109 protein-coding genes and 1 tRNA gene (1 of these 110 running past the window's edge) are annotated in these 111,377 nt (G+C 68.9%); 64 read left to right on the top strand and 46 right to left on the bottom strand.

Translation table 11 applies throughout. The features are described from left to right. The 4 genes from ACI3KS_RS06310 to ACI3KS_RS06325 all read right to left on the bottom strand — a co-directional run. Nucleotides 1–1,201, bottom strand: a 1,201-nt coding sequence (locus tag ACI3KS_RS06310) for a hypothetical protein (protein ID WP_404916345.1), incomplete at its 3' end; no start/stop codon positions are given. A 77-nt stretch (nt 1,202–1,278) separates the two neighbouring features. Further along, nucleotides 1,279–4,119, bottom strand: a complete 2,841-nt coding sequence (locus ACI3KS_RS06315) for an FtsX-like permease family protein (RefSeq protein ID WP_404916347.1) — start codon at nt 4,117–4,119, stop codon at nt 1,279–1,281. Then, on the bottom strand, nt 4,116–4,838 hold the full coding sequence (locus tag ACI3KS_RS06320) for an ABC transporter ATP-binding protein (RefSeq protein ID WP_404916349.1): 723 nt from the start codon (nt 4,836–4,838) through the stop codon (nt 4,116–4,118). Before ACI3KS_RS06320 ends, ACI3KS_RS06315 begins: the two co-directional genes overlap by 4 nt. Next, entirely contained in the window at nt 4,835–5,449 is a 615-nt protein-coding gene (locus ACI3KS_RS06325; RefSeq protein WP_404916351.1) for a PadR family transcriptional regulator, read from the bottom strand. Before ACI3KS_RS06325 ends, ACI3KS_RS06320 begins: the two co-directional genes overlap by 4 nt. Nucleotides 5,450–5,614: 165 nt before the next feature. Between ACI3KS_RS06325 and secA the strand changes: the two genes are divergently transcribed. Further along, the gene (gene secA, locus ACI3KS_RS06330) at nt 5,615–8,416 is read left to right on the top strand and encodes a preprotein translocase subunit SecA (RefSeq protein WP_404916353.1); all 2,802 of its coding nucleotides are present in this window, start codon (nt 5,615–5,617) and stop codon (nt 8,414–8,416) included. A gap of 83 nt (nt 8,417–8,499) precedes the next feature. Further along, nucleotides 8,500–9,726 carry a pyridoxal phosphate-dependent aminotransferase gene (locus ACI3KS_RS06335; RefSeq protein WP_404916355.1) on the top strand — a complete coding sequence of 409 codons (1,227 nt, stop codon included), beginning with the start codon at nt 8,500–8,502 and terminating at the stop codon, nt 9,724–9,726. On the opposite strand, the gene ACI3KS_RS06340 is transcribed toward ACI3KS_RS06335, so the two are convergent. Continuing rightward, nucleotides 9,650–10,879, bottom strand: a complete 1,230-nt coding sequence (locus ACI3KS_RS06340) for a CpaE family protein (RefSeq protein ID WP_404916357.1) — start codon at nt 10,877–10,879, stop codon at nt 9,650–9,652. The two genes, ACI3KS_RS06335 and ACI3KS_RS06340, sit on opposite strands and share 77 nt — an antisense overlap. Then, nucleotides 10,876–11,496 (bottom strand): hypothetical protein, encoded by a 621-nt coding sequence (locus tag ACI3KS_RS06345; protein WP_404916359.1) that lies wholly within the window; start codon nt 11,494–11,496, stop codon nt 10,876–10,878. Before ACI3KS_RS06345 ends, ACI3KS_RS06340 begins: the two co-directional genes overlap by 4 nt. A 97-nt stretch (nt 11,497–11,593) precedes the next feature. Here ACI3KS_RS06345 and ACI3KS_RS06350 point away from each other — a divergent pair, with 97 nt between their 5' ends. After that, the gene (locus ACI3KS_RS06350) at nt 11,594–11,872 is read left to right on the top strand and encodes a helix-turn-helix domain-containing protein (RefSeq protein WP_404916361.1); all 279 of its coding nucleotides are present in this window, start codon (nt 11,594–11,596) and stop codon (nt 11,870–11,872) included. Between the two features lie 8 nt (nt 11,873–11,880). On the opposite strand, the gene ACI3KS_RS06355 is transcribed toward ACI3KS_RS06350, so the two are convergent. Beyond that, nucleotides 11,881–12,498, bottom strand: coding sequence for a hypothetical protein (locus ACI3KS_RS06355; RefSeq protein ID WP_404916363.1), 618 nt, complete (start codon nt 12,496–12,498; stop codon nt 11,881–11,883). A 125-nt stretch (nt 12,499–12,623) separates the two neighbouring features. Between ACI3KS_RS06355 and ACI3KS_RS06360 the strand changes: the two genes are divergently transcribed. Together ACI3KS_RS06360 and ACI3KS_RS06365 are read left to right on the top strand one after the other, a co-directional pair. Next, nucleotides 12,624–13,010: an Rv3235 family protein gene (locus tag ACI3KS_RS06360; RefSeq protein ID WP_404916365.1), complete on the top strand. Its 387-nt coding sequence runs from the start codon at nt 12,624–12,626 to the stop codon at nt 13,008–13,010. A 72-nt stretch (nt 13,011–13,082) separates the two neighbouring features. Further along, complete coding sequence (locus ACI3KS_RS06365; RefSeq protein WP_404916367.1) at nt 13,083–14,567, top strand: sensor histidine kinase; 1,485 nt, start codon at nt 13,083–13,085, stop codon at nt 14,565–14,567. 64 nt (nt 14,568–14,631) lie between these two features. Here the strand turns inward: ACI3KS_RS06365 and ACI3KS_RS06370 are convergent, their stop codons facing one another. Then, nucleotides 14,632–14,880: a WhiB family transcriptional regulator gene (locus ACI3KS_RS06370; protein ID WP_404916369.1), complete on the bottom strand. Its 249-nt coding sequence runs from the start codon at nt 14,878–14,880 to the stop codon at nt 14,632–14,634. A 231-nt stretch (nt 14,881–15,111) separates the two neighbouring features. Here ACI3KS_RS06370 and ACI3KS_RS06375 point away from each other — a divergent pair, with 231 nt between their 5' ends. Next, nucleotides 15,112–15,492: a hypothetical protein gene (locus ACI3KS_RS06375; protein WP_404916371.1), complete on the top strand. Its 381-nt coding sequence runs from the start codon at nt 15,112–15,114 to the stop codon at nt 15,490–15,492. A gap of 25 nt (nt 15,493–15,517) precedes the next feature. On the opposite strand, the gene bcp is transcribed toward ACI3KS_RS06375, so the two are convergent. From bcp to aroA, 3 genes are read right to left on the bottom strand one after another with little or no spacing between them, the layout of a single operon-like run. Further along, on the bottom strand, nt 15,518–15,991 hold the full coding sequence (gene bcp / locus ACI3KS_RS06380; protein ID WP_404916372.1) for a thioredoxin-dependent thiol peroxidase: 474 nt from the start codon (nt 15,989–15,991) through the stop codon (nt 15,518–15,520). 9 nt (nt 15,992–16,000) lie between these two features. Continuing rightward, nucleotides 16,001–17,071, bottom strand: a complete 1,071-nt coding sequence (rsgA, locus tag ACI3KS_RS06385) for a ribosome small subunit-dependent GTPase A (RefSeq protein ID WP_404916374.1) — start codon at nt 17,069–17,071, stop codon at nt 16,001–16,003. Then, nucleotides 17,068–18,393, bottom strand: a complete 1,326-nt coding sequence (aroA, locus tag ACI3KS_RS06390; protein WP_404916376.1) for a 3-phosphoshikimate 1-carboxyvinyltransferase — start codon at nt 18,391–18,393, stop codon at nt 17,068–17,070. The genes rsgA and aroA overlap by 4 nt, the downstream gene beginning before the upstream one ends. 72 nt (nt 18,394–18,465) lie before the next feature. On the opposite strand from aroA, the gene ACI3KS_RS06395 reads away from it, so the two are divergent. The 3 genes from ACI3KS_RS06395 to ACI3KS_RS06405 are packed head-to-tail and all read left to right on the top strand — an operon-like array spanning nt 18,466 to nt 20,735. Beyond that, nucleotides 18,466–19,143 carry a sigma-70 family RNA polymerase sigma factor gene (locus ACI3KS_RS06395; RefSeq protein ID WP_404916378.1) on the top strand — a complete coding sequence of 226 codons (678 nt, stop codon included), beginning with the start codon at nt 18,466–18,468 and terminating at the stop codon, nt 19,141–19,143. Beyond that, entirely contained in the window at nt 19,140–19,385 is a 246-nt protein-coding gene (locus ACI3KS_RS06400; protein ID WP_404916380.1) for a zf-HC2 domain-containing protein, read from the top strand. The genes ACI3KS_RS06395 and ACI3KS_RS06400 overlap by 4 nt, the downstream gene beginning before the upstream one ends. 33 nt (nt 19,386–19,418) lie before the next feature. Next, the gene (locus ACI3KS_RS06405; protein WP_404916382.1) at nt 19,419–20,735 is read left to right on the top strand and encodes a GNAT family N-acetyltransferase; all 1,317 of its coding nucleotides are present in this window, start codon (nt 19,419–19,421) and stop codon (nt 20,733–20,735) included. A gap of 105 nt (nt 20,736–20,840) precedes the next feature. Here ACI3KS_RS06405 and ACI3KS_RS06410 read toward each other — a convergent pair whose 3' ends face one another. Further along, nucleotides 20,841–24,509 carry a multifunctional oxoglutarate decarboxylase/oxoglutarate dehydrogenase thiamine pyrophosphate-binding subunit/dihydrolipoyllysine-residue succinyltransferase subunit gene (locus tag ACI3KS_RS06410; RefSeq protein WP_404916384.1) on the bottom strand — a complete coding sequence of 1,223 codons (3,669 nt, stop codon included), beginning with the start codon at nt 24,507–24,509 and terminating at the stop codon, nt 20,841–20,843. Between the two features lie 160 nt (nt 24,510–24,669). Between ACI3KS_RS06410 and ACI3KS_RS06415 the strand changes: the two genes are divergently transcribed. The 3 genes from ACI3KS_RS06415 (at nt 24,670) to ACI3KS_RS06425 (ending at nt 28,612) form a co-directional block, all read left to right on the top strand. Then, on the top strand, nt 24,670–26,124 hold the full coding sequence (locus tag ACI3KS_RS06415) for a GuaB1 family IMP dehydrogenase-related protein (protein ID WP_404916386.1): 1,455 nt from the start codon (nt 24,670–24,672) through the stop codon (nt 26,122–26,124). 110 nt (nt 26,125–26,234) lie between these two features. Then, a complete protein-coding gene (locus ACI3KS_RS06420) occupies nt 26,235–27,554 on the top strand; it encodes a hemolysin family protein (RefSeq protein WP_404916388.1) in 1,320 nt (439 codons plus the stop codon). Beyond that, nucleotides 27,551–28,612: a hemolysin family protein gene (locus tag ACI3KS_RS06425; protein WP_404916390.1), complete on the top strand. Its 1,062-nt coding sequence runs from the start codon at nt 27,551–27,553 to the stop codon at nt 28,610–28,612. Before ACI3KS_RS06420 ends, ACI3KS_RS06425 begins: the two co-directional genes overlap by 4 nt. A gap of 60 nt (nt 28,613–28,672) precedes the next feature. Here ACI3KS_RS06425 and ACI3KS_RS06430 read toward each other — a convergent pair whose 3' ends face one another. After that, complete coding sequence (locus tag ACI3KS_RS06430) at nt 28,673–29,740, bottom strand: NADH:flavin oxidoreductase/NADH oxidase (protein WP_404916392.1); 1,068 nt, start codon at nt 29,738–29,740, stop codon at nt 28,673–28,675. A gap of 55 nt (nt 29,741–29,795) precedes the next feature. Between ACI3KS_RS06430 and ACI3KS_RS06435 the strand changes: the two genes are divergently transcribed. The 6 genes from ACI3KS_RS06435 (at nt 29,796) to ACI3KS_RS06460 (ending at nt 35,515) form a co-directional block, all read left to right on the top strand. Continuing rightward, nucleotides 29,796–30,632 (top strand): NAD(P)H-hydrate dehydratase, encoded by an 837-nt coding sequence (locus ACI3KS_RS06435; RefSeq protein WP_404916394.1) that lies wholly within the window; start codon nt 29,796–29,798, stop codon nt 30,630–30,632. Continuing rightward, nucleotides 30,629–31,867 (top strand): hypothetical protein, encoded by a 1,239-nt coding sequence (locus ACI3KS_RS06440; RefSeq protein ID WP_404916396.1) that lies wholly within the window; start codon nt 30,629–30,631, stop codon nt 31,865–31,867. The genes ACI3KS_RS06435 and ACI3KS_RS06440 overlap by 4 nt, the downstream gene beginning before the upstream one ends. Before the next feature lie 2 nt (nt 31,868–31,869). Beyond that, nucleotides 31,870–32,205, top strand: coding sequence for an MTH1187 family thiamine-binding protein (locus ACI3KS_RS06445; RefSeq protein ID WP_404916398.1), 336 nt, complete (start codon nt 31,870–31,872; stop codon nt 32,203–32,205). A gap of 146 nt (nt 32,206–32,351) precedes the next feature. Then, the gene (locus ACI3KS_RS06450) at nt 32,352–33,560 is read left to right on the top strand and encodes a hypothetical protein (protein ID WP_404916400.1); all 1,209 of its coding nucleotides are present in this window, start codon (nt 32,352–32,354) and stop codon (nt 33,558–33,560) included. Between the two features lie 101 nt (nt 33,561–33,661). Beyond that, complete coding sequence (locus ACI3KS_RS06455; RefSeq protein ID WP_404916402.1) at nt 33,662–34,882, top strand: MFS transporter; 1,221 nt, start codon at nt 33,662–33,664, stop codon at nt 34,880–34,882. Between the two features lie 9 nt (nt 34,883–34,891). Then, nucleotides 34,892–35,515, top strand: a complete 624-nt coding sequence (locus ACI3KS_RS06460; RefSeq protein WP_404916404.1) for an NUDIX domain-containing protein — start codon at nt 34,892–34,894, stop codon at nt 35,513–35,515. A gap of 3 nt (nt 35,516–35,518) precedes the next feature. Here the strand turns inward: ACI3KS_RS06460 and ACI3KS_RS06465 are convergent, their stop codons facing one another. From ACI3KS_RS06465 to ACI3KS_RS06475, 3 genes are all read right to left on the bottom strand, one after another. Continuing rightward, nucleotides 35,519–36,727 carry a homoserine O-acetyltransferase gene (locus ACI3KS_RS06465; protein ID WP_404916406.1) on the bottom strand — a complete coding sequence of 403 codons (1,209 nt, stop codon included), beginning with the start codon at nt 36,725–36,727 and terminating at the stop codon, nt 35,519–35,521. A gap of 84 nt (nt 36,728–36,811) precedes the next feature. Next, nucleotides 36,812–37,768 carry an endonuclease/exonuclease/phosphatase family protein gene (locus tag ACI3KS_RS06470; RefSeq protein ID WP_404916408.1) on the bottom strand — a complete coding sequence of 319 codons (957 nt, stop codon included), beginning with the start codon at nt 37,766–37,768 and terminating at the stop codon, nt 36,812–36,814. A gap of 148 nt (nt 37,769–37,916) precedes the next feature. After that, nucleotides 37,917–39,242 carry a bifunctional o-acetylhomoserine/o-acetylserine sulfhydrylase gene (locus ACI3KS_RS06475; RefSeq protein ID WP_404916410.1) on the bottom strand — a complete coding sequence of 442 codons (1,326 nt, stop codon included), beginning with the start codon at nt 39,240–39,242 and terminating at the stop codon, nt 37,917–37,919. Between the two features lie 145 nt (nt 39,243–39,387). On the opposite strand from ACI3KS_RS06475, the gene ACI3KS_RS06480 reads away from it, so the two are divergent. Genes ACI3KS_RS06480 through ACI3KS_RS06490 form a run of 3 tightly spaced genes read left to right on the top strand, consistent with a single transcriptional unit; the run spans nt 39,388 to nt 41,496 of the window. Then, entirely contained in the window at nt 39,388–40,170 is a 783-nt protein-coding gene (locus ACI3KS_RS06480; protein WP_404916412.1) for an SDR family oxidoreductase, read from the top strand. Then, nucleotides 40,170–40,880 (top strand): uracil-DNA glycosylase, encoded by a 711-nt coding sequence (locus ACI3KS_RS06485; protein ID WP_404916414.1) that lies wholly within the window; start codon nt 40,170–40,172, stop codon nt 40,878–40,880. Before ACI3KS_RS06480 ends, ACI3KS_RS06485 begins: the two co-directional genes overlap by 1 nt. Before the next feature lie 4 nt (nt 40,881–40,884). Beyond that, nucleotides 40,885–41,496, top strand: coding sequence for a GNAT family N-acetyltransferase (locus ACI3KS_RS06490; RefSeq protein ID WP_404916416.1), 612 nt, complete (start codon nt 40,885–40,887; stop codon nt 41,494–41,496). Between the two features lie 6 nt (nt 41,497–41,502). Here ACI3KS_RS06490 and ACI3KS_RS06495 read toward each other — a convergent pair whose 3' ends face one another. From ACI3KS_RS06495 to ACI3KS_RS06520, 6 genes are all read right to left on the bottom strand, one after another. Next, entirely contained in the window at nt 41,503–42,300 is a 798-nt protein-coding gene (locus ACI3KS_RS06495) for an ABC transporter ATP-binding protein (protein WP_404916418.1), read from the bottom strand. Next, a complete protein-coding gene (locus ACI3KS_RS06500) occupies nt 42,297–43,088 on the bottom strand; it encodes an ATP-binding cassette domain-containing protein (protein WP_404916420.1) in 792 nt (263 codons plus the stop codon). Before ACI3KS_RS06500 ends, ACI3KS_RS06495 begins: the two co-directional genes overlap by 4 nt. Further along, complete coding sequence (locus ACI3KS_RS06505; RefSeq protein ID WP_404916422.1) at nt 43,085–43,948, bottom strand: ABC transporter permease; 864 nt, start codon at nt 43,946–43,948, stop codon at nt 43,085–43,087. Before ACI3KS_RS06505 ends, ACI3KS_RS06500 begins: the two co-directional genes overlap by 4 nt. 2 nt (nt 43,949–43,950) lie before the next feature. Beyond that, nucleotides 43,951–44,901: an ABC transporter permease gene (locus ACI3KS_RS06510; RefSeq protein WP_404916424.1), complete on the bottom strand. Its 951-nt coding sequence runs from the start codon at nt 44,899–44,901 to the stop codon at nt 43,951–43,953. A gap of 35 nt (nt 44,902–44,936) precedes the next feature. Then, nucleotides 44,937–46,454 carry an ABC transporter substrate-binding protein gene (locus ACI3KS_RS06515; protein ID WP_404916426.1) on the bottom strand — a complete coding sequence of 506 codons (1,518 nt, stop codon included), beginning with the start codon at nt 46,452–46,454 and terminating at the stop codon, nt 44,937–44,939. A gap of 109 nt (nt 46,455–46,563) precedes the next feature. Beyond that, nucleotides 46,564–47,481, bottom strand: a complete 918-nt coding sequence (locus ACI3KS_RS06520; RefSeq protein WP_404916594.1) for an alpha/beta fold hydrolase — start codon at nt 47,479–47,481, stop codon at nt 46,564–46,566. A gap of 205 nt (nt 47,482–47,686) precedes the next feature. On the opposite strand from ACI3KS_RS06520, the gene ACI3KS_RS06525 reads away from it, so the two are divergent. Genes ACI3KS_RS06525 through ACI3KS_RS06535 form a run of 3 tightly spaced genes read left to right on the top strand, consistent with a single transcriptional unit; the run spans nt 47,687 to nt 49,404 of the window. Continuing rightward, complete coding sequence (locus ACI3KS_RS06525) at nt 47,687–48,166, top strand: carboxymuconolactone decarboxylase family protein (protein WP_404916428.1); 480 nt, start codon at nt 47,687–47,689, stop codon at nt 48,164–48,166. Beyond that, nucleotides 48,163–48,891, top strand: coding sequence for a tyrosine-protein phosphatase (locus ACI3KS_RS06530; protein ID WP_404916430.1), 729 nt, complete (start codon nt 48,163–48,165; stop codon nt 48,889–48,891). Before ACI3KS_RS06525 ends, ACI3KS_RS06530 begins: the two co-directional genes overlap by 4 nt. A gap of 42 nt (nt 48,892–48,933) precedes the next feature. Further along, nucleotides 48,934–49,404 carry an SIP domain-containing protein gene (locus ACI3KS_RS06535; RefSeq protein ID WP_404916432.1) on the top strand — a complete coding sequence of 157 codons (471 nt, stop codon included), beginning with the start codon at nt 48,934–48,936 and terminating at the stop codon, nt 49,402–49,404. Here the strand turns inward: ACI3KS_RS06535 and ACI3KS_RS06540 are convergent. The 4 genes from ACI3KS_RS06540 to ACI3KS_RS06555 form a co-directional block, all read right to left on the bottom strand. Further along, complete coding sequence (locus tag ACI3KS_RS06540) at nt 49,362–49,841, bottom strand: Fe-S oxidoreductase (RefSeq protein WP_404916434.1); 480 nt, start codon at nt 49,839–49,841, stop codon at nt 49,362–49,364. The two genes, ACI3KS_RS06535 and ACI3KS_RS06540, sit on opposite strands and share 43 nt — an antisense overlap. Beyond that, a complete protein-coding gene (locus ACI3KS_RS06545) occupies nt 49,838–50,638 on the bottom strand; it encodes an arginase family protein (RefSeq protein WP_404916436.1) in 801 nt (266 codons plus the stop codon). The genes ACI3KS_RS06540 and ACI3KS_RS06545 overlap by 4 nt, the downstream gene beginning before the upstream one ends. Nucleotides 50,639–50,703: 65 nt before the next feature. Further along, on the bottom strand, nt 50,704–51,447 hold the full coding sequence (locus ACI3KS_RS06550; protein ID WP_404916438.1) for a PspA/IM30 family protein: 744 nt from the start codon (nt 51,445–51,447) through the stop codon (nt 50,704–50,706). Nucleotides 51,448–51,503: 56 nt separating this feature from the next. After that, nucleotides 51,504–53,537: a TPM domain-containing protein gene (locus ACI3KS_RS06555; protein WP_404916440.1), complete on the bottom strand. Its 2,034-nt coding sequence runs from the start codon at nt 53,535–53,537 to the stop codon at nt 51,504–51,506. Nucleotides 53,538–53,657: 120 nt separating this feature from the next. On the opposite strand from ACI3KS_RS06555, the gene ACI3KS_RS06560 reads away from it, so the two are divergent. The 4 genes from ACI3KS_RS06560 (at nt 53,658) to ACI3KS_RS06575 (ending at nt 56,684) form a co-directional block, all read left to right on the top strand. Continuing rightward, nucleotides 53,658–54,500, top strand: a complete 843-nt coding sequence (locus tag ACI3KS_RS06560) for a DUF3097 domain-containing protein (protein ID WP_404916442.1) — start codon at nt 53,658–53,660, stop codon at nt 54,498–54,500. A 140-nt stretch (nt 54,501–54,640) separates the two neighbouring features. Then, nucleotides 54,641–55,366, top strand: coding sequence for a tRNA (guanosine(46)-N7)-methyltransferase TrmB (gene trmB, locus ACI3KS_RS06565; protein ID WP_404916444.1), 726 nt, complete (start codon nt 54,641–54,643; stop codon nt 55,364–55,366). Further along, nucleotides 55,363–56,256, top strand: a complete 894-nt coding sequence (locus ACI3KS_RS06570; RefSeq protein WP_404916446.1) for a CPBP family intramembrane glutamic endopeptidase — start codon at nt 55,363–55,365, stop codon at nt 56,254–56,256. The genes trmB and ACI3KS_RS06570 overlap by 4 nt, the downstream gene beginning before the upstream one ends. A gap of 38 nt (nt 56,257–56,294) precedes the next feature. Further along, on the top strand, nt 56,295–56,684 hold the full coding sequence (locus ACI3KS_RS06575) for a DUF1304 domain-containing protein (RefSeq protein WP_404916448.1): 390 nt from the start codon (nt 56,295–56,297) through the stop codon (nt 56,682–56,684). A 146-nt stretch (nt 56,685–56,830) separates the two neighbouring features. Here ACI3KS_RS06575 and ACI3KS_RS06580 read toward each other — a convergent pair whose 3' ends face one another. The 4 genes from ACI3KS_RS06580 to ACI3KS_RS06595 form a co-directional block, all read right to left on the bottom strand. Then, complete coding sequence (locus ACI3KS_RS06580; protein ID WP_404916450.1) at nt 56,831–57,808, bottom strand: zinc-binding dehydrogenase; 978 nt, start codon at nt 57,806–57,808, stop codon at nt 56,831–56,833. A gap of 11 nt (nt 57,809–57,819) precedes the next feature. Then, on the bottom strand, nt 57,820–58,242 hold the full coding sequence (locus ACI3KS_RS06585) for an organic hydroperoxide resistance protein (RefSeq protein WP_404916452.1): 423 nt from the start codon (nt 58,240–58,242) through the stop codon (nt 57,820–57,822). Beyond that, the gene (locus tag ACI3KS_RS06590) at nt 58,243–58,713 is read right to left on the bottom strand and encodes a MarR family winged helix-turn-helix transcriptional regulator (RefSeq protein ID WP_404916454.1); all 471 of its coding nucleotides are present in this window, start codon (nt 58,711–58,713) and stop codon (nt 58,243–58,245) included. It abuts the gene before it with no gap. A gap of 77 nt (nt 58,714–58,790) precedes the next feature. Continuing rightward, on the bottom strand, nt 58,791–59,627 hold the full coding sequence (locus ACI3KS_RS06595) for a LysR family transcriptional regulator (protein WP_404916456.1): 837 nt from the start codon (nt 59,625–59,627) through the stop codon (nt 58,791–58,793). Between the two features lie 98 nt (nt 59,628–59,725). Here ACI3KS_RS06595 and ACI3KS_RS06600 point away from each other — a divergent pair, with 98 nt between their 5' ends. After that, nucleotides 59,726–60,649, top strand: coding sequence for a DMT family transporter (locus ACI3KS_RS06600; protein WP_404916458.1), 924 nt, complete (start codon nt 59,726–59,728; stop codon nt 60,647–60,649). Nucleotides 60,650–60,665: 16 nt separating this feature from the next. Here the strand turns inward: ACI3KS_RS06600 and ACI3KS_RS06605 are convergent, their stop codons facing one another. After that, nucleotides 60,666–61,154, bottom strand: a complete 489-nt coding sequence (locus tag ACI3KS_RS06605) for a MarR family winged helix-turn-helix transcriptional regulator (protein ID WP_404916460.1) — start codon at nt 61,152–61,154, stop codon at nt 60,666–60,668. A 128-nt stretch (nt 61,155–61,282) separates the two neighbouring features. Here ACI3KS_RS06605 and ACI3KS_RS06610 point away from each other — a divergent pair, with 128 nt between their 5' ends. Beyond that, entirely contained in the window at nt 61,283–62,074 is a 792-nt protein-coding gene (locus tag ACI3KS_RS06610; RefSeq protein ID WP_404916462.1) for an SDR family NAD(P)-dependent oxidoreductase, read from the top strand. A 69-nt stretch (nt 62,075–62,143) separates the two neighbouring features. Here the strand turns inward: ACI3KS_RS06610 and aztD are convergent, their stop codons facing one another. From aztD to aztB, 4 genes are read right to left on the bottom strand one after another with little or no spacing between them, the layout of a single operon-like run. Beyond that, nucleotides 62,144–63,346 carry a zinc metallochaperone AztD gene (gene aztD / locus ACI3KS_RS06615; protein WP_404916464.1) on the bottom strand — a complete coding sequence of 401 codons (1,203 nt, stop codon included), beginning with the start codon at nt 63,344–63,346 and terminating at the stop codon, nt 62,144–62,146. Nucleotides 63,347–63,375: 29 nt separating this feature from the next. Continuing rightward, the gene (gene aztC / locus ACI3KS_RS06620) at nt 63,376–64,284 is read right to left on the bottom strand and encodes a zinc ABC transporter substrate-binding protein AztC (protein ID WP_404916466.1); all 909 of its coding nucleotides are present in this window, start codon (nt 64,282–64,284) and stop codon (nt 63,376–63,378) included. Nucleotide 64,285: 1 nt separating this feature from the next. After that, complete coding sequence (locus ACI3KS_RS06625; protein WP_404916468.1) at nt 64,286–65,503, bottom strand: ABC transporter; 1,218 nt, start codon at nt 65,501–65,503, stop codon at nt 64,286–64,288. 33 nt (nt 65,504–65,536) lie between these two features. After that, nucleotides 65,537–66,415, bottom strand: a complete 879-nt coding sequence (gene aztB / locus ACI3KS_RS06630; protein WP_404916470.1) for a zinc ABC transporter permease AztB — start codon at nt 66,413–66,415, stop codon at nt 65,537–65,539. A 55-nt stretch (nt 66,416–66,470) separates the two neighbouring features. Between aztB and ACI3KS_RS06635 the strand changes: the two genes are divergently transcribed. Continuing rightward, nucleotides 66,471–67,121 (top strand): metal ABC transporter ATP-binding protein, encoded by a 651-nt coding sequence (locus ACI3KS_RS06635; protein ID WP_404916472.1) that lies wholly within the window; start codon nt 66,471–66,473, stop codon nt 67,119–67,121. 59 nt (nt 67,122–67,180) lie between these two features. Here the strand turns inward: ACI3KS_RS06635 and ACI3KS_RS06640 are convergent. Beyond that, nucleotides 67,181–67,253, bottom strand: a tRNA-Arg gene (locus ACI3KS_RS06640). A gap of 16 nt (nt 67,254–67,269) precedes the next feature. After that, entirely contained in the window at nt 67,270–68,070 is an 801-nt protein-coding gene (locus ACI3KS_RS06645) for an SGNH/GDSL hydrolase family protein (RefSeq protein WP_404916474.1), read from the bottom strand. Between the two features lie 71 nt (nt 68,071–68,141). On the opposite strand from ACI3KS_RS06645, the gene argS reads away from it, so the two are divergent. After that, nucleotides 68,142–69,806, top strand: a complete 1,665-nt coding sequence (gene argS / locus ACI3KS_RS06650) for an arginine--tRNA ligase (protein ID WP_404916476.1) — start codon at nt 68,142–68,144, stop codon at nt 69,804–69,806. Between the two features lie 48 nt (nt 69,807–69,854). Next, the gene (locus ACI3KS_RS06655; protein ID WP_404916478.1) at nt 69,855–70,697 is read left to right on the top strand and encodes an LmeA family phospholipid-binding protein; all 843 of its coding nucleotides are present in this window, start codon (nt 69,855–69,857) and stop codon (nt 70,695–70,697) included. A 7-nt stretch (nt 70,698–70,704) separates the two neighbouring features. Here ACI3KS_RS06655 and ACI3KS_RS06660 read toward each other — a convergent pair whose 3' ends face one another. After that, the gene (locus ACI3KS_RS06660) at nt 70,705–71,754 is read right to left on the bottom strand and encodes a YihY/virulence factor BrkB family protein (RefSeq protein WP_404916480.1); all 1,050 of its coding nucleotides are present in this window, start codon (nt 71,752–71,754) and stop codon (nt 70,705–70,707) included. A gap of 147 nt (nt 71,755–71,901) precedes the next feature. Between ACI3KS_RS06660 and lysA the strand changes: the two genes are divergently transcribed. The 6 genes from lysA (at nt 71,902) to ACI3KS_RS06690 (ending at nt 79,315) form a co-directional block, all read left to right on the top strand. Then, a complete protein-coding gene (lysA, locus tag ACI3KS_RS06665) occupies nt 71,902–73,320 on the top strand; it encodes a diaminopimelate decarboxylase (protein WP_404916482.1) in 1,419 nt (472 codons plus the stop codon). Between the two features lie 53 nt (nt 73,321–73,373). Beyond that, a complete protein-coding gene (locus ACI3KS_RS06670) occupies nt 73,374–74,678 on the top strand; it encodes a homoserine dehydrogenase (protein WP_404916484.1) in 1,305 nt (434 codons plus the stop codon). Then, a complete protein-coding gene (gene thrB, locus ACI3KS_RS06675) occupies nt 74,675–75,610 on the top strand; it encodes a homoserine kinase (protein ID WP_404916486.1) in 936 nt (311 codons plus the stop codon). Before ACI3KS_RS06670 ends, thrB begins: the two co-directional genes overlap by 4 nt. A 178-nt stretch (nt 75,611–75,788) precedes the next feature. Further along, nucleotides 75,789–77,807, top strand: a complete 2,019-nt coding sequence (rho, locus tag ACI3KS_RS06680; RefSeq protein ID WP_404916488.1) for a transcription termination factor Rho — start codon at nt 75,789–75,791, stop codon at nt 77,805–77,807. 3 nt (nt 77,808–77,810) lie between these two features. Further along, the gene (gene prfA, locus ACI3KS_RS06685) at nt 77,811–78,890 is read left to right on the top strand and encodes a peptide chain release factor 1 (RefSeq protein ID WP_404916490.1); all 1,080 of its coding nucleotides are present in this window, start codon (nt 77,811–77,813) and stop codon (nt 78,888–78,890) included. A 26-nt stretch (nt 78,891–78,916) separates the two neighbouring features. Beyond that, nucleotides 78,917–79,315, top strand: a complete 399-nt coding sequence (locus tag ACI3KS_RS06690) for a hypothetical protein (RefSeq protein WP_404916492.1) — start codon at nt 78,917–78,919, stop codon at nt 79,313–79,315. Between the two features lie 3 nt (nt 79,316–79,318). Here the strand turns inward: ACI3KS_RS06690 and epsC are convergent, their stop codons facing one another. Next, complete coding sequence (epsC, locus tag ACI3KS_RS06695) at nt 79,319–79,888, bottom strand: serine O-acetyltransferase EpsC (protein ID WP_404916494.1); 570 nt, start codon at nt 79,886–79,888, stop codon at nt 79,319–79,321. A 9-nt stretch (nt 79,889–79,897) separates the two neighbouring features. After that, nucleotides 79,898–80,836, bottom strand: a complete 939-nt coding sequence (gene cysK / locus ACI3KS_RS06700) for a cysteine synthase A (RefSeq protein ID WP_404916496.1) — start codon at nt 80,834–80,836, stop codon at nt 79,898–79,900. A gap of 99 nt (nt 80,837–80,935) precedes the next feature. Between cysK and prmC the strand changes: the two genes are divergently transcribed. From prmC to ACI3KS_RS06785, 17 genes are all read left to right on the top strand, one after another. After that, entirely contained in the window at nt 80,936–81,796 is an 861-nt protein-coding gene (prmC, locus tag ACI3KS_RS06705; protein WP_404916498.1) for a peptide chain release factor N(5)-glutamine methyltransferase, read from the top strand. Between the two features lie 76 nt (nt 81,797–81,872). After that, a complete protein-coding gene (locus ACI3KS_RS06710; protein WP_404916500.1) occupies nt 81,873–82,574 on the top strand; it encodes an L-threonylcarbamoyladenylate synthase in 702 nt (233 codons plus the stop codon). Continuing rightward, entirely contained in the window at nt 82,571–83,740 is a 1,170-nt protein-coding gene (locus ACI3KS_RS06715) for a glycosyltransferase family 4 protein (protein ID WP_404916502.1), read from the top strand. Before ACI3KS_RS06710 ends, ACI3KS_RS06715 begins: the two co-directional genes overlap by 4 nt. Further along, on the top strand, nt 83,740–84,243 hold the full coding sequence (locus ACI3KS_RS06720) for a hypothetical protein (RefSeq protein ID WP_404916504.1): 504 nt from the start codon (nt 83,740–83,742) through the stop codon (nt 84,241–84,243). Before ACI3KS_RS06715 ends, ACI3KS_RS06720 begins: the two co-directional genes overlap by 1 nt. Before the next feature lie 159 nt (nt 84,244–84,402). After that, nucleotides 84,403–85,185 carry a F0F1 ATP synthase subunit A gene (gene atpB / locus ACI3KS_RS06725; RefSeq protein WP_404916506.1) on the top strand — a complete coding sequence of 261 codons (783 nt, stop codon included), beginning with the start codon at nt 84,403–84,405 and terminating at the stop codon, nt 85,183–85,185. A 63-nt stretch (nt 85,186–85,248) separates the two neighbouring features. Beyond that, nucleotides 85,249–85,485: an ATP synthase F0 subunit C gene (atpE, locus tag ACI3KS_RS06730; RefSeq protein WP_404916508.1), complete on the top strand. Its 237-nt coding sequence runs from the start codon at nt 85,249–85,251 to the stop codon at nt 85,483–85,485. Between the two features lie 27 nt (nt 85,486–85,512). Beyond that, the gene (locus ACI3KS_RS06735; RefSeq protein WP_404916510.1) at nt 85,513–86,064 is read left to right on the top strand and encodes a F0F1 ATP synthase subunit B; all 552 of its coding nucleotides are present in this window, start codon (nt 85,513–85,515) and stop codon (nt 86,062–86,064) included. Then, nucleotides 86,064–86,852, top strand: a complete 789-nt coding sequence (locus ACI3KS_RS06740; protein WP_404916512.1) for a F0F1 ATP synthase subunit delta — start codon at nt 86,064–86,066, stop codon at nt 86,850–86,852. Before ACI3KS_RS06735 ends, ACI3KS_RS06740 begins: the two co-directional genes overlap by 1 nt. Before the next feature lie 47 nt (nt 86,853–86,899). Beyond that, entirely contained in the window at nt 86,900–88,540 is a 1,641-nt protein-coding gene (gene atpA / locus ACI3KS_RS06745) for a F0F1 ATP synthase subunit alpha (protein WP_404916514.1), read from the top strand. A gap of 19 nt (nt 88,541–88,559) precedes the next feature. Then, entirely contained in the window at nt 88,560–89,459 is a 900-nt protein-coding gene (locus ACI3KS_RS06750) for a F0F1 ATP synthase subunit gamma (protein ID WP_404916516.1), read from the top strand. A gap of 21 nt (nt 89,460–89,480) precedes the next feature. Continuing rightward, entirely contained in the window at nt 89,481–90,923 is a 1,443-nt protein-coding gene (atpD, locus tag ACI3KS_RS06755) for a F0F1 ATP synthase subunit beta (RefSeq protein WP_404916518.1), read from the top strand. A 2-nt stretch (nt 90,924–90,925) separates the two neighbouring features. Continuing rightward, on the top strand, nt 90,926–91,186 hold the full coding sequence (locus tag ACI3KS_RS06760) for a F0F1 ATP synthase subunit epsilon (protein ID WP_404916520.1): 261 nt from the start codon (nt 90,926–90,928) through the stop codon (nt 91,184–91,186). A 74-nt stretch (nt 91,187–91,260) separates the two neighbouring features. Next, nucleotides 91,261–92,007 carry a YaaA family protein gene (locus ACI3KS_RS06765; RefSeq protein ID WP_404916522.1) on the top strand — a complete coding sequence of 249 codons (747 nt, stop codon included), beginning with the start codon at nt 91,261–91,263 and terminating at the stop codon, nt 92,005–92,007. 138 nt (nt 92,008–92,145) lie between these two features. Further along, entirely contained in the window at nt 92,146–92,991 is an 846-nt protein-coding gene (locus ACI3KS_RS06770; RefSeq protein WP_404916524.1) for a DUF5684 domain-containing protein, read from the top strand. A gap of 78 nt (nt 92,992–93,069) precedes the next feature. Next, nucleotides 93,070–94,053 (top strand): aldo/keto reductase, encoded by a 984-nt coding sequence (locus ACI3KS_RS06775; protein WP_404916526.1) that lies wholly within the window; start codon nt 93,070–93,072, stop codon nt 94,051–94,053. A gap of 72 nt (nt 94,054–94,125) precedes the next feature. Further along, nucleotides 94,126–94,920 carry a PP2C family protein-serine/threonine phosphatase gene (locus ACI3KS_RS06780; RefSeq protein WP_404916528.1) on the top strand — a complete coding sequence of 265 codons (795 nt, stop codon included), beginning with the start codon at nt 94,126–94,128 and terminating at the stop codon, nt 94,918–94,920. A gap of 69 nt (nt 94,921–94,989) precedes the next feature. Continuing rightward, nucleotides 94,990–97,746 (top strand): FtsK/SpoIIIE domain-containing protein, encoded by a 2,757-nt coding sequence (locus ACI3KS_RS06785; protein WP_404916530.1) that lies wholly within the window; start codon nt 94,990–94,992, stop codon nt 97,744–97,746. Between the two features lie 56 nt (nt 97,747–97,802). Here the strand turns inward: ACI3KS_RS06785 and ACI3KS_RS06790 are convergent, their stop codons facing one another. Beyond that, nucleotides 97,803–98,798 (bottom strand): asparaginase, encoded by a 996-nt coding sequence (locus ACI3KS_RS06790; RefSeq protein WP_404916532.1) that lies wholly within the window; start codon nt 98,796–98,798, stop codon nt 97,803–97,805. Nucleotides 98,799–98,894: 96 nt separating this feature from the next. Here ACI3KS_RS06790 and ACI3KS_RS06795 point away from each other — a divergent pair, with 96 nt between their 5' ends. Then, the gene (locus tag ACI3KS_RS06795) at nt 98,895–99,380 is read left to right on the top strand and encodes an OsmC family protein (RefSeq protein ID WP_404916534.1); all 486 of its coding nucleotides are present in this window, start codon (nt 98,895–98,897) and stop codon (nt 99,378–99,380) included. Nucleotides 99,381–99,384: 4 nt separating this feature from the next. On the opposite strand, the gene ACI3KS_RS06800 is transcribed toward ACI3KS_RS06795, so the two are convergent. Then, on the bottom strand, nt 99,385–100,164 hold the full coding sequence (locus tag ACI3KS_RS06800) for a lysophospholipid acyltransferase family protein (RefSeq protein ID WP_404916536.1): 780 nt from the start codon (nt 100,162–100,164) through the stop codon (nt 99,385–99,387). Then, complete coding sequence (locus ACI3KS_RS06805; RefSeq protein ID WP_404916538.1) at nt 100,154–100,405, bottom strand: hypothetical protein; 252 nt, start codon at nt 100,403–100,405, stop codon at nt 100,154–100,156. Before ACI3KS_RS06805 ends, ACI3KS_RS06800 begins: the two co-directional genes overlap by 11 nt. A 52-nt stretch (nt 100,406–100,457) precedes the next feature. Here ACI3KS_RS06805 and ACI3KS_RS06810 point away from each other — a divergent pair, with 52 nt between their 5' ends. Together ACI3KS_RS06810 and dxr are read left to right on the top strand one after the other, a co-directional pair. Next, nucleotides 100,458–101,240, top strand: coding sequence for an FKBP-type peptidyl-prolyl cis-trans isomerase (locus tag ACI3KS_RS06810; protein WP_404916540.1), 783 nt, complete (start codon nt 100,458–100,460; stop codon nt 101,238–101,240). A gap of 35 nt (nt 101,241–101,275) precedes the next feature. Next, a complete protein-coding gene (dxr, locus tag ACI3KS_RS06815; protein WP_404916542.1) occupies nt 101,276–102,358 on the top strand; it encodes a 1-deoxy-D-xylulose-5-phosphate reductoisomerase in 1,083 nt (360 codons plus the stop codon). 148 nt (nt 102,359–102,506) lie between these two features. On the opposite strand, the gene ACI3KS_RS06820 is transcribed toward dxr, so the two are convergent. Further along, nucleotides 102,507–104,126 (bottom strand): Mur ligase family protein, encoded by a 1,620-nt coding sequence (locus ACI3KS_RS06820; protein WP_404916544.1) that lies wholly within the window; start codon nt 104,124–104,126, stop codon nt 102,507–102,509. Nucleotides 104,127–104,242: 116 nt separating this feature from the next. On the opposite strand from ACI3KS_RS06820, the gene ACI3KS_RS06825 reads away from it, so the two are divergent. Then, complete coding sequence (locus tag ACI3KS_RS06825; RefSeq protein ID WP_404916546.1) at nt 104,243–105,559, top strand: M50 family metallopeptidase; 1,317 nt, start codon at nt 104,243–104,245, stop codon at nt 105,557–105,559. Between the two features lie 92 nt (nt 105,560–105,651). On the opposite strand, the gene ACI3KS_RS06830 is transcribed toward ACI3KS_RS06825, so the two are convergent. After that, nucleotides 105,652–107,535 carry an anthranilate synthase family protein gene (locus ACI3KS_RS06830; RefSeq protein WP_404916548.1) on the bottom strand — a complete coding sequence of 628 codons (1,884 nt, stop codon included), beginning with the start codon at nt 107,533–107,535 and terminating at the stop codon, nt 105,652–105,654. A gap of 221 nt (nt 107,536–107,756) precedes the next feature. Here ACI3KS_RS06830 and ispG point away from each other — a divergent pair, with 221 nt between their 5' ends. The 4 genes from ispG to ACI3KS_RS06850 all read left to right on the top strand — a co-directional run bounded on the left by ispG (nt 107,757) and on the right by ACI3KS_RS06850 (nt 111,282). Continuing rightward, a complete protein-coding gene (gene ispG / locus ACI3KS_RS06835; RefSeq protein ID WP_404916550.1) occupies nt 107,757–108,908 on the top strand; it encodes a flavodoxin-dependent (E)-4-hydroxy-3-methylbut-2-enyl-diphosphate synthase in 1,152 nt (383 codons plus the stop codon). Between the two features lie 65 nt (nt 108,909–108,973). Beyond that, nucleotides 108,974–109,306, top strand: coding sequence for a nuclear transport factor 2 family protein (locus tag ACI3KS_RS06840; RefSeq protein WP_404916552.1), 333 nt, complete (start codon nt 108,974–108,976; stop codon nt 109,304–109,306). A gap of 84 nt (nt 109,307–109,390) precedes the next feature. Further along, a complete protein-coding gene (locus ACI3KS_RS06845) occupies nt 109,391–110,383 on the top strand; it encodes a hypothetical protein (protein ID WP_404916554.1) in 993 nt (330 codons plus the stop codon). Nucleotides 110,384–110,409: 26 nt separating this feature from the next. Then, the gene (locus tag ACI3KS_RS06850; RefSeq protein WP_404916556.1) at nt 110,410–111,282 is read left to right on the top strand and encodes a hypothetical protein; all 873 of its coding nucleotides are present in this window, start codon (nt 110,410–110,412) and stop codon (nt 111,280–111,282) included. A 38-nt stretch (nt 111,283–111,320) separates the two neighbouring features. Here ACI3KS_RS06850 and ACI3KS_RS06855 read toward each other — a convergent pair whose 3' ends face one another. Beyond that, nucleotides 111,321–111,377 carry the 3' portion of an RNB domain-containing ribonuclease gene (locus ACI3KS_RS06855; protein WP_404916558.1) on the bottom strand. 1,374 nt of this gene lie beyond the right edge of the window, so only the last 57 of its 1,431 coding nucleotides appear in the window; its start codon lies beyond the right edge, outside the window; its stop codon occupies nt 111,321–111,323.

Raw genomic sequence — 111,377 nt, forward strand, 5'->3', positions numbered from 1 at the left:
CGTCCTGGGGGCGCGAGGAGTCGATGTCGCGCTGCGCGAGCTGCAGCGCCTCGGAAGCGAGGTGCGCGACGCGTCGGGCGCCCGCAAGGGCCTGCTCGCGTGTCTCTTCGGCAGGGAGGAGTTCGCCCAGGTCGGCCCGGAGCCGCTCCGCCTCCGCCAGCCGGGTACGCGCGTCCGCGCCGATCCAGCCGCGGTGCCCCGAGATCAGGCCGCGAGCCACGCCGATCTGCCGGTCGGCGTCGTCGATCGCATGCTGGACGTGCGCGAGGCTGGGGAGCGGATTCTCCGCACGATGGCGTGCCTTCGCGATCGCGTCGTCGAGTGCGGTGTTCGCTGCCCGCAGCTGAGAGAGCTCCGCGAACGGGTCGCCGGGGGTGCCGGCGGGGGACAGGGCGTCGAGGGCGTTCTGCAGCGCCACCACGGCATCCGTCACCAGCGGTACCTGCGGTGCGGTACGGGCCGCGATGAGGTCGCCGCGGGAGTCCGCGACCACCTCGGCCAGTGTCGACTCGGCGCGCAGCGCCTCGATCTCGAAGTCCTCGACGGCGTCCAGCAGTGCGGACGCACGTCGGGTCGCCTCGGTCGCGGTCTCGAGGGCGAGGTTCGCCTCCTCGTTCTGCTTCGCCGCGCGGCGGCGCTCCGAGACGGAGGCGCCGTGCGTCGCGAACGCGATCAGCTGCTCCGCCTCGGCCGCGCTGGCGGTGATCTGGTGCATGGCCGAATCGGAGTAGCGGGCTGAGAGGCGCTCCACGGTGTCGTTGGTCTGCGGGATGCGCTCGCTGAGGGCGGCAGCATCCGCTCGCACCTGAGCGATGATCTCGGGCGCGCGACGTACCTTCGAGATCGACGCGGCGAGGTCGGAGGTCTTGTCGTCGAGGAGGTCCTCGGCCCAGTCGCAGAGCTGAACGATGCGCGCATTGCGCGTGCGCAGCTCCTCAGGGGTGTCCGGGATCTCGTCGTGGTTGAGCTGGTGCAGCTGGAACGCCTCGCGCATGTGCGTCCGCACGGCTCCCAGCGCCTTGCGGAGGTCGGCGGTGAGCGACTCGCCCAGTTCGGCCTCCGCGAAGACCAGTTCGTCCGCCGTGGTGCGGATGCGCTCATCCGTCGTCACGATCGCCTGCTCCGCACGACGTGCCAGGTCAGCATCCTGTGCAGCGAGCTCTTCTTGTTCGCGCTTGCGTCTGCCCCAAATTCCAGCCATGCCCCGATCCTAGTTAGAGCGAGAGATGAGCAGGCTGTGCATCCGCCCCGCGGAATGCCGGTTCGCTCACAGCGTGCTCATGCGATCGCCGTCCGACGCGTGAGCTCCGGAGCACGGGGCGCGACCAGCCAGCTCACCACGGCGATCGCGAGCGGAAGTGCGACCGTGAGCGTCAGCAGGAGCATCCAGGGCACGTCGGTGAGATCCCACATGCCGGCGGACTGGATTGCGAACCCGATCGGCGGCAGCACTCCGGCCGCCGTCCCAGCGAGTGTCCCGAACCCGGCGATCAGCAGGCCCTGCCAGAAGCCGATCCGGCGACGCAGCCCCGTCGTGCCGCCCACGGCGGCGAGCGTCGCGTCATCGGGCCGTCGCTCGAAGCGCGCGAGACCGAGGGCGACGGCGCTGGCGCCGAGTACGAGGATCGACACTGCCGCGAGGAGTGGCACGAGCCATCCGACATTCGACGGCGGGCCGTCCTCGAAGTACGGAGCGACGATCCAGGTCGAGGTGCTCAGCGTCTCCGAGAGAGCCTGCGTCCGATCCCGCTCCGACACGGGCACGGTGGTGTCGAAGGCCGCGATCACGAGGTAGGGCCGCACGTTCAGGCCGTATGACGCCGCGGTCTCCGGTGAGACGGCCACCAGCACCGGCTGCAGGGGCAGATCCACCTGCACCGCATCGACCCGCTCCGACCACTGCGGATCGGCGCGGTCGACCATGTCGGGGGACGGCGCCCAGATGTTGTCGGGCATCCGGCCCTCGTAGGCATCACGGGCAGACCAGGCGCCGATCTCGATCGTGCCGTTCTCCACGTATCGCGGATCCGTGACGAGGGGCGCCCCGTTCCGGTACTGCTCGAGCTGCGCCGGGGTGAGCTCCGCGCCGATCGCCGTCTCGAGCTCGTCCGCCGGGATCACCGAGATCGGATTCGTCGGATTCCTCCCGCCCCAGGTGTAGCTCTCCGGTCCGGCGGGGTCGAGCAGATGGCGATCGGGGAGCACTGCGATCACCTGGGTCCTCTCCGGGGGGATGACGGACGCATTCGGGTACGACCACACATCCGCCTGCTGGGAGAGCACCGCAGCGCTCGCAGCACCGGACGCCGTGGCGAGCTCGAGTCCGGCCTCAGCTGCGTCCGTCGACGCCTGAGCGTCGAGGGCCTCGTCCCCTGCCGGATAGAGCGATACGGCCATCGATCCCTCTGGGGCCTGATACCCCCAGTCGCGCGCCGTCGCTCCGGTCTGCATGGCCCCCTGCCCTATCGCGAACACCGCGACGAACACGGTCGCGGCGATCGCGGCGAACGCCGGAACTGTGCGCGACGAGTTCGCGGCGGCGTCGCGCGCGGCCAGACGCGACGACAGGCCGAGCGGGGAGAGCAGACGGGAGGTCAGCCAGAGCAGCCATCGCCCGGAGAGGAGGATGCCGATCTGGACCACGATCGGGCCGATCACGATCCCGAGCGGCGGGATCACCCGCATCGGCGAATCCGGGTCCAGCACGACTGCGCGGGAGGCGATGATCACGAGGGCTGAGCCGATCGTGATCCCGACGCCGACCAGCATGAGCACCGAGCCCCAGATCGGACGCGAGGCGCGCGGCCGCTGCGGGCGTCGGGCGCCGCGCAGCGCTGCGATCGTGTCGGACCGTGCGACCGTGTGAGCCGGCACCGCGGCCGAGAGCGTGCCGACGAGCACGGCGAACACGAGCACGCCCGCGAGGACCGCCCACGGCACGTGGAAGCCCCAGAACTGGGTGGCGGAGCCGTTCGTCGTGAGCGACATCGTGAGGGCTGCGGCACCGATGCCGACCGCGATTCCGCTCACACCGCCGATGAGGCCCAGGAACGTGCCCTGCAGCACGATGACCCGGCGAAGGTCACTCGGGGTCGCGCCGACGCTGGCGGCCACGGCGAGGGAACGCTGCTGACGACGCGCCGCGACGGCGAACGCCGCCCCGGCGAGCATCACCACGACATATGCGGAGAAGAGCCCTCCTGCCAGCAGCATCATCACGATCGGCCAGAGCGAATTCGACAACGGCGTGAACGAGCCCTGGGGCGTGTCGGGGTCGAGGGTCGGGGGATCGAGGACCACGTCGCGCGAGAACGCGACCACACCTGAGGCGTTCAGCTCCTCCACCTCCGACCAGCTGAGGGAGGTGCCCGGGAGATACCAGCGCGCGTTGCCACCTGGCAGCCCCGCCGCCTCCGACACGAACAGCGCCGGCACGGTGGCGTCGAGCTCGGCGGCACGGAGGGTGCCGGTCACGGTGAAAGACCGTGCGGGGTCATCGAGTGCGACCTCGTCGCCGATCGCGATCTGCAGGCGATCGAGAGTCGCCGGGGTCACGAGGATCTCCTCGTCCGTCGCCGGGACACGGCCGTCGACGAGGTCGTATCTTCCGGCGAAGCGCGGATCCCAGGTCTCGCCGCTCGTCGTGCGCATCGCCGTCACGCCGTCCGGCGTCGTCACGCGGACGCTCGACTCGGTCGTGCGCAGCGTCTCGGCGCCCGCGGGGAGCAGCGTGATCGGGTCGTCGATCGGCTCCCGGTCCGGAATCTGGCCGTCGCCGGGATAGCCGGTCCAGGTCGGCTCGGTCGGCGATTGCCAGAACCCCGCGTCCGGAATCCCGGCCACGGCGATCCATGCCTGGGTGCGTCCCAACTCGACCCTCGCCCGTTCCTCGGGCGTCGCCACGCTGCTGAGGCCGATCACGGCGTAGGCGCTCATGGCCGCGATCGGCAGCATCACGAGCACCGAGACGAGCAGGCTGGACAGCCTCGTCCTCGCCACCTGTCGGCGTGCGAGGCGCGCGGCGACCGTCCACCTGGCGCGCCGGGCGCCGGACGACGGACGGGGATCGGGCCTTCTCGTTCCCTCGGAGATCGGGCGTCGATCGAGTGTCGAGGTCATCGGCCGGCTCCGCGCAGCAGGGAGTCGGCGCCGTCGCGAGCGGTCTCATCGACGATCCTGCCGTCGCGGAGGAACAGGATGCGATCGGCGAATGCAGCGTGCCGCGGCTCGTGCGTCACGAGGATCCCCGCAGCACCCGCGTCCACCCGGCTCCGCAGCATCCGCAGCACGAGCTCGCCCGTGGCCGAATCGAGCGCCCCCGTCGGCTCGTCGGCGAGGATCAGTCTGCGGCCGCCGACCACGGCGCGCGCGATGGCGACGCGCTGCTGCTGGCCGCCGGAGAGGTCGTCGGGATAGGCATCGAGCTTGTCGGCGAGGCTGACCGAGGCCAGCGCGTCCTTTCCCGCCCTGCGCGCGACGCGGGAGCGGAACCCGTCGAGCTCCAGAGGCAGAGTCACGTTCTCGAGCGCCGTGAGGGTCGGGATGAGATTGAAGTCCTGGAACACGAAGCCCAGGGAACGTCGGCGCAGACGCGCGAGTTGCGAGGGCGACTGCTCGCTCAGGTACTCGCCCTCGATGATCACCTCGCCCGTCGTGGGGGTCGCGAGTCCGCCCGCGATTGAGAGCAGCGTCGACTTGCCGGATCCGGATGCGCCCATGACCGCGACCAGCTCGCCGCGCGAGACCTCGAGGTCGACGCCGGACAGTGCCGACACAGCCGTGCCGCCCTGCCCGTACTGCTGGGTGACGCCGACGAGGCGCACGACGGTGTCGGTCATCGTGTGCCCTCCGCGGCTGCAGCATCCGCCTTCGACGGTCGTCCTCGTCGGGGCCGGTCGGTCGTCAGTTCCAGCCCCATCGCGGGGTGGGGGTGCAATCGCAGTCGCTGTTCGGTGTGATCGAGCCAGCGGACCTCGGCCTCGGCGGCGAAGATCATCGAGTCCACCACCAGAGCCCAGGCGAGCTCCTCCGGTCCCTCCGGATCGCCTCCGGCGTACTTCGCCCGCTGCAGCGTCTGCAGCTGCGTCAGCGAGGCGGTCCGCTGCGTCTGGATGACCGAGGTGACATCGACGCCCGGGAGCGTGGCGGCGACCGCGAGCTTGATGGCGAGCTCGTCCCTGGTCGCCTGCGCCCGGATCACGGGGGAGGAGAGCCACGTCGCGACCTCGGCGGAGCCCGCATCCGTGATGCGCCAGTAGACGTGGCCCTGATCGTCGGCCTCGCCCCGATCGACGAGTCCGTCGCGCTCCAGGCGCTCCAGCGTGTTGTAGATCTGTCCGACGTTGAGCGGCCACGTGGAGCCGGTGCGGCGGTCGAACTCCTGCCGCAGCTGATAGCCGTAGCAGGGCCCCTGATCGAGGATGGCGAGCAGACTCTGACGAACCGACATGACGACCTCCTGAAGTCATTGCCGAGTATATGCATACCCGGAAATTATCGGAAGAGCCGGGTGGAGGCGTTACGCAGGTCACGGCCCGGTAACATGAGCACGTATGCCCATCGTCCGCTGTCGCGGAGAGAGGGCGTTTCACCCACCGACAGGGAGATGACATCTGTGGCCAATCCTCTTGAGAAGCTGCTGCGCGCGGGCGAAGGGCGGGTCATCCGCCGCCTGAACCAGGTAGTCAAGGCCGTCAACGCGCTCGAAGAGGACATCTCGAAGCTCACCGACGACGAACTGCGCAACGAGACCGCGGAGCTCCGCGAGCGCTTCGCGAACGGTGAGAGCCTCGACAAGCTCATGCCCGAGGCCTTCGCCGCCGTGCGGGAGGCCGCGAAGCGCACACTCGGCATGCGGGCGTACGACGTCCAGATCATGGGCGGTGCGGCCCTCCATCTCGGCAACATCGCCGAGATGAAGACCGGTGAGGGAAAGACGCTCGTCGCGACATTCCCGGCGTACCTGAACGCCATCGCCGGGGAGGGCGTCCACGTCATCACCGTCAACGACTTCCTCGCCTCGTACCAGGCGGAGCTCATGGGCCGCGTCTACCGCGCGCTCGGCATGACGACCGGCATCATCGTCTCGGGGCAGACCCCGGCCGTGCGCCGTGAGCAGTACGCCGCCGACATCACCTACGGAACGAACAACGAGTTCGGATTCGACTACCTGCGCGACAACATGGCATGGCGCAAGGAGGACCTCGTCCAGCGCGGTCACTTCTTCGTGATCGTCGACGAGGTCGACTCGATCCTCATCGACGAAGCGCGCACGCCGCTCATCATCTCCGGCCCGTCGTCCGGCGAGGCCAACCGCTGGTTCGCGGAGTTCGCGAAGATCGCGCGCACGCTCGTGGAGGGCGAGGACTACGAGGTCGACGAGAAGAAGCGCACGGTCGGCGTCCTCGAGCCGGGTATCGAGAAGGTCGAGGACTACCTCGGCATCGACAACCTGTACGAGTCGGCCAACACCCCGCTCATCTCGTTCCTGAACAACTCGATCAAGGCTCTGTCGCTGTTCAAGAAGGACACCGACTACGTCGTCATGAACGGCGAGGTGATGATCGTCGATGAGCACACCGGGCGGATCCTCGTCGGACGTCGCTACAACGAGGGCATCCATCAGGCCATCGAGGCGAAGGAGGGCGTGGCCGTCAAGGCCGAGAACCAGACCCTCGCCACCGTCACCCTGCAGAACTACTTCCGCCTGTACGACAAACTCGCCGGCATGACGGGTACCGCCGAGACCGAGGCGGCCGAGTTCATGTCGACCTACAAGCTCGGCGTGATCCCGATCCCCACGAACAGGCCCATGATCCGCAAGGACCAGCCGGACCTCGTCTACAAGAACGAGACCGCCAAGTTCGCCCAGGTCGTCGAGGACATCGCCGAGCGGCATGCATCCGGCCAGCCCGTACTCGTCGGAACGGTCAGCGTCGAGAAGAGCGAGTACCTCTCGCGTCTGCTGGCCAAGAAGGGCGTCAAGCACGAGGTCCTCAACGCGAAGAACCACGCTCGCGAGGCCGAGATCGTGGCCCGCGCCGGACGCCTCGGCGCCGTCACCGTCGCGACGAACATGGCCGGTCGTGGAACCGACATCATGCTCGGCGGAAACGCCGAGTTCCTCGCGGTGCAGGAGCTGAAGGCCAAGGGTCTCGACCCTGTCGAGACGCCCGAAGAGTACGAGGCGGCGTGGGACGAGGTCTTCGAGTCCATGAAGGCCACCGTCGCCGAGGAGGGCGCGAAGGTCGCCGAGGCCGGTGGACTGTACGTGCTTGGCACCGAGCGACACGAGTCGCGGCGTATCGACAACCAGCTGCGCGGACGTTCGGGTCGTCAGGGCGACCCCGGCGAGAGCCGGTTCTACCTCAGCCTCACCGATGACCTCATGCGCCTGTTCCAGTCCGGTGCGGCCGAGGCGATCCTTAACCGAACGAACTTCCCCGACGATGTGCCGATCGAGTCCGGCCTGGTGTCTCGCGCGATCCGCAGCGCGCAGTCGCAGGTCGAGGCGCGGAACGCCGAGATGCGCAAGAACGTCCTGAAGTACGACGACGTCCTGAACCGTCAGCGCGAGGCGATCTACGCGGACCGCCGGCACATCCTGCAGGGCGACGACATCGCCGATCGTGTGCAGCACTTCATCGAGGACGCCATCACCGGCGTCGTGCGCGATCACACCGGCGAGGGGCACAACGAGAGCTGGGACTTCGACGCGCTCTGGACCGAGCTGAAGACCCTGTATCCCGTGAGCGTGACGATCGACGAGGTCGTCGCCGAGGCCGCCGGTCGCAAGGGCGGCATCACCGCCGACGGACTCGTGCGCGAGCTGCTGTCCGACGCGACGATCGCTTACGAGAAGCGCGAAGAGTCCCTCGGCGAGGCGGCGACCCGCGAACTCGAGCGTCGAGTGGTGCTGCAGGTGCTCGACCGCCGCTGGCGCGATCACCTCTACGAGATGGACTATCTCAAGGACGGTATCGGCCTGCGTGCGATGGCGCAGCGCGACCCCCTCATCGAGTATCAGCGCGAGGGCTACTCGATGTTCCAGTCGATGATGGGGCAGATCAAGGAGGAGTCGGTCGGCTACCTCTACAACCTCGAGGTCGAGGTCCGCCGGGCCGGCGACGACCAGGTCGCTCAGGTCGAGGCGAAGGGCCTCGCCGACGGTGCGAACGATCAGCGACTCGAGTACTCCGCCGCGAACGACGCGGGTGAGGTCGAAGTGCGCAACGATCGCGGACAGGTCCAGCAGGCGGCCACCGACCGTGTGCGCAAGGCCGCGGCCGCTCGCACGGCATCGGACCAGCCGGAGGCGGAGGCGCCGCGCGGAGCGTTCGGGCAGAAGACGGATGCTGCGGCACCGGCGGCCGGAAACCGCGAGCAGCGACGAGCTCAGGGCAAGAAGAAGAAGTGACCCGTGGGAAGGGGGCAGGTCCGAACGGGCCTGCCCCCTTCTCGTGCGTCCGGACGGTGCTCGAGCGGCGCTAGGCTTGGGCGATGACACCAACGCGCCACTTCGACCAGTCGTCGAAGCTCAAGAACGTCCTGTACGAGATCCGCGGAAACGCCCTCGTCGAGGCGGCGCGGCTTGAGGCGGAGGGGCACCGGATCCTCAAGCTGAACACCGGCAATCCGGCCATCTTCGGCTTCGAGGCGCCGCACCAGATCGTCCGGGACATGCTCGCCGCGCTCCCGACGGCGCACGGCTACAGCGACAGCAAGGGCATCGTGTCGGCTCGCCGCGCGGTGGTCAGCCGGTACGAGGAGATCGAGGACTTCCCGCGCTTCGACCCCGATGACGTCTATCTCGGCAACGGCGTCTCCGAACTCATCACGATGACGATGCAGGCGCTCCTCGACGAGGGGGACGAGGTGCTGCTCCCCGCGCCCGATTATCCGCTGTGGACGGCGATGACGAGCCTGTCCGGTGGCACCCCGGTGCACTATCTCTGCGATGAGGAGAACGGCTGGCAGCCCGACCTCGAGGACATCCGGTCGAAGGTCACCCCGAAGACCAAGGCGATCGTCATCATCAATCCCAACAACCCCACGGGCGCGGTCTACTCCCGAGAGGTGCTCGAGGGAATGGTGCAGATCGCCCGGGAGAACGAGCTCCTGCTCCTGTCGGATGAGATCTACGACCGCATCCTGTTCGACGATGCGCAGCACATCCCGACGGCGACGCTGGCCCCCGATCTGCTCTGCCTCACCTTCAACGGTCTATCGAAGACGTACCGCGTCGCCGGATACCGGTCGGGTTGGCTCGTGATCACCGGACCCAAGTCGCACGCCAAGGGATTCCTCGAGGGCATCACCCTGCTGGCCTCGACCCGCCTCTGCCCGAACGTGCCGTCGCAGCACGCCGTGCAGGCGGCGCTCTCGGGTGTGCAGTCGATCGATGCACTCATCGCGCCGACCGGTCGGCTCCACGAGCAGCGCGATGTGGCGTGGGAGGGCCTTGAGGCGATCCCCGGGGTGTCCTGCGTCAAGCCGCAGGGAGCGCTGTATGCCTTCCCGCGTCTGGACCCGAACGTGCACGAGATCCACGACGATGCCAAGCTCATCTACGATCTGTTGGTCTCGGAGCACATCCTGATGGTGCAGGGCACCGGGTTCAACTGGCCGACCCCGGATCACCTGCGCGTCGTCACGCTCCCCGAGCCGCGCGTGCTGGCCGAAGCCGTCGAGAGGCTCGGGAACTTCCTGTCGAGTTACCGGCAGTAGCGTCTGCGGACAGGGTCGCGGCGAGCCGTCGGATCGCCGCGACCAGTGGCGAGCGCGGAGCGACGTCTCCGATGGGGCGGGCGTGCAGCAGCGCGGCGTCTGTCGCTCGCTGGTCGTAGGGCAGGAACGTCACATCGTCGATCCCGGCGAACCGCGCCAGCGTGCGTCCGACCTGGCCCTTGGCATCGATACCGAGCGGACCGGGACGGATCTGGTTCGCCACGACCGTGATGGGGGTCTCCCCGGCGAGACCGCGCAACTCGGCGTACTCGCGGAGGAATCGGCTGATACCGAGGGGATCGGCCGCGGTGATCGCGATGACCGCGTCGGCCTCGGCGATGGCACCCGTCGTCGCGCCGTGGCGCCGAGGGCCGACCATGTCGTAGGTCGCCTCCTCATCGGCGTCGAAGGGCGCCGCGACATCGACGATGGTGTCCTCGGCCCAGGACCGGCACGAGACCAGAGTCGATCGCAGGCGCGACTCGGAGATCTCGGGCCACCTGCTCGGTCGATTGATGCCTCCGAGCACGTCGACGTCGCCCGCGCTCGTGGAGACCGCGGTCGCGAGCCGGCTGAGTTCCTCCCGGTCGAGCGCCCCGAGTTCCGCGCGCCGACACGCGGACGCGACTCCCGGTGCGTCGTCTTCGAGCCCGAGCAGCAGAGCGAGCGACGGCGCCACGGTGTCGGCGTCGACGAGGGCCGTCTGTCGACCTGATCGAGCCAGCTCGACGGCGAGCTGGATGGCCACGGTCGATCGCCCGGGGGACCCGGACGCGCCCCACACGGCGATGATCCGCGAGGGCGCGCTCTGCGCGCGGGCGACGGGCGATGGTGAGTCGAGCGCGAGTGCGGCGACGACCTCCCAGCCCGCCGCCTCGGAGGGGATCGCGGCCGGGAGACCGTACTTCGCGAGAAGCCTCTCATCGGATGTCCCGAACGGGATCACGCGGGTTCCCGCGCGATCGCAGGCGGCGAGCAACGCCGGTGTGAGGATCCGGCGCGTGGCCGTGATGATCACGGCATCCGTTCCCGCAGGGAGGGGGAGCACATCGTTCGGCGCGACGACCGCGCTGATGTGGACGTCCTCGAGCGCGAGTTCGGCGGCGAGCCGTGCAGCGTGCGGCTCGGGGATCGCGAGTACGACCGAGGTCATGGCGCGACCCCGACCGGAACCACGGAGATCGCTGCGCCACCCGTCATGGCGGCGAGCACGTCGGCGACGTCGGCGCGATCGATCACGACCTCGACGGTGGCCCCGGCGGATGCCAGCACGCCCTCTGGTGCGACCACGTCGGCGACGACCGCATCGGCCACGAGGATCCGAGGAGCATCGAGGGTGCGCCCGTCGGCGAGCAGCGGCGCCTGCCACAGCTCGATACGGGTCCCCGCCGAGACGTCCTCCGGAATGCCCGTTGTGCTCTCGATGACGACGGTCGTTGTGCCTCCCTTGCGTGCGTCGATCATAGCGGAGGCCGGCACGAGCTCATCAGCGGCCAGCGTCCTCCCGGCGATCTGGTCGGCTTCGAGGTCCTGCGGTGCGAGGTAGTCGTCCTCGAGCACACCCAGACCGACCTCGACGACGCGGAAGTCCTCGGAGACGAGCGGCTCGCCCTGCACGATCGTGCGAGTCGCCTGCAGCACGGGGGTGGTCCGCTCCGCCGAGGAGATCACGAGCCACACGCCGGTGATCGACACCGCGACGAGCCCGATTCCGATCATGAACCGCACATCGCCCCAGAAGGCGTGTCGCGGGCGTGAGGTCGATGTCATCGCCCCATGGTCACAGAGATGCTCCGATCGCCGTCGGAGTTATCCACAGCGCGGTGCGGGGTGGAGGGATCGGGGTGCTCCCATGGACAATGGATGCATGACCGATATCCCGCATGCGGCACCGCGCTTCCTGGCGCCGGCGCAGGTGGCGGAACTCCTCCGCATCGAGGTCGACGAGGTCGTCGCTCTCGTGCACGAGGGCAGACTCCGCGGCTCGCAGCTCGGCTCGCCCGCGCGTTGGCGCATCGAGGAGGAGAGCCTGAACGAGTACCTCGAGGAGCAGACGGAAGAAGCACGTCGCATGGCGCTGTGGCGCCAGTCGAACGCGGCGAGCTTCCCCGAGGTGTGGGGGCGCTCCGCTCCTCAGAGCGGCTGATCCGCTCCTCAGAGCGGCTGATCCGCTCCTGCTGCCGTTCGCACACACGCGATCGCCTCGAAAGGGATGATGCGGAAGCCCTGCACCGCGGAGGCGAGCCGCGCCGACCCTGCGTCGTGCAACGCGAGATCGAGATGATCGGCACCCGCGCGGTCGATGGTGCCGTGCAGGTCCTCGCCCTCCACGGTCTGCACCCGCACGGGAAGACGGCGGCGGGCGAGATCCCGGAGGAGGAAGCCGAGGGTCATCCGCTCCCGCAAGTTCGGCTGCTGCTCGGCCTGCTCCTCCAGGCTCGACAGCAGGAGCCCATGATCGATGCCGAGACCGCGCAGCGCGGACAGCGGGATGACGAGCATCGAGCGCGCGGCGCGGGTTCCTTCCGCAGGGGAGGACGCCGCGCCGATCCAGTCCGCACCGAGCGCGGCGAGACGGACCGGTTCGCGACGACCCCTGATCAGATCGACCGTGACGAGCGCCTCCGCTCCGCAGAGGAGTCGCAGGCGGCTGCGCAGGTCGAGACGCGAGATGCGCAGCCGTTCGGACTCGGCGGCGAGCGCGGCCCGCTCGGCCTCCCACTCGGACGCGAGCTGCCCTTCCAGGTCGTCGAAGAGTCGTTCCCACTGCACCCGACCGAGAGTAGGCCACCGCGGACGACCCATGTACGAGTTATCCACATAGCTCTCGCAGGCGGGGCTCGGCAGGCGAGCCGCGTGCTCTACTGGCCGCAGCCTTCCCCGAGGAGAGTGCAACGATGTCGCTTCATGAGTACTTCGCGCCGCAGCCCACCCCGCGATCGGAGCTTCCCGATCCGGTGCCGTTGCTGCGCAGCCTCACTCAGGGAGCCCTCGAAGTGCTCGCCGGCGTCAGAGAGGTCGACCAGCTCGCTCGGTGGTTCAACGAAGACGCCTTCCGGAGCCTTGTGGCTCGGGCGAACTTGTCGGCGAGGGCGCGCAGCGCGAGGGGGGTGTCGCCTGCGCGTCCGACCTTCGAGATCAGATCGATCCGTGCCTCCGAGCCCCAGGAGGGAGTCGTCGAGGCCGTGATCGTCGTCGCCGGGCCGGGTCGCACCAGGGCTGTGGCGATCAGGCTCGAGGGCATGGACCACCGTTGGCGCGCGACGTCGCTCGCCGTGCTCTGACCAGGGCGATCGGAGGCAGGCGGGCCTGGTGCCCTGGGCAGGGCGATCAGGTGGCCGCACTAGGCTTGAGGGGTGTCAACCCTCAGTGATCTCGCCCACGCCCAGGGAATCCTCGCCGACGGCGATGTCGAATGGCTGCATCGCCTCGCCGGCGATGGTCAGCTCCTCGCCGACCTCTCGTCCGCCGACATCGTCGTGTGGATCCAGACCGAGGATGGATCGTTCATCGCGGTCGCGCATGCGCGGCCGAGCGGTGCGGCGACGCTGTTCTACCGCGACATCGTCGGTGAGCGGGTGCGTCCGCAGTGGCGTACTCAGGTGCAGGGCGCCTTCGAGTCGGGGGAGATCGTCGACTCCTCGTCGCCGGACTGGTTCGAGGAGACGCCGACCCGTGTGCGTGCTGTCCCGATCGTGATCGATCGCCGCGGACAGGACAAAGCGGCCCCCGTCATCGGGGTCGTCACACGGCACACGAATCTGGGCGAGGCGCGAACGCCCTCTCGCCAGCAGATCACCTTCGACGACTGCGCCAACGACCTGTTCCGCATGATCGCTGACGGCAGCTTCCCCGACCTCGCCGCGCCCACATCGCCCCGACGCGGTGCGCCGAGAGCATCCGACGGTCTCATCCGCATCGACGTCGACGGCATCACCACCTTCGCGAGCCCGAACGCGCTGTCCGCCTTCAACCGCATGGGTTTCGACGATGAGCTCGAAGGCGAATCGCTCGCCGAGGTCACCACGCGCCTGGTGCCACCGTCTCGTCAGGTCGACGAGTCCCTGCCCGTCGTGGTGACGGGTCGTGCACCGTGGCGTACCGATATCGAGGCCAGGGGAGTCACGGTCTCGCTCCGAGCCATTCCGCTCAAGGACCACGGCACCCGGATCGGTGCGATCGTGCTCTGCCGCGACGTGTCCGAACTGCGGCATCAGGAGCAGGAGCTGATCACCAAGGACGCGACGATCCGCGAGATCCATCACCGTGTCAAGAACAACCTGCAGACCGTCGCCTCACTGCTGCGCATCCAGGCCCGTCGCACGCATTCCGACGAGGCGCGGGATGCTCTCACCCAGGCGATGCGCCGCGTCGACTCCATCGCGGTCGTGCATGACACGCTCGCCCAGGGGCTGACCCAGAAGGTCGACTTCGACGAGGTCTTCCACCGTGTGCTCAAGCTTGTCGCCGAGGTCGCCTCGGCGCCGAACACCCGGGCGCGCACGCAGTCGACAGGACGCTTCGGCGTTCTGCCGAGCGAGTACGCGACACCGCTCGCGCTCGCTCTGACCGAGGTCGTCACGAACGCCGTGGAGCACGGCCTCGCCGGCCAGGAGGGTGTCGTGACGATCGATGCCGGTCGCACCGAGGAGAACCTGCGGGTCACGGTGCGCGACACCGGCAGCGGACTCCCCGAGGGGCGCATCGGTCAGGGGCTGGGTACGCAGATCATCCGCACCCTCATCCAGGGCGAGCTCGGCGGCACCATCGAGTGGCGGGGCAGCGAGGGCGAGGGCACCGAGGTCGTCATCGACATCCCTCTGCGCTGGCTGCACAAATGAGCCCACCGCGTTCATGAGAGAGGGGCCCGGGATCGATGATCTCGGGCCCCTCTCTCATGAACGATCAGGAAGCGCGACGGGCGCGGGCGGCGCGACGCTTGAGAGCACGGCGCTCGTCCTCGGAGAGGCCGCCCCACACGCCCGAGTCCTGGCTGGACTCGAGGGCGTACTGCAGGCAGATCTCAGTGACGGTGCAGGTGGCGCAGACGCTCTTCGCCTTCTCGATCTGATCGACCGCCGGTCCGGTGTTCCCGACGGGGAAGAACAGCTCGGGGTCGACAGTCAGGCAGGCGGCTTTGTCGCGCCAGTCCATGGGGGCTCCTCAGGTGTGGATTTCATGAGATGTCAGAGCGACGTCTCGGATTCGGCGGCCGTTCGGGGTTCGGCTACCCTGTTACATATCGAGCCGAAGCCCGACCTTGTGATGCGGGCGCTGACGCCCGCCCCACGCCGCTGTGGGAGCACATGACGTTGTCTATTCTGTTACATGCAAGTTACGAAATCAAGGGTTTTGACCCCTCTCATTCGATTCTCAGGAGACAACGTGCGTTCACCCGGCCTCGCTCTCGCAGCTTCCGCGGTCCTCGGGATCGAAGGGGCCGCACTGGTCGTGTTCGCACTCATCGAGGTGTTCGGCCTGAGCGCGGGCGACGCGTCGTCGCTGCCGACGGCGATCGCGTTGATCGTCCTCACGCTGATCGGTGCGGCTGCTCTCGTGGCCTTCGCGATCGGCACGCGCGCCGGGCGCTCCTGGGCGCGCTCGGGGGGAGTGGTGTTCCAGGTTCTCGCCGTCGCGATCGCGCTCGCCTCATTGGGCGTGCAGCCCGTCGTCTGGGCGTTCGTCGTCGGAGTGGGGGTCCCCGGCCTTCTGGGGTTCGTGCTCCTGATCGCGAGCGCGCGGGCAGAGGGCGCCGTCCAGGACTGATCTCGGGGCGGCGCCGCCGGTGACCTCAGGCGTCGATGCCGAGGAGTTTGCGCAGGCGCGCTACGTGGCCGGTGGCTTTGACGTTGTAGAGCGCTGTGGTCACGACACCGTTCTCGTCGAGGACGAACGTCGAGCGGATGACGCCCTCGATGACCTTGCCGTAGTTCATCTTCTCGCCCCACACGCCGTATGCCGCATGCACCGCGTGGTCGGGATCGCTGAGCAGCGTGAAGGTGAGGCCGTCGCGCTCGCGGAATTCGGCGAGCTTCGCCGGCTCATCGCGTGAGATGCCGATCACCCGGTATCCGGCACCCTGCAGGGACGAGATGCTGTCGCGGAAATCGCAGGCCTGCGTCGTGCATCCAGGAGTCATCGCGGCCGGGTAGAAGTACAGGACGACCTTCTCGCCGCGGAGGTCCGCGAGGGCTACGGTCGCGCCGTCTTGATCGAGGAGCGAGAAGTCGGGGGCGGGGGTTCCGGGTTCCAGTCGCACAGTCACCCGCTCAGCCTACCGGCCAGGTGTCTGCTCGGCCTTGTCGGCGAACGTCTGCAGCAGACGCTGCAGCGAGTCGAGTCGGGCGCGTCCGGTGTCGCCGAGTTCACCGTTCTCGGCAGCCTCGATGAGAGCGCAGTCCGGCGCGTCGGCGAGGTGCGTGCAGCCGCGGGGGCATCGTTCGGCGATCAGGGCGAGCTCGGTGAAGGCGGCCAAGATGTTGGCCGGATCGACATGGCCGAGTCCGAACGAGCGCACCCCGGGGGTGTCGATGACCCAGCCGGCGCCGTCGGGAGTGCGATAGCGCAGCGACACTGTCGACGACGACGTGTGTCTCCCACGACCGGTGACCTGGTTGACGTGACCGGTCGCCCGGCCCGCGCTCGGCACCAGGGCGTTCACGAGGGTCGACTTCCCGACGCCGGAGTGCCCCACGAAGACTGTGGAGTGTCCGATGAGCGCGGCGCCGATCTCGTCGACGGGCATCTCCTCGCGCGCACTCGTGAACACTCGCAGATCGTCGAGGCCGTCGAAGTGCGAGAGGAAATCGGTGGGATCCGCGAGATCCGTCTTGGTGACAACGAGGAGGGGGCGGATGCCGGCATCCAGCGCAGCGACCAGATAGCGGTCGACGAGCCGGGCCCGCGGCTCGGGGTCGGCGGCCGCGACGACGACGAGCATCTGGTCCGCATTCGCGACGACCACTCGCTCGACCTGGTCGGTGTCGTCGGCACTGCGGCGCAGCAGGGAGGTGCGCTCGACTATGCCGACGATGCGCCCGAGGGTGCCCTCCTCACCCGAGGTGTCGCCCACCACTCTGGCCAGGTCTCCGGTCACGATGGGGTTGCGCCGCAGCTCTCTCGCGCGCGCGGCCGTGATCGTCCGCTCGTCGTCGGTGTCCTCGCCGACCAGCACCGTGTAGCGCCCGCGGTCGACGCCGAGCACACGCCCGATCCTGGCGTCCTCGTGAGCGGGGCGTCGCTTCGTCCGTGGACGGTTCGCCTTCGGGTTCGGACGGGAACGGATGCTGTTCTCGTCGTAGTCGTCGAACTCGTCGTCGGACTCGTCGTCGGCCAGCCAGCTCACGCGGCGTCGCCTCGCAGCATCCGCTCCCACAGCCGAGTGAACTCGGGCAGGGTCTTGGCGGTCGTTCCGATGTCGTCGATCTCGACGCCGGGCACGCGCAGGCCGATCAGGGCGCCCGTGGTCGCCATGCGGTGATCGTGGTGAGCGGCCCAGGTGCCGCCGTGCAGGGGCGCCGGGATCACGCGCAGACCGTCGGGCAGTTCCTCGGCCTCGCCGCCGAGCGCCCGGAGGTCGCTGATGAGGGCGGCGATGCGGTCGGTCTCATGCAGGCGGATGTGTCCGATCCCGCGGATGGTGGTGGGGGAGTCCGCGAAAGCGGCGAGACCGACCAGGGTCGGGGTCAGCTCGCTGGCCGCCGAGAGATCGAGGTCTACGCCGCGGATGCCGGTTCCGGCCCTGACGGTGAGGGCCCCGCCGTGACGGCTCACATGCGCGCCCATCGCCTGCAGGATCTCGGGGAGGAGGTGACCCGGCTGTGTCGAGTGCGCGGGCCAGCCCGTCACCGTCACCGCTCCGCCGGTCACCAGCGCGGCACCGAGGAACGGCGCCGCGTTGGAGAGATCGGGTTCGATCGCGATCTCTTTCGCCCGCGGCACTCCCGCCTCGACCAGCCACTCGCCGGTCGCCGGGCGCTCGATGCGGATGCCGCGGCGGCTCAGCGCCTCGATCGTCATGTCGATGTGCGGCAGGCTCGGCAGATGCGCGCCGGTGTGCACGAGGTGCAGGCCCACGTCGAAACGGGGGGCCGCGAGCAGCAGCCCCGACACGAACTGGCTGGATGCCGAGGCATCGATCTCGATCCGACCGCCGCGGATGCGGCCGTGGCCGCGGATCGTGAACGGCAGTGCCCAGGTGCCCTCGTCGTCGATGTCGACGCCGAGATCGCGCAGGGCGCTGATGAGTCCGCCCATCGGACGGTGCAGCGCGGTCTCGTGCGCGGTGAGGTGCACATCTGCTTCGGCGAGGCCCGCGAGCGGAGCGATGAAGCGCATGACGGTGCCGGCCTGGCCGCAGTCGACGGTGCTGCCGCCGGAGAGCTTCGCCGGGGTCACCACGAGGTCAGGACCGAATTCACCGCCGGCGTCGACCTCTTCGATGCCGATGCCGAGGGCACGCAGCGCCTCCACCATGCGGTGCGAGTCGTCGGAGTGCAGCGGCGCGATCAGGCGACCCGGTCCGTCGGCGATCGCGGCGATGATCAGCTCGCGGTTCGTCAGCGACTTCGATCCGGGGATCGTCACCGTGGCGTGCACGGCGGTCGAAGTCGACGGCGCGGCGTACGCGCCCCGCACGAGGGGAGGGGAATACCTGTTGGCGCTCATCGGTTCCCACTGTAGTGAACACGGGTGCGAGCCCGGAGGAGATCGACCCGACATTCGCAAGAAGGAGTGAGCATGCTCGCAACGCTCGAGCGCGATGCCGTCGCGCCCGATGTCGACGTCCTCGTCGGCCTAGACTGGCCGGTGATGGATGACACCGCAACCGCCGACACGGCCAGCGACTCCCGCGACGAGTTCGAGGAGCAGGCGATCCCGTTCATGGATCAGCTCTACGCCGCCGCCATGCGCATGACGCGCAACCCCGCTGATGCGGCCGACCTCGTGCAGGAGACGTTCGTCAAGGCCTACGGGTCGTGGAGTACGTTCACGCAGGGCACCAACCTCAAGGCGTGGCTCTATCGGATCCTCACGAACACGTACATCAACATCTATCGCAAGAAGCAGCGCGAGCCCTTCCAAGGCACGATCGATGAGCTCGAGGACTGGCAGCTGGGCGGTGCGGAGTCGACGACGGCCTCGCACAGCCGCTCGGCCGAGGCCGAGGCGATCGATCACATGCCGGCATCCGTCGTGAAGGACGCCCTGCAGGCCGTCCCCGAGGACTTCCGCCTGGCCGTCTACCTCGCCGATGTCGAGGGATTCGCCTATCAGGAGATCGCCGACATCATGAAGACCCCCATCGGCACCGTGATGAGCCGTCTGCATCGCGGCAGGCGGATGCTGCGGGAGCTGCTGGCAGATTACGCCGCGGAACGGGGCATCGCCGCGGCTGAGAAGAGGAGCGGGAAATGAGCGACTGCGGTTGCGACAAGGCGCGTCAGGATCTGGAGGAGTACCTCCGCAACGAAGTGTGCAAGACCGAGCATGCCGAGATCCGCGAGCACCTGGAGAACTGTCCCTCCTGCCGTGACGAAGCGCTCGTGGCGACGACGCTCACAGAGGTCATCGCCCGTGCCTGCAAGGAGTCCGCGCCCGAAGAGCTGCGCGACCAGGTCTTCGCGAGGCTGCGCGAAGCGCAGGCCACCGCTCACTGAGTTCGCCCGGCGGAGCGTCAGTAGGGTGGAGGCATGACCGCCACCGATGCACGCACGATCCCCGTCGACCCCGTCTCCGCCGACCGCCTGGCCGCGCAGGGGCTGACCTACCGGGTGATCGACACCTCATCGGATGCCGACACGGAGGCTTTCCTGCGCGCAGATGCACGCGGATTCCTCGACGTGGACCCCTCGGCCGAGTCGGTGCAGGCGGACCGTGAGGCGATCGAGGTGCGCCGCAACATCGGTGTGTTCGAGGCAGATGCCCGCGAGGGCGTCTGGCCCGTCGCAACCGTCAACTCGTGGACGACTCCGCTGACGGTTCCCGGTGGGGAGCTCGAGATGTGGGCGATCAGCTCGGTCACGGTGTCGGGCACGCATCGCCGCCGTGGCATCGCCAGGGCGCTGCTCGAGGGAGAGCTTCGCGCGGCCTCGGCTGCCGGCACCGCCATCGCAGGACTGACCGTGTCGGAGGCGACGATCTACAGCAGATACGGGTTCGCATCGGCTGTGCCGGTCGCTCGGGTCAAGGTCGACACCCGCAAGGCCGGGTGGGTCGGGCCGGAACAGAGCGGCCGCGTCGAGTACATCGATCGGGAGACCCTGCGCGATGACCTGATCGCACTGCACGAGAGCGAGCGCACGGCGCGCAGCGGACAGATCGCGGGATGGGACGCCCGATGGGCGCGCATGGCAGGTCTGCACCCCGCAGAGACGGCGGCGACTGCGATCCGCGGCGTCCGCTACCGTGACGCCGAGGGCACGGTGCAGGGGGCCATGGCGTACAAGCTCACCGAGATCGCGGGGACCTTCCGCTCGGAGCTCGCGATCCGGCACGTTTCCGCTCTCACGCCCGATGCGCTGATCGCGCTGTGGCGCTTCGCCCTGCAGCACGACCTGGTCGACACGGTCACGGCAGATCAGCGGCCGGTCGACGATCCGATCACCTGGCTGGTGGCAGACCAGCGCGCTGTCGAGTTCACCGTGCACGACCACGGATGGTTGCGCATCCTCGACGTCACCGCCGCGTTGCAGGGGCGGACCTACCGTGCGGCGCTGGACGTCGTGCTCCAGGTAGGGGACCCGCTGGGGTTCGCTGCCGGGTCATGGCGGCTGCGTGTCGGCGCCGACGGCGCCACCACGGTCGACGCCGTCGGCGACGCGGATGCTCCGGCGCAGGCAGACGTCGTCGAACTCGATGTGGTGGCGCTCTCAGCCCTCTTCGCGGGCGGTGTGAGCGCGGCCCGGCTGCGGGCGGCTGGACGACTCCGGGCGTCAGCGGATACCGCGGCCGCACTCGACGACGCGTTCCGCACGGCGGACGCGCCCGTTCTCGGCCTCTGGTACTGATCGCCCCCCGCGGAGCATCCGTCGGGGCAGATGACAGATGTCGGTCGGAATCTGATTCCGACCGACATCTGCCATCCTGACCGGCATCCGTATGCCGGGCGGTGATCAGCCCAGCGTGAGCGCCTCGCGGATCAGGGTCGCCTGCTCCGCCGCATGCACCTTCGAGGATCCGGTGGCCGGCGATGCGGATGCGGACCGCGCGACCGGGCGGAACGTCCGGTCGCCGGGCACGTCGGCGAAGGCGAGAGCGAGGAACGGCCACGCGCCCTGGTTCTCCGGCTCCTCCTGCACCCACACGAGCTCCGCGTTCGGGTACGAGTCGGTGATGGCCTTCAGCTCGTCGATCGGCGTCGGGTAGAGCTGCTCGAGCCGGACGAGGGCGACCTCGGGGTTCGGGTTCTTGTCGAGCTCCGCCCGCAGATCCCAGTGCACCTTGCCCGAATGCACGAGCACTCGCTTGACGGCGCTGCGGTCGAGGCCGCGGTCATCGTCGATGACCGGCTCGAAGCGGCCGCTGGTGAACGCCTCGACGGGGCTCGTCGCTCCGCGCAGACGCAGCATCGCCTTCGGAGTGAAGACGACCAACGGCTTGCGGGGACGCGAGTACGCCTGGCGGCGCAGCAGGTGGAAGTGCGACGCCGGAGTCGACGGCCGGGCGACGATCATGTTCTCCTGCGCGCACAGCTGCAGGAAGCGCTCGATGCGGGCGGACGAGTGGTCCGGCCCCTGGCCCTCATAGCCGTGGGGGAGCAGCAGGGTGACGCTGGACTGCTGTCCCCACTTCTGCTCGGCGGCCGAGATGTACTCGTCGATCACCGACTGCGCGCCGTTCACGAAGTCGCCGAACTGCGCCTCCCAGAGCACGAGCGCCTCAGGGGCTTCGACCGAGTAGCCGTATTCGAAACCGAGGGCGGCGTACTCGCTGAGCAGTGAGTCGTAGACGAAGAAGCGGCCCTGGGCGTCGGACAGGTTCGACAACGGCAGCCACTCCTGGCCGTTGGCGCGGTCGTGCAGGGTGGCGTGACGCTGCACGAAGGTGCCGCGACGCGAGTCCTGCCCGGCGAGGCGCACCGGGGTGCCCTCGACGAGCAGCGAGCCGAAGGCGAGCAGCTCGCCGAAGCCCCAGTCGATGCCGCCGTTGCGGCTCATGTCGAGACGCTTGTCGAGCAGTTGCTGGATCTTCGGGTGCACCGTGAAGCCCTCGGGCTTGTTCACGAACGCGTCTCCGATGAGCTGGATGACCTCGTTCGGCACGCCCGTGATGTCGGGGGCGCCGACGGCGTCATCGACCGGGGCAGCCTCGGGCGCGATCGGCAACGCGCCGGTCTCCGCGGCGTGCGTCTCGGCGAAGGCGATCTCCAGACGGTTCTGGAAGTCGGCCTTGGCCTGGTCGTACTCCTCCTCGGTGATATCGCCTCGGCCGACGAGCGACTCGGTGTAGAGCTTGCGCACCGAGCGCTTCGCCTGGATCAGGTCGGTCATCAGCGGCTGGGTCATCGAGGGGTCGTCGCCCTCGTTGTGCCCGCGTCGGCGGTAGCACACCAGGTCGATCACGACGTCGCGGTGGAAGCGCTCGCGATACTCGAACGCCAGCTGGGCGACGTGGATGACGGCTTCCGGATCGTCGCCGTTCACATGGAAGACCGGTGCCTGGATCGTCTTCGCGACATCGGTGGAGTACACCGAGGTGCGGCCGTCGTTCGGGGTGGTGGTGAAGCCGACCTGGTTGTTCACGACGACGTGAATCGTGCCGCCGGTGCGGTAGCCGCGCAGCTGCGACATCTGCAACGTCTCGACGACGACGCCCTGACCGGCGAAAGCGGCATCGCCGTGCACGAGGATCGGAAGCCAGGTGAACGTGCCGATCGGCTTGCGGTCCTGCTTGGCGCGGACGATGCCTTCGAGAACGCCGTCGACGGTCTCGAGGTGAGAGGGGTTCGCCGCGAGATAGACCGGAAGCTCCGCGCCGTCCTCGGCGACGAACGTGCCTTCGGTGCCGAGGTGATACTTCACGTCTCCCGAGCCGCGCTGGTTGCCCGGCGTCTGGGTGCCCTCGAACTCCTGGAACACCTGCCCGTAGGTCTTGCCCGCGATGTTGGTGAGCACGTTCAGACGGCCGCGGTGGGCCATGCCGATCGCGGCACCCTCGAGGCCGGCGTTCGCCGCGCCCTGGAGGATCTCATCGAGCAGGGGGACGAGGGACTCGCCGCCCTCGAGCGAGAAGCGCTTCTGGCCGACGAACTTCGTCTGCAGGAAGGTCTCGAAGGCCTCGGCCTCGTTGAGCTTGCGCAGGACTCGCAGCTGCTCGTCGTGGCCAGGCTTCTGGTACTTGACCTCGACCTTCTCCTGGAACCAGCGACGCTGCTCAGGGTCCTGGATGTGCATGTACTCGATGCCGAGCGTGCGGCAGTACGAGTCGCGCAGGACGCCGAGGATGTCGCGGAGCTTGGCGATCCGGCGCCCGCCGAAACCGCCGGTGACGAACTCGCGGTCGAGATCCCAGAACGTGAGCCCGTGGCTCTCGATCTCGAGGTCGGGATGCGAGCGCTGCTGGTACTCGAGCGGGTCGATGTCGGCCATCAGGTGCCCGCGCACGCGGTAGGAGTTGATGAGCTCCTGCACGCGGGACTGCTTGTCGACGCGCTCGGCGAGGTCCACGGCGATGTCCGGGTTCCAGCGGATCGGTGCGTACGGGATGCGGAGGGCGGCGAAGATGTCGTCGTAGAAGCCGCGCTGTCCGATGAGCAGCTCGTGCACCTTCTTGAGGAACTCACCGGATCCCGCACCCTGGATGACGCGGTGGTCGTACGTGCTCGTCAGGGTGATCGTCTTGCCGATCGCGAGCTCGTTGAGCGTCTTCTGGCTCGCGCCCTGGAACTCCGCCGGGTAGTCGAGAGCACCCGCACCGATGATGCAGCCCTGCCCCTTCATCAGGCGGGGGACCGAGTGCACGGTGCCGATGCCTCCCGGGTTCGTGAGCGAGACCGTCGTGCCCTGGAAATCAGCGGCCGTGAGCTTGTTCCCGCGAGCACGGGTGACGAGGTCCTCGTAGGCGGTGAGGTACTCGCTGAAGCTCATCGTCTCGGCGCGCTTGATGCTGGGCACCATGAGCGCGCGAGTGCCGTCGGGCTTGGGCAGGTCGATCGCGATGCCCAAGTTGACGTGCGCGGGAGCGACCACGGAGGGCTTGCCGTCGACCTCGGCGTAGAACACGTTCTGGGAGCGGAACTCGTCGAGCGTGCGGATCAGGGCCCAGCCGATCAGGTGGGTGAAGCTGATCTTGCCGCCGCGGGTGCGCGACATGTGGTTGTTGATGACGATGCGGTTGTCGATCATCAGCTTCGCGGGCACCGTCCGGACGCTGGTCGCGGTGGGGACGGTGAGGGACTCGTCCATGTTCGCTGCCAGGGTCTTGGGCAGGCCCCGCAACGGGGTGACCTTGTCCTCCTGCGCTGCCTCTGCCGGAGCATCCTTGGTCTCGGGCTTCGGTGCCTGAGCGGGGATCGGCGCGGCGGCCGCCGGCTTGGCGGTCGTTCGCGCGACGGGCTGGGCGCCGATCACGGGGATGGGAGCAGTGACCGGATGCGCGGGCTGGGCGGCCGCAGGAGCGGCACCGGATGCCGCGGACTCGGCCGCGTACTTCTCGAGAACGGGCCACCACTCCTTGTCGACGGAGTCGCGGTTCTCCTTGAACTGCTCGTAGAGCTCTTCCACGAGCCAGGAATTGGCTCCGAACCCCCCGTCGCCCCCGACGCCGGTCACCTGGTTCGACACGCTCGATCGCCCTCTTTCATCGCTGAATTCCGTGTTGTGCTCGCAGCGACCCAGGATGCGCCCGGGTCTGCACACTCTCGGGCTCAAGCCTAACGTGTTTCGACCTCCTCTTCGTCGTCGCGACGCGCCACGGCGGTGTCGATCTGGGTACCGTGTAGACATGGAGTTCGCAGGCAGCCAGCCCACCGTCGATCTGACCTATTCCGACGTGTTCCTCGTCCCGCGCAGATCGGCCGTCACCAGCCGACTCCAGGTCGACCTCGCGCCCGGTGACGGGACCCCGGCGACGCTCCCGCTCGTGGCGTCGAACATGAACTCCGTGACCGGGCCGCGGCTGGCCGCGGTGATCGCTCGGCGAGGCGGACTGGGGGTGCTGCCGCAGGACATGCCGCTGCAGGGACTCGACGCGGCGATCCGCGAGGTCAAGGCGCAGCCGGTGCTGTGGGACACCCCGCTCGTGCTGCCGCCAGAGGCCTCGGTCGCCGATGCCCTGCGTCTGCTCCCGCCCACCGCGGGCCACGGCATCGTGGTCGCCGAAGGCACCGCTCCCTACGACACGGCCGCGATCCGCGGCATCCTGCCCGCGGCGCGCCTCGCGACGGCGCTGCCCGACGCCCAGCTCGGCGACCTCGTGCACAGCGGCACCCCGTCGATCGACGCCGACGACATCGGTTCGGAGCGCCACGCGTTCGACGTGATCACCGAGTCCGGAGCCGAGATGGTCACCGTGGTGCATCACGGCCACCTCGTCGGCACGCTCAGCGCACGCAGCGCTCTGCGTGCGACGCTGTACCGCCCTGCACTCGACGGAGACGGCCGCCTCGCCGTGGCCGCGGCGGTCGGCATCAATGGCGACGTCGCGGCCAAGGCGCGCGCACTCGCCGGCGCCGGAGTCGACGTGCTCGTGCTCGACACCGCCCACGGGCATCAGGAGGGGATGCTGCGTGCGCTGCGCACGGTATCCGCCCTCGGACTCGGGCTCCCGATCGTCGCGGGCAACATCGTCACCGCAGACGGCGTGCACGATCTCGTGGAGGCGGGCGCGACCATCCTCAAGGTGGGTGTCGGCCCCGGCGCCATGTGCACCACCCGGATGATGACCGCCGTCGGGCGTCCGCAGTTCTCCGCCGTTCTCGAGACCGCCGAGGCCGCTCGTTCGCTGGGAGCGCACGTGTGGGCGGACGGGGGAGTGCGGTACCCCAGAGATGTCGCGCTCGCGCTCGCCGCCGGAGCGGCCTCCGTGATGATCGGATCGTGGTTCGCCGGCACGATCGAGGCGCCGGGCGAGCTGCAGACCGACGCGGAGGGGCGCATCTTCAAGGAGTCCTGGGGCATGGCGTCGACCAAGGCCGTGCAGGAGCGGTTCGGGCGACTGGACGCGTACGAGCGGGCACGCAAGGAGCTGTTCGCCGAGGGCATCTCCTCGTCGAAGATCTACCTCGACCCGCTGCGTCCGGGAGTCGAGGATCTGCTCGACATGATCACCTCGGGCGTGCGGTCGTCGTTCACCTACGCGGGCGCGGCATCCGTCCCCGAGTTCCACGATCGGGCACTCGTCGGCCTGCAGTCCGCGGCCGGGTATGAAGAGGGCAAAGCACTCCCCGTCAGCTGGTGAACGCGCCTGGCGCATCGTCGACTTCTGTACAATCGACACACCATGGACGACCCTCCCAGTTGCAGTAGATCGCCCCACCGCCCGCCTCTCGACAGCGAGAGGAGACACTGATGGATTACATCCTGCTGGGCGTGGGGCTTCTGCTCACGATCGGCACCGGACTGTTCGTCGCCAGCGAGTTCGCGCTGGTGAACCTCGACCGGGCCGAGCTCGAAGCGCGTCAGGAGCGCGGCGAGTCCCGTCTCTCCCTCACGATCAGTGCGCTCCGGCACACCTCGACGCATCTGTCGTCTGCCCAGCTGGGCATCACGCTCACGACGCTGCTGACCGGATACACGATGGAGCCCGCGCTGTCGAACCTGCTGCGGCCGACGCTCGTGGCCTGGCACATCCCCGACGCCGCGATCGCGCCCATCGCGACGGTCGTCGCGATGCTCGTCGCCACCGCGCTCTCGATGATCCTCGGTGAACTCGTTCCCAAGAACTTCGCCCTCGCCCTTCCGCGTGCGACCGCGAAGCTCGTGATCCCCTTCCAGGTCGCGTTCACCACGGTCTTCAAGCCCGCGGTCGTCGTGCTCAACGGCAGCGCCAACGGCGTGCTGCGCAGCATGGGCGTCGAGCCCAAGGAGGAGCTGTCCGGAGCCCGCACTGCTGAGGAGCTCTCCTCGCTCGTTCGCCGATCCGCGAGCGCCGGTCTGCTGGAGGCCGACACCGCGACGCTGCTGGACCGCACTCTCACGTTCGCCCGGCTCACCGCCGCCGACGTCATGACCGCGCGTCCGAGCATGCACGCGCTCGCCGCCGGCGACTCGGCGGACGACGTGATCCAGCTCGCGCGTCGCACAGGCCACAGCCGCTTCCCCGTGTACGACGACGATCTCGACGACATCACCGGCGTCGTCCACCTGAAAGCCGCCGTATCCGTTCCGCGCGACCGCCGCTCCGAGGTGCCGGTGGGCGCTCTCGCCACCGAACCGCTGCGCGTGCCGGAGACCGTGCACATCGACGCGCTGATCTCCGAACTCCGCGCCCGGGGCTATCAGCTCGCCGTCGTCGTCGACGAGTACGGCGGCACCGCCGGCCTCGTCACCCTCGAGGACCTCATCGAGGAGCTCGTCGGCGAGGTCTCCGACGAGCACGACCGCAGCCGCGCAGGCATCGTGGTGGGCCGCGACGGCGTGACCTTCCCCGGAGAGCTGCGTCCGGACGAACTGCGCAGCAGGGCCGGTGTCGAGGTGCCGGAGGGCGATGTCTACGACACGGTCGCCGGGTACGTGATGAGCGTGCTCGAACGCGTCCCGGTCGTCGGCGACGAGGTGTCGGTCGACACCGGGACCCTGCGCGTGGTGCGCATGGACGGCCGCCGTGTCGACCGCATCCGCTATGTCCCGAGCGAACGCGACGGCGACGAGGGCGAGGAGACCCGATGAGCGACTGGGCCGGAATCGTCTGGTTGGTGGTGCTGCTGGTCGGCAACGCCTTCTTCGTCGGCGCGGAGTTCGCGGTGATCTCCGCGCGGCGCTCGCAGATCGAACCCCGCGCGGAACAGGGCTCCCGTGCCGCGAAGACGGCGCTGTACGCGATGGAGCACGCCACGCTGATGCTGGCGACCTCGCAGCTCGGCATCACGATCTGCTCGCTGCTGATCCTCAACGTCTCGGAGCCGGCGATCCACCATCTGCTGGCCGCCCCCATGCACGCACTCGGCTGGAGCGACGGCGTCGTGGACGTGGTCTCGTTCACGATCACGCTGCTGCTCGTGTCGTTCCTGCACGTCGTGTTCGGCGAGATGGTGCCGAAGAACCTCGCGTTCTCGGTTCCCGACCGGGCCGTGCTGCTGCTCGCCCCGGCTCTCGTCTGGGTGTCGAAGGTCTTCATGCCCGTGATCTGGGTGCTCAACGCCGCCGCGAACGGCGTGCTGCGCCTGTTCCGCGTCGAGCCGAAGAACGAGGCGGCATCGACCTTCACCCTCGACGAGGTGGCGACCATCGTCGACCAGTCCCGTCGTGAGGGCGTGCTGGACGATGCGGCGGGAACCGTGGCCGCGGCGGTCGAGTTCACCGACAAGAAGGCGCGGGACGTGGCCGTGCCCCTCGGCGACCTCGTCACGCTGCCGCAGACCACCACGCCCGACGACATCGAGAGGGCCGTGGCCCGTTACGGCTTCTCGCGCTACGTGATCGTCGACGCGGATGCCGCCCCGATCGGCTACGTGCACCTCAAGGACATCCTCCGGGCCGCCGACGGACCGGATGCCGAGGAGAAGATGGCGGTCCCGCTGCCGGCCAAGCGCATCCACCACATGGTGCCGGTGCAGGAGGACACGGACCTCGAGGACGCGCTGGCTGTGATGCGCCGAGCGGGCCGTCATCTCGCCAAGGTGCGTGACTCCTCGGGCGAGACCACCGCTGTGCTGTTCCTCGAGGACATCCTCGAGGAACTCGTCGGAGAGGTGCAGGACGCGACGCGTCGCGTCCGCGGGCACTGACCTCCGGATCTCACGGCGAGGGCCGCCACCCCATCCGGGCGGCGGCCCTCGCCAAGTGTCTCAGCGCCAGTGCGCGCGCTCGTACTGCGGCGGCCAGGGGACGTCCGCCCCGAGCTCGTGTGCGGCGCGGAGGCCGAAGTGCGGATCGCGCAGCCACTCGCGACCCGCGAAGATCGCGTCGGCCGCGCCCTGGGCGAGGACCTGTTCGGCCTGCTCCGCCGCGGTGATGAGCCCGACGGCCGAGACCGGGATGCGGCCGGCCTGGCGGACCGTCTCGGCGAGCGGGACCTGGTATCCCGGGAACACGCTGATCCGCTGATGGGCGACCAGGCCGCCGCTGGAGACGTCGATGAGATCGGCGCCGTGCGCGACCGCCCACTCGCCGACGACGGTCGCCTCCTCCGGGGTGAAGCCGCCCTCCGCGTGGTCGGTGGCCGAGATCCGCACGAGCAGGGGGACGCCCTCGCCCACCTCGGCGCGCACGGCGTCGACGACACGAAGCAGCAGGCGGGCCCGGTTCTCGACGGAGCCCCCGTAGTCGTCCTCGCGGAGGTTCGACAGCGACGAGAGGAACTGGTGGATCAGATAGCCGTGGGCGCCGTGGATCTCGAGCACGTCGAAGCCCGCGTCGACCGCGCGCCGCGCGGCGGCTGCGAAAGCTGAGACGACCGCGTCGATGCCGGCGGCGTCGAGTGCGGAGGGCTCGGTGTATCCGTCGAAGGCGACGGCCGAGGGGGCGACGGTCGCCCAGCCACCGTCGTCCGTCGGGACGGATCCGCGCTGCTCGGCCCACGGCCACCAGGTCGATGCCTTGCGTCCCGCATGCGCGAGCTGCACGCCCGCCGCCGCGCCACGGTCATGGATCGCCGTCACGATCGGTGCCCAGGCGTCGCGCTGCTCGTCGGTCCACAGCCCGGCATCCCTCGGCGAGATGCGTCCCTCGGGGACCACCGCGGTCGCCTCGGCGACGATGAGGCCGGCGCCGCCGGAGGCGAACTGCGCGAGATGCGTGTGGTGCCACTCCTGCACGACGCCGTCGACGGCGCTGTACATGCACATGGGCGACACCCACAGTCTGTTGCGGAACGTCGTGGAACGGATGCTCAAAGGGGAGAAGAGGATGCTCACCCCTCGACGGTAATGCGTGCGACAGGGGGTGGGGCCGTCCCGCTAACGTGGAGTCATGACCGAGATCCGCGAGTGGTCGCGCAGCGATACGGCGAGGTTCTTCCGTGTTCCGACCCGCGGGGACGACAAGTACTCGAGGGGAGTCGTCGCCCTGCGCACCGGATCGTCCGCATACCCGGGTGCCGCGGTCCTCGGGGTCGAGGCCGCCTGGCGGGCCGGCGCCGGCTTCGTGCGTCACATCGGGGCCCAGCGGGTCGCGGATGCCGTGCTCTCCCGACGCCCCGAGACCGTGACGGGACCGCACGCGGGGCGCTCGCGACCCGATGCCTGGGTGATCGGCTCGGGAATCGACCCGCAGGATCGCTCATTCGAGGAGACCGCGGCGTTGCGGCAGCTCCTCGCCGGCGACGTCCCCGTCGTCGTCGACGCCGGGGCCCTCGACCTCGCCCCCGGAGCATCCGCCCCCGTCGTGCTGACCCCGCACGCGGGGGAGTTCCGTCGCCTTCAGGAGCGCCTCGGACTCGCCGCGGCTGACGATGCTCCCCGCGAGCAGGCGCTCGCGCACGTCGCCACGGAGATCGGCGGTGTCGTCCTCCTCAAGGGCGCGACGACTCTCGTCGCGGATGCGCGCGGCGGTCTCATCGCGGTCTCGGAGTCCACGGGATGGCTGGCCACGGCCGGCACCGGCGACGTTCTGGCGGGGGTGCTCGGGGCGGTCATCGCCGCCGACCCGACGCGGCCCCTGCTCGAGGCGGCTGCGACGGCGGCGTGGGTGCACGGCCGCGCGGCACGAGTGGCGTCCGGTGCGATCGACGGCGCCGCCGGGCACCCGATCGTCGCACTCGACGTCGCCTCGGCGCTTCCCCTCGTCATCGGGGACCTGATCGCGTGACGTCTCTGCGACCGCCGCTCTCTGCTCTCTGGGGCGTGTTCCTGCTGGTGCATGTGCTGGTCGCTCTGCTGGGGTGGGTGTATCCGAGCCAGCCGATGGGCGACGTGGTGCTCGTGTACGAGCCCTGGGCGACGTCCGCGCTGGGCGGTGGTCCGGTCGTCGGCGTCACCGAGACGTGGGTGTACCCGCAGCTCGCGCTCATCCCGATGCTGGTGGCGAAGGTGCTCTCGCTGCCGCTGATCGCCGGCATGGGGGTCTCCGGCGCCTATCTCGTCGCCTGGGCCGTGCTCGTGAGCGTGCTCGACGCGCTCGCCTTCTCTCTGCTGCTCGGGCGCTCGCCGGGGCGCGGTCGGCGCACGGCAGGGGTGTTCTGGTGCCTGGCTCTGTTCCTGCTCGGGCCGATCGCGCTGTACCGGATCGATGCCGTCACGGTGCCTCTCGTGGTCGTCGCGGGTCTCTGGCTCGCGCGGCGGCCGGTCGTCGCGAGCGTCCTGCTCACGGTGGGTGCCTGGATCAAGATCTGGCCCGGAGCGCTCGTGGTCGCCGCGGTCGTCTCCCTGCGCCGACGGATCAGCGTGATCCTCGCGGCTGCCGCGGTGAGCGTCGCGGTGGTCCTCGGTCTGCTCGCCCTCGGCGCCGACACCGAGATCCTCGGCTTCCTCACCGAGCAGACCGGACGTGGGCTCCAGATCGAGGCCGTGGCCGCGACGCCGTTCCTCTGGCTCGCGGTCCTGGGCGAAGCGCGCATCGAGTACAGCTTCGACATCCTCACCTTCCAGATCGCGGCCGACGGCGCGGATGCCGTGAGCGCCGCCCTCACTCCCGTCATGGCTGCCCTCGTGTTGGTGATCGGGGTGCTGGGGGTGGTCAAGACGATCGGCGGGGCGAGCGCGATCCGCATCCTTCCGCCCCTCGCGCTGTCTCTCGTGACGGCGCTGATCGTGGCGAACAAGGTCGGCTCACCGCAGTTCCAGACCTGGCTCATCGCCCCGGTGGTCGTGTGGCTGGCCCTCGACCGGCGGCGTGCCGGAGGGGCGGCTGTCGTCGTGCTCGCACTCGCTCTGCTGACATGCATCGTCTATCCGCTCACATATGACGCGCTTCTGCGCGCCGAGGTGCTCCCGATCCTCGTGCTCAGCCTGCGCAACCTGCTGCTGCTCGTCCTTCTCATCCTCGGCATCCGCTCACTCGTGCGGGTGCCCGTCCCTCGAATCCCCGTAACCCCAAAGGAGTGAACATGCTCATCGCCTTCTCCGTCGCACCCAGCGGCGCACCCGCCGACGGCTCAGACCGCAACGACGCCTCCGTGCACGACGCCGTGGCCGCCGCCGTCACGGTCGTGCGCGACTCAGGCCTCCCTCATCGCACGACGAGCATGTTCACCGAGGTCGAAGGTCCGGACTGGGACTCGGTCATGGACGTCGTGAAGCGGGCGACCGAGGCCGTGATGCCGTTCGGCTCGCGGGTGTCTCTCGTGCTCAAGGCCGACATCCGTCCGGGCTATTCGGGTGAGCTCGACGCCAAGATCGAGCGGCTCGAGCAGGCGATCGACGCTTCGGATGGCGACTCGTGACGAGAGACCTGCGGGGCCGGCGGTCACGCGACTGGTCTCGTGACCGCCGGTCGACCCGATGGTGGCCGCGCGCTCGAGGCTCGATCATCGGTTGGGGTCTGGCGGTCTTGCTGTTCCTCGGAATCATCGCGCTCATGCTCTGGGGCATGCTCAATGCATGGGCTGCATCTCAGCGTTCCCATGCAGACGCGAGAGAATTCTGGGCGACCTTCACCGGGCCTGTCGGCGATACCCTAGGGCCGATCCTCAGTACCTTGGCGATCTTGGTGACGGTATTCGTCGCCGTGCTCTGGCAGCCGCGACAGACTCGTGCCGAATGGGAGTCGCAACAGGAGCAGAACCGTGCATCCCGCGTGGACGGCTGGATCGTTGAGAGCACTGACGGGCGACGTTTGGGCGTAGTGGTGGCGAACGATGCGGACGCCGCGGTCTTCGATCTTGACCTCATCGTCGCGGACGAAACTGACTCCCTCGAGACGACCGGCCTCGAGGTCGGCATGGATCGCGAGTTCAAGCTTCCGCGTGGCACCTGGTTCATCGAGTTCGTCTTCAGCGACCGGATGCCCCTCCGATGGCGGGCGCCAGTGCCTGTCCGGGTATCCGATGGCATGGAGGTTCAGCTCGATCCTCTTGAGGGCGATAGGGTCACGCGACCACAGCAGCATGTCCTGCGCCCACACGTGCCGCAGCCAGCGCGGGCGTATTTCGTCCTTCGCGAGATGCGCTTCTCACTCCATGACGTGGCCTGGCAGAGGGACGACCGAGGCCGGCCGATCCTGGCGAAGCCGCTCAAAGACGACGAGGAAGCGAGGAGGGAAGCCGCCGGCGCATCAGTGAGACAGGAACAGCGGGATCGAACCATCTCGTCGGCACGCGTCGACGAGCCATTGGAGTCCCTGCTTCGATACGTGATCGAGTCGCTGTGTCGAACGCAGTACCCCGACATAGAGGATCTGTACGCCGCGGCCATCCGCAACGAGCTTCGAGTAGATGCCGATCTGCTTCCAGGCGTCGCTTCGATCATGAGGCCCAGCGCGGGAGGGCAACTCCACATCGCCCTCGCGCATCCTCGAGGGAGCCGACTCAAGCTGGTCCCGTCCGGCGGAGTGTTTCCCCAGGCGGTCTTCCTCCAGGATGCATCTTCCCAGTCGGTGTTCACGATCGACGGGAAGAAGGCAGGCGGGCCCATCAAGAGGGCAGGGGCACGCGCGATCGGTGGGGAGAATGGGGGAGATCTGACGGCCCGCACCTCCGCACAATGGATGAGCTCAGAAGCTGAGAGGTGGAAACTGATCCTCGCGCTCCGACTCATGGTGGAAGAAGCGAGCCGCGCGCAGGAGAACGCCGCTCTCTGATCGCCTGCGGTCGGTTCGGCTTCGCTGCGCGGCGGTACAACGAATGCCTATCCCTGTCGGTGGCGACGCGGTGACAGTTCAGCGGCCGGTAGACTTCTCTGGTGAATCCCTCGACTGAATCGAGGGGTGCGGCGAAGAGGGCGCTCCTCTCCCTCGCCATCGGCAGCTTCGGCATCGGCATGACCGAGTTCGTCGTCATGGGCCTGCTGCCCGACGTCGCCAGCGATCTGCTCCCCACCCTCTGGGCGTCCAGCCCGGAGGACGCGCTGAGCCAGGCCGGCTGGCTCATCTCGCTGTACGCGCTCGGCGTCGTCGTCGGCGCACCGACGATCGCCGGCTTCGTGGCGCGTTTCCCTCGGCATCGCGTCATGATCGGACTGGCCATCGCGCTGACCGTGTTCAACGCGCTCACCGTGGTCCTGCCGACCTTCGAACTCGTCGGCGCCTCGCGATTCCTCGCCGGTCTGCCCCACGGTGCCTACTTCGGCATCGGCGCCCTGGTGGCCGCCGACGTACTGGGGCCCGGGAACCGGGCCAAGGGCGTCGCGTTCATCCTCACCGGTCTCACGATCGCGAACGTCGTCGGCGTACCGCTGGGCACCTTCCTCGGACAGCTCTGGGGGTGGCGCGTCGCCTTCCTCGTCGTCGCACTCGTCTTCGCCACCTCTGCCGTCTGCATCTCACTGTTCGTGCCGACGCATCCGGGGGAGCCGGGGCGCACGATGCGTCAGGAGCTTCGGGTCTTCCGCATCGCTCAGGTCTGGTTCGCGCTCGGGATCGGCGCGATCGGATTCGGCGGCTTCTTCGCGGTGTACAGCTACATCTCGCCGCTCGTCACCGACGTCGCCGGATCTCCGGAGTGGATGGTCCCGATCGTCCTCGTCATCATGGGCCTCGGCATGACCGTGGGCAACCTCATCGGTGGCCATCTCGCCGACATCGACCTCAAGCGGACCCTGCTGTTCGGGCTCGGTGTGATGGCGCTCGTGCTGGTGGCGCTGGCACTGACTTCGCAGTGGATCGTCCCGCTCGTGATCCTCGTGTTCGCCGTCGGTCTCGTCTCCTCGGCGCTCAGCCCGACGATCCAGACGCGCCTCATGGACGTGGCCGAGGACAACCAGTCGATCGCGGCGGCCGTCAACCACTCCTCGCTGAACCTCGGCAACAGTCTCGGCGCGTTCCTCGGCGGTCTGGTGATCGCCGCCGGCTGGGGGTTCACCGCCCCCGCGTGGACCGGAGCGGCGCTCGCCGCGGCCGGTCTGCTGATCGCCCTGATCTCCTACCGCGTGCAGGCCCGGCAGCCGGAGCCCGCTGCCGCCTAGAGTGTGGGGATGGCCGCATTCGCCGAGGTCCCCGTCGCCGGCACTGTCGTGATCCTGCGCGACTCTGTTGCGGGGCTCGAGGTGCTGCTGATGCAGCGCCCCGCGCGAGGGTCGTTCGCGTCCGCCTGGGTGTTCCCCGGAGGCCGCGTCGAGCCCGTCGATCTCGTGGAGGGCGAGAGCGAGCAGGACGCTGCAGTGCGAGCGGGCATCCGCGAGGTGCGAGAGGAAGTCGGGCTCGTCGTCTCCGAGCTCGAACCGATCTCGGTGTGGACCCCGCCGCCGGGCATCCCGACCCGGATCCGCACCTGGTTCTTCCGCACACGAACCTGGTCGGGTGAGCTGAGTCCCGCCGCTGAAGAGGTATCGGACGTTGCCTGGATCTCTCCGGCCGAGGCGCTCGCACGCCACGCCGCGGGGGAGTGGACACTCGTTCCGCCGACCTGGATCACGCTCCACGATCTGTCGGAGCGTGATCTACCGGAACGAGGTGCGCGCGATCTGCCGGATGCCGTCACCGACGAGCCGCGCAGCGTCCGATCCTACGAGACACGCGTCGAGGGCACCGTGTTCCTCTGGGAGGGGCTGCGGCTGCAGACGGCTGCGCTGCCCTGGACGTTGAGCGAACGACCGTAGGGACTACGTCGCCAGCAGTCGACGCAGGTGCGCGCCGACGGCATCCGTCTCGATGAGGAACCCGTCGTGTCCGAAGTCGCTGACGAGAACCACGGCCTCGGTGCCGTCGAGCGTGTTCGGGATGCTGCGGGCGATGCGGTGCTGCCCGTCGACGGGGAACAGTCGGTCGCTGTCGATACCGAGAACGAGCGTCGTCGCGGTGACCCCGCGCAGCGCCTCCTCGACGCCGCCGCGATCACGTCCGACGTCGTGGGAGTTCATCGCCTCCACGAGCGTGATGTAGCTGTTCGCGTCGAAGCGCCGGGTGAACTTGTTGCCGTGGAAGTCGAGGTACGACTCGACGGCGAAACGCCCGCCATGCCCGAGAGGCGACACACCGGACTGCCAGGACCGCTGGAATCGCTGATTGAGCTCGATCGGGCTGCGGTAGTTCAACAGCGCCATGCGCCGGGCGAGCGCCAGGCCGCGATGCGGACCGTCGCCGTCGGAGAGGTCGTAGTACTCGCCGCCCTGGAAGCGCGGATCCATCTTTATGGTCTCCAGCTGCACGGTGTTCAGCGCGATCTGATCGGCCGTGGTCACCGGGGGAGACGACAGCACGGCGAGACGCTCGACGCGCTCCGGGTGCGTCACAGCCCATTCGAGGGCGTGCATGCCGCCCATGGATCCGCCGATCACGGCCGCCCAGGCGTCGATGCCGAACGCATCGGCGAGACGCACCTGTGCGGCGACCTGATCGCGGACCGTGAGATACGGGAAGCGCGACGCCCACTCGTAGCCATCGGGTGCGATGCTCGCGGGACCGGTCGAGCCCTGGCAACCACCGAGCATGTTGGGGGCGATCACGAACCACCGGTCGGTGTCGAGCGGTGCACCCGGCCCGACGATGTCCTCCCACCATCCGGCGGTCGGGTGCCCGGCGCCGGCCTCGCCGCGCACGTGGCTGTCGCCGGTGAGGGCGTGCAGGACGAGGATCGCGTTGTCGCGCGCGGCGTTGAGCTCGCCCCAGGACTCGAAGGCCAGGCGGATGCCGGGCAGCTCGGCGCCGCTCTCGGTGCGGAAGGCACCCGACGCGGAGAACTCGCGTCCACCGGCGGCATCGCCGTCACGCCACGCGCCGGTCGCCGGCGGTCGAGCGCGCAGCAGGCGCACATCGGCCTCCGTCACCGGTGCCGACGGCACCGTGTCCTCAGAGGTCGTCTGCCAGTCCATGATCTCCATTCTCGCGTGCGTCGCGAGCGGCCGTGCGAAGGTTACGGGCGCGGAGCGCGCGTGTCGGCTCCACGAAGGGGCTCCTCAGAGCCCGAACTCGGTGACGGTCGCGAGATGGTCGCTGCTTCCCGTGCGCAGCGTGGTGGAGGAGAGAACGCCGAGTCCGCGCGAGAAGACATGGTCGATGCGGGCCAGGGGCGCTGCGGCGGGCCAGGTGAATCCGAACGTCCCGTCCGTCGGACGAACCCAGTCGATCCGGTCGCGCACGCGGCTCAGCGCCGGGTCCGCGGAGGATGCGTTGAAGTCGCCGAGCAGGATGACCGCGGTCGCAGGGTCCGCGGCGACGGCATCCGCCATCTCTGCGAGCATCATGTCACGATCATCCTGCTGCCCCGGGCGTACGGATGCCGCATGAATCGCATAGAGGGCGACCGGGGCATCGGGGGTCTGCACCTCGACCCGCAGCGCTCGTTTCCATCCCAGGCCGAGCGCGAGCGGCTCGGCATCGCCCAGGGGGAACCTGCTCCACACGCCCACGGTGCCCACGAACGTGGAATAGGGATAGTCCGTGTCCAGCACCTCGCGTGCGGCGCCGAGACTCTCGGCGTCCAACTCGATGAGTGCGATCACATCGGCCGAGGTCTCGGAGAGCGCCTGCGCCGAGGCGGCTGCCCCACCCGAGTGGGCCCGGACGTTCTGACCGGCGACCTCGATCGTGGTCTGGTCTGCGTCTCCCGCCGTCGCGAGCCCCGGAGCCGAAGGGACGATCGCGAGAGCCCAGACGAGGACGGGAGCGGCGAGCAGCAGGAGGGAGCGTCGCGCGCAGACCAGAGCGACGATCGCCGTGAGGGCGATCCCGACCCCCACCCAGGGAAGTGCGGCGGCCGCCGCGGTGCCGATGACACCGGGGATCCATGACGCGATCGTCACCAGGAGCAGCAGCGCCGAGAGAACAGCCACCAGCCGTGCGGCCGTGCGTCGCGTGCGCGACGGTGCGAGGCGTGCAGTGCGCGACGGCGTCGGGCGTGCGGCGACGGTCATAGCGGCTCCTCCGTGACGGCATCCCATTCTCGACCCGATCGGCTGGACGCTCCCCGTGCGCCGTCGGCACCGTGTCCCCTCGACAGAACCGGGTGTGCACGCAGAAGCGCCCCGGCCGGGGCCGGGGCGCTTCTGCGTGCGGAGTCGCTCAGGCGCGGGCGGCCTCGGACACCCGGCGCGCAGCGGCGAGGGCCTGATCGAGGTCGGCCTTGAGGTCGTCGATGTTCTCGATGCCGACCGAGAGGCGCACGAGCCCCGGCGTGACGCCGGCCGTGAGCTGCTGCTCTGGGGTGAGCTGGGCGTGCGTGGTCGACGCGGGGTGGATCACGAGCGAGCGCACGTCGCCGATGTTGGCGAGGTGGCTGAACAGCGAGAGGCTGTTCACGAACTCGCGACCGGCCTCCACGCCGCCCTTGAGCTCGAACGACAGCACCGCGCCGACGCCCTTGGGGGCGTACTCGTTCGCCTTGGCGTACCACGGCGAGGAGGGCAGACCCGAGTAGTTGACCGACGCGACGTCGTCGCGGCCGTCGAGCCATTCGGCGATCTCCTGCGCGTTCTGCACGTGGCGCTCGATGCGCAGCGACAGCGTCTCGATGCCCTGAATGAGGTTCCATGCGCTCTGCGGAGCGATCGCCGAGCCGAGGTCGCGCAGCAGCTGCACGCGGGCCTTGATGATGTAGGCCAGCGGGTCACCGACCGCTGCGGTGTAGCTCGCGCCGTGGTAGGACGGGTCCGGCACCGTGAGCCCGGGGAACCGGTCGACGTTCTCGGACCACTTGAACGTGCCGCCGTCGATGATCGCACCGCCGATGGTGGTGCCGTGTCCGCCGAGGAACTTCGTGACCGAGTGGATCACGATGTCGGCACCGTGCTCGAACGGGCGGATGAGGTACGGGGTCGCGATCGTGTTGTCGACGATCAGCGGCACGCCGCTGGCGTGGGCGACATCGGCGACGGCGCGGATGTCGAGGACATTGATCTGCGGGTTGCCGATGGTCTCCGCGAAGAACAGCTTCGTGTTCGGGCGCACCGCGCGACGCCATTCCTCCGCGTCGTCCTGGTTCTCGACGAAGGTGACCTCGATGCCGAGCTTCGCGAGCGTGTACTTGAAGAGGTTGTAGGTGCCGCCGTAGATCGAGCTGGAGGCGACGAAGTGGTCGCCGGCCTCGGCGATGTTGAGGATCGCGAACGTCGATGCCGCCTGGCCGCTGGAGAGCACCAATGCTCCCGTGCCGCCCTCGAGCGCGGCGAGGCGCTGCTCGAGCACATCCTGCGTCGGGTTCTGGATGCGGGTGTAGATGTTGCCGAACTCGGCGAGGGCGAACAGGTTCGCGGCGTGGTCGGCGCTGTCGAACACGTAGGACGTGGTCTGGTAGATCGGCGTCGCGCGCGCCTTGGTGACGGGGTCCGGCGCGGCACCGGAGTGGATCTGCTTGGTCTCGAAATGCCAGGTCTCTGGTGCTGCGGACATGAGTTCCCCCTGGGAGGTGAAGGTCGGGAACGGCGGGTGCCGTTGCAGCGAGAGTACGGAACAAGCCTTTCTGTCAACAAGAAGTGGGAAATGTGACGTAACACGCGCGACGGCATCCGATCGTCGACCCCGATACGGTGGAGGCATGGTGAACAGGCGTGCGATCGTGACAGGTGCGAGTTCGGGTATCGGTGAGGCGACGGTGCGCGAGCTCCGCTCCCGTGGATGGGACGTCGTCGGGGTGGCCCGGCGTGCAGATCGCCTCGCCGCGCTCTCGGCCGAGACGGGCGCCCAGACGATCGCCTGCGATCTCACCGACGCGGATGCCGTCGCCGCACTGATCACCGAGGTCGCGGAGTCGGGTCCGGTCCATGCTCTCGTGCAGGTCGCCGGCGGAGCACGCGGCACCGACCGCATCGAAGACGGCACCACCGAGGACTGGCAGTGGATGTACGACGCCAATGTGCTGTCGACGCAGCGGCTCGTCAAGGGGCTGCTGCCGCTGCTTCGTCGTGCGGCCGCCGCCGACGGCCACGCGGACACGATGTTCATCACGTCGACCGCCGCGCAGGTCGCCTATCCGGGCGGTGGCGGCTACAACGCGGCGAAGGCCGCGGAGTCGATGCTCGTGCACGCACTGCGTCTCGAGCTCAATGGGGAGCCGATCCGCGTCTCCGAGGTCGCCCCCGGCATGGTGCACACCGAGGAGTTCACGCTCAACCGCCTCGGCGGCGATGCGGCAGCGGCCGAGTCGGTGTATTCGGGAGTCGACGCGCCGCTCGTCGCCTCCGACGTCGCCGACGTGATCGCCTACGCTCTGGACGCTCCGGGACACGTCAACCTCGACCTCATCACGATGCGCCCTGTCGCGCAGTCGGCGAACCACCTGCTGGCGCGGGGGCCGCTCCGCGTCCGCTCGACGGACTGATGGCAGCCCGCACCCTCGCCGAGCTCGCCGCCGACGGAGAGATCGATCCGGGATGGGCGGATGCGCTCGCCCCGGCGCAGGACGTGATCACGGGTCTGGGGGAGCGACTGCGGGCGGAGCAGGCCTCCGGGAACGGCTATCTGCCCGAGGGGCGTCACGTGCTGCGCGCCTTCCGCCGACCGCTCGACGACGTGCGCGTGCTCATCACCGGCCAGGATCCCTACCCGACTCCCGGGCATCCGATCGGTCTCTCCTTCGCCGTCGATCGCGATGTGCGACCGCTGCCCCGCAGTCTCGGGAACATCTACAAGGAGCGCGAGAGCGATCTCGGCATCCCGCCGGCACCGCACGGAGATCTCACGGCCTGGACCGACCAGGGCGTGCTCCTGCTGAACCGGGTGCTGACCGTGCGACCCGGTGCCGCCGCCTCGCACCGGGGCTGGGGGTGGGAGACCGTCACCGAACTGGCGATCCGGGCACTCGTCGCCCGGAACCGTCCGCTCGTCGCGATCCTCTGGGGACGGGACGCCGCGAACCTGCAGCCCCTCCTCGGCGACACCCCCGTGATCGCCTCGGCGCACCCGTCGCCGCTCTCGGCCAGCCGTGGCTTCTTCGGCAGCCGACCGTTCTCGCGGGCGAACGACCTGCTCGCGGCACAGGGATCCGAGCCCGTCGACTGGCGCGTCGAGGGCGAGCTGCCCCTAGGCTGAGCGCATGCAGTTCGAACCGGGTGATCGCCGCCGCGTGCTGCCGCGTCATCTGCGGCCGGCGGCGGCTCCCGAGGTGTTCGCCTACTCGATCCGCCCGGCGCGCAGCGCGGACCTGCCGCACGTCCGCGAGATCTACAACCACTTCGTCAGCAACTCGGTCGTCACTCTCGACGATCGGCGCAGCAGCATCCCCTACTGGCGGGAGAAGTTCACCCTCCTCAGCAGACTGGCGCTGCCGTTCCTCGTGGCCGTCTCACCGGCCGGCGTCGTCCTCGGCTACGCCCTCGCCCAACCGTGGGCCGGCAAGAACGCCTATCGCTACACCGTCGAGGACTCGATCTACCTCGGACCGGGTGCCGGGGGCAAGGGGCTCGGAGCTGCGCTGCTGCAGGCGCTGCTCGATGCGTGCGCACAGCGAGGCATCAGAGAAGTGGTCGCGGTCATCAGCGACACCAAGGCCGAGGCCTCGATCCGATTGCACGCCCGGCTAGGCTTCGTGGAGGCCGGGCGGATGGGCGGGGTCGGCCACAAGTTCGGACGCGAGCTGGGCACGGTCTACATGAAGAAGGCGCTCAAGCCGGCCGGTCGGCGTCGGTTCTTCGGCGCCGCACGCTGAGGCTGCTCAGTCGGCCTTCTGTTCCGGGATCACCGGGATGGCCGCGAGGAGCGCCTTGGTGTAGTCCTGCTGCGGTGACAGCAGGACGTCGGCTGTGCGCCCGCGCTCGACGATCCGCCCGTCCTTCATGACGATCACCGTGTCGCACAGGTTCTGCACCACGCCGATGTCGTGCGACACCATCACGAGCGTGAGGTCCGTGGTGCGACGCAGGTCGATCAGCAGCTCGAGGATCTGCGCGCGCACCGTGACGTCGAGCGCGGACAGGGGTTCATCGCCCACGAGGATGCGGGGCCCGTGCACGAGTGCCCTGGCCAGTGCGATGCGCTGGCGCTGACCGCCCGAGAACTCGTGCGGATAGCGGTCCGCCATCTCGGCGTCCAGTCCGACCTGCGCGAGGACCTCGCGGACTCGCGCACGGCGGTCGCCGTCGATGTCGAGCGCCCACAGCGGCTCGCCGATGATCTGTCCCGCCGTGAGACGTGGATCGAGCGAAGCGTAAGGATCCTGGAACACCAGCCCGGTCTCGCGCCGCAACCAGTGCAGCGAGCGGGCGGAGGCCCTGGCATCGACCTCCCGGCCACCGATCGAGATCGTTCCCGAGGTCGGGGTGTCCAGGCCCAGGAGCAATCGGATGAGAGTGGACTTGCCGGAGCCGGACTCTCCGATGATCCCGACCGACGACCCCTCCACGATGTCGAGGTCGGTCTCTGCGAGCGCGGTCTGACGTCGGGTGCGCTCGAGCGCGGTCCGCTTCGGGACCACGAAGTCTCGGCGCAGAGCTCGCGCCTCGATCAGGCTCACGCGGTACCTCCGTCCGGACGCCACAGGGTGGCAGTGGCATCCCGCAGCAGACCTCGGGTGACCTCCGATGCCGGTGATCGCAGCAGCGTCGAGACCGGTGCGGCTTCGACGACCCTGCCGTGCTCGAGCACCACACCGTCGACGGCGACCTGCGAGAGCACGGCGAGGTCGTGGGTGATGAACACGAGGGACATGCCGTCCTCCTCGACCAGCGTCAGCAGCAGGTCGAGGATCTCGGCCTGGATGGTCACGTCGAGAGCGGTCGTCGGCTCGTCGGCGATGAGCAGTCGAGGTCGGGCTGCGAGGGCCATGGCGATCGCGACGCGTTGCCGCTGTCCGCCGGAGAGCTGGTGCGGATAGCGGTCGATGATGGTCTCGGGGTCGGGCAGGCGCACGCGCGTCGCTTCAGCGATCGCACGCTCCCTCGCCTCACGACGTCCGATCCGTTCGTGGATGCGGATCGATTCGGCGATCTGCCGGCCGACCGTGCGGATCGGGTTCAGGGCTGTGCGCGGCTCCTGGAAGACCATGCCGATCTCGTCGCCGCGGATGCGGGCCAGCTCGCGGTCGGGGAGGCCGATCAGCTCTGTGTCGTTCCAGCGGATGCTCCCGCTCGCGGTCGCCCCTTCGGGCAGCAGACCCAGCAGCGACAACGCGGTGAGCGACTTGCCAGATCCGGACTCGCCGATCAGGCCGAGACGACTGCCGTTCGGCACCTCGAAGGAGACGCCGTCGACGACGCGTCGCCCGTCGATCTCGACGACGAGGTCGTTCACGCGCAGGCTCATGCGATCACCGCCGGAGTGTGCACCTCGGCCGCGCGATGGCGCAGCGTGGGATCCGTGGCATCGCGGAGCCCGTCTCCCAGGAGATTGAGCGCGAGGACGGTGAGCGTGATCGCAAGTCCCGGCCAGATGGCGGAAAGCGGGTGGACGCCGATGTAGCGCTGCAGGTCCGCCAGCAGAAGTCCCCAGCTGGGCTCGACCACCGACGCACCGAATCCGAGGTAGGACAGTCCGGCCTCGGCGAGCACGGCGACCGCCATCGACCAGGACAGCTGGACGATGAACACCGGAGCGACGTTCGGAAGCAGATGGCGGACGAGGTTCTGCGCGGGGGTGAGGCCCGACGCCTGAGCTGCGAGCACGAAGTCGCTCTGCTGGACCCTGCGGAGCTCGGGCCGGGTGACCCGCGCGATGTTCACACCGAACCCGATGCCGACCGACCAGATCACCACCCACAGCGATCCGCCCCACACCGAGGAGATCATCATGGCGATCAGCAGGACGGGGAACGCGATGAGGATGTCCACGAGCACGGCGACGGTCTCGCGCAACCAGCGTGCGGTGAGCGCACCCAGCGCGCCGAGGGCGATGCCGACGATGGTGGCGACGATGCCGGCGCCGATGCTGACGAACACTGTCGTGCGTGCTCCCGCCATGATCAGACTCAGGATGTCGCGCCCGGTGTCGTCGGTGCCGAGCAGGTGCGGCCAGCTCGGAGCGAGCCAACGATCCCGGATCTCGGACGCCTGCGGATCGAACGGCGTCCAGAACAGCGACACGAGAGCGAGCAACGCGATCGCGGCGATGACGATGAGGCCGAAGCGTCCGGTGGCGGTGCGCCACAGCCGGGGGAGCCAGCGCATGCTCAGGCCGCCTCTCGCTGCCGGGGGTCGATCGCGCGGTGCAGCAGATCGACGAGGAAGCCGACCACCAGGACGAAGCCGGTCAGCACGAGCAGTTCGCTCTGCACCTTGATGAGGTCGCGCGCACCGACATCGGCGACCAGCATCCGTCCGATGCCGGGCAGGGTGAACAGCTGCTCGATCACCACCGATCCGACGATGATGCCTGCGACCTGCAGCCCGAGGACCGTGACGATCGACAGACCCACCGCGGGGATGCCGTGACGGATCAGCGCCGAGGTGCGGGTCAGCCCCTTCGCTGCTGCGGTGCGGACGAAGTCCTGCCCTGCGGCTTGCAGCGTCGCGCTGCGGACGAAGCGCAGGAGCATCGCGCCCTCCACGACGCCGATGGTCAGCGCGGGGAGGATGAGCGACTGGAACGCCGTACCCGGAGTCGCCCAGCCCGTGCGCGGAAAGCCCTGGGGCGGTAACCAGCCGAGCCAGACGGAGAACACCACGATGAGCATCATGCCCGCCCAGACCACGGGGACGGCGGCGAGAGCCTGCGCACCGACGCTGAGCGCGGTGCCTCCAGGGCGTCCGCGTCGCAGAGCCGAGAGGATGCCGAACGGCACCGCGATGAGCACCGCGATCAGAAGGGACATCAGTCCGAGCGGCACGGTCACCTGCGCCTTCAAGACGATCTCCTCGCCGACGGATGCTCCGGACAGCAGTGACGTACCCAGGTCGCCACGCAGCAGGCCGCCGATCCACTCGACGTACTGCGCGAGCAGGGGGCGGTCGAGGCCGAGAGACTCGCGCAGAGCCGCGACTTCGTCGGGCGAGGCCTGCGTCCCCGCGATCAGCTGCGCCACGTCACCGGGGAAGACGCGCAGCGTGAGGAAGATGAGCACGCTCGCCACGAGGAGCCCTGCGATCAGCAGGGCTCCTCGGACGAGCGCGTAGCGGATCATCGAGCCGGGGCGGGATCAGTTCTCGGTGTCGGTTCTCACTCGCCGGAGACGGTGACGCCGGCGAGGTTGATGCGCGAGTTGATCGAGTCGGTCGGGAAGCCGGAGACCACCGAGCTCACGGCCGTGAGCGTCTCGCTGTTGTACAGCCAGTCGGCGGCGTGGTCCTCGGACACGATGCGGGCGGCCTGCGCCAGCAGCTTCGCGGACTCGTCGGGGTCGATCTCGGCGAGCGCCTGGGTGTAGAGGTCCTGCACCTCGGCATTGTCGTAGCCGAAGTAGTAGTCGGGGTTCGCGAAGTTGCCGAAGTCGCGGGGCTCGACGTGCAGCACGTAGCTCAGGTCGTAGTCATGGTTCGTGTAGACGTCCTCGAGCCACGTCGGGAACTCGACCGAATCGACCTCGAGGGTCACGCCGACCTTCGCGAAGTCCGAGATGAGCACCTTCGGCACGGTCGTGCCGTAGAAGCTCGGGATCGTCAGCGTGAGGTCGAGCTCTTCGTGGCCTGCCTCCTTGAGCAGCTCCTTCGCCTTCTCGGGGTCGTAGGAGATGACGTCCGAGAGGTCTTCGTAGCCGGGGTCGAGCTCGGGGATGGGGCCGTACAGCGTGGTGCCGGCGCCGACGGCCTCGACCAGGGCGTCGTGGTCGATCGCCAGTCGCAGGGCCTCGCGCACGCGCACGTCGTCGAGCGGCGCCTTGGCGTTGTTGAACGCGAGGGTGGCCTTGTCGGTCGTGCGACCCGTGGTGATGGCGAAGTCCGTGCCGTCGAACTGCGTGGCGAGGTTCGGGTCGACGGCGGTGAGCACCTGCACTCCGCCGTCGAGGGCGTTGTTCACTCCGGCGGTGAAGTCGTCGATGTACTGGAACTCGACCTCGGCGATGCTGGCGGCGTCGCCCCAGTAGTCGTCGTTGCGGGTGAAGGTGATGGCGCTGCCCTTGTTCCAGCTGGCGAGGGTGAACGGTCCGGTGCCGTTCTCGGCACCCTGCAGGTCGGTGGTGTCGTCCTTCTGGAAGACCAGACCGGCGGGGCCGGTGAGAGCGAACAGGAAGTTCTGGTTCGGTGCCGACAGCACGATCTCGACCGTGCGGTCGTCGGTCGCGGTGATCGACGTGACGGACGCGAAGTCGGCGTTGCCCTGCAGCGTCGAGTCCGTGCGCACCGCTTCGTAGGAGGCGACGACATCGGCGGCGGTCAGCGCGGCACCGTTGTGGAAGGTGACCCCTTCGTTGAGCGTGAAGGTGTAGGTCAGGCCGTCATCGGAGACGGTGTGCTCGGACGCGAGCCGGTCCACGATCTCGTTGTCCTCGGTGCGGCTGACGAGGCCCTCGTAGATGTTGTCGATGAGGATCTGCTCGAGCGCTGCACCACTCGTGTGGCGGATGTCGAGATTCGTCGGCTCGAGGACGAGTCCGACCTGGAGCGTGGCGTCGGGGTTCGGAGTCCCGACCGACGTGCTTTCCGGGTCGGGCGAGCCCGCGGGGGAGCAGGCGCTGAGCGCCACGGCCGAGACCGCGAGTGCGGAGATCAGTGCGAGGCGTCGGGTACGACGGAGCATGGGTTTTCCTCTCGGTGCGGCAGGTGCTGTGTGCCGGTGGATCGAGCCTAGGGAACGGGAACGGCGGGAGGGCCGGTGATCGATATCTGAGGTCACAAAGTCGCAGCGGTCAGCGCGGTGCGGTCGCCGCGATCAGAGCGGCGAGCTCCGCTGGGGCGGTCTCCTGGACGTTGTGGGTCGCATCGACCGTGATCAGTCGTGCGGCGGGGATGCGGCGCTGCAGGTCGGCGGCATCCTGTTCGCTCACGAAGCCCCGCGTCGCGCGCACGACGGTGAGTGGAGCACGGACGCCGGCGAGATCGTCCCACCCCGTCTCGCGGAGCAGACCGGGGGATGCCGCGGAGTCGGGTCCGTGCGCCGCGAGCGCGGCGGCGGCGAGATGGGCGAAATGGTGCTTCCACTCGACGCGGCCGTCGGTGCGGACGCGCGTATTGAGGAACACCCCGCGTTCGGTGTCGGGGCGGGAACCGCCGAAGCCGAGCGCGATCGCCTTGTCGACGAGCTCGTCACGTGTGGCGAAGTCCGTGGGGCCCTCGTAGAACTGGCGCAGCGCAGCGGGGCCTGCCGAGGGGTCGATGCCCGGCGTGATGTCGACGATGACGACACCCGAGACGAGGTCGGGGTGCGCGGATGCGAGCGCTGCCGCCGTCAGCCCGCCGAGCGACTGGCCGACCAGCAGCTGCGGGCGCTGCGTCCAGGTGCCGAGCGCGACGGCGACGTCCTCGGCGAGCGGATGCGCCGTGTAGTCGGCGTCGTCCCGCCAGGAGGAGTCGCCATGGCCGGCCAGATCGATCGCGAGAACGGGAAGGCCGAGAGCGAGCGCGGTGGTGTCCCAGGTGTGCGCGTTCAGCCCCGCACCGTGCAGGAGCGTCACGCGCGGCGGCTCGTCGCCGAAGCGCAGTGCGCTGAGGCTGCGCCCATCCGGCAGAGTGAGCTCCTGTCGGGTGACCGGGGGGAGGGGCACGCCGAGGGCTTCGGCCTGTGCGGGAAGATAGCGGAACTCGCTGTTGTCGATCGCCACGAGCACATTCTGCTCCGACACGGGCGATGCCGCGAAACCGCGGATCACTATGCGTAATATATTCACGCAATAGGTGGGTGAAATGCTCTGGATAACGATAACGGTCTTGCCATATTGATCTCACCCCGCACCCAGCCCCTCACCCTTGTGGCCCGCTCCACTGCCGTCGCGATGCCGATCTCGGCAGCATCCCGCCGAATATCATGGGGTGATGAGTGAGACGCGAGTGCACCTCTCCAAGACCGAGCCCACGGCATACCGGGCGCTCGACGACTTCTCCCGGACCGTCGGCGAGATCTGCCGCGCGAACGGGATCAGCGAGCGTCTCAAGGAGCTCGTGATGATCCACTGCTCCCAGCTCAACGGATGCGGCTTCTGCACCCGCATCCACGTCGACCGCGCGCTCAAGGCAGGAGTGGACACCGACACCCTGATGCAGATCGCCACGTGGCGCGAGAGCGGCGTCTTCGACGACCGCGAGCAGGCAGCACTGGAGCTCGCCGAGGCGTTCACGTTCATCTCGGAGGAAGGGATCTCCGATGAGGTGTACGACAGGGTCGGGAGCGTGTTCACCGAGAAGGAGTACGCCGCGCTGAGCTGGGCGTGCGTCTCGATCAACGCGTTCAACCGCATCGTGATCGCCGGCCGCTACCCCGTGCCGCCCCGCGTCGCGGACGGTGCCACGGCATGACGGTCCTCCGTATCGATGGCGTCGCGAACATCCGCGACGTCGGCGGGATGAGCGCCCTCGGCGGACGTGTGCGTTCCGGCGTGCTGCTGCGGTCCGGGCAGCTGTCCACGGCGACGGACGCGGGTGCGCGTGATCTCGGGCAGCGGGTGCGACGCATCGTCGATCTCCGAGACGGCGAGGAGATCGCCGCCGAACCCAGCGAGATCGATGGTCCTGTCACGACCCACCTGCCGCTCTTCCTGGGCTCGGTCCGATCGTTCTTCGAGACCGACACGAGCCTCGATGAGCTGTACCGACACCTGCTCGAGGAGAGCGGTGAGCGGCTCGTCGAGGCGCTCCGGGTGATCGCCGGCGGCGACCCCACGCTCGTGCACTGCACGGTCGGCAAGGACCGCACCGGAGTGACGATCGCTCTCGCTCTCGACGCGGTCGGTGCGGACCGCGAGGAGATCGTCGCCGACTACGCGCTCACCGAATCGCAGCTTCCGGAGGAGCGGAATCGGCGTATCGCGGCGTACATCCGCAGCGCTCATCCGGAATCGACCAATGCAGTGGCGCTCGCCACGCAGTCGCCGGGGCCCGTGATGGAGGGGCTGCTGGCGTACATCGACGACCGGTGGGGATCGACTCGCGGGTTCCTGCGTGCGAACGGTATGACGGATGCGGAGATCTCGGCGCTGCACGCGGCTCTCGTCGAACCCGTCGACGGCACAGAGCCGCGCTAACAAGGTTAGGCAACCCTTCTTTGGTGCTACACTGAGGAGATCATGGAGACCTCCCTCGAGACCCGCACCCCGCGTGCCGAGCGTCGCGCCGCGCGTCGGCGATCGCACCACCTGGTGACGGCCGACGAGAAGTCGCTGCTCGAGCTCGAGACTTTCCTCGCGACGCTTCCGCTGTGCGCTTCGGGCCGGATCTTCATCGAAGTCGCCGACGAATCCGAGATCACGCTTGTTCAGGCCCCCGGTCGCATGACGGTCACGTGGCTCGACCGGTCGCGGCGATCCGGCGCTCCGGGATCCGGTCGTGCCTGCGCTCCGGGGCAGGCACTCTCCCGCGCGACCTGCGCGTGGGCGGACGAGATGCTCTGCGACGACGACGATGAGACGCGCATCACCCTGCTGGGCGGATTCCTCGGCACCGCCGACATCGTCGATCACCTGACATCAGCGAGAGGCGTCGACGCCTCGAGAATCTACGCTCCCGAGCGTTTCGGCCTGCTTCCCGCCGCCCGCTGAGCGGTCGAGCGCCGAACGTAGTTGCCGTCCTCCAGACCCGCCTCGATCTCGAAGCGGTTGCGCAGCGGGTCGCGACCCGCGAAGAGATACAGGACAGGCATGAGGAAGCCGTAGCGCAGCCACTGCGTCTTGTGCACCGCCTCGTGCCGCAGAACCGCGTCGCTCGGATCGACGTCGCCGGTGAGGAAGCACCCGCCGACGCAGACGCCTCCGCGGTTGAAGGTCCAGGCCGGCATGCCCCGGAACACCCACAGTCCGGAACGACGCTCCACGGGACCCGTGCTCCAGAGCGAACCCCAGATCCAGCCCACTGCGGTGCCCCACCAGTATCCGAGGCGGCTGATCGGTGACCGCAGCAGGAACGCCGGAATGCGTCGGTCGGATCGCCGTCCGCGCGCGAGTACCTCGTCGGCGACGGTGCGCCAGTCCTCGCTCACGCCACCGCGCCGACGAGGCGCAGCAGCGCGCCCAGGTCATCGACGGCGTCTGCGGGACTACGCGGGGCGAAGCCTGAGATCGTCGCGCCGGCGAGAGGAAGACGTTCTCGCAGGCGGCGCACCGCCGCGCTGAGCGCCGCCGTGCGGACACCGAACGGAGCAGGATCCGAGACCCCTGCGAGCTCGGAGGGATCCAGCACATCGACGTCGATGTGCACCCAGACACGACGGGCGCCGGTCGCCACGACGGCGTCGGCGAGCGCATCCTGATCGTCGAGATCTGACACCGAGAGAGCGCGCAGTCCATCGACCTGCTCGATCTCCGCGTCGTCGAGACTCCGCATCCCCACCGTGACGACCCGATCGCGGGCGATTCCGGAGTCCAGGGCGAGTTGAGGTTCGCCCTCGCCGAGTACCGCTCGCAGGGCCATCCCCGAGAACGCGCCCGACGGTGAGCTCTCGGGCGTGTGCAGGTCGCCGTGCGCGTCGCACCAGACGACCGCGAGGTCATCGCGCTCGGGCAGTGCGTCGAGAGCTGCGACCGTGATGCTGCAGTCGCCGCCGATCAGGACGGTGCCGTCGCTCAGCGCCTCGCGCACGAGTTCTCTCGTGCGCAGCAGCGAACTGAGGCGCCGCACACCGGTGCCGAGCGATTCGCCTGCCTCGACAGGGACATCGAGCACGGTGGTCGCGGCCCGTGGAAGATCACCGGCGATCGCGGATGCGCCGTCGACGAGGAGCATCGCCCTGGCGGCGGGGGAGCCCTGCCACTGCGGGACGACGAGGAAACGAGCCATGGCTGCCTCCGATAAGGAAAGAGCGGATGCTCCGGACCGAGGCCCGGAGCATCCGCGAGGTGATGTCAGGAGCCTTCGATGGCCTGACGCTGTGCGGCACCGCCGGACTTGAGCTCGGCGAGACGGGCCTCGACCTCGGTGAGCTCACCGAGGTCCTCGAGGCTCTCGAACTGGGCGTCGAGGCTCGATGCCGCGAGCTCCGCCTTGCCTGCGGCCAGCGCCTCCTGACGACGGACCTTGTCCTCGAAGCGGCCGAGTTCGCTGGTCGGGTCGAGGACGTTGATCGACTTGACCGCGTCGTGGACCTTGCTCTGAGCCTCGGCGACCTTGGCGCGGGCGAGGAGCTCGCTGCGCTTGTTCTTCAGCTCGCCGAGCTTCTCCTTCATGCCGTTGAGGCCGTCCTTGAGCTTGTCGACGATCTCGGTCTGCGCCGCGATCTGCGGAGCGGCAGCCGTGGCCTCGCGCTCGGAGCTGATCTGGCGCTGCAGCGCGATCTTGGCGAGGCTGTCGAACTTGTCGGCATCCGCAGCGTTGCCGGCCGCACGCATCTCGTCGGCCTTGCGGCTCGCCGCGAGCGCCTTGTTGCCCCACTCGGTGGCGGACTGGACGTCCTCTTCGTGGTCGCGCTCGAGGAGACGCAGGTTTCCGATCGTCTCGGCGATCGCGGACTCGGCGTCGGCGATGTTGTTCGTGTAATCGCGGACGAGCTGATCGATCATCTTCTGCGGGTCCTCGGCCGAGTCGAGGAGCGCGTTGATGTTCGCCCGGACGAGGGTGGAGATTCGCCCGAAGATGGACTGCTTGGTCATGCCTGTTCCTTTCAGAGGGTGCTGCTCGAGATCTTCACTTGTTCGGCTATGGATTGTCAGAAACGGCGTCCGCCGGATCGGCCGGATCTGCCGCTGGAGCGGCCGCCACCGCCCCCGAAACCGGAGCTGCGGTATCCGCGGCTGCCGGTGGAGCGCCAGCTGCTACCGCTGCTGCGGTGGGATGATCCGCCGCCACCGCCCGAGATCAGACCACCGATGATCCCGCCGAGGATGTCACCGGCCAGACCGGATCCACCGGAGCCCTGCGAAGAGCCGCCGTAGGGTCCCGAGCCCCAGCCCGGCCCGACGGAGTAGGACGAGTAGTCGGAGCGTGCGTGCTCGCTCGCCTGCCCGGCGAGGTCGATGGCCTGCTGCGCCGCGGCGAGAGCCTGTTCGGGGTTCGATGCCCGCAGCGATACGGCCTGCCCGAACAGCGACTCCGCCTGGGAGAGGCGCGTCCGTGCGGTGCTGCCCACGCTTGCCCGCCGCGTCTCGAGGTACTCGCGGGTCGTGCGGATCTGTGAGTCCGCCTGGGCCATGACCTGGTCGAGCATCTGCTGGGCGCGCCGTGCACGCTCCGCGCTCTCCCTGCCCTGCGCGATCGCTCCGTCGATCTGGGCGTTCGCCGCGCTCAGGGCTGCCACAACGCGACGGGGACTGCGAGCGGTACCCGTGAGGTTCGTCTGTGCGAGGGCGAGCTGCTGCTCGGTGGTGCTCGCTGCCTGGGCGATGGTGCCGGTGGGATCGGGCAGCTGCCGGGCGGCGGCGAGATCGCCCTGCAGCTCGGCGATCAGCGCCTGGGACTGCGTCTCGAGCGCGCCGAGCTCGCTGTCGAGCGACGTGATGGCATCGACCAGCTGATGGGCCTGAGCGACGGCCTGTTCTGCTGTGCGGATCGCGAAGGCGGCGTCGCCGGATCGCGAATCCGTGATCGCATTGGCCGCGGCGGCGATCGACTGATCCGCCAACGCCACGCGTTCGCGTGCCTGGTCGGGATTGTCGGCGACCGTGGTCAACTCGGCGGGATCGTACGCCGCGGTGAGAGCTGCGAGTGCGGGAGCCGCTGCGGGCAGCCGCTGCTCGAGGGCGGCGCGTTCGGCGCGCACGCGGTCGAGCTCTTGCGGGGCGTTCTCCTCGAGCCTGCGGAGTGCGTCGAAGGCATCGGTGTTCGCGTCGAGGACGTCGTCGATCTCCTCGCACAGCGTGATGATGCGGATGTGCCACGCGCGACGGTCGTGCAGCGAGTCTTCGACCTCGTCGTCGAGCTTCTGCTTGAGGTCGAACGCCTCCGACATCTTCGCGGATGCGGTCTCGATCGCCGCCGAGAACTCGGCGGTGGCGGCGTCGCCGAACTGGGCGACCGCGAATCCGAGCTCCTCACGGCTCGAGGTCAGGGCGTCGTCGGCCTGCACGAGGGCGCTGCCCGCCTGGGTCTCGACCTGCGCGTCGGTCAGCGTCGAGAACGGGTCGTTCGGGTCGGGCTGCTCGGGCATCGCCCCGCGCTCGCGGATCTCCGCCGCCCGGCGGGATCGACGGATGCCGGCGATGACGAGCCAGATCACGACGGCGAGGACGACGATGCCCGCGATGATGAGCACCACGCGCAGCGCACCGGCGCCGCCGTCGCCCTGCATCTCATCGGCCGCGAGAGTCACGGCACCGTCCCAGTCGTTCTGCGCCATGAGAGGCTGCATGCTGTCTTCGATGTCGTCGAGTGCGCCGTCGCTGATCGACCCGCCCACGGGCTGGGAGATGTAGTAGTTGCGGCCCTCGACGGCGACCGCGAGCAGGTACTGCTCGGTGCCGAGACTGTTGTTCTCGGCGACGGCGTCGGCCCATTCTGCGGCATCCGTCGGGTCGGTGAAGTCGTCGACGAAGACGACGAACAGATCGGTCTGCGAGTTCTCGCTGAGCGTCTGCAGCCGCTCCTCGATGCTCTGCCTCTCGGCGGCGGTCAGCACTCCTACGTCATCGGTGACGTAGCCGGGGTCGAGGGGGAGGGGAGAGGTCGCGGACGCGGCGCTCACGGAGAGCGCTCCGACGAGAGCCGACAACGTCAACGCACCCACGGCGAGCCAGCGAGTCTTCATGCTGATTCCTCCGACCGGCCGGTGCCCCATGGCACGAGTCTATGCATTGGCGCCGACACGCGACAGCATGCCGAGCCGGTTCGGCGTTCGCCCTGAGCGGAGACACATACGCTGGAAGGCATGGACGACAGGTACGGATCCGATGTGCTCGCTGCAGGCTGGCGCGACCATGGCCGCAAGCCCGTTCCCGAGGTCGCAGCTCAACTCGACCTCGTCGTCGAGGTGGCCGAGGACGGCTACTGCGGAGCCGTGACGAAGGTGCAGGGCGGCACGGTCGAACTCGAGGACTGGAAGGGCCGCAAGAGGATCTTCCCCCTCGGCGGGGGATTCCTCATCGAAGGCAGGCCCGTGAAGCTCATGGCGCCGGCCGCGACGCAGTCGGGTCCTCGCCGGACGGCATCCGGATCGTTCGCCGTCGCCGACCAACGCGCGCGCGTCGCCCTGCCCAGCCGGATCCTGGTCGAAGGCAAGCACGACGCCGAGCTCGTGGAGAAGGTATGGGGAGCAGACCTGCGGGTCGAAGGCGTCGTGGTCGAGTTCCTCCAGGGCGTGGACCTGCTCGACGGACTTCTCGCCGAGGAGCCGCCCAGCGCGACCCGTCGCTACGGCGTGCTGGTCGACCATCTCGTCCCCGGATCGAAGGAGTCCCGCATCGCCGACGCCGTCGCCCGAGGACCGCACGGACGACATGTGCGGATCGTCGGGCATCCGTTCGTCGACGTCTGGCAATGCGTCACGCCACGGGCGCTCGGGATCGCGAAGTGGCCGGAGATCCCCCGGGGGACCGACTGGAAGACCGGCATCTGCCGTGCCTTCGGCTGGCCGCACGAGACGCAGGCCGACACGGGACGCGCGTGGCAGCACATCCTGTCGAAGGTGACCACCTATCGGGACCTGGAGCCTGCGTTGCTCGGACGCGTCGAAGAGCTCATCGATTTCGTGACGGAGCCCGCCGGGCGCTGAGCGCGCCACCCTTCTGCGGCAATTCTCACTCTCTGCGGCCGTTTTCGCGCGGATGGGCCGCAGAAGGTGAACACGGCCGCAGAACGGGAGAGCGGATGCCGCGGACAGAGGCGGCGATGAGCCCCGACTACCCTGGAACCATGCCCGAACCCCGTACCTTCCGTGACGAGCCGGTGTCGTTCGTGCGCCGCAGCGGCCGAATGTCCGACGCGCAGGAGCGCGCCTTCGAAGAGCTCGCCCCCCGGTACCTGCTCGACGTTCCCCGCGACATCGCCTGGACCTCGGTGCACCCCGAAGCGCGGCTCGATCCGTCTGCTGAGTATGGTCGTGAAGCCGACCTGTTCGTCGAGATCGGGTCGGGGCAGGGACACGCGATCGTGTCCGCAGCAACCTCACGGGCCGATGACGACTTCCTCGCCGTCGAGGTCTTCCGCGCCGGACTCGCGCGCACCATGCTCGACGCGGATCGCGAGGGTGTGCGGAACCTGCGTCTGGTCGAGGCCAACGCGCCCGAGGTGCTCTCCTCGTACCTTCCCGAGGCCGCGGCCGCGGAGGTCTGGATCTTCTTCCCCGATCCCTGGCACAAGAAGCGCCACACCAAGCGACGGCTCGTGCGGCCGGGCTTCGGCGACCCGGCGGCTCGGGCCCTGCGCGACGGTGGCCTGCTGCGTCTCGCGACCGACTGGGAGGACTACGCGCTGCAGATGCGCGAGGTCCTCGATGCCGAGCCGCTGTTCGAGCGGGCGTTCGAGGGGGAGTGGGCGCCGAGGTTCGAGGGTCGAGTCATGACCGCTTTCGAGCGCAAGGGCATCGCGAAGGGGCGCGACATCCGCGACCTCGTCTACCGTCGGAGCGACCGGGCATGACCGAGGCGCGGGTCGCGACGGGGCTGTCTCCCGCCCTGCTGCCCGCGCTGCTGGTGTGCGCCGCCGCGCCGGCGTTCTTCGTCGCGAGGATCCCGTGGCTGGGCTGGGTTCTCCTCGGTGCCGGTCTGCTCGTCGCCTGGCTGATGGAGCGCCGAGGCACCGCCGTCCCGGACGCGGTCGTGAGCATGGGCGCTCGTCGCGAGAGTGCGAAGACGATCGGCATCCGTCGTCAGCCGTCCCTCGTGCGCGACCTCTCGCTGATCGCCCTCGGTCTGCTCATCGTGAGCGTGATCCCGCTGGCGGCGGAGCTCGACGACGCGGCGATGCTGCGATTCTCGCTCGCACTCGGCGGTGCGGTCGCCGTGCCGTATCTCGTCTCGCGCTACCTCTATCGGGACCGGGCGATCCGTTTTCCTTGGCGCACCGGACGGCGATGGGGGCGCCTGCAGTGGGGCTGGCTCGTCGCCGTGCTCCTGCTGGGCTGGCTGATCCTGCCCTTCTACTTCATCACCAGCGGGGTCTACCAGAACTGGCCCGTGGTCGACACGCCCGACCTCATCGCGCGGTTGTTCGTCGGGGTCGGGGCGGTGGGCATCTGGGACGAACTGTTCTTCATCTGCACGGTGTTCGCGCTGCTGCGACGGCACTTCCCCGACCTGCTCGCGAACGCGCTGCAGGCCATCGTCTTCGTGTCGTTCCTGTGGGAGCTCGGCTACCGTGAGTGGGGGCCGCTGCTGACGATCCCGTTCGCGCTGCTGCAGGGCGTGATCTTCCTGCGGACGCATTCGCTCGCGTACGTCGTGACCGTGCATCTGCTGTTCGACGCCGTGGTGTTCGGTGTGCTGGTGCACGCGCACAATCCAGGTCTGCTGCCGATCTTCCTCGTCTGAGGTTTCGTCAGCCCGCGCCGGCGCGGCAGAATCAGAACATGCTCATCGCCGGACTCGTCCTCGCCGCGGCCGCAGCCGCCTTCCATGTGTTCATCTTCGCGCTCGAATCGCTGAAGTGGACCGAGCCCGAGACGAGGAAGATCTTCGGGGTCGCGAGCGAGGCGGATGCCGTCACGATGAAGCAACTCGCATTCAACCAGGGCTTCTACAACCTGTTCCTCGCGCTCACCGCTCTTCTCGGCGTCGGGCTCACGATCCTCGGTGCTGCCACCGTCGGGATCACGCTCGTGCTCGCCGGCACGGGCATGATGCTCGCCGCGGCGCTCGTGCTGATCCTCTCCGACCGCACCAAGGCGCGGGCCGCACTGATGCAGGGCACCCTGCCGCTGCTCGCCGTCGTGGCGACAGCCGTGGGCGCCTCTCTCTGACGGCGCGCGCGACGCGCTCTGCCGGGGTTCCGCCCCCACCAAAACGGGGGCCGACACGCCACCCGTAGGACGGAAACCGTGGTCACGTCCGACGGCTGGCGTGTCGGCCCCCGAAGTGGTGCCGGAGCGGAAGCGGTGCGGCGGGCTCAGAACCTCAGCAGCACCTTGCCGACGCGGCCGGGGGTGTCGCCCGAGCGCACGGCATCCGCGACGTCGGCGGCGTCGAAGACGCCGGCCACCGGAAGCGTGAGCGTGCCGTCGCCGACGCGCTGGATCAGCTCGCCGAACAGGGCGCCGCGGGTGGCGGCATCCATCGTCTGGCTCACCTTGCTGCCCCAGAAGCCTTTCACGGTGGCCTGCTTGAAGATCACATCGCCCGATGCGATCTGCATGATCGGCGAGTCCATCGCACCGAAGGCGACGAGCGTGCCGTTCTCGGCGAGCAGTGACAGGACGTGTCCCGAGGACTCCCCGCCCACAGAGTCGACTCCGGCGCGGATCGCGGCACCCGCGGTGAGGGCGGCGGCCTGCTCCCTCCAGTCGTCCTGGTCCGTCGCGACGACGTTCTCGATGCCCTGGGCCCGCAGCTCGTCGACGCCGGCCGAGCGGCGGACGAGGCCGAGCACGTGCACGCCGCGGGCGGCGGCCAGCTGCGCGAGCATGCGTCCGACCGCACCGTTGGCGGCGTTCTGCACGATCCAGTCGCCCTCCGAGACCTCGAGGAACTCGAGCAGGCTGATCGCGCTGAACGGCATCGAGATCAGCTGAGCGGCGCTCTCGTCCGGCAGCGCCTCTGGGACCGGGATCAATCCGGCGGCGTTCGCGACGACGTACTCCGCCCACACGCCGAAGGTGCCGCCGGTGGCCACTCTCTGACCGACGGCGAGCGAGTCGACGCCCTCGCCGAGAGCGTCGACGATGCCCACGGCCTCGGTGCCGGACGCGGCGGGGAGGTCCGGCACGAATCCGTAGGTGCCGCGGATCGTCCAGATGTCGTGGTTGTGGATCGGAGAGAGCAGGATCCGGAGACGGACCTGTCCCGGCCCGGGTTCCGGAAGCGGACGCTCCTCGACGGAGAGGACATCCTCAGCAGGGCCGAAGCGGTGGTGGATCAGTGCGCGCATGTCGGTCCCCCTCAGTCTTCTGAGACGGTGATGTCGACGTCGATGTTGCCGCGGGTCGCGTTGGAGTAGGGGCACACCTGGTGCGCGGCATCCGCGAGGGCCTTGGCCTGGTCGTGCGGGAGATCGGGGATCACGACCTCGAGCTGCACGGCGAGGCCGAACCCGCCCTGACCGTTCGATCCGATCTGCACGCGGGCCCCGACCGAGGAGTCCGCGATCGACACCTTCTGCGCGCGGGCCACGGACTGCAGGGCGGAGTGGAAGCACGCTGCGTATCCGGCGGCGAAGAGCTGCTCGGGGTTCGCGCCGTCGCCGCTGCCGCCCATCTCCTTCGGGATGGCGAGGTCGAACTCCACACGTCGGTCGCTGGTCGCGACATGGCCGTTGCGTCCGGCTCCGGTGGCGAGGGCTTCAGCGGTGTACAGGGCTTCCATTCAGGATTCCTTTCGTCGGCCGCCGCTCGTGGCGGCGGGGGTCATGGCAGCACCCTGCAGCAGGGCGGTGATCTCGTGGAGCTCGGCGATGAGCCGGTAACGGCGGTCGTCGTCCTGGATGCCGGCGATCTCGGCGATCCGACGGTGCACAGGCGCGACCTCGGCGCGCAGCGCCCGGCCCTGTTCCGTCAGCGACACGGTGACGACCCGTTCATCGGCAGCGCGTCGTGCCTTGACGACGAGATCGGCCTGCTCCAGGCGGCGCACGAGAGGGGAGAGGGTTCCCGAGTCCAGGTGCATGACATCGCCCAGTGAGCCGATGGTCTGCTCGCCCTCGGTCCACAGCACCGCGAGGACGAGATACTGCGGGTACGTCAGTCCCCACGGCTCGAGCAGCGCGCGATAGCTCTGGGTCATGGCGCGGCTGGCGGAGTACAGCGAGAAGCACACCATCTCATCGGTTATCGTCACTTTCAGATCATTGCACGCAATTCAATTGTGCACAACTTATCTGTGAAGGCGCAGACTCCATGCTCACGAGGTCGACCTCAGGCCGCGACCAGCGGGGCCCGGCCTGCCAGTGCTGCAGAGAGGGCGCTGTGCAGGGCGGCGCCGATCCGGGGTCCAGTCACCATGCGCAACTCCATCGATGAGGGCGGTTCGAGACCGGGCAGAGGGAGCAGGCCGGGGGCGTTCGCGAAGGAGGGCGGGAGCGCGGTGATGCCGACCCCCGCGCGCACGGCGTCGAGGACACCGAGCAGATCCAGGCACTCGCGGCGGATCGTCCCCGCTGACCCCACGGCGGAATCGAGGATCACGGATCGCAGCGTGCACGGTTTCGTGAACACCACGAGGTCCGAGGCGGGGGTCGCCGAGTGCGCCGACGATCCGTACCAGGTCAAGCCGATGTCGGCGACGCGTTCCGCGCCGGGGAGTCCTGCGGCGAACGTCAGTGCCACGTCGACCCGATGTCTGTGCAGCAGTTCACGGATGTGCTCGCTGCGATGCGTGCGCAGACGGATCCTTCTCCCTGGGTGATGTGCGCGGAGCACATCGGCGGCCGCCACGAGCATCGGCGTCGTGGCCAGGTCGCTGGCCGCGATCACGAGATCGTCCTCGGTCTGGGCGCTCACCGCCTCGACGGCATCGTCGTGCAGCGCCACGATGCGGTGGGCGTGCCGGGTGAGCTCATCGCCGGCCGGGGTGAGCGCGATGCCGCGGCCGATGCGCTCGACCAGATCGACGCCGAGCTCGGCCTCCAGGCGCCGGAGATGTCCCGAGACAGTGGGCTGCGAAACGTGCAGGGCGGCCGCCGCTCGACCGACGCCGGCGAAGGCCGCCACGGCGACGAGGCTGCGGAGGGCGTCGATGTCGAGGCGCTGCATGTCGTCATCCCCTCACCGCCTTCTCGTCGTCGAGGCGCATTCATTGCAATTCCTGATGGATCCGACGTCGCGAGCGGAGGGGATCGGATGCTGAAGCCATGCGAACTCCCACCCCGCTCCTCCTCGCCGCGACCGCAGTCCTCTATGCGCTCAACTACCCGCTCGGTGCGCTGGCCCTGCAGAGCATGAGTGCGTTCCTCATGATCACCCTGCGGTTCCTCGTCACGGCTGTCGTGATGTGGCTGGTCGTGCTGCTGGTGCGCCCCTCCCTCCCGCAGGGGCGGGCGTGGTGGCACGCGGTCGGTGCAGGTCTTCTCGTGCAGGGCGCGCAGTTCCTCGGTGCGTACTGGGCCATGAGCCACGGTGTCGGCGCGGGTGTCACTGCGCTGATCGTCGCGATGAATCCGGTCGTGGTGACCCTGCTCACCAGCATCCTGGAGCGTCGTCGTGACTCCTGGCGATCGTACGGGCCCGTCGTGCTCGGTGCGATCGCTGTGATCCTCGCGTGCGTGCCCCGCATCGCGAGGGACCCGTCGCTCGGGGCTGCGGCGCTCGCCGTGGTCCTGGCGCTGCTCGGTCTGGCGATCGGCTCTGTGTGGCAGGCGCGTGCGCTCTCGGACGTGTCTCCGGTCTCGTTCACCGCGATCGGTGTGACGGCGTCATTCCCGCTCGCCGCGGTGTTCGCGCTGAGTGTGCCGCGACGGGTGGATCCTGGGGCTCACACCTGGGCGTTGTTCGTGATCGTCGCGCTCGTCGGTCTGGTGGGGACGACCCTGTATGCGACATCGGTCCGGGTCGTCGGGCCGCGCAGGGCATCGATGATGTTCGCGGTGATTCCGGCGCTTGCCGCCGTGGGCTCCTGGGTGCTGCTCGATGAGCCGCTGGATGCGGGCATTCTCATCGCACTCGTCCTCGGATGCGCGGCGTGCCTGTGGGATCTGCGACGTGCGCGCACCGGCTCACCACAGGTATCCGTCGCGACCGTCGAGCGCGAGTCCGTGTCGAGCGATGTTCGGCTCTGACGGACGCTGAGGGCTGTCAGGTCGGGGGCATCCAGCCCGGATCCGGTCCGATCGCCGCGGAGATCCGTCGGCTGGCCGCGCCGAGCTGTCGGGCCTGCGCCGCGGAGAGGCTCTCGAACACCAGGCTGCGCACGAGGGCGTGATGTGCCGGTGTCGAGGCGAGGACGATCTCGTGCCCGGCATCCGTCAGTATGCCGAGCGTGAATCTCCCGTCGTCGGGGTCGGGCAGACGGCGCACCCACCCCTTCTTCTCCAGGCGGGTGATCGCGCGTGACAGTCGCGAGAGCGTGCTGTTCGCATATCCGGCGAGCACGCTGAGGCGGAGCTTTCGCTCGGGAGCCGAGTCCAACGCGAACAGCAGCCCATGCTCGAAGTGCGTCAGTCCGCTGTCGCGCTGGAGTTGAGCGTCGAGGGCAGCGGGAAGGCGCTCGAGCATGGTCGCGACGGCGACCCAGATCTCCAGTTCCTCGGGGTGCAACGGTGGATGCGCATCGCCTTCTGGCATTTCTCCAGACTAGGGCACGCTCATCGGCGCCGATCGGGACTTGACTTGCTCAGGCACGCGATCGGGTCGTAAAATTACTTGCGCAAGCAAGTGAAAATGGCGATGGCATCGCGGAACGGAGACAAGACATGGACCTGGGGCTTCACGGCAGGACGGCGTTCATCAGCGGGTCGACACAGGGGATCGGCTACGCCATCGCGTCCGCGCTGGCGGCGGAGGGGGTGCGCGTCACCTTGAACGGTCGGGACACGACGCGTGTGGAAGCCGCCGCCTCCCGACTGCGCGCCGAACAGTCCGACGCCGAGGTGTCGGCGGTCGCGGCGGACTTCGCGAAGCCGGATGAGGTCCGAGCGCTCATCGCATCGTTGGGAGAGGTCGACATCCTCGTCAACAACGTCGGGCTCTTCGGCCTGGCCGAGTTCGCCTCGCTCTCCGACGAGGAATGGGCGCGCTACGTCGAGGTGAACGTCATGAGCGGGGTACGGCTGTCGCGCGCTCTGCTCAGCGGGATGATCGAGCGCGGCTGGGGGCGCGTGGTGTTCATCAGCAGCGAGTCCGGGGTGAACGTCCCCGCGGACATGGTGCACTACGGTGTGACGAAGGCGGCGATGATCGCACTGGGGAATGGTCTCGCCAAGCTCACGCGTGGGACGGATGTCACGGTGAACACGGTTCTGGGAGGGCCCACCTTCTCGGACGGAGTGGCGGCGAGCGTCGCTGCGGTCGCCGACGCGCGGTCGCTGCCCGCTGACGAGATGAAGCGAGCGATCATCGGTCAGAACAGCACGACCCTGATCGAGCGGTTCCTCGAGCCGTCGGAGGTCGCGGATCTCGTCGTGTATCTCGCGAGCGCTCGGGCGTCGGCGACGAACGGTGCCGCGCTGCGCGCCGACGGCGGTGTGCTCACCTCGATGCTGTGAGCACACCGGGTGACGGATGCCGAAGGGGTGTGCGCGCCGATACGCGCGCACCCCTTCGGGATCGGTGGATCAGCCGGCGGCCGGCGCGATCTCGTTCGGAGTGACGTCGAGCTCGGTGCTCGCGAGCACCTCACCGGTCGTGAGATCGACGGCGTGCACGCTGTTCGATGCGGGCTCGGTCACGTAGGCGATGTCGCCTGCGACGACGATCGCGGGGTGGGCGTCCTGCCACTCGACCGGGCTCTCCCACGGCTCGATGACCGGGTACTCGTCCGTGATCTCGCCCGTCTCGGGGTCGAGGACGTGGATCGATCCATCGGCGGCGAGGATGTAGGCGAGGTCTCCGGGGCCGCGGGCGACGTCACGGAAGGTGTACTCGACGCCCTCGGGTAGCGGCACGACCTCGTAGGACTTCTCCGCGGTGTCGATCAGCGTGACGGCGTTCAGCAGATAGCCCTCGGCATCCGGGTCGTTCTTGTAGTCGCCGACGATGATCGGGCTGGTCTCGCTCACGTAGGCGTTGCCCATCCGGCCGTAGGGCTGGTCGGGTGCGGCGAGCTTCGTGATCTCTCCGTCCGCATAGATGAGAGCGCCGTCCTCGCAGCCGAAGACGACGGCCTCGTCCTGCGCCGTACCCTCTCCGTGCACGCCTGGGCACTGGTCGGAGCTCGCGATCTCGGTGCCGTCCTCATCGGTGACGACGATGCCGTTGCGGCCGTCGGCGTTGCCCACCGTCGTGAGGAATGTGCCGTCCTCGAGCAGCACGGACACACCATGGTGCGCCTCGACCCCCTCGATCGTCTCGACCACGGGCAGCGTCGTGGATTCCGTGAGATCGGCGGTGTCGAAGATGGTCGTGTCGCTCGTGCCGTCGGCGTAGAGGATCGTCTTGCCGTGGTGACGGACGACGTGGCCCGGGGTGTCGGCCTCGAACACGAGGTCGGTCAGAGCGGCATCGTCGGTCGTCCCGGCGGCCGTGTCGAGGACCTGGAAGCCCTCACTCATCGTCACCATGACGTGCCGGTCGTCGCCTGCGGGGTTGAGCCGCGTGAACGGTTCGGACTCGAAGTCGGCGACGGTCTCGAGCGTCGTGCCGTCGAGCACGAGGATGCCGCCCTCGTACGAGATCGCGACCCGCGGTCCGGCCTCGGACGGGGAGGCGTCGCTTGACGAGGCCGGCGCGGCGGGTGCCGTCGCGCACGAGGCGAGCGTCGCGGCTGCGCCGAGCGCCGCTGCACCGAGCACCGCTCTGCGGAAGGGGGAGGTCTTCATAGGGGGTCCTTCTCTTTCAGGGTCTGGTCTCAGGGGCTGAGACCTGTGGTGATGCGCTCGGTGTTGACGCGCATCATGGTCAGGTAGTCGGGGGCGTCGCCGTCGTCATCCGTGAGCGACTCCGTGAAGAGCTCGATCACGTCGACATGCACGTCCGCCTCGTCGGCCAGGGCCCGCACGAGCCGGTCCGGCGAGGAGGACTCGGCGAAGACGGCCGTCACCCCCGTCTCGTCGACGGCCTCGACGAGATCGGCGAGATCGGATGCTGAGGGGGCGGCGAGTGTGGTTCCTCCGGGGATCACGGCCCCCACGATCGTGAGGTCGTATCGGTCTGCGAGGTAGCCGAAGACGTGGTGGTTGGTGACCAGCGCACGATTCTCCGCAGGGATCGCCGCGAAGGCGTCGGACATCTCCGCATCCAACGTCTCGAGTTCCTCGCGGTATGCAGAGGTGCTCTGCGCGACGGCATCCGGATCGACGCCGTCCAGCGCAGCCAACCTCGGACCGAGCGCATCGACGAGGTCGATCATTCGCGTCGGATCCGTCCAGAAATGCGGATCCGGCGTGCCGGAGGCATCACCTTCGGCGTAGTCGAGCACGTCGATCGCGTCGCCGGCGACGAAGGCGGGGGCATCGGCGGCATCCAGATGCTGCTGCAGCCCCTCTTCCAGCCCCAGACCGTTCGAGACGAGCAGGTCGGCGTCGCGAAGAGTCGCCGCCTCCTGCGCGGAGATCTCGAAGGAGTGCGGGTCGGCATTCGGCTTCATGAGCGTCACGACCCGCACCTCGCCACCGACGAGCTCGTCGACGACGTCGCCCAGGATGTTCGTCGAGACCACCACGAGGGGGCGGTCGTCGACGGGGGAGCTGCAGGCCGTGAGCATGCTTGCCGCCCCGAGGGCGAGTGCGGCGGAGGCGAGGAATCGGATGCTGCGCATCTCAGCGTCCCGTCTCGGCGGCGAACGCCGGTTCGGTGGCGGTCTCGAACGTGCGGGCGATGCGCGCATCGTCGGCGTAGTCGATCTCGTAGAGGAGCTTCTCGGTCGGCGCGCTGAGGTAGGCGCGCTGCTGGTCGGCGATGAGCGTCGGCGCGGCTCCGGCCGCGAGCGACTCCGCGACCAAAGGGCTCGTCTCAGCGAGAACGGATCCGGTCGCGGCGTCGAGCACGAGGATCCGCCCGTCCTGCGCGAGCGCGAGCAGATGATCGTCATCGTCATCGACCGCTGTCACGTGCGCGAGCGGCGCGGGCGCGGTGAGCAGCGTCCATGCGCGCTGACGCGTGTCGAGAAGGCGGATATCGGTCGGTCCGGCGAGGCCGGCCACGGTCGGCCGGCCCTCGCGGTTGTCGAAGCCGCTCACCGCAGCATCCGGTGCATCCTCCGGGTAGGGGATGCGCTCGACGACGAGCTCGGAACCGTCGACGTGGGCGAGCAGCGCGCCGTCGGAGCAGCCGATCACCGCCCCTACCCGGGTCGTGATGCTGCCCGCGGGGTCGGGGCACGGTTCCTCGGGCCCCGTCGGCTCGCCGCTCGAGTCGTAGGCGGTGACCGTGCCTGAGCCGTCGGTCAGCAGCGCGAAGGAGCCGACCGGGACGACGAGGCCCGCGTGCGGTTCGCGCTCCACGCGAAACAGCTCGCGGATCTCGCCGCGGGACAGGGCTTCGGTGTCGAGGAGCACGGCATCGCCGGAGCCCGCGAACGAGATGCCGGTGCCGCCGGAGGTGGAGCTGTTCGTCGTCGCGATCGTCGCCGCGCCTTCGCCATCGACCGTGCCGAGCAGCTGAGGTTCGGCTCGGTAGTAGTGGAAATGATCGACGTGGTCCCAGGTCCACACGCCGCTGTCGACGATCTGCACTCCTGTGTCGGAGGCGGCGAACAGATAGCGCCCGTCCGTCGTCATGCTGTGTGCGGGGGAGACCTCACCCAGCTCGGTGACGCTCTCGTCGAGCAGATCGAGGTGCGCGACGGTTCCGGTCGGATCGATCGTGGTGAGGCCGAGCTGCGGCTCGGCGACCTCTTCCGCTCCGCCGATCGCGCCGTGGCCGGTGGCGTCGGTGTCGGGCGTCTCCTCAGTCGCACAGGACGTGAGTCCGACGGCGAGCACGCCGAAGAGGGTGGCGGCACGGATGCCGGAGGATACGGCGGTTCTTCTGAGCACAGCAGTCTTTCCTGTCGGAGAAGGGGGATCGGATCAGCGCGGGAGCGCAGGGACGACGGATGTCGGCACCGGGGGAGTCCGGCGGCGGGTGACGGCGGCGCGCGCTGCCCACGACATGAGGGCGAGCAGGACCGCCGATGCGGCGACGGATGCTCCCGCCGCGGTCGCTGCGTACCAGGAGGCGAGCAATCCGGTCGCGACTGCGATGATGCCGAAGGCGCCGGCGAGCAGCATCCGAGCAGGGATACGCGAGGTCCAGTGGCCGGCAGCGACAGCGGGCGCGAGCAGCAGTCCCACGACGAGCATGGATCCGACCGCCTGGTAGGAGGCCACGATCGCGAGGGTGACGAGCCCGACGAGCGCGGCCTGTGCGAGCCGGGGGCGCAGGCCGAGGACCTGGGCGATGCGTGCGTCCAGAGCGAGAGCCACGAACGGCCGGTGGAAGAGCGTGGCCACGCCGAGTCCGACCGCCGCGGCTCCCGCGAGCAGCAGCAGATCACTCGCCGAGATCGCGAGGATGTCGCCGAAGAGGATCGCGGTGGCGTCGGTGGCGAAGCTTCCGGAGTGGGAGATGATGATCACCCCGAGCGCGAGCATCGAGACGAAGAGAAGACCGATGCTGGTGTCGTACGACAGCTTCGCGCGCCGCTGCAGTGCGCCGATTCCCACGCTCATCGCGACCGCGCTGAGGGCGCCGCCGATGAGGACGGGGAAGCCGAGAACCGTGGCGAGGGCGACCCCCGGGAGCATGCCGTGTGCGAGCGCCTCGCCGAGGAACGCCATGCCGCGGATCACGACCCACGTGCCCACGACGCCGCACAGGACGGCGACGAGAGCGCCGCCGATCAGCCCGCGCTGCATGAAGTCCACGGCGAACGGCTCGAGGGCCGTGGTGGAGGGGATGTCGGTCACGTTCAGTGAGCCTAGGGCTTTTTGAGAATGATTATCAAACTCGTATGGTGGAGACATGAACTCCCTGTCCGTCGGGACGGCTCCCTCCGTCCGACTATCCGGTATCCGTCTGGCCTACGGCGAGGTCACGGTCCTGTCGGGCATCGACCTGCACGCCGATCCGGGAGCGCTGACGGTGGTCGTCGGACCCAACGGCTCGGGCAAGTCGTCGCTGCTCGAGATCGTCGCGGGGGTGCGGAACGGGTGGACCGGGCGGCGTCGGGTCGAGGGAGCGGTGGCGTTCGTTCCGCAGCGCGCGGCGATACCGGCGACGCTCCCGGTCACCGCCGGAGACGTGGTCGGCGTCGGCGCCGGGGCGCGTCACGGCATGTGGCGGCGTGCGGATGCCGAGTCCCGCGAGCGGGTCGCGACGGCGCTGGCACGCCTCGAGATCAGCGCGCTCGCGGGTGCGCCGTTCTCCACGCTGTCGGGCGGGCAACAGCAGAGAGCGCTGCTCGCTCAGGGGCTGGCTCGCGGTGCCGACATCCTGTTGCTCGACGAGCCCACCACCGGCCTCGACACCGAGAGCAGCGGACGGATCCGCGCCGTGATGTCCGAGGAGCGGTCGCGGGGCGTCGCGCTCGTGTGCGTCTCGCACGATGAGGCCGTGATCGAGGATGCAGATCGCGTCGTGCGACTCGAAGGCGGGCGGGTCGTTCGCGAGTGAAAGCGAGCGCGCAGACGCGAGAAGACCCCGCCCGGATGGGCGGGGTCTTCGTGATCGTGTGCCCCCGACAGGAGTCGAACCTGCGACCTACGGTACCGGAAACCGGCGCTCTATCCACTGAGCTACGGAGGCGTACCGAACGACGATATCACTGCTCGGAGGTCTCCGAAGACGCACCAGCCTCGGTCACCGGCGCGGCGGCGAGATCCGCGAGGTCGGCCGCCAGCCGTTCCGCCAGATATCGGTGCCCCGCAGTGGACGGATGCCTGCGGCCCACCTCGACGTCGATCACATCCAGATAATTCGCCTCCGTGATCCAGTCCTCGGCGAGCGGCGAGATGTACCACCAGCCGCGGGCACCGGCCAACTGCGCGAGGTCATGGTCGATCCGCACCGTGCCCGCGGCGGCGGGAAGCTCGTGCGGTGCCGGCCCGAGGATCAGGATCTGCGCATCCGGGAAGGTCGCGGCCATCCGGTCCCACGCGGCGTTCACCGCATCACGGTAACCCGCCTCGCCCTGCTCGCGGTCGTTGATCGACCCCTGGAGGATCACGAGGTCGGGGCTCAGCGTGGGGTCGAGTGCCGCGATGCGCTCGCCGAAGGCGGGACCGTCGAGTCCGGGCTTGAGATAGCCGCTGCCGCGCACGCCGTTCACGATCGTCGTGCCGTCGAGCAGATCGGCGAGCACGTAGGCATAGCCCTCGGTGGGGACGTTCGCGGCCGAGCCGTACGTCCAGGAATCACCGAAGACGAGCACGGTCGGATGCTCGGGCAGGACGAGCGGCGACGGGTCGATCGTCACGGTCGTGCCGGCGGCCACCACGGGGGCGGCCGAGGGAGCGGATGACCATGGTCTCCACACGCCGAGAACGACGGCGGCGAGGGTCACGACCAGCCCGATCGCGAGTCCCGCGCGGCGACGTCGACGGCGGGATGCGGCGTGGATCATGGCATGACTGTAGATCACGCGATGCCGGTCGCAAATTCGATCGATGCGCCGCGCCGTAAACTGGGCAGTCTATGAACCCTGAAACGCTCGCCACCGCGCTCATCGACGTCCTCGCACCGATCGTCGAGGCGCGACGCCCCGGCGACCCGATCGCGCTGACGGCATCCGACATCGTCCTCGAGCGTCCGCGCAACCGGGACCACGGCGACTGGGCCTCGAACATCGCGATGCGACTGGCGAAGCAGCTCGGCACCAGCCCGCGCGAGCTCGCCCAGCAGATCGCCGATGGCCTCGCCGCCGTCGATGGTGTGGCGAGCACCGAGGTCGCGGGCCCCGGCTTCATCAACATCCGCCTGGACGCGGCGGCCGCCGGTGCGCTTGCGAAGGTCATCGTCGAGGCCGGCTCCGCGTACGGACACAACGACTCGCAGCAGGGCGTCAGCGTCAACGTCGAGTTCGTCTCGGCGAACCCCACAGGACCGCTCCACATCGGCCACACCCGCTGGGCGGCGCTGGGCGACTCGATCGTCCGCCTGCTGCTGGCGAGCGGCGCGAACGCCGTGCGCGAGTACTACATCAATGACGCCGGCGCGCAGATGGACCGCTTCGCACAGTCGATCCTCGCTGCGGCGAAGGGCGAGCCGACCCCCGAGGGCGGATATCCGGGGGAATATATCACGACGCTCGCCGGTCGCGTGCTCGAGGCCCGTCCCGACCTGCTCGACCTCGCAGGCGACGAGCAGTCCGCGGTCGCGATGGACCTCGCGTACGGACTCCAGCTCGAGGAGATCAAGTCCTCGCTCGGCCGTTTCAACGTCCCCTTCGACATCTGGTTCTCGGAGCGCACGCTGCACGCGAAGGGCGAGAACGGCACGAGCCTGATCGACCAGGCCGTCGATCGCCTGCGCGAGCAGGGTCACGTCTACGACCTCGACGGCGCCGTGTGGGTGCGCACGACCGACTTCGGCGACGACAAGGACAGGGTCATCCGCCGTTCCAACGGCGAGTACACGTACTTCGCCGCGGATGCCGCGTACTACCTCAACAAGGGCGACCGCGGCTTCGAGAACAAGATCTATCTGCTCGGCGCCGACCACCACGGCTATGTGCACCGTCTCAAGGCCGTCGCGGGCGCCGCGGGCGACGACCCGGAGAAGAACATCCAGGTGCTCATCGGCCAGCTCGTCTCGATCCGCGGTGCGCGACTGAGCAAGCGTGCGGGCAACATCATCGAGATGGACGACCTTCAGGCCTGGATCGGCACCGATGCGTTGCGTTACGCCCTCGAGCGCTCGCCCGCGGATTCGCCTCTCGATCTCGATCCCGAGCTGCTGCAGAAGCGCACGAACGACAACCCCGTGTTCTACGTGCAGTACGCGCATGCCCGCACCCACAATGTGGGCCGCAACGCTGCCGACTCCGGTGTCGATCGCTCGGAGTTCGCCCCGGAGACGCTCACGCACGAGACCGAGGCCGCACTCCTCGGCGCGCTGCAGGAGTTCCCCCGCATCGTCGGCTTCGCGGCCGAGGTGCGCGAGCCGCACCGCGTCGCCCGATACCTCGAAGAGCTGGCCGGGCTCTACCACCGCTGGTACGACAACTGCCGCGTGATCCCGCAGGGCGACGACCCGATCGAGAGCGTGCACCGCACCCGTCTGTGGCTGAACGACGCCGCCGGTCAGGTCTTCCGCAACGGCCTCGAGCTGCTCGGCGTGTCGGCACCGGAACGGATGTGAGGCGCGCACCCGAAGGGATGTGAACGACGGGTGCGGCAGGATGGGCTCATGAGCGACGAGAACCCCACGCTGCCGTACCCCGCGTCCCGCGGCGAGCATCCCACTCTCGTGCTGCCCGGCGACGGCATCGCGCAGCAGCCGCCGGCACGTCGACGCCGCTGGCCGTGGGTGCTGCTGATCATCGTCGTCGTGCTCGCCGTGCTCGCCGTGGCCGCGGAGTTCCTCGCTCGGGCGATCCTGCCCGGCGCCGTCCGCTCAATCGTCATCGAGCAGCTCGACCTGCCTGCAGACCAGCAGTTGGAGGTCGACGCCGGTGGCCTCCTCCTCCCGCAGCTGCTCGGCGGGCGCCTGGATGCTCTGCACCTCTCGACCGACTCCCTCACCTGGCAGGGCGTCACCGGAGCGGTCGACGTCACGGCGACCGGAGTCGCGCTCGACGGAAGCACGCTCGACGCGGCCTCGGGCACCATCCGCATCGACGAGACGCAGTTCACGCAGTTGCTCGAGGGCTCGGAGATCCCGGGTGATGACGTGTCCTTCGACGCACCGGATGCGACCATCAGTGGGGAGGTGCAGGTGCTCGGCATGAACCTCCCGGTCTCCGTCACCGTGACGCCTGGTGTCTCCGACGGGGATCTGCAACTGACCCCGCGGTCGATCACGATCGGCGGACTCGCCGTCGACGCGGATCAGGTGCAGTCGACCCTCGGCTCCTTCGGTGGAGAGCTCACCCGGACGCAGACGATCTGCATCGCGGATCAGCTTCCTGCGGGCCTCACGCTCACGGGCCTCGAGATCGACGGCACTGCAGCGGTCATCGATGTGGACGTCGACGGCGGGATCGTCAGCGACGAGGCCCTCCAGCAGCCGGGCAGCTGCGCGCAGGAGTGACCCCGGCTCAGCGGTCCGCGTCCGGACCATCCGCCTCGTGCAGCGCCTGCTGCGCCGCGCGGAGCTCCGATGTCGCGATGCGAACATCGACCTCGGCCCGCTGCACCCGGCGCTGCGGGAACGTGGATGCTCCGAAGCGCGCGCCGACCCGATCCTGTTCCTCCTCGTGCGAGGTGACGATGTAGGCGCAGGTGAGCAGCATCACCTGCGCCGACAGGTTCAGCCAGATGAGCAGAGCCAGCAGCGATGCGAACGACGCCAGCAGCGGGTTGTTCGAGGCCCCGCCGACGAACAGCGCCGACAGCTCCTGCAGAGCCAGCAGACCGACCCCGCCGATCAGCGCACCCGTCCACAGCGACCGCCCCGAGACGCGCAGGCCCGACAGGAGCCGGAACACGCCGACGAGCAGCAGCGCGTCGAGGGCGAACACGACGAGGAGCGACAGTCCACGGATGCCGAGCGCCGCAGCATCCTCGTCGAACCCGAGGATGTCGGCGAGCCACGAGATGCCCACGTTGCCGGCGATGCTGATCAGCGCGGATGCGATGAACGCGGCGCCGATCCCCACCGCCAGCAGCAGGTTCCGCAGCAGCACCCAGATCCACAGCAGATCGTCGTGCGCGGTTCCGGCGATGAGGCGCACCGCGGTGCGCAGCGACCCGATCGCTCCCAGGGCGGCACCCGCCAGCGCCAGGAGCGACACGATGCCGGTGACCGAGAACGCCACGGGGGCGCGCAGTTCGTCCGCGTCGACCACGCCGTCCGCGCCGATCAGGCCCGGCACGGCGGACTGCACCGCGTCGATCAGCGCACGCCAGGCGTCGGGGTTGCCCGAGAGCCAGAGGCCGGCGACCGAGAATCCGAGCAGGAGCCCGGCGAACACGCTGAACAGCGCGCGGTACGTGATGCTGTCCGCGAGCATGGGCCCTCGGCGCTCGCTGTAGAGCAGATACGCCCGCACCGGCCTGAGAGTCAACGCCCAGCGGATCGCCGCGGCGATCGCACGGGGGATCGGACCGGGGGTGGCGGGAGCGCTCGTCTGCATGGGGGTGCTCATGCCGCCACCCTATGAGCCGATGGAGGGGAGCCACAGGGGATTGACGCGGCGCGTCACCCTGACCAAGCCGCAAGTGGCGGTGCCCTAGAATCGGGTCAGCTCGAACCGCGCCCCGCATGCGCGTTCCCTCCCCATGATTGGTTCTCCGTGCATTCCGCTGCCGACTCGCTCGCTCCCGACTGGCTCGTCGTCCCCGAGGATGTGAACGACCTCGTCACCGCGGTCTGGCCGGCCTCCGCTCGGAGGGACGCCGACGGCGCCCTCGTGATCGCTGGCGTGAGCGCACCCTCCCTCGCGCAGACCTTCGGCACCCCGCTCCTCGTCCTCGACGAGGACGAGGTGCGCACCAGGGCCAGGACGTTCCGCGAATCGTTCGACGCAGCCGCCGCTGAGAACGGCACGACCGCGCAGGTCTACTACGCCGGCAAGGCGTTCCTCAGCACCACTGTGGCGCGCTGGGTCGTCGACGAGGGGCTCAGGGTCGACGTCTGCACCGGTGGAGAGCTCGAGGTCGCGCTCGCGGCAGGAGTCGCTCCCGCGTCGATCGGCTTCCACGGGAACAACAAGTCCACCGCCGAGCTCGAGCGCGCCGTCGAGGTCGGCGTCGGATCGATCATCGTCGACAGTGCGATCGAGATCGAGCGGCTCGCCGCCATCACTGCCCGGCTGGATGCGACGCAGCGCGTCTTCGTCCGAGCGATCAGCGGTGTGCACGCCGAGACCCACGACTTCCTCGCTACGGCGCACGAGGACCAGAAGTTCGGCTTCCCGCTCGAGGACGCGGCGGCCGCCGTGGCCCGCATCCGGGAGATCCCCGGCCTCGAGCTCGCCGGCCTGCACTGCCACATCGGCTCGCAGATCTTCGGGGTCGCCGGATTCCGCGAGTCCGCCTCCCGTCTTCTCGAGCTGCACGCCGAGCTCCTCGAGGGCGGCCCCGTACCGCAGCTCAACCTCGGAGGCGGATTCGGCATCGCCTACACGCGTGTCGACGACCCGACGCCGATCCAGACACTCGCCGGCGAGATCGTCTCCGCCGTTGCCGAGGGCTGCGCGGCGCGCGGCATCGACGTTCCGGCACTCGCCTTCGAACCCGGTCGCGCGATCATCGGCACTGCCGGGGTCACGCTCTACGAGGTCGGCACCACCAAGGACGTCGTGCTCGAGTCGGGGGCTGTGCGCCGCTACGTGAGCGTCGACGGCGGCATGAGCGACAACGCGCGGCCGGCGCTCTACGGCGCGCAGTACTCGGCGCGACTCGCTTCGCGCACCGGCATCGGCGCACCGCAGCTCAGCCGCGTCGTCGGCAAGCACTGCGAATCCGGAGACATCGTCGTCGACCACGAGTACCTCCCCGAGGATCTCGTCCCCGGCGATCTGCTCGCGGTTCCGGTGACCGGTGCGTATTGCGCCCCGCTCGCGAGCAACTACAACCACGTACCCCGTCCGCCGGTCGTCGCGATCCGCGACGGCCGGGCACAGGTCATCGTCCGCGGCGAGACGATCGCCGACGTGTTGGCACGGGATGCCGGGATCGTCCCGGCTTCCGTCGTCACCGCCGAACGCTGACCGATCCGCCGCAGGCGGATCAGCTTCACCGATACATCTCCGAAGGAGTCCCCATGACTGAGTACCGACGACTGCGCGTGGCGCTGCTGGGCGCCGGAGCGGTCGGTTCGCAGGTCGCGTCCCTGCTGCTGCGCCACGGCGATGAGCTCGCCGACCGCGCGGGTGCCGCTCTCGAACTGGCCGGCATCGCGGTGCGCGACGTCGATGCGCCGCGCGACGTCGACCTGCCGCGCGAGCTGTTCACCACCGACGCGGAGTCGCTGGTGCTCGGTGCGGACATCGTGATCGAGCTCATCGGCGGCATCGAGCCGGCACGCACGAGCATCCTGCAGGCCATCGGTGCCGGCGCCGACGTCGTGACGGCCAACAAGGCGCTGCTCGCGACCCACGGTCCCGAGCTCTTCGAGGCCGCCGATCGCGTGGGCGCGTCCGTCTACTACGAGGCCGCTGCGGCCGGGGCGATCCCGATCATCCGCCCGCTGCGCGACTCGCTCGCCGGCGACCGCGTCGTGCGCATCATGGGCATCGTCAACGGCACCACGAACTACATCCTCGACCGCATGGACACCGAGGGTGCGGACTTCGCCGAGGTGCTCGCCGACGCGCAGCGCCTGGGCTACGCCGAGGCGGACCCGACGGCCGACGTCGAGGGTCACGACGCCGCGCAGAAGGCCGCGATCCTCGCGAGCCTGGCCTTCCACACGACGGTCCCGCTGGAAGCGGTGCACTGCGAGGGCATCACTTCGGTGACCGCATCGATGATCCAGGAGGCGCGTGCCGCCGGATTCGTCATCAAGCTGCTCGCCGTCTGCGAGCGGATCGAGGTCGACGGTGCCGAGTCGATCTCCGTGCGCGTGTATCCCGCGCTGGTGCCCCAGTCGCACCCGCTGGCCAACGTGCACGGAGCGAACAACGCGGTCTTCGTCGAGGCCGAGGCCGCAGGCTCGCTCATGTTCTACGGTGCCGGCGCCGGTGGCGTCCAGACCGCATCCGCCGTGCTCGGAGATGTCGTCTCCGCCGCGCGTCGGCACATCGCCGGCGGCGTGGGGGTCGGCGAGTCGACCAGGGCGAACCTCCCGATCGTCCCGATCGGTCACGTCACGACGCGCTATCAGATCACCCTCCAGGTCTCCGACGCACCCGGAGTGCTCGCCACGGTCGCGAGCACGCTCAGCGACGGCGGCGTCTCGGTCGCCACGGTCGTGCAGACCGTCGAGGGCGAGGACGAGCCCACCGCGCGTCTCATCATCGGCACGCACCGCGCCACCGAGGAGGCGCTCAGCGCCACCGTGACGGCTCTCGCCGAGAGCCCGGTCGTCGAGCGCGTGGTCTCCGTGCTGCGCGTCGAAGGCGAATGACGATGCCCGTCGGACGCACCGTCGAGGTCACGGTCCCCGCGACCAGCGCCAACCTCGGCCCCGGCTTCGACACGCTCGGCCTCGCGCTCAGCGTCTACGACACGCTCGAGGTCACCGAGCTGCCCGCCGGTGAGCTCGAGATCGAGGTCGAGGGATCCGGCGCGACCGAGATCCCTCGAGACGCCTCGAACCTCATCGTGCGCACGATCGAGCACGTCTACCGCGACCTCGGTCGCCCCATGCCCGGACTGCGCATCTCCGCCGTCAACGGCGTGCCGCACGGGCGCGGACTCGGCTCGTCGGGTGCCGCCGTGACCGCGGGGATCCTCGCGGCCAAGGGTCTTCTCGAGGGCGAGGTCGAGATCTCCGACGAGGATCTGCTGCGTCTCGCCACCGAGATCGAGGGTCATCCCGACAACGTCGCACCTGCGCTGTTCGGCGGACTCACGATCGCATGGGTGGGGGAGAAGGGGCCGCAGCACAAGAAGCTGCTCGTGCACCGCGGGGTCTCACCGCTCGTGCTCGTGCCGTCGTACACGATGTCGACCTCCAAGGCCCGCTCTTTGCAGCCGCCGCAGGTCTCCACCGAGGACGCCGTGTTCAACGTCTCGCGGTCTGCGCTGCTGATCGCCGCGCTCATGCAGAGTCCTGAGTTGCTGCTGGACGCCACGGCCGATCGCCTGCACCAGGACTACCGCGCCGAGGCGATGCCCGAGACGCAGCGGCTCGTGCAGGCGCTGCGTGCCGAGGGATTCGCCGCGGTCGTCTCGGGCGCAGGCCCGAGCGTGCTCGTGCTCGCCGACGGGCCCGGCAGCCGCCAGGATGCCGTCGAGCTCGCCACTCGCATCACCGACACCCCGTGGGAGGCCCTGCTGCTCGCCGTCGACGTGCGTGGTGGTACAGTGGGGAATCGAGCGGAGGGCTCCACGTAACTGCGTGAATCTGGCCCCATTGCAACTCTGCAGGACCCGCACGCAAACCCTTCACGCACTGTTCTTCTGAGACACCAGTGCCGAAGCCGGCTGGCGCCGAGCGTCAGCCCGTGCGATCGTGCGCAGCACCCGTTGCGCGCGTGACGCTCATGTCTCCGAGACCAAAGAGGGAGCACTCGTGGAGAACTTCTCCGAGACCCAGAACGACGCGGCACCCGCCGCAGAAGCAGCGGCACCCGCCGCCGAGACCGTCGCCGCACCGGCGCGCAAGCGCGCGCCTCGTCGCGCGACGACCGCCACCGCCGCAGCGAAGGCCGAGACCGCGGCTGCGGTCGAGTCGGCCGCAGCCGTGGAGTCCGGGCCCGCGCCCGACTCCGCACCCTCCGAAGCGGCTCCCGCCGAGGACGCAGCGCCCAAGGCGAAGGCCCCCCGTCGCAGCCGTGCGAAGAAGGCGGATGCCGAGGCACCCGCGGCCGATGCCGCCGCTGCGAGCGAGGCACCGGCCGCTGCAGACGCCCCGGCCGACGCGGCCGAGGCCCCGGCGAAGGCCCCCCGCAGCCGTCGCAAGAAGGTCGAGGCCCCCGCCGCGGAGGCCGCCGCCGAGACGACCTCATCCGATGAGGCCGCCGTCGAGGCGCCTGCGGAGAAGCCGGCTCGCGCTCCGCGCAAGCCCAAGGCCGACAACGCCGCACCTGCGGAGACCAGCTCCGACGCGTCAGTCGAGAGCACCGCACCTGCCGCCGAGGCGCCCAGCGAAGGCGCCGATGGCGAGGAGCAGGGCGGCCGTGGCCGCAGTCGCAACCGCAGCCGCAGCCGTGGTCGCGGACAGGCCGGCAACGGTGGCAACGCGAACGCCAACGGCAACAACACGAACGGCAATGGCCAGTCCTCGAACGACAACGGTTCGCAGAGCGCATCCGCCGACGATGAGCAGGGCTCGTCGAATGGCCGCAACCGCCAGCGCAACAAGCGCCGCACCGGCGGAGCCCCGACCGACGAGTTCGACACCGAGATCGGCGAGGACGACGTCCTGATCCCGATCGCCGGCATCCTCGACGTCCTCGACAACTACGCGTTCGTCCGCACGACCGGCTACCTCGCCGGGCCCAGCGACGTCTACGTCTCGCTCGGCCAGGTGAAGAAGTACAACCTCCGCAAGGGCGACGCGATCGTCGGCTCGATCAAGCAGCCGCGCGAAGGCGAGCAGCAGGGCCGTCAGAAGTACAACGCCCTGGTCAAGGTCGACTCGATCAACGGCCTGTCGGTCGACGACGCCGCCACTCGTGTCGAGTTCGGCAAGCTGACGCCGCTGTACCCGCAGGAGCGCCTGCGCCTGGAGACCGCTCCCGAGAAGCTCACGCAGCGCATCATCGACCTCGTCGCCCCGATCGGCAAGGGTCAGCGCGGCCTCATCGTCGCCCCGCCCAAGGCGGGCAAGACGATCGTCCTGCAGCAGATCGCCAACGCGATCGCGCAGAACAACCCCGAGGTGCACCTCATGGTCGTCCTCGTGGACGAGCGTCCCGAAGAGGTCACCGACATGCAGCGCACGGTGAAGGGCGAGGTCGTCGCCTCGACCTTCGACCGCCCGGCTGAGGACCACACCACGGTCGCCGAGCTGGCGATCGAGCGTGCCAAGCGTCTGGTCGAGCTCGGCCGCGACGTCGTCGTGCTGCTCGACTCGATCACCCGCCTCGGCCGTGCGTACAACATCTCGGCACCTGCATCCGGTCGTGTGCTCACCGGTGGTGTCGATGCATCGGCGCTGTACCCGCCCAAGCGCTTCTTCGGCGCGGCACGCAACATCGAGAACGGCGGATCGCTCACGATCCTCGCCACGGCGCTCGTCGAGACCGGATCCAAGATGGACGAGGTCATCTTCGAGGAGTTCAAGGGCACGGGCAACAGCGAGCTGCGTCTGTCGCGTCAGCTCGCCGACAAGCGCATCTTCCCCGCCGTCGACGTCAACGCGTCCAGCACCCGCCGCGAGGAGATGCTCCTCTCGCCCGACGAGGTCAAGATCACCTGGAAGCTGCGTCGCGCCCTCGCGGGCCTCGACACCCAGCAGGCGCTGGAGGTCGTGCTCGGCAAGCTCAAGGAGACGCACTCGAACGTCGAGTTCCTCGTGCAGATGCAGAAGTCGATCCCGGCGCCGGCGAACGGTTCGGGTCACGGGCACGAGAACAACATCCGCTGAGCCGTGTTCGAGTCCGTCCAGGCGCTCATCGACGAACACCGCCGGGTCCAGGAGGAACTCTCCGACCCGGCGGTGCACGCCGACGCCGCTCGCGCGAAGCGCGTGAATCGCCGCTACGCCGAGCTGTCGAGGATCGTCGCCGCCCACGCCGCGTGGGTGGCCGCATCCGACGACCTGGATGCCGCACGTGAGCTCGCCCGCGAGGACGAGGCCTTCGCAGACGAGATCCCCGCGCTCGAGGACGGACTCCAAGCGGCGCAGGAGAAGCTGCGTCGGCTGCTGATCCCGCGCGACCCCGACGACGCCCGTGACGTGATCATGGAGATCAAGGCGGGGGAAGGCGGCGCCGAGTCCGCTCTCTTCGCCGCCGACCTGCTGCGGATGTACATCCAGTACGCCGCGTCGAAGGGGTGGAAGACCGAGCTGCTCGAGCGCAACGAGTCCGATCTCGGGGGCTACAAGGACGTGCAGGTCGCGATCAAGGGATCGTCCTCCGATCCCGCGCAGGGCGTCTGGGCCCACCTGAAGTACGAGGGCGGAGTGCACCGCGTGCAGCGCGTCCCGGCGACGGAGTCGCAGGGGCGCATCCACACCTCGACCACCGGCGTGCTCGTCTTCCCCGAGGTGGACGAACCCGAAGAGATCCAGATCGATCAGAACGATCTGAAGATCGACGTGTTCCGCTCGTCCGGGCCCGGCGGGCAGTCCGTGAACACGACCGACTCCGCGGTGCGCATCACGCACGTGCCCACCGGCATCGTGGTGTCGATGCAGAACGAGAAATCGCAGCTGCAGAACCGCGAGGCGGCCATGCGCGTGCTCCGAGCGCGCCTGCTCGCGAAGCAGCAGGAGGAGCTCGACGCCGCGGCATCCGACGCCCGCAAGTCGCAGATCCGCGGTATGGACCGCTCCGAGCGCATCCGCACGTACAACTTCCCCGAGAACCGGATCGCGGACCATCGCACCGGATTCAAGGCGTACAACCTCGACCAGGTCATGGACGGGGCGCTCGGCCCGCTCATCGACAGCGCGATCCAGGCCGACGAAGAGGCGCGACTGGCGGCGGTCGGTTCCGAATCCTGAGCCCGGCTCAGCGATATGCTCGGGCCGTGATCACCTTCCTCATCCGCTCCGCGCTGTACCTCGCCTCTGCGGGGATCGGTCTCATCGTCGCCGACCTCCTGCTCGACGGCTTCCGTATCCAGTGGGACCGCTGGTGGGGCTTCGTGATCTGCATCGTGATCTTCGCCGTGCTGCAGAGCGTGCTCGCTCCCGTGGCCTCGAAGCTCGCCGACCGCTACGCGCCCGTGCTCATGGGAGGCATCGGCATCGTCTCCACCCTGATCGCGCTCGTGATCGTCGTGCTCTTGCCGATCGGCGGGCTGCGCATCGTGGACGCCACCGGCTGGCTCCTCGGAGCCGTGATCGTGTGGCTGGTCACCGCGATCGGCAGTGCGCTGCTGCCGATGCTCTTCCTGAAGAGGAAGCCCGAGCAGCGGAAACGCTGAGACTCAGATCGAGTAGTCGGGCGCGGTCAGCAGCGCTCTGCTGTCGTCTCCGCTGAGCCGGGTCCGCGGCTTGGCCGGCACGCCGACGAGGACGCTGTCCGCGGGGGCGTCCCGGGTCACCACGGCGTTCGCGCCCACCACAGAACGCGCGCCGATCGTGATCGGACCGAGGATCTTCGCGCCGGCCCCGACGGCGACGCCGTCTCCGAGTGTCGGATGCCGCTTGCCCGAGTCCCGCGTGCGCCCGCCGAGGGTGACGCCGTGGTACAGCATCACGTCGTCACCCACCTCGGCGGTCTCGCCGATCACGACGCCCATGCCGTGATCGATGAAGAAGCGTCGGCCGATCGTCGCGCCGGGGTGGATCTCGATCCCGGTCAGCCATCGTGCGATCTGAGAACCCGCTCTGGCGGGCAGGCGCAGGCCCCGTCGCCAGAGGGCATGCGACACCCGGTGCGCCCAGATGGCGTGCAGCCCGGGGTACAACAGAGCCACCTCGGCGCTCCCTCGGGCCGCGGGGTCACGCAGTTTCGCCGCCGCGATGTCCTCGCGCATTCGACCGATCATGCTCATCGAGACGGTTCAGCTCTCGCGGAGGTCTTCGAACAGCGCGGTGGAGAGGTAGCGCTCGCCCGTGTCGGGAGCGATCACGACGATCGTCTTACCGGCGCTCTCTGGGCGTGCGGCGACCTTGAGCGCCTGAGCCACGGCGGCACCGCTCGAAATGCCCACGAGCAGGCCCTCGCGCGCCGCGAGCGCGCGTGCGGTCGAGATCGACTCGTCGAACTCGGCGGTGATGATCTCGTCGATCACATCGCGGTCGAGGATCGGCGGGACGAAGTTCGGGCCGATGCCCTGGATCTTCGCGGGTCCGGGGTGGCCCTCGGAGAGCAGCGGGGAGTCCTTCGGCTCGACGGCGATGACCTTCACCTCGGGGTTCGCCGCCTTCAGCGCCTGCCCAGTTCCGGTGATGGTACCTCCGGTGCCGATGCCAGCCACGAAGTAGTCGACCTTGCCGTCGGTGTCGCGCAGGATCTCCTGCGCGGTGGTCTCGCGGTGGATCTGCGGGTTGGCCGCGTTCTCGAACTGACGGGCCCAGACCGCGCCGGGGGTGGACTCGATGATCTCCTGCAACGTCGCGATCGCCCCCTTCATGCCCAGTGTCGGGTCGGTGAGCACGAGCTCGGCACCGAACGCCTTGAGCAGCACGCGGCGCTCCTTCGACATCGATGCGGGCATCGTGAGGATCACCTTGTAGCCACGTGCCGCGCCGACCATCGCCAGGGCGATGCCGGTGTTGCCGCTGGTGGCCTCGACGATCGTGCCGCCGGGCTTGAGCTCGCCCGACGCCTCGGCGGCGTTGACGATCGCGATCCCGATGCGGTCCTTCACGCTCGACGCGGGGTTGTAGGCCTCGAGCTTCACGAGCACGGTCGCGTCGAGCCCCTCGGTCAGGTGGTTCAGCCGCACCAGCGGGGTGCCACCGAACGCGGTCGTGATGTCGGAGTGGATGCCGGGCATGGAGAAGCCTTTCCTGAGCGGGATTCCTGATGCCCAGCCTAGGGGAGTGCCCGTGCGGCGGCGCCCGTGTGACGCGGTCCACCGCCTACGCTGGACCGTATGCCCGACACCACTCTGGATGCCGTCCTGCGCTCGGGTGCCGCCCGCCTCGCCGAGGTCGGGGTCCCAGACCCCCGCATCGATGCCGAGCTGCTCGCCGCCCATGTGCTCGACATCGGTCGGGGCGAGCTCCAGGCGGCGCTGGTGCGCGGCGACACGATCTCGGATGCTCATGTGAGTGCGTTCGAGCAGTTCATCGCGCGCCGCGCGACCCGGGAACCGCTCCAGCACATCACCGGGCGGGCGCCGTTCCGGCACCTCGAACTCGCCGTCGGGCCCGGCGTCTTCGTTCCGCGCCCGGAGACCGAGACGGTGGTGCAGATCGCGATCGACGCCCTGCTCGCCGCGCCCCGACCCGCACCGATCGGCATCGACCTCGGCACCGGAAGCGGCGCGATCGCCCTGGCGATGGCGACCGAGGTCCCGCACGCCCGGATCTTCGCCGCCGAGCTCTCACCCGACGCCTTTCCCTGGGCCCGGCGCAACACCGCGGGAGTCGAGAACCTCACTCTCGTCAACGCGGATCTGCGCGAGGCGTTCGCCGAGCTCGACGGCACGGCATCCGTCGTCATCTCGAACCCGCCCTACGTGCCGGACGCGGCGATCCCGCGCGATCCGGAGGTGCGACTGTTCGACCCGGCGATGGCCCTCTATGGCGGAGAGGACGGCCTCGATGTCGTGCGCGTGCTCAGCGTGCGTGCGCAGGAGCTGCTGCACCCGGGCGGGCTCCTGGTCATCGAGCACGGCGAGTTGCAGGGCGCCGAGATCCGGGCGATCCTCGAGGGCGACGGGTGGCGGGCCGCTGCCACGCATCGCGACCTCACCCTGCGCGATCGTGCGACGACCGCGCTCCGCGCCTGACGGCGCTCCGCCCCTCACCGCTCTCCGTGCGGCCCCGACGGAGTCCTCAGGCCGCGACGGCTAGAATCGACGGGTCATGTCTTCCATCTTCGACTGCGGCGATGAGTCCCAGCTCCTCGCCGGTATGCGTCATGCTCGTCAGGCCATCGGCCGCGGCGAGGTGATCGTGATCCCCACCGACACGGTCTACGGCGTCGGAGCCGACGCCTTCTCGCCGCAGGCGGTGCAGCGCCTCCTCGACGCCAAGGGACGAGGACGCGATCAGCCGCCGCCCGTGCTGATCGGCGCACGCGAGACGCTCGTCGCCCTGGCCGAGAGCGTCCCCGAGGCCGTCGATCGCCTCGTCGACGCCTTCTGGCCAGGCGGACTGACCATCGTCCTTCCCGCGCAGCCCTCGCTGGTGTGGGATCTCGGAGAGACCAAGGGAACGGTCGCCGTGCGGATGCCGGCCAACCGGGTGGCCCTCGAGCTGCTCGCCGAGACGGGCCCGCTCGCGGTGTCGAGCGCGAATCTCACGGGTGAAGCCGCGGCGCTCACGGCGCAGGAGGCGGAGGGCATGCTCGGCGACAGCGTGTCCGTGTACCTCGACGACGGGACGAGCGCTCAGGGTGTCGCGTCGACGATCGTCGACGCGACGTCGCTCGTGCACCGGGGCGGCGAATCCTCGACCGGTCGGGTGCGCATCCTCCGCCACGGCGCCGTCACCCGGGAGCAGCTGGAGGAGATCCTCGGCGATCTGCTCGAGCCGGAATCGTCCGCGTCGGACGAGGATTCGTGAAGCAGTATCTCCTCACGGTCATCGTCACCGCGGCCATCACGTTCGCGTTGACCTCTGTCGTGTGGCGTCTCAGTCTGCGCTACAAGCTCTACCCGGGCATCCGTGAGCGCGATGTCCACAAGACGCCGACCCCGAGACTCGGGGGAGTCGCGATCTTCCTGGGGATCGCCGCCGCCTTCGGGTTCTCCTCGTTCAATCCCTTCTTCTCCACGATCTGGATGCCGCCGCAGACGATGTGGTCGATCCTCGCCGCGGCGCTCCTCATCGCTCTCATCGGTGTCGCGGACGACCTCTGGGACCTCGACTGGCTGATCAAACTCGGCGCGCAGTTCCTCGCGGCCGGCATCATCACCGTCGGCGGCGGACTGCAGATCCTCTCCCTGCCGTTCGGCGACATGCTCGTGTTCTCGAGCGGATTGAGCATCACGATGACGATGTTCGCGATCGTCATCGTCATGAACGCCGTCAACTTCATCGACGGCCTCGACGGCCTCGTCGCCGGCGTGTGCCTCATCTCGAACGGCGTCTTCTTCGCCTACTCGTACATCGTCACGCGCGACACCGGGGCGTCGACGTTCTTCAACCTGTCGACGTTCCTCGCGGCCGTCCTCATCGGAGCCTGCCTGGGCTTCCTGCCGATGAACTGGAGCCCGGCGAAGATCTTCATGGGCGACTCCGGGGCGCTCGTGCTCGGCCTGCTGATGGCGACATCCGCGATCTCGCTGACCGGGCAGCTCGATCCCGCGGTGATCGATCCCGAGCGAATCGGCCGTTCCGGACTGCTCGGTGCCTTCATCCCGATCCTGCTGCCGCTGCTGGTCGTGCTGCTCCCGCTGCTCGATTTCGGCCTCGCCGTGCTCCGGCGCATGAGCGCCGGCAGGTCTCCGTTCTCACCGGATCGCAAGCACCTGCACCACCGGATGCTGGACCTCGGTCACCGCGACCGCGACGCCGTTCTCATCTTCTACGCCTGGACGGCGGTGATCTCCCTCGCCGTGCTGCTCATGTACGTGGGTGCGCGAGAGGACTGGCTCGGCCAGTACCTGCCCGGCGTCGTCTTCGGCGTGGTCGGCATCGCCGCCTGCCTCGTCATCACCCTGAACCCCTCCGGACGCAGACGATCTGCGTCCGGAGCCGCACCCGAGCCTCGAACCGTGGAGTCCTGATGAGCCCGAGTCCTGTGACCAGCACCCCGATCCTGCGGAGGACCCTGATCTGGTCCGCGATCGCCACCGTCGTGCTCGCGGTCGCCGCCGCAGTGGTCGGCTTCGTCGTCGCCCAGGAGCAGGGCCTCGTGAGCGGACTCCTCGGTGTGCTGATCGCCGCCGTGTTCCTCGCGATCACCGGCATCAGCATCCTCGTTGCCAATCGCTGGTACGGCGAGCCGCTCTACGTCCAGTTCTTCTTCGCGATCGTGCTCGGCGGCTGGCTCCTCAAGCTCATCGTGTTCTTCCTCGTGATCGTGGTCCTCAAGGATCAGCCGTGGGTGAACCCGGTCGTCCTCTTCGTGTCGATCGTCGCCGGCGTGTTGATGTCGCTCATCATCGACGGCATCGTGGTCAGCACGATGCGGCTGCCGAACGTCAGCGACACCTCCCTTCCGGAGGTCGCTCCAGAGGACGTCGCACCCGGCTCGTCGCCCGCCCAGGACGGCCCAGAGCGGCCGTAGAGCGGTCTTAGGCCACCCTCAGATTCTGATAGTGTTGACACGTGCCCGCCGCTCGTCTCGCGAGCGCTTGCGCTGTGAAGCACACCGACCATCGTCGCCCCGGTTCTGACCGGTGCCCCGAAGCTGGAGCCCGCGCTGTTCAATCTTGCTGCGACCCTCATGCCCAGACTCGCCACTGACGGCGAGTTCCACGGACCGTCGATCGATGAGTTCTTCCCCGACGCGGTCTTCCAGATCGGTGATCTGGTCATCCACCGGATCCACCTGATCCAGTTCCTGGCCACTGTCGTGGTCGTGCTTCTGCTGTGGCTCGGCACGCGCCGCATGCGCGTCGTCCCCGGACGCTTCCAGAGCGTCGTCGAGATGGGCCTCGACTTCGTGCGGGTGAACATCGCCGAGGATCTGCTCGGGCGCAAGGACGGCCGTCGATTCATGCCGATCCTCGCGACCATGTTCTTCATGATCCTGTTCATGAACATCACGGGCATCATCCCGTTCTTGAACATCGCGGGTACGAGCATCATCGCCGTGCCGCTGCTGCTGGCGATCGTCAGCTACGTGACGTTCATCTACGCGGGCATCAAGAAGAGCCCGAAGAACTTCTTCAAGAACTCGCTGTTCCCCGCGGGCGTCCCGCCGTTCCTCTACATCATCGTGACGCCGCTCGAGTTCCTCTCGACGTTCATCATCCGTCCTGTCACGCTGACCCTCCGACTGCTGATGAACATGATCGTCGGGCACCTCATGCTCGTGCTGTTCTTCTCGGCCACGCAGTTCTTCCTCTTCACCCTCGGCAGCGGCTGGATCGCCCTCGGCGCCGGCACCCTCGCCTTCGGATTCGCCTTCACCCTGTTCGAGGTCCTCGTGGCCTTCCTGCAGGCCTACGTCTTCACCATCCTCACCGCGGTCTACATCCAGCTCGCGGTCGCAGAAGAGCACTGAGCCCACCAGACACTGAGCGGGTCGGCAAACACCTGCCTTCCCACCCAACGAAAGGAAAAACCCGTGGACGCAACTACGGTTCTCGCTGAAATCTCCGGCAACATCGGCACCGTCGGCTACGGCCTCGCAGCAATCGGCCCGGCCATCGGCGTGGGTATCGTCGTCGGCAAGACGATCGAGGGCGTCGCCCGTCAGCCCGAGCTGGCCGGTCGCCTGCAGGTCCTGATGTGGATCGGTATCGCCTTCACCGAGGCGCTCGCCTTCATCGGCATCGCGACCTACTTCATCTTCCAGGGCTGACCCACCAGTTTTCGATAAGGAGACAGGATGCTGAACGCTCTTGTCACGCACGCCGCGGAGGAGGCGGGTCACAACCCGCTGATCCCCGCGTGGTACGACATCATCTGGTCTGCGGTCTGCTTCGTCGTCATCCTGATCGTGGTGTGGAAGGTCGCACTGCCCAAGATGTACGCACTGCTCGACGCCCGCTCCGCGGCCATCGAGGGCAACATCGCCAAGGCCGACGAGGCCCAGAAGCAGGCTGAGGCCGCGCTCGAGGAGTACACGAAGCAGCTCGCCGAGGCGCGCACCGAGGCCGGAGAGATCCGTGAGGCCGCCCGTGAGGACGGCAAGAAGATCGTTTCCGAGGCCAAGGACGCGGCGTCGACCGAGGCCGCTCGCATCACCGCCACCGCGCACACGCAGATCGAGGCGGAGCGCCAGGCCGCTCTGGTCTCGCTGCGCAGCGAGGTCGGCACGCTCGCCCTCGACCTCGCCGGCGGCGTGGTCGGAGAGACGCTGTCCGACGACGCACGTGCGACGGCTGTCGTCGATCGCTTCCTCGCCGACCTCGAGGCATCGGAAAAGGCGGCTCAGTAATGGGCAGCGCGACCACTCAGGCACTCGCGGCATCCACTGAGGCGCTTGCCGCGGCGTCGGGCGTGAGCCTCGACACTGCGCGGGAGCTGTTCGCTGCCGCGAGCGCCGTCGGCGACTCGACCCAGTTGAGCGGCGCGCTCGCAGACCCTGCGGCTCCGGCCGCGGCGCGTCAGAACGTCGTCGCCTCGGTGTTCGGCGGATTCTCCGAGACCACCCGTGGTCTGCTGGGGGCCGTCGTCGCCGAGCGCTGGTCCTCGGCATCCGATCTGGTCGACGGGATCGAGGAGCTCGCCATCCGGGCCACCGCGATCGCGGAGCCGCAGGCGGACATCGAGGGCGAGATCTTCGGCTTCACCAGGGTGATCGCCGACAACGCCGACCTCGAGCTCGCTCTGGGCGGTCGACTCGGCGGAAGCGACGCCAAGGGAGCCCTCGTCGAGCGTCTGCTCGCCGGGGGAGCCGGTGCCGGTTCCACGCTCATCGTGTCGTCCCTCGTCCGTCGGCCGCGCGATCGTCGGGTCCGGCAGCTGCTCAGCCGCGCGCTGAGAATCGTCTCGAGCCAGCGCGGCCGCGTCGTCGCGACGGTGCACAGCGCGACGTCGATCAGCGACGCGCAGCGAGCCCGGCTCAGCACGGCTCTCTCGAGCCGTTACGGCGGCCAGGTCTCGCTCAACGTCGTCATCGACCCCTCCGTCGTCGGAGGGCTGCGCGTGCAGATCGCCGACGACGTCATCGACGGCAGCATCGCAGCCCGTCTCGCCGATCTTCGCCAGAAGCTCGCCGGCTAACACGACTTCGCGCGGGGAACCGCGCACCCAGATACAAAGGGAAGACAATGGCAGAACTATCGATCAGCCCCGACGTCATCCGTGACGCGCTGAAGGACTTCGCCGCCGCGTACGAGCCCACCGGCGCTGCAGCGACCGAGGTCGGCACGGTCATCGACGCCGCCGACGGCATCGCCCACGTCGAGGGACTGCCCGGCGTCATGGCGAACGAGCTCGTGACCTTCGGCGACGGCACCAAGGGCCTCGCCCTGAACCTCGACGAGCACGAGATCGGTGTTGTCGTCCTCGGCGACTTCACCGGCATCGAGGCCGGCCAGGAGGTCACCCGCACGGGTGAGGTCCTCTCCGTCCCCGTCGGCGACGGCTACCTCGGTCGCGTCGTAGACCCGCTCGGCAACCCGATCGACGGCCTCGGCCCGGTCGCCACCACCGGCGTCCGCGAGCTCGAGCTCCAGGCGCCCGGTGTCATGCAGCGCAAGTCGGTGCACGAGCCCATGCAGACCGGTATCAAGGCCATCGACGCGATGATCCCGGTCGGCCGTGGTCAGCGTCAGCTGATCATCGGCGACCGCCAGACCGGCAAGACCGCGATCGCGCTCGACACGATCATCAATCAGAAGGCCAACTGGGAGTCCGGCGACGTCAACAAGCAGGTCCGCTGCATCTACGTCGCCATCGGTCAGAAGGGCTCGACGATCGCCTCCGTCAAGGGTGCGCTCGAAGAGGCCGGTGCTCTGGAGTACACGACGATCGTCGCCGCTCCGGCATCCGACCCCGCCGGCTTCAAGTACATCGCTCCCTACACGGGTTCCGCGATCGGCCAGCACTGGATGTACGAGGGCAAGCACGTCCTCATCATCTTCGACGACCTGTCGAAGCAGGCCGAGGCCTACCGCGCCGTGTCGCTGCTGCTGCGCCGTCCGCCGGGCCGCGAGGCATACCCCGGCGACGTCTTCTACCTGCACTCCCGTCTGCTGGAGCGTTGCGCGAAGCTCTCCGACGAGCTCGGCGCCGGCTCGATGACGGGTCTGCCCATCATCGAGACGAAGGCCAACGACGTCTCGGCGTACATCCCGACCAACGTGATCTCGATCACCGACGGCCAGATCTTCCTCCAGTCCGACCTCTTCAACGCCAACCAGCGTCCGGCGGTCGACGTGGGTATCTCGGTCTCGCGAGTCGGTGGTGACGCTCAGGTCAAGTCGATCAAGAAGGTCTCCGGAACGTTGAAGCTGGAGCTCGCGCAGTACCGCTCGCTCGAGGCGTTCGCGATGTTCGCATCCGACCTCGACCAGGCGTCGCGTCGTCAGCTCTCGCGCGGTGCGCGTCTGACCGAGCTGCTCAAGCAGCCGCAGTACTCGCCGTACCCGGTCGAGGAGCAGGTCGTCTCGATCTGGGCCGGAACCAACGGCAAGCTCGACACGATCGAGGTCGAGGATGTGCTGCGGTTCGAGCGCGAACTGCTCGACTACCTGCGTCGCAACACCACGGTGCTCGACACCCTGCGCGAGACGAACGTCCTCGACGATGACACCGTCGCGGAGCTCGGCAAGCACACCGATGCGTTCATCCTGGAGTTCCAGGGCGGCAAGGGCCACGCCATCGGCGCCCCTGGTCACGAGGAGCACGCGGCAGCCGAGGCCGAGGACGTCAACCAGGAGAAGATCGTCAAGGGTCGTCGCGCGTAATCGCGCGAGGTACTGATTCATGGGCGCTCAACTCAGGGTCTACAAGCAGAAGATCTCTTCTGCTCAGACGACCAAGAAGATCACGAAGGCGATGGAACTCATCGCGGCTTCGCGCATCCAGAAGGCGATGGCACGCGTCAAGGCGTCCAGCCCCTTCGCGCGTGCCGTGACGAGGGCCGTGTCGGCCGTCGCGACGCACTCGAACGTCGACCACCCGCTCACCCGTGAGCCGGAGAACATCCGCCGATCCGCGGTCGTGATCTTCACGTCCGACCGCGGTCTGGCCGGCGCGTTCAACTCGCAGATCCTCCGCGAGGGTCTCGAGGTGGCTTCGCTCCTGCGTGAGCAGGGCAAGGAGCCGGTGTTCTACCTCATCGGTCGCAAGGCCGTCGGCTACTTCCAGTTCCGCGGCCTCGCTGCGGCAGCGGAGTGGACGGGCGACACCGACACCCCTTCGTTCCACACCGCGGAGGAGATCTCGGCCACGCTGCTCGAGTCGTTCACGCGTGGGGGAGAGGCCGGTGGCGTCGATGAGATCCACCTCGTCTTCAACCGCTTCGTGAGCATGATGACGCAGGAGCCGGAATCCGTGCGCCTGCTTCCGCTGGAGATCGCGGAAGCCGACGAGTCGGAGGCCGGGAAGACCGTCTACCCGCTGTACGAGTTCGAACCGGATGCCGAGACCGTGCTGGATGCGATCCTGCCGGTGTACATCCAGAGCCGCGTCTTCAACGCCCTCTTGCAGTCGTCTGCCGCCAAGCAGGCCGCGACGCAGAAGGCGATGAAGTCGGCCAGCGACAACGCCGACAAGCTCATCACCGACTACACCCGTCTGCGCAACAACGCGCGTCAGGCGGAGATCACGCAGCAGATCGCAGAGATCGTCGGTGGAGCCGACGCCCTCTCGTCGAGCAAATAGACCATCAGGAAAGAGACGAAAATGACCAACACCGCAACGGCGACCGCGGTCGTCGGGCGCGTCGCACGCGTCAACGGTCCGGTTGTCGACATCGAGTTCCCGCACGACTCGATCCCCGACATCTACAACGCGCTGAAGACCACGATCGTGCTCGGCGAGGAATCGACCGAGATCACGCTCGAGGTCGCTCAGCACCTCGGCGACGACCTCGTCCGCGCCATCGCTCTCAAGCCGACCGACGGCATCGTCCGCGGCCAGGAGGTGCGCGACACCGGTGAGGCCATCTCGGTCCCCGTCGGTGACATCACCAAGGGCAAGGTCTTCAACGTGATCGGCGAGGTCCTCAACGGCGAGCCCGGTGAGACCATCGCGATCACGGAGCGCTGGCCCATCCACCGCAAGGCGCCGAACTTCGACCAGCTCGAGTCGAAGACCACCATGTTCGAGACCGGCATCAAGTCGATCGACCTCCTGACCCCCTACGTCCAGGGCGGAAAGATCGGTCTGTTCGGTGGTGCAGGTGTCGGTAAGACCGTCCTCATCCAGGAGATGATCCAGCGCGTCGCGCAGGACCACGGTGGTGTGTCGGTGTTCGCCGGTGTCGGCGAGCGCACCCGTGAGGGCAACGACCTGATCCACGAGATGGAAGAGGCGGGTGTCTTCGACAAGACGGCCCTCGTGTTCGGCCAGATGGACGAGCCGCCGGGGACGCGTCTGCGCGTCGCCCTGTCGGCTCTGACGATGGCGGAGTACTTCCGTGACGTGCAGAAGCAGGATGTTCTGCTCTTCATCGACAACATCTTCCGCTTCACGCAGGCCGGTTCCGAGGTCTCGACCCTTCTGGGCCGCATGCCTTCCGCCGTGGGTTACCAGCCGAACCTCGCCGACGAGATGGGTCTCCTCCAGGAGCGCATCACCTCGACGCGCGGTCACTCGATCACCTCGCTGCAGGCGATCTACGTGCCGGCCGATGACTACACCGACCCGGCTCCGGCCACGACCTTCGCGCACCTCGACGCGACGACCGAACTCTCGCGTGAGATCGCGTCGAAGGGTCTGTACCCGGCCATCGACCCGCTGACCTCGACGTCGCGCATCATGGACCCCCGCTACTTGGGCGAGGACCACTACCGCGTCGCCACCACGGTCAAGCAGATCCTCCAGAAGAACAAGGAACTGCAGGAGATCATCGCCATCCTCGGTGTCGACGAGCTCTCCGAGGAGGACAAGATCGTCGTGGCCCGCGCCCGTCGCATCCAGCAGTTCCTCTCGCAGAACACCTACATGGCGAAGAAGTTCACCGGTGTCGAGGGGTCGACGGTTCCGCTCAAGGAGACCATCGAGTCGTTCGACGCGATCACCCGTGGTGACTTCGACCACGTCGCCGAGCAGGCCTTCTTCAACGTCGGTGGCATCTCCGACGTCGAAGAGGCATGGGCGAAGATCCAGAAGGAGAACGCCTGACCATGGCGCTGCATGTCAGCCTCGTCTCCGCCGAGGCGGAGGTCTGGACGGGCGAGGCGAGCCTCGTCGTCGCCAAGACCGTCGAGGGTGAGATCGGCTTCATGTCCGGCCATGAGCCGGTCCTGGCGATCCTCGCCGAGGGTCAGGTCCGCATCACCCAGGCCGACGGCACCAAGGTGCTGGCCAACGCGCAGGACGGATTCCTCTCCATGGAGGGCGACATCCTGACGATCGTGGCCGGCAACGCCGCTCTCATCGCCTGATCATCTCCACCACGTCCGCCTCGGGAATCCCACGGGTTCCCGAGGCGGACGTGTCTGTACACCCGAGGTTCCTCATGAAGATCCTGCTGCCGCCGTCCGAGACCAAGCACGCCGGGGGAGACGGGGCTCCTCTCCATCTGCCCGGACTCGCCCTTCCTGCGCTCCACGAGCAGAGGACGGCGATCGTGGATGCTCTCGTCGAACTCGCCGCCGACGAGTCGGCGTCCCGCAGGATCCTCAAGCTCAGCGAACGCCAGCTCGGGGATATCGCGCACAACCGGATGCTGCGTACCGCAGGGACCATGCCCGCCGTGGACCGCTACACGGGGGTGCTCTTCGACGCTCTCGATGCCGGCTCGTTGAGCGCTGCTTCCCGGCGTTGGCTGGGTTCTCATGTCTGGATCCACTCCGCACCGTTCGGGCCGGTCGGTGCGCTGGACCCGATTCCGGCGTATCGGCTCGCCGCAGGAACATCGCTGCCTGGCGTGGCGGCACTACGCCGACACTGGGCGCAGGCGACCACAGCGGCGATCGCCGAGAACGCGCCCGCATTCGTCCTCGATCTGCGCAGCGAGGCGTACGCGGCTCTCGGCCCGGTACCTGCATCCGTCCCCTCGATCTACGTGCGCGTCGTCACTGCCGAAGGTCGCGCCCTCAACCACTTCAACAAGAAGTCCAAGGGCCTGCTGGTGCGGGCACTGGCGGATGCTCGTCCTCGTCTCGGAACTCTTCGGGGGTTCCGCCGCTGGGCGGAGGCGAACGGCATCATCGTCCGGGATGCCGCGGAGCCGGGGATCGTGGATCTCGTCGTCGAGGAGTGATTCTCTGAGACATGGGGAGTCCTCCCCGCGTGGGCCGTTGCTCCGCCCCCTGGCCGACCGATACTCTGGCTGGTGCGAGGCGAGACCTCGCGTCGGGGGACGAGAGTCGTCTCCCACGACCAGAGAAATGTGAGTCTCATGGGTTACGACGACTACGGGACCGGAGCCGCCGCGTTCGGGGTCCTCTATTTGCTGTTCGTCACGTTCGCCATCGTCGTAGGGTACGTTCTCAGCGGCCTCTTCCTGATGAAGATCTTCGACAAGGCCGGGGTCCAGGGCAAGTGGCGTGCGTGGGTTCCGTTTTACAACACGATGATCTTCCTCAAGCTCGGCGATCTGAGCCCGTGGCTCGCGTTCGGAGCGCTTCTCGGCTTCATCCCCTTCGTCGGCTGGATCGGTTCGATCGGTGCTGCCGTGATGCTCGTCCTCGCTGCATGGCGCATCGGCCTGAAGCTGCAGAAGGACTCCGTGTGGGTCATCCTGTACATCTTCCTGTCGCTCGTGTGGATGGGTATCGCCGCGTTCGACAAGTCCCGCTGGAACCCGAACATCGCGCCGGCCTCGTGGGCCGGCAACGGCTTCCTCGCCGACCGCACGGTCTGGGAGGGCATTCCCGTCCAGCCGTCTGCTGCGGCTCCCGGCTATGGTGCCCCGCAGGGCTATGGCGCGCCTCAGGGCTACGCGCCGCCGGTTCAGCCGGGCTACGGCCAGCCCACCCAGCCTGGGTACACCCCTCCGGCACAGCCGGGTTACGGTCAGCCGGTTCCGCCGGCACAGCCCGGGTACACGCCTCCGGCACAGCCGGGTTACGGTCAGCCGGTTCCGCCGGCACAGCCCGGGTACACGCCGCCGGCGACCCCGAGTACGGGTGGCCCCGCCGCACCGCCGTCGGGTCCTGGTGTGCCCCCGGTGCCGCCGACCGCTCCGCCGACGCCGCCGGTTCCCCCGGTGAACCCGTCGAGCCCGACGCCGCCGCCCGCGTGACGTCGAACTGATTCAGAACCCCCGGCTTGCGCCGGGGGTTCTGTGCGTCCGGGCGCAGCACCCCGCTAACGTGGGGTCATGGTCATGACGCAGCGTCGAGTCGGCGCATCCGGTCTGTTCGTCTCCGCCACGGGGCTCGGATGCAACAACTTCGGACGGACGGGGACCGCCACGGAGTCTCTCGACGGCACGAGACTCGTCATCGATGCGGCGATCGCCAACGGCATCACCCTGCTCGACACGGCCGACATGTACGGGGCTGCGGCCGGGGCCAGCGAGGAGCTGATGGGGGAAGCACTTCACGGACGTCGCGATCGTGTGGTCCTCGCGACGAAGTTCGGGCAGGAGCGCGACATGGGGTACGACTTCCCCGCGGCGCGCGCCTCGCGCAGATACATCCGTCGCGCGGTCGAGGAGTCGTTGCGGAGGCTGCGCACCGAGTGGATCGATCTGTACCAGCTGCATCTGCCGGGTCCGCAGACTCCGATCGCGGAGACCATCGACGCCCTGGACGAGCTGGTACGCGAGGGGAAGATCCGCTACTACGGTCATTCGAACTTCACCGGCTGGCAGATCGCCGAGGCGGAGTTCATCTCCCGAGCGCGGGCGACCGGGCGTTTCATCTCCGCGCAGAACCACTACTCGCTGCTCGCTCGCGCGGCCGAGCGCGAGGTGCTTCCGGCCAGCCGCCGCTACGGACTCGGATTCTTCCCGTTCTTCCCGCTGCACAACGGTCTGCTCACCGGCAAGTTCACGCGGGACGGGGGACCCGAGGGGAGTCGGATCATGTCCACGCGTCGGCACGTCTGGGAGAACGCGCCCTGGGATGCGCTCGATCAGTTGACGCAGTTCTGCGAGGAGCGCGGACTGACCATGCTCCAGGTCGCCTTCGGCTGGTTGCTCTCCGACCCGGTCGTGTCGAGCGTCATCGCGGGAGCGACGTCGCCCGCGCAGGTCGAGGCGAACGCGCAGGCCGCGGACGCGTGGCGACCGACGGCCGACGAGGCGGCGACGCTCGATCGGCTGTTCCCGCTTCCCGACGACCCTGCGGCACGAGTCTGATGCGGGCGTCCACTACGATGTCGGTGTACCCTGAGGCCGCCCGAAACGCCGCAGGCAGTTCGGAGGCAGGACGTGGCTGAGACGATGACGACGACGCAGACGATCACCGTCGGCGCTCGGCGGCTCGAGGTGTCGTGGGCCGGAGTCACCCATGTGGGTCACCGTCGGGAGACGAACCAGGATTCCTTCCTCGCCGAGTTCCCGCTGTTCGTGGTCGCGGACGGCATGGGGGGTCATGCCGGGGGAGAGATCGCCAGCCAGAGCACGGTGCGCCGGCTGCATGACGTCGTCGACTCCGCAGATGTCGGGCGCTCGGCCATCGAAGGAGCCCTGGAGCGCGTCGTCAAGGACATCGCCGCGCACCCCGAGACCACCGATGAGGGGACGGGCACCACTCTGACGGGGGTGTTCATCGAATCCGATGACGAGGGCTCCCGCTGGGTCGCGCTGAACATCGGCGACTCCCGCGTCTATCTGCTTCGTGACGATCACCTCGTGCAGGTCACCACCGATCACTCAGTCGTGCAGGAGCTGATCACCGCGGGCAAGCTCAGCCCCGAAGAGGCAGAGGGGCACCCCTACAGCAACGTCATCACGCGGGCCGTCGGTGCGAGCGAGCTCACCCCGCCCGACTATGTGACGATCGACGTCCGAGCCGGCGACAGGTTCGTCGTATGCTCCGATGGTCTGACGAAGGAACTGACCGACTACGGCATCCAGCATTTCCTGCGTCAGCACCCGACCCCGGGTGCTGCGGTCGATGCGATGCTCGCCGCCGCGCTCGAGAACGGCGGGCGCGACAACGTGAGCCTCATCGTGGTGCAGGTGGGCGACTCGTCGTCCACAGAAGACGTCCACGCCGAGTAATCGGGTATGCCCGTGCTGCGGGTCTGGAGCTGATTCCGCGCGCCAGCGTGATGGTGTGCACTCGAGGGCATGGATGCTCTCCCCATCGCGATACCGCCTGCTCCTCCGGACGCGAAGCGACCTCCGCTGCCCGTTCTCGCGGCCTGTGTGCCGGTGGCCGCCGGCGTGGCGATGTGGCTCGTGACCGGGTCGCTGTATGCGCTGTGCTTCGCCGCCATCGGGCCGCTCATGCTGGTCGCCTCGCTGATCGACGGCGCCAGGTCGCGTCGCAAGTCGCAGCGGATCGCTGTCGCCGAGGGGGCGAAAGCATGGGCGATGGCCGAAGGAGAGCTCCGCCGTCGGCACGATGAGGAGCGGGAGCTGCTCGGGCATCGCCATCCGGATGCGGCGGACTGCGTCCGCAATCCGCCACTGCGCGGGCGGGACGCGGTCGATGCCGAGACCCTCATCGTGATCGGTCGCGGCGCGGTGTCCAGCGAGGTGCGATCGGGTGGAGGCGCCGACGACAGGGCGCGCGAGTTCGAGGCGCGCTGCCGCGTGCTCGATGACGCACCGCTGACCGTGCCCCTCGGCGCCGGTGTCTGTCTGCGGGGGCCTCAGCCCCTGACTCGCGCGATCATGCGCGCCCTGGTCGTGCAGCTCGCGATGCGATTCGGCCCGGCGCAGATCGCCTTCTCGGCGAACGCGCAGTCGCAGGCGTGGGGCATCGGGCAGCTCACCGAAGCCCCGAGGGCGCGCCGTGGAGCGTTCACCCTGGGTGTCGCACGAGTGGGTGAGGAGCCCCCACCCGCAGCAGCGATGATCTGGCTCGCCGATCGCGACGGTGACGTACCGGAAGGGATCACGACCGTCATCGAGGTGCGCGAGCCGCGCACCTCGACGTTGCGCACCCCGCGCGGCGTGATCGCTGTCACCGCCGAGGGGCTGTCCAGGGCGCAGGCCGCCGCGGTCCTCGAGAGCCGAGGATCCGGCGCCGACGGGTTGGAGGTGCTTCCAGAAGCGCTGGGACTCGCAGAGATCCTCCCGTCTTCGGAACGATCGCACCCCGCTGAGGGGGTGAACGGACTCCCGGCCCCGGTGGGAAGAGGGGAGCGGGGCGACGTTGTTCTGGACATCGTGGAGGACGGTCCGCATGCCATCGTCACCGGCACGACCGGTACGGGCAAGAGTGAGCTCCTCGTCTCCTGGGTCACGGCGATGGCGAGCGAGCACGGACCCGACCGGGTCACCTTCGTGCTGGCCGACTTCAAGGGCGGGACCGCGTTCGAGCCCCTGCGCGAGCTTCCGCATGTCGCCGCCGTCATCACCGATCTCGATGAGGCCGGGGCGCGCAGGGGCGTGTCGAGCCTCACCGCCGAGCTCCGCCGCCGGGAGGCCGCGCTCGCGGCGGCCGGTGCGCGCGACATCGGCGGGGTGCGGATGCCGCGATTGGTGATCGTCATCGATGAGTTCGCGGCACTCCTGAACGAGCATGCCGACCTCGGCGCGGTGTTCACGGACATCGCCGCGCGCGGACGCGCGCTCGGCATGCACCTGATCATCGGCACACAGCGTGCGTCCGGAGTGATCCGCGACGCTCTCGCGGCGAACTGCCCGCTGCGGGTCAGCCTCCGGGTATCGGATGCCGCCGACAGCCGCCTGGTGATCGGGTCAGACGGTGCCGCGCAGCTCCCCGGGGGCGCGGCGTCTCGCGGACTCGCCCTCGTGAGGCGACCGCAGGATGCCGATCCGATCGCGCTCCGCGTCGCATTGACCGCAGCCGCGGACATCCGCGGTGCGGCGCTGCGGTGGTCGAGCAGCCCTCGGCATCCGAGTCCCTGGCTCCCCGCGCTTCCTCCCCTGGTTCCCCTCGCCGGCCTGCGGCAGGAGGCGTCAGGGCAGGTGGTTCTCGGCCGCTCCGACGATCCCGAGCATCAGCGCCAGCCGCTCGAGACCATCGACCTCGGCATCGACCGGGGGCTGGCCGTTCTCGGCGCGCCGGGATCGGGTCGTACCGCGCTGCTGCGCGTCCTGGCCGCTCAGACCGATGATGCGCTCTGGGTGCCGAAGGACGCGGAGGCGGCCTGGGATCTCGTCGAGGGACTCGCCGACGGCAGCCGCCCGCGACCGTGCCTGATCCTGTGCGATGACATCGACGTGCAGCTCGGCGAGCTCACGCCCGATCACGCCCAGGTGCTCGCGCAGATGTGGGAGCGTATCGTCCGCACGAGCAGCGGGTCGACCATCGTGCTCACGGCGACCCGCGCGACGGGGGCGGTCGCGCGACTGCTGGATGCCCTGCCGCGTCGAGCCCTGCTGCGCATGCCCAGTCGCGTCGAGCACCTCGCGGCCGGAGGCGAGTCATCCGAGTTCGATCGGGATCGCGGGCCAGGACGAGCACGCATCGGGGGTCGCGAGGTCCAGATCGCATGGGCGGACGAGCAGGATGCGCCATCGCCCACGACCTCGGAGGAGTTGCCGGCCTGGAGGCCGCGACTACGGGTGACCGCGCTCGTCACGTCCGGACCGCACGGGGTGGTTCGTGCTCTCGACGGTGCCTACCACGGCTGCGAGGTCCTCCTCGCGCCCGGGGAACCATCCGAGTCCGCGGAGACCGTGCTCCTGGTCGCCGACGCCGACACCTGGCAACGGAACTGGGCTCTCTGGCAGCAGGTGCGCGCTCGTGGCGAAGTGCTGATCCGTGCGGAGAATCCGGCCGATCTCCGTCAGCTCGCCGGCATCCGAACCGTGCCGCCGTTCGCGGCCCCGAACCGGGGGCGCGCCTGGTCGCTCACCGACGATGGGCGACTCCGGCGGGTCGTGATCGAGGGCCTCCGGGACCGGTGAACGTGGTGATCCGTCCCGTGCGGGGGAAACCGGCGGTGCGGTGCCGGTGGTCCCTGTCAGAGCGCGGGGGAGAGGTGGATGCGCCCGACCTCGCCGCCCCCGCCATGGACGGCGAGCGGGAGCGCATCGAGAAGCGCGGACACCTCGTCGGCGGGCAGGGCGCCGGCCCGGGCCAGCAGGGAGGCCGCGATCAGCGTTCCCACGCGCGTCGACCCGTCGAGGACCTTCAGAGCGACCGTCGCGCCGTTCGGTGCGACCATCGTCATCACGCCCTCTGCGCCGTACTTGGCGAAGACGCCGAGTCGCTCGACGGCGAGGGAGTCGGCACGCCCCGGTCCTTCGATCGTCCACGGGTGCTCTCGCACCGCACGCACCAGCGACCCCGCGACACGGTGCAGCGCGAAGGGAGAGCGCTCCGATGCGGTGCCGATGCGGTGGATCGCCCGTGCGAGACCGGTCAGTGTGATCGCATGCACGGGGGCACCGCATCCGTCGATCGCCGTGTGTGCTACCTTCTCGCCCGTGAGCCGCTCGACGACATCGCGGATGTGCGACTGCAGGGGGTGGTCGACGTCGAGGTAGCCAGCGGTCGGCCAGCCGGTCGCGACGCAGGCGCGGAGCATCGCGGCGTGTTTCCCGGAGCAGTTCATCCTGATCCGCTCCGGCGCACCATGCTCGGTGACCATCTCGTCGCGGGTGGTCGAGTCCGCGGGCCAGCTGGCAGGGCATCCGAGGTCGTCCTCGGTGAGTCCGCCCTGCGTCAGCATGTCGCGGACAACTGCGGCATGACGGTCGGTGCCGACGTGACTCGCCGTCGCCAGGGCGAGCTGTTCGCCCTCCAACGCCGCGCCCGCCGTGACGCACGCGATGGCCTGCAGGGGCTTCAGGCTCGAGCGAGGCAGGATCAGGGCGTCGCTGTTCCCATGCCGGGCGACGATCTCGCCGTCGGGTGAGAGGACGACAGCGGCGCCGGCATGACGCGATTCGACGAAGCCGCTCCGTTCGACGACGGCGAGTTCGACGGCATCCTGAACAGTGAGAGTCTCCAGCACCTGCCAAGCCTAACGGGGAGTCTGGGACGGACGAAGCCGGAGCATCGTGTCGCCGTCGTCCGCGATCGTGTCGATGGCTTCTGCGAGACTGGCGGTATGGCCATCGCATCGCTCGGAGAACACCGCTACCGACTCACCTCGACCTGGACCGGCAACACCGGAACGGGAACGAGCGGCTATCGCGACTATCGTCGCGACGTCACACTCCAGGTCGACGGCAAGCCCGAGATCCTCGCGTCCAGCGACAAGCCGTTCCGTGGCGACCCCGAGCGCTGGAATCCGGAGGATCTGCTTCTCGCGTCGCTCTCCGAGTGTCACCTGCTGTCATACCTGCATGCCTGCGTGACGGCCGGGGTCGTTGTGGTGTCCTATCGCGACACGGCATCCGGTCTCATGCGTGAGAACGGAGCCGGTGGGGGAGCATTCGTCGAAGTGACTCTCCGACCGGAGGTCGTCGTCGCTGATGCGTCGATGATCGACGCGGCCGAACGTGCTCATGCGCAGGCCAACGAGTGGTGCTTCATCGCGAACTCCATGAACTTCCCCGTGCGTCATGAGGCGATCGTCACCGCGGCCGACTGAGTGATCAGCGGCGTTCGTGAGGGAGTGCCTGCTTGATCTTCTCGATCGCACCCTGTGCGGGCGCCTCGTTGTAGGCGTCGGCGAGTTCCTGACCGGACAGCGCGTGGATCGCCGCCATGATCTCGTCCGTCGCCTGGCGGCGTGCCCGACCGCTGCTGGCGGGGCCGTGCGGAGACAGATCGAGCGGCGCACCGAACTTCACGGTGATGCGCTCCTTCAACGTCGGCACCTTCGCTCCCACCGGCATCACCTTGTCGGTGCCGATCAGCCCGACAGGAACGACGGGAGCACCGGTCTGCAGCGCGAGGAAGGCGACGCCCGTGCGGCCCTTGTACAGTCGACCGTCGGTCGAACGCGTGCCCTCCGGATAGAGGGCGACCGCAAGACCCTCGTCGAGCAGTTGACGCTGAAGGTCCAGAGCGTCGAGTGCGGCCTGGCCGGCGCCACGGCGCACGGGGATCGCGCCGATCGACTCGAAGAACGTCTTGCTGAGCCTGCCCGAGATGCCCGTGCCCTCGAAGTAGCTGGACTTCGCGAGGAAGTGCACCGGGCGCGGAGCGGCGACAGGGATCGCGATCGAGTCGATGAACGACAGATGATTGCTCGCGAAGATCACGGCGCCCTCACGCGGGACGTTCTCCTTGCCCTCGATGCGAGGACGGTAGATGACGCGCGCCAGCGGGGTGATCAGGCTGCGGCCGAGCGCATAGGCGAAGCCTGCATGTCGGGGTTCGGCGGTCTCTGCGGGCGACGGATCGGGCTCCACGGACTGCTCAGAGGTCATTCGAAAAGAATAGTCTCGGATCCATGCCCGTCGTGGAATGCGGGCATCGCGTCGCGGCGTTCAGCACGAACCTAGGCAGGTAGGGGAGGATGGAGTGTCCCACCCGCGATCCTGAGGTCTTCACTGTGCGCACCCGCTCGATAACGCTTCTGTCCACCATCGCCGCGGCGAGCCTGCTTCTGGCCGGCTGTTCCGGCTCCAGCACGCCGGAATCGACGGCCACCTCTTCGGCGGCGTCCACGGATCTCTGCTCGCTCGCAGCGGAATCCGGGTCGGTCTCTGAGAGCGTCTCGGTGGACGGTTCCTTCGGTGAGATCTCCACGGCCACGTTCGAGGCCGGTCAGACCGTCGACGCGCTCGAGCGGACGGTCGTCACGGAGGGCGATGGCGAGGAGATCACCGACGGCGACTACGTGCAGTACGCCCTCAGCGGTTACGACGCCGCGACCGGTGAGAAGCTGGGCGATGTCGGCTACACCGCCGATGAGATGCTTCCCGCTCCGATCACGAGCGACAGCTCGCTGGCTCCGATGTTCGGCTGCGCGACTGTCGGCAGCCGTCTCACCGTCGCGATCCCCGGCAACGACTCCGCGTCGGCGCAGGTCTACACCGTCGACGTCCTCGGCATCACCCCGACCGAGGCCTGGGGCACGGAGCAGCCCGCGGTCGAGGGCATGCCGGCTGTGACCCTCGCGGATGACGGCCAGCCGAGCGTTGAGGTCCCCGACGGGGATGCACCCACCGAGGTGCAGATCTCCGTTCTCAAGGAAGGCGACGGCGGTACCGTCACCGCGGGCGACACGACCCTCCTGCAGTACTACGGCGTCAGCTGGAACACCGGCGAGTCCTTCGATTCGTCCTGGGCCAATGGCGCACCGATCTCGATCTCGGGCAACACCTACGTCCCGGGCTTTATCGAGGCGCTCGAAGGACAGAAGGTCGGTTCCCAGATCCTCGTCGTCATTCCGCCGGCGCAGGGCTATGGCGAGGGCGAGATCAACGAGGAAGACCTCGTCGGGCAGACGCTGATCTTCGTGATCGACATCCTCGCGAACCAGAAGGCCGTCGCGGGCTGAGCGAGCGAGCCGAGGGCGTGACATAGGCTGGCGGGATGCGTCGCGTCATCGTCCTCGGCTCCACCGGTTCCATCGGAACCCAGGCTCTCGATGTGATCAGGGCCAACCCGCGGCGGTTCGAGCTCGTGGGGCTCGCCGCCGGGTCGAACTCCGCGCTCCTCACCGAGCAGGCGGAGCGGTTCCAGGTCGAGAGCACGGCCCTCGGCGCAGCCGAGGCAGAGCAGCTCGTCCGCGACGTCGAAGCGGATGTCGTCCTCAACGCGATCACGGGTTCGATCGGTCTCGGATCCACGCTGGCCGCGCTCGGGGCCGGACGCACCCTGGCTCTCGCCAACAAGGAATCCCTCATCGTCGGCGGTGAACTCGTGCTCAAGGCCGCGGCTCAGGATCAGATCGTTCCGGTGGACTCCGAGCACTCCGCCATCGCGCAAGCGCTGCGCAGTGGCGCGCACAGCGAGGTCCGTCGACTCGTCGTGACGGCATCCGGTGGTCCCTTCCGTGGCCGCTCTCGCGCCGAGCTCGGCGACGTCACGCCGCAGCAGGCGCTCGCGCACCCGACGTGGGACATGGGTCGCGTCGTGACGACCAACTCGGCGACCCTCGTGAACAAGGGGCTCGAAGTGATCGAGGCGCACCTGCTGTTCGACATCCCCTACGACGACATCGACGTGGTCGTGCATCCGCAGTCGATCGTGCACTCGATGGTCGAGTTCATCGACGGGTCCACGATCGCGCAGGCATCGCCGCCCGACATGAGACTTCCGATCTCACTGGGCCTCGATTGGCCGAATCGGGTGGGGGGTGTGGGCCGCCCCCTGGACTGGACCACCAGCACCGCCTGGACCTTCGAGCCTCTGGACGACAAGGCCTTCCCTGCGGTGACCCTTGCGAAGGCGGTCGGTCGCGCCGGCGCGACGTTCCCCGCGGTCTACAACGCCGCCAACGAGCAGGCCGTCGACGCGTTCCATGAGGGGCGGCTCCCGTTCCTCGGCATCGCCGACACGATCGCAGCCGTCATCGACGCGCACGAGCCTCCTGCCGCGCTGACCGTGGAGTCGCTCGCGGATGCCGAGGCCTGGGCGCGCCGCAAGGCCGACCAGCTCATCGCCGCGCGCTGACGGTTTTCACCCGCGCGTTCGGGAGGGATACTCGCCTTCGGGAGGTGCTTGCGGCCGCGATCCTCAGCCCGAGCGTGAGTCTTCAGCCCGTGCGGGGCACGGACCGAGCCCGTGCGGGGCACGGACCGCCCCCGCGCGAGCAGGCTGCTCAGTCCTCGGGGTACGGCACGGGCCAGTGCGAATCCGGCACGGGCCAGCCGGCGGCCTTCAGCGCACGACGGGCGAGTTCCCGCGCCGAATACGGCGTCCGCACACCGCGGATGTCGCGGTAGTCCTGGTGACCGGGGCCCGCCCAGAGGATCGCGTCGCCATCGCCGACCAGGGCGACGGCTTCGACGATCGCCTTCTCCGGAGGGGAGTACTCGTGGATCTCGGCATCCGGTCGCGCCTTTCGAGCGCCCTCGACCAGGGTCGCCCTGATCGCATCCGGGTCCTCGAAACGGGGATGATGATCCGTCACGACGAGGATGTCGCTGCCCTCGACGGCGGTGCGGGCCATGTCGAACCGCTTGCTCGCGTCGCGGTCGCCGTCGGCGCCGAACAGCATCAGCACCCGGCCAGACGTCACCCGGCGCACCGCCGCGAGCGTCTTCTCGAACGCATCGGGGGAGTGACCGAAGTCGACGAAGACCGCAGGGCCGCTGTCGCCCGAGACGAGCTGCGTGCGGCCAGGCAGATACGCCCGGATGCCGCCGTCGCGAGCGAGCGCGGCGGTGATGCGATCCCAGTCGTAGCCGCCCTCGAGCAGCATGACGATCGCGAGTGCGGCGTTCGCCGCCATGTGCGGCCCGATCACGGGAACCGTCGTGGTGAGCGATCCGGCGGGGCCGGTCATGGTGAAGGTCGTGCCCGCGGCCCGCTCGTCGTCGATCACGACGGTCCAGTCCGCGCGGGCGGATGCATCAGGGTCGGTCGCGATCGACGGCGTGCCGACCGTGACGACGGGAACTTCGGCGCGCTCGACGACGGTCGCCCCTGAGGCGGAGTCGATGCACACGACGGCGCGACGCGAGCGATCAGGGAGGAACAGCGGCAGTTTCGCCTCGAAGTACTCGTCCATATCGGCGTAGTCGTCGAGGTGATCGTGGCTGAGGTTCGTGAAGCCGGCGACGTCGAAGACGATCCCGTCGACGCGGTGGCGCGACAGCGCCTGGGCGCTCACCTCGACCGCGACGGCCTCGACGTGGCGCTCCCGCATGAGGGCGAGCAGCGCGTGCATCTCGGACGCCTCGGGGGTCGTCAGACGGGAAACGATGATCTCACCGGCGATGTGACGCTCTGCGGTGGAGGAGAGGCCGGTGACGACGCCGATCTGCTCGAGGATGCCGGCGAGGAGGTGCGAGACGCTCGTCTTGCCGTTCGTGCCGGTGGTGCCGAACAGGAGGGGGAGAGTGTCGTCGGCTCCGGTTCCGTAGACCCACGCACTCAGCGCACCGAGCGTGGCGCGCGGATCGTCGACGATGACGATCGGCAGATCGGCACTCGCGGCGATGTCCGCGCCGGCGGCATCGGTGATCACCGCGACGGCACCCTTCTCCGCCGCGGTGGTCGCGAATTCGGCGCCGTGGCGATTCACGCCCTGAATGGCGACGAACGCCTCGCCGGCACGGAGATCGGCGGTCGCGAGGGTGATCCCCGACAGGGACACCCCGCTCACTTCTCCGCGCACCTCACGGGCGAATCGGGTGACGAGTTCGGACAGCTCGCGCCTGGGCGGGTTCGCGGGGCGGAGCACGGGCGGCAGGCTCGGTTGTTGTTCAATCGACATGTCCCCTCAATGATCGCATGTCGGCGCGCGGATGAACGGTGCGGCGCGGCCGCCCGTTCGCGCACACCCCCGACCGTCGGAGCCGATTCCTAGGCGGCGCAGGCTAGCGTGTCCATGTGGAAACACTGCTCTATGTGGGCGGCATCCTGTTCATGCTGATCGGTCTCGGACTGTCGATCGGTCTGCACGAGATCGGCCACCTCCTGCCCGCGAAGCTCTTCGGCGTGCGCGTCGGCCAGTACATGATCGGCTTCGGCCCCCGTGTGTGGTCGAAGCGCATCGGAGAGACCGAGTACGGCTTCAAGCTCCTCCCGCTCGGCGGATTCATCTCGATGTCGGGCATGTACCCGGCGTCATCGTCGACTGGGCCGGCTCGCGGCCTGTTCCGCACGCTCGTGCAGGACGCGAGGACGGCGAACGATGAGACCATCGCCGACGGTGCCGAGCACCGTGTGTTCTACCGGCTGCCGGTATGGAAGCGCGTGATCGTGATGCTCGGCGGCCCGCTCATGAATCTGATCCTCGCGGTCGTCATCTTCACGGTGCTCGTGTCGGGTATCGGCGTCCAGCAGGGGACCACGACGATCGCCTCGGTGACGCAGTGCGTGCTGCCGGCGGGCTCGACCGCCACGGAGTGCGCCGCCGACGACCCGGAGTCCCCTGCGGCCGAGGCCGGCCTGCAGCCGGGCGATCAGCTCGTCTCGGTCGGCGGGACGCCCGTGTCGACGTTCGCCGACGCGAGCAGCATCGTGCAGGATTCCCCCGGAACCCCGCTCGACGTCGTGGTCTTGCGAGACGGGGCGGAGACCACGCTGACGGTCACGCCGATCGCTGCCGAGCGATCGCTGACCGACGCGAGCGGTCAGCCGCTGCTCGACGACGACGGCGATCAGATCGTCAAGACGGTCGGCTATGTCGGGATGGCGGCGCAGATGGGGTACGTCCAGCAACCGCTCACTGCGGGCCCGCAGCTCGCAGGCGAGAACGTGAGCAGGGTCGCGTCTCTGATCGTGACGCTCCCGGTGCGGCTCTGGGACGTCGGAGTCTCACTGGTCACGGGAGGCGAGCGCGACCCGAACGGGCCTCTCAGCGTCGTCGGCGTCGGGCGGCTGGCCGGCGAGGTCGCCGCGACCGATGCGCCGATCCTGAACAGGTTCGCCGTGCTGCTGCAGCTGCTCGGCTCGCTGAACATCGCCCTGTTCGTCTTCAACCTCATCCCGCTGCTGCCACTCGACGGCGGTCACATCGTCGTCGCGCTGTGGGACGGGATCAAGCGTGCCTGGGCCCGGATCTTCCGCCGCCCGCCCCCCGCGCCGGTCGACGCGACGAAGCTGGTGCCACTCACCGTGGTGGTGGCGGTGCTGCTCATCGCGATGGGAGCGCTGCTCCTCGTCGCCGATCTGTTCAACCCGGTGGATCTGCTCGGCGGCTGACCGCCCGGCGCCCGCTGTCATCGAGGCCCACCGCATCCGCCCGGCATCCGTCCGCGGAGAGTCGCGCGGATGCCGGCCGGATGCCCGGACGCTCAGTTCAGAGCGTGCGCGACGAGACGCTCCAGCGTGCGGATGCCGTCGCGGGACAGGATGGATTCGAGATGTCCCTGCACCGAGGCGAACCCGGGGCCCCGCAGGGAGTACACGTCGCCGGTGGTGGGATCGGCCGACACTTCGGCCACCCCGACGGATGCCGTGCCCGGGGCGACGCGCGCCGTGAACGTGTTGTAGAACCCGATCGATGCGTTCTCACCGAAGACGGGGACCGACTTCTGCAGTCCCTGGTGCGGCGAGTCCAGCGGCGTGAGCTCGATACCGAGGCCGTCGGCGAGGATCTGGTGGCTCAGGCAGACGGCGAGCAGGGGGCGGCCGGCATCCCGTCGTCGGGCGACGACGTGGCGCATGCGCGAGATGCGCGGGCTGGCGATGTCACGCGGGTCGCCGGGGCCGGGTCCGGCGACCACGAGGTCCGTCGTGTCGACGGCTGCGTCGTCCGCCTCGTTCCACGGCACGATCGTGACGTCGAGTCCGAGATGCCGCAGCTGGTGGGCGAGCATCGTGGTGAAGCGGTCCTCCGCGTCGACCACCAGCGCCGAGCGGCCGGCGAAGGGCCCCGTGAAATCCTCGCCCTGCGGGTTCAGCCAGAACTCGGCGAGACGGGAGTTGCGAGAGGCCAGCAGCTCGGCGACCGTCGGGTCATCGGCCAGCGAGCGCGGCGCGGCGGGAGCATCCGGATCGTCCTGCGCCGGCGCCGTGCGGTCGAGAGCGATCGCACCGATCGCTCCGAGCACGCCGGCGGCCTTGCCGTGGGTCTCGCTCACCTCGCCGTACGGGTCGGAGTGCCGCACGAGCGTCGCGCCCACCGGGACGCTCAGGGCGCCGTCGTTCACATAGACCGTGCGGATGAGGATCGGGGCGTCGAGATCGTGTCCGCCCTCGGCGTTCGGAGTGAACAGCGCGGCGACGCCGGAGTAATAGCCCCGTGGCTTCCGCTCGTGCCGTCCGATCACGGCGCACGCGTTCTGCATCGGAGAGCCCGTGACGGTGGGGGCGAACATCGTCTCGCGGAGGATGTCGCGCGGGTCGAGCCGGCTGCGGCCGCGCAGCATGTACTCGGTGTGCGTGAGCCGTGACATCTCTTTGAGATGCGGGCCTGTGATGCGGCCACCGTCGGAGCAGACGGCGCTCATCATCTTGAGCTCCTCATCGACGACCATGAACAGCTCCTCGGTCTCCTTCGTCGAGGAGAGGAAGTCGACCAGGGTCTCCTTCGTGGCCCCGCCCTGCGGGTGCCGGAAGGTCCCCGAGATCGGGTTCATCGTCACGATGCCGTCGCGCGCCACGACATGGGCCTCCGGGCTCGCACCGACAGCGATCCGATTCGGTGTGATGACCGCGAACGTCCAGTACGCACCGCGCTCGTGCGTCAGCAGCGCTCGGAACCAGGTGAGCGCCGCCGTGCGCTCGTCGACGTCGATCGAGGCGGTGTAGTCGCGGCGGATGACGAAGTTCGCCCCCTCGCCATTGCCGATCTCATCGGCGATCACCCTCTCGACGATGCGGGCGTACTCGTCGTCGGCGATGTCGAACCCACCGTCGCGCAGCGGAACGTTCTCAGCCGGAAGCGCGTCGAGCACGTCCGAGGCGGGCAGCTCGAGGTGCTCGTCGACGACGATGCAGCGCAGCGGGGCACCGTCGTCCTGAGCCGAGAAGCCGCGTTCGCGAACCTGACGGTAGGGGACGAGGGCGAACACCTCCCTGGCGGTCCCGCCCTCGACGAGGGGGATGTCGGCCAGCAGATCGACGTCGACGACATCGCCCGCGAGCAGTTCGACGGTGTCCGCACCGTCGCGCGCGATCAGCACGAAGGATGCCGCCGGATCTGCGCTGAGCTCGGCGAGGCGTGAGAGGGTCATCGATGTCTCCTGTGCGAGGGATCAGGCGCGGCTCACACGAAAAGACCGCCCCTGAAGGCGGTCTGGATTCGTGGGAACGCGAACACACCGCCTAGGAGGCGGGCCACCACGTGACGTTCGCGAACATGGGCCGAAACTATCACACCCCGAGGCGCGGGATCGGCGCATGACGGGGTGCCATCATCCAGCCCGCGTGCATGTGGGCGGCGTAGGCTGTGAGTGTGCCAGCAGTGAACCTTGGGATGCCGAAGATCCCCGAAGTCCTCGCCCCTCGCCGCAAGTCCCGCCAGATCAAGGTGGGCAAGGTGCTCGTCGGTGGCGATGCGCCCATCACGGTGCAGTCGATGACCACCACGAAGACCACGGACATCAACGCGACGCTGCAACAGATCGCCGAGCTCACGGCATCCGGTTGCGAGATCGTGCGCGTCGCCGTCCCGCATCAGGACGATGCCGACGCGCTCAAGATCATCGCGATGAAGAGTCAGATCCCGGTCATCGCGGACATCCACTTCCAGCCGCGCTACATCTACACCGCGATCGACGCGGGGTGCGGTGCCGTGCGTGTCAATCCCGGCAACATCCGCGAGTTCGACGGGAACGTCGGCAAGATCGCTGAGGCGGCGAAGGCGGCGGGTGTCTCCCTGCGCATCGGCGTGAACGCGGGTTCCCTCGACCGCCGTCTGCTCGCGAAGTACGGCAAGGCGACCGCTGAGGCTCTGGTCGAGAGCGCCGTCTGGGAGGCGTCGCTCTTCGAGGAGCACGACTTTCACGACTTCAAGATCTCGGTCAAGCACAACGACCCGATCGTCATGGTCAAGGCCTACCGTCTGCTGGCCGAGCGGGGCGACTGGCCGCTGCACCTCGGTGTGACGGAAGCAGGGCCGGCGTTCCAGGGCACGATCAAGAGCGCGACTGCGTTCGGCATCCTTCTCAGCGAGGGCATCGGGGACACGATCCGGGTGTCGCTGTCTGCTCCTCCCGCCGAGGAGGTCAAGGTCGGACACCAGATCCTGCAGTCGCTGAACCTCCGCGAGCGCAAGCTCGAGATCGTCTCGTGCCCCTCGTGCGGGCGCGCACAGGTCGACGTGTACACGCTCGCTGAGAACGTCACCGAGGGTCTGAAGGACATGACGGTGCCGCTGCGCGTGGCCGTCATGGGCTGCGTCGTGAACGGCCCCGGCGAGGCCCGCGAGGCCGACCTCGGCGTCGCTTCCGGCAACGGCAAGGGACAGATCTTCGTCAAGGGAGAGGTCATCAAGACCGTCCCCGAGGCCGACATCGTCGCGACCCTGATCGAAGAGGCGAACCGCATCGCGGCGGAGATGGGACCGGATGCTCCGCTCGGAACGGCGCAGGTCGTCACTGCCTGACCCCCGTCGTGGCGTGTACGCCGAGGGCCGGGCATCATGAGCATTCGTGGAACAAGGAGATCATCATGTCTGATATCACCCTTCCCGCTCCCGCACAGGCTATGGTCGACGCGATCAACGCGGCGGATACCGAGGCATTCGTCGCGACGTTCACCCCCGCCGGATTCGTCAGCGATTGGGGCACGGTCAAGCCTGGTCCCGATGGCGTGCGCAGCTGGGCGCACACCGATGCGATCGGTGCGGGCGCGAAGATGACCGTGCTCTCGGCGTCGACCGACGGCGACACGACGAGCATCCGTTTCGGATGGTCGAGCAGCGTGTTCAACGGCGAGTCCGACGGGATCTTCGTCGTCGAGGGCGACAAGCTCGCCAGCTTCACGATCCCGCCCGGGCACTGACCGGCGGTCACGGTCGCGCATCGTTGCGCATCCGTGACCGGTCGTATCCGTCGTACGAGGAGGAGCGGCTCTAGCTTGTGACTCATGAGCCGTTCCTTCCGTGTATCCGCCGCCATCGCCGTCGCTGTCATCGTCGGCGGAATCCTGGCCGCCTGCGCTCCGGCGACGGATCCGTCTCCGTCGGTGAGTCCCTCTGCGACCCGAACGCAGACTCCCGAACCGGTGCCGACTGCGTCCGAGCCGGCCGTCGCCTTCGGCGGCGACTGCGCCGCGGTGCTCGATGCGGATGCTCTCACCGCGGCGATGGGGGAGCAGATGAACTCGTGGGACCCGGTGTGGGAGGACGGGGCACCGGCGAAGCTCGGTGGCGTGCGCTGCGCGTGGACCTCGGAGCAGTACCTCTCGGTCTCGGCGGCCGCATGGGTGTATCCACTCGACGTGCTCGACGCCGAGTGGGTCGTCGGCGAGGGGGGGAATTCCTGTGATGCGGACACGCACTCCTGCATCGCATCAGCCGTGTTCGGCGACGCGTGGGTGGGGATTAGGCTGTCGTCGGACCGCGCCGAGTCGTTGATCGAGAACGCCCGTCCGCTGGTCGACGAGATCGGTGCGAAGCTCGCCGGCGAGCCGGCACCTGTCGCCGATGCGCGCTCCGGGTGGTGGAACGCCGCACCCACCTGTGCGGACCTCGCGGCTGCCCTGGAGACCCAGGGGATCGGTCTCACCGTGCAGGGCGACTACCCGGCCGCTGCTCCGGCGTTCGCAGGCGGACCCCTCGAGCGGGGATGCGCCGCCTCAGCCACGGTCGACGGGGTCACGTTCCAGACGCATGTCGTGCTGCGAGCAGGGGCGGCGGCCGGCGTGGCCGCCGTGCTCGCGCTCGACCCGGACGCCGCGGTCGCTGCGGACGGCCGGACGTTCGCCGTGACCATCGAGCAGTACCCGTTCGACGGCGGCAGTGGCCTGATGCTCGGTGATGATGGTGCCAACCTCGTGGAGCTGTCCCTCTTCAACGGTGAACCGACCGCGCAGGATCCGGTTCTGCTCGCGGCGATCCTCGACGCCCTCGCACCCTAGAACGACCGCTGTGCGAGAGTGGGAGGATGTCAGGCATCGAGACCTCCACGACCGTCGGCTTCCCGTCCGGGGACCTCGAAGGCAGCGGCACCGTGCTGCACGTCGAGTCGTCACCCGACGGGGACGTGATCGTCGTCGATGCGACCCCGTTCCATCCCGTCGACCACACGTGGCCCGATCAGCCCGGCGATACCGGCGCGATCTCGTTCGGCGGCGATGAGGTCGCCGTCGTCGATGCGCTGATGGCGGCCAGCAGCGACGAGGGGGAGTTCGCCGTCGGCACCGGCATCCCGGTGAAGCGCGGTGCGGACGGATGGACCTGGCTCGTCGGGCACCGCCTCGCCGGTGCGGCACCGGCCGGTCTCGCGGCGGGCGATCCGGTGCGACTGCGGGTCGACGCGACACGGCGTTCCGGGCTCAGCCGTGGCCACACCGCGTGCCACCTGGCCTCGTTGGCGCTCGATCTGGCGGTGGCGGATCTGTGGCGCAAGGATCCGGGCGCCGACGCGCTGGGCGCGCCGGACTTCGAGGGGCGAACGAACCAGTCGAGCCGCATCCATGAGGACGGCTCGGTCGACGAGTACCGGCTGGGAAAGAGCCTGCGCCGGGCCGGTTTCGACACCGAGACCTTCTCGGCCACTCTCGCAGAGCGCGAGCACGCGATCAACGCGCGACTGCGGACCTGGGTGGCGTCGGCAGCGCTGAGCCGCATCGTCACCGACGGCCCGACGATCGTCGATCGGCGCACCTGGGTCTGCGGGCTTCCCGAGGGGGAGGCGAGGATCCTCTGCGGGGGGACGCATGCGCACTCGCTCTCGGAGTTCGCAGCGATCGAGGTCTCGCTCGATCTCAGCGACCCTCAGCTGCTCGTCATGACCACGCGAGCAGTCGCGGCCTGAGCATCACCACCGGGTGAGACCGAGCGCACCCTGGGCGCTCAGCCCTCGGCGGAGACTGGCTCGAACTCGATCTCGCCCCGCGAGATGTCGGTGCG

Source organism: Microbacterium sp. ZW T5_45 (assembly GCF_044987415.1).
Taxonomy (GTDB): domain Bacteria; phylum Actinomycetota; class Actinomycetes; order Actinomycetales; family Microbacteriaceae; genus Microbacterium.

What these genes read in the sequence shown, in the direction of transcription:
- ACI3KS_RS06420 (WP_404916388.1), top strand. Translation starts at nt 26,235, where the DNA reads ATGGATTACATCCTGCTGGGCGTGGGGCTTCTGCTCACGATCGGCACC.
- ACI3KS_RS06535 (WP_404916432.1), top strand. Translation starts at nt 48,934, where the DNA reads ATGGAGACCTCCCTCGAGACCCGCACCCCGCGTGCCGAGCGTCGCGCC.
- ACI3KS_RS06485 (WP_404916414.1), top strand. Translation starts at nt 40,170, where the DNA reads ATGGCAGCCCGCACCCTCGCCGAGCTCGCCGCCGACGGAGAGATCGAT.
- ACI3KS_RS06795 (WP_404916534.1), top strand. Translation starts at nt 98,895, where the DNA reads ATGGCCATCGCATCGCTCGGAGAACACCGCTACCGACTCACCTCGACC.
- ACI3KS_RS06350 (WP_404916361.1), top strand. Translation starts at nt 11,594, where the DNA reads ATGACCGATATCCCGCATGCGGCACCGCGCTTCCTGGCGCCGGCGCAG.
- cysK (WP_404916496.1), bottom strand. Translation starts at nt 80,836, where the DNA reads ATGCCCGGCATCCACTCCGACATCACGACCGCGTTCGGTGGCACCCCG.
- ACI3KS_RS06575 (WP_404916448.1), top strand. Translation starts at nt 56,295, where the DNA reads ATGCTCATCGCCGGACTCGTCCTCGCCGCGGCCGCAGCCGCCTTCCAT.
- ACI3KS_RS06570 (WP_404916446.1), top strand. Translation starts at nt 55,363, where the DNA reads ATGACCGAGGCGCGGGTCGCGACGGGGCTGTCTCCCGCCCTGCTGCCC.
- ACI3KS_RS06770 (WP_404916524.1), top strand. Translation starts at nt 92,146, where the DNA reads ATGGGTTACGACGACTACGGGACCGGAGCCGCCGCGTTCGGGGTCCTC.
- ACI3KS_RS06395 (WP_404916378.1), top strand. Translation starts at nt 18,466, where the DNA reads ATGCTCGCAACGCTCGAGCGCGATGCCGTCGCGCCCGATGTCGACGTC.
- ACI3KS_RS06785 (WP_404916530.1), top strand. Translation starts at nt 94,990, where the DNA reads ATGGATGCTCTCCCCATCGCGATACCGCCTGCTCCTCCGGACGCGAAG.
- ACI3KS_RS06405 (WP_404916382.1), top strand. Translation starts at nt 19,419, where the DNA reads ATGACCGCCACCGATGCACGCACGATCCCCGTCGACCCCGTCTCCGCC.
- ACI3KS_RS06655 (WP_404916478.1), top strand. Translation starts at nt 69,855, where the DNA reads ATGAGCGACGAGAACCCCACGCTGCCGTACCCCGCGTCCCGCGGCGAG.
- ACI3KS_RS06710 (WP_404916500.1), top strand. Translation starts at nt 81,873, where the DNA reads ATGTCTTCCATCTTCGACTGCGGCGATGAGTCCCAGCTCCTCGCCGGT.
- ACI3KS_RS06635 (WP_404916472.1), top strand. Translation starts at nt 66,471, where the DNA reads ATGAACTCCCTGTCCGTCGGGACGGCTCCCTCCGTCCGACTATCCGGT.
- ACI3KS_RS06850 (WP_404916556.1), top strand. Translation starts at nt 110,410, where the DNA reads ATGTCAGGCATCGAGACCTCCACGACCGTCGGCTTCCCGTCCGGGGAC.
- ACI3KS_RS06415 (WP_404916386.1), top strand. Translation starts at nt 24,670, where the DNA reads ATGGAGTTCGCAGGCAGCCAGCCCACCGTCGATCTGACCTATTCCGAC.
- ACI3KS_RS06600 (WP_404916458.1), top strand. Translation starts at nt 59,726, where the DNA reads ATGCGAACTCCCACCCCGCTCCTCCTCGCCGCGACCGCAGTCCTCTAT.
- ACI3KS_RS06460 (WP_404916404.1), top strand. Translation starts at nt 34,892, where the DNA reads ATGGCCGCATTCGCCGAGGTCCCCGTCGCCGGCACTGTCGTGATCCTG.
- thrB (WP_404916486.1), top strand. Translation starts at nt 74,675, where the DNA reads ATGACGATGCCCGTCGGACGCACCGTCGAGGTCACGGTCCCCGCGACC.
- atpD (WP_404916518.1), top strand. Translation starts at nt 89,481, where the DNA reads ATGACCAACACCGCAACGGCGACCGCGGTCGTCGGGCGCGTCGCACGC.
- ACI3KS_RS06345 (WP_404916359.1), bottom strand. Translation starts at nt 11,496, where the DNA reads ATGACATCGACCTCACGCCCGCGACACGCCTTCTGGGGCGATGTGCGG.
- ACI3KS_RS06555 (WP_404916440.1), bottom strand. Translation starts at nt 53,537, where the DNA reads ATGAAGACTCGCTGGCTCGCCGTGGGTGCGTTGACGTTGTCGGCTCTC.
- ACI3KS_RS06480 (WP_404916412.1), top strand. Translation starts at nt 39,388, where the DNA reads ATGGTGAACAGGCGTGCGATCGTGACAGGTGCGAGTTCGGGTATCGGT.
- ACI3KS_RS06490 (WP_404916416.1), top strand. Translation starts at nt 40,885, where the DNA reads ATGCAGTTCGAACCGGGTGATCGCCGCCGCGTGCTGCCGCGTCATCTG.
- ACI3KS_RS06560 (WP_404916442.1), top strand. Translation starts at nt 53,658, where the DNA reads ATGGACGACAGGTACGGATCCGATGTGCTCGCTGCAGGCTGGCGCGAC.
- prmC (WP_404916498.1), top strand. Translation starts at nt 80,936, where the DNA reads ATGCCCGACACCACTCTGGATGCCGTCCTGCGCTCGGGTGCCGCCCGC.
- ACI3KS_RS06765 (WP_404916522.1), top strand. Translation starts at nt 91,261, where the DNA reads ATGAAGATCCTGCTGCCGCCGTCCGAGACCAAGCACGCCGGGGGAGAC.
- ACI3KS_RS06585 (WP_404916452.1), bottom strand. Translation starts at nt 58,242, where the DNA reads ATGGAAGCCCTGTACACCGCTGAAGCCCTCGCCACCGGAGCCGGACGC.
- ACI3KS_RS06530 (WP_404916430.1), top strand. Translation starts at nt 48,163, where the DNA reads ATGACGGTCCTCCGTATCGATGGCGTCGCGAACATCCGCGACGTCGGC.
- ACI3KS_RS06465 (WP_404916406.1), bottom strand. Translation starts at nt 36,727, where the DNA reads ATGGACTGGCAGACGACCTCTGAGGACACGGTGCCGTCGGCACCGGTG.
- trmB (WP_404916444.1), top strand. Translation starts at nt 54,641, where the DNA reads ATGCCCGAACCCCGTACCTTCCGTGACGAGCCGGTGTCGTTCGTGCGC.
- ACI3KS_RS06435 (WP_404916394.1), top strand. Translation starts at nt 29,796, where the DNA reads ATGACCGAGATCCGCGAGTGGTCGCGCAGCGATACGGCGAGGTTCTTC.
- ACI3KS_RS06720 (WP_404916504.1), top strand. Translation starts at nt 83,740, where the DNA reads ATGAGCCCGAGTCCTGTGACCAGCACCCCGATCCTGCGGAGGACCCTG.
- ACI3KS_RS06360 (WP_404916365.1), top strand. Translation starts at nt 12,624, where the DNA reads ATGTCGCTTCATGAGTACTTCGCGCCGCAGCCCACCCCGCGATCGGAG.
- argS (WP_404916476.1), top strand. Translation starts at nt 68,142, where the DNA reads ATGAACCCTGAAACGCTCGCCACCGCGCTCATCGACGTCCTCGCACCG.
- ACI3KS_RS06580 (WP_404916450.1), bottom strand. Translation starts at nt 57,808, where the DNA reads ATGCGCGCACTGATCCACCACCGCTTCGGCCCTGCTGAGGATGTCCTC.
- ACI3KS_RS06335 (WP_404916355.1), top strand. Translation starts at nt 8,500, where the DNA reads ATGACACCAACGCGCCACTTCGACCAGTCGTCGAAGCTCAAGAACGTC.
- ACI3KS_RS06670 (WP_404916484.1), top strand. Translation starts at nt 73,374, where the DNA reads ATGACTGAGTACCGACGACTGCGCGTGGCGCTGCTGGGCGCCGGAGCG.
- atpA (WP_404916514.1), top strand. Translation starts at nt 86,900, where the DNA reads ATGGCAGAACTATCGATCAGCCCCGACGTCATCCGTGACGCGCTGAAG.
- ACI3KS_RS06735 (WP_404916510.1), top strand. Translation starts at nt 85,513, where the DNA reads ATGCTGAACGCTCTTGTCACGCACGCCGCGGAGGAGGCGGGTCACAAC.
- ACI3KS_RS06505 (WP_404916422.1), bottom strand. Translation starts at nt 43,948, where the DNA reads ATGCGCTGGCTCCCCCGGCTGTGGCGCACCGCCACCGGACGCTTCGGC.
- aroA (WP_404916376.1), bottom strand. Translation starts at nt 18,393, where the DNA reads ATGAGCGCCAACAGGTATTCCCCTCCCCTCGTGCGGGGCGCGTACGCC.
- ACI3KS_RS06325 (WP_404916351.1), bottom strand. Translation starts at nt 5,449, where the DNA reads ATGTCGGTTCGTCAGAGTCTGCTCGCCATCCTCGATCAGGGGCCCTGC.
- ACI3KS_RS06800 (WP_404916536.1), bottom strand. Translation starts at nt 100,164, where the DNA reads ATGACCTCTGAGCAGTCCGTGGAGCCCGATCCGTCGCCCGCAGAGACC.
- ACI3KS_RS06845 (WP_404916554.1), top strand. Translation starts at nt 109,391, where the DNA reads ATGAGCCGTTCCTTCCGTGTATCCGCCGCCATCGCCGTCGCTGTCATC.
- ACI3KS_RS06500 (WP_404916420.1), bottom strand. Translation starts at nt 43,088, where the DNA reads ATGAGCCTGCGCGTGAACGACCTCGTCGTCGAGATCGACGGGCGACGC.
- ACI3KS_RS06445 (WP_404916398.1), top strand. Translation starts at nt 31,870, where the DNA reads ATGCTCATCGCCTTCTCCGTCGCACCCAGCGGCGCACCCGCCGACGGC.
- ACI3KS_RS06740 (WP_404916512.1), top strand. Translation starts at nt 86,064, where the DNA reads ATGGGCAGCGCGACCACTCAGGCACTCGCGGCATCCACTGAGGCGCTT.
- ACI3KS_RS06645 (WP_404916474.1), bottom strand. Translation starts at nt 68,070, where the DNA reads ATGATCCACGCCGCATCCCGCCGTCGACGTCGCCGCGCGGGACTCGCG.
- ACI3KS_RS06545 (WP_404916436.1), bottom strand. Translation starts at nt 50,638, where the DNA reads ATGGCTCGTTTCCTCGTCGTCCCGCAGTGGCAGGGCTCCCCCGCCGCC.
- ACI3KS_RS06610 (WP_404916462.1), top strand. Translation starts at nt 61,283, where the DNA reads ATGGACCTGGGGCTTCACGGCAGGACGGCGTTCATCAGCGGGTCGACA.
- dxr (WP_404916542.1), top strand. Translation starts at nt 101,276, where the DNA reads ATGCGTCGCGTCATCGTCCTCGGCTCCACCGGTTCCATCGGAACCCAG.
- ACI3KS_RS06525 (WP_404916428.1), top strand. Translation starts at nt 47,687, where the DNA reads ATGAGTGAGACGCGAGTGCACCTCTCCAAGACCGAGCCCACGGCATAC.
- ACI3KS_RS06320 (WP_404916349.1), bottom strand. Translation starts at nt 4,838, where the DNA reads ATGACCGACACCGTCGTGCGCCTCGTCGGCGTCACCCAGCAGTACGGG.
- ACI3KS_RS06840 (WP_404916552.1), top strand. Translation starts at nt 108,974, where the DNA reads ATGTCTGATATCACCCTTCCCGCTCCCGCACAGGCTATGGTCGACGCG.
- ACI3KS_RS06750 (WP_404916516.1), top strand. Translation starts at nt 88,560, where the DNA reads ATGGGCGCTCAACTCAGGGTCTACAAGCAGAAGATCTCTTCTGCTCAG.
- ACI3KS_RS06470 (WP_404916408.1), bottom strand. Translation starts at nt 37,768, where the DNA reads ATGACCGTCGCCGCACGCCCGACGCCGTCGCGCACTGCACGCCTCGCA.
- ACI3KS_RS06820 (WP_404916544.1), bottom strand. Translation starts at nt 104,126, where the DNA reads ATGTCGATTGAACAACAACCGAGCCTGCCGCCCGTGCTCCGCCCCGCG.
- ACI3KS_RS06605 (WP_404916460.1), bottom strand. Translation starts at nt 61,154, where the DNA reads ATGCCAGAAGGCGATGCGCATCCACCGTTGCACCCCGAGGAACTGGAG.
- ACI3KS_RS06775 (WP_404916526.1), top strand. Translation starts at nt 93,070, where the DNA reads ATGGTCATGACGCAGCGTCGAGTCGGCGCATCCGGTCTGTTCGTCTCC.
- ACI3KS_RS06475 (WP_404916410.1), bottom strand. Translation starts at nt 39,242, where the DNA reads ATGTCCGCAGCACCAGAGACCTGGCATTTCGAGACCAAGCAGATCCAC.
- ACI3KS_RS06550 (WP_404916438.1), bottom strand. Translation starts at nt 51,447, where the DNA reads ATGACCAAGCAGTCCATCTTCGGGCGAATCTCCACCCTCGTCCGGGCG.
- atpB (WP_404916506.1), top strand. Translation starts at nt 84,403, where the DNA reads ATGCCCAGACTCGCCACTGACGGCGAGTTCCACGGACCGTCGATCGAT.
- ACI3KS_RS06515 (WP_404916426.1), bottom strand. Translation starts at nt 46,454, where the DNA reads ATGCTCCGTCGTACCCGACGCCTCGCACTGATCTCCGCACTCGCGGTC.
- ACI3KS_RS06425 (WP_404916390.1), top strand. Translation starts at nt 27,551, where the DNA reads ATGAGCGACTGGGCCGGAATCGTCTGGTTGGTGGTGCTGCTGGTCGGC.
- ACI3KS_RS06315 (WP_404916347.1), bottom strand. Translation starts at nt 4,119, where the DNA reads ATGACCTCGACACTCGATCGACGCCCGATCTCCGAGGGAACGAGAAGG.
- ACI3KS_RS06510 (WP_404916424.1), bottom strand. Translation starts at nt 44,901, where the DNA reads ATGATCCGCTACGCGCTCGTCCGAGGAGCCCTGCTGATCGCAGGGCTC.
- ACI3KS_RS06595 (WP_404916456.1), bottom strand. Translation starts at nt 59,627, where the DNA reads ATGCAGCGCCTCGACATCGACGCCCTCCGCAGCCTCGTCGCCGTGGCG.
- ACI3KS_RS06370 (WP_404916369.1), bottom strand. Translation starts at nt 14,880, where the DNA reads ATGGACTGGCGCGACAAAGCCGCCTGCCTGACTGTCGACCCCGAGCTG.
- aztC (WP_404916466.1), bottom strand. Translation starts at nt 64,284, where the DNA reads ATGCGCAGCATCCGATTCCTCGCCTCCGCCGCACTCGCCCTCGGGGCG.
- epsC (WP_404916494.1), bottom strand. Translation starts at nt 79,888, where the DNA reads ATGAGCATGATCGGTCGAATGCGCGAGGACATCGCGGCGGCGAAACTG.
- ACI3KS_RS06400 (WP_404916380.1), top strand. Translation starts at nt 19,140, where the DNA reads ATGAGCGACTGCGGTTGCGACAAGGCGCGTCAGGATCTGGAGGAGTAC.
- ACI3KS_RS06760 (WP_404916520.1), top strand. Translation starts at nt 90,926, where the DNA reads ATGGCGCTGCATGTCAGCCTCGTCTCCGCCGAGGCGGAGGTCTGGACG.
- ACI3KS_RS06660 (WP_404916480.1), bottom strand. Translation starts at nt 71,754, where the DNA reads ATGAGCACCCCCATGCAGACGAGCGCTCCCGCCACCCCCGGTCCGATC.
- ACI3KS_RS06450 (WP_404916400.1), top strand. Translation starts at nt 32,352, where the DNA reads ATGCTCAATGCATGGGCTGCATCTCAGCGTTCCCATGCAGACGCGAGA.
- ACI3KS_RS06340 (WP_404916357.1), bottom strand. Translation starts at nt 10,879, where the DNA reads ATGACCTCGGTCGTACTCGCGATCCCCGAGCCGCACGCTGCACGGCTC.
- ACI3KS_RS06830 (WP_404916548.1), bottom strand. Translation starts at nt 107,535, where the DNA reads ATGACCCTCTCACGCCTCGCCGAGCTCAGCGCAGATCCGGCGGCATCC.
- aztD (WP_404916464.1), bottom strand. Translation starts at nt 63,346, where the DNA reads ATGAAGACCTCCCCCTTCCGCAGAGCGGTGCTCGGTGCAGCGGCGCTC.